This window comes from Bradyrhizobium xenonodulans (genome assembly GCF_027594865.1).
Taxonomy (GTDB): Bacteria; Pseudomonadota; Alphaproteobacteria; order Rhizobiales; family Xanthobacteraceae; genus Bradyrhizobium; species Bradyrhizobium xenonodulans.
Genome location: NZ_CP089391.1, coordinates 2,152,659 through 2,267,361 on the forward strand (window position 1 = coordinate 2,152,659; position 114,703 = coordinate 2,267,361).

Sequence of the window (114,703 nt, forward strand, 5' to 3'; positions counted from 1 at the left end):
GCTGCGCTTGCGATCGCGACCATCGGCTGCTGTGCGCTCGCCTATGCGGCGATGCCGATCTTCCCCGTGGTGGTGGCCGCCGCCACCCTGCATGCGGCGGCGAGCTGCGTGCTGGGCCCGGCCATCGCGGCGATCAGCCTCGGTCTTGTCGGCCCGCTCGCGATCGGCGAGCGGCTCGGCCGCAATGCGCGCTTCGCATCCCTCGGCAACGGCGTTGCCGCCGCGGTGATGGGCACGGCAGGTTACCTGCTGTCGAGCCGTTCGGTATTCCTCGTCACCTTCCTGCTCGCGATTCCGACCTTGATTGCGCTGTCGCGCATCCGTGAGGAGGAGGTCGACATCGCGCGTTGCCACGGCGAGATGCCGCGCGAGGCGAAGGATCGCGGCGATACCAATATCTGGCATTTGATCCGGCAAAAGCCGCTGATCGTCTTCGCGCTGAGCGTGCTGCTGCTGCAACTGGCGAATGCCGCGATGATGCCGCTGATGGCAAGCGCGGTGACGGCGCGGTCTAGCCAATGGGCGACGGTGCTCGTCGCCTTCTGCATCGTCGTGCCGCAGGCGATCGTGGCGCTGCTGTCGCCGACCGTGGGGCGCAAGGCGCAGGCGTGGGGCCGGCGGCCGCTGCTGCTGATCGGTTTCGCGGCACTGACGATTCGCGGCCTGCTGTTCGCGACCGTGCGGGATCCGTATCTGCTGGTCGCGGTGCAGGTGTTCGACGGTATCACGGCGGCGGTGTTCGCGGTGATGATCCCGCTGATCGTGGCCGACGTCGCCTTCGGCAGCGGGCACTTTAACCTCGCGCAGGGCATCGTCGGCACTGCGATCGGCATCGGCGCCTCGCTGAGCACGGCGCTTGGCGGCTATGTCAGCGACAAGTTCGGCAATGCCACCGCCTTCATCGGGCTGTCCGGCGTCGCCGCGACGGGACTGTTGCTGATTCTGTTCGTGATGCCGGAAACCCGGCGCACGGGAATGATCGCGGCAAAAGAAATGGCCGGCTGAACGAAGTCAGCCGGCCATAAGTCGGTAGGGAGGACGAAAGATCAGGCGTCGAGACTGTGCAGGCGCTGGCGGTTGCGCAGCACGATCTGGCGGGCGCCGGAGAAGCCCAAGATGCCCTGGGCGTGAAGCTGCGACAGCGCGCGCGACACGGTTTCCAGCGTGAGGCCGAGATAGTCGCCGATATCGCGGCGGCACATCGGCAGCGCCATCATGCCGGCGACGGCGAGGCGGCGATCCATTTCGAGCAGGAAGGTCGCGACACGCTCCATCGCGGTCTTGCGGCCCAACAGCAGCATGTGGTCTTCAGCGTGACGAAGCTCGCCGGCGGTCATGGTCCAGAGCTTGCGGGCGACCTGCACGTCGATGCCGGCGGCCTTTTCGAGGCTCGCGCGCTTCACGAGGCGTACATTGGTGTCGATGATGGCTTCGGCGGCGAGGCGGTGGCTCGGGCCGGATTCGAGGCCGAACACGTCGCCGGGAAGATGGAAGGCGCCGATCTGGCGGCGGCCGTCGGAGAGAAGCTTGTAGCTGCGCACGGCGCCTGACACGACCTGGTAGACATATTCGGCCGGCTCATCCTCGCCGTAGATCTCCTCGTCCTTGCGGTAGGAAAACTCGGTGGCGACGAGGCCGACATGGCCGGTGATCGCGCCGAACTGGTCGGAGACGGGCCGGGCCGGGGCAATCTTGCCGCGAACTTGCGTGTTGATCGCCTGGGTGTTGAGCGTCTCGGTGAGCATCTGCGCCATCTCCGTTGTGATGACGCAGTCGTACGCGGTATCGGGGGCCTCGAAAATTTCGAGCGATATCTTAAGGGGGTCTACCTACGTAGAATCCCGTAGGCAAAGCGTGATCCGGAAAAGCGTGCCGCGGTTTTCCGAAAAGCTATGTTGAACCAGCGAGTTATCGAGCGCGATCCTGGATGGCGCGGCGGATGCGCTTGACCAGGTTTTCGTCGAGAAGCGGCTTCAAGATCACGTCCTTGACGCCGGCAGCGGCGGCCCGGGTCGAGATGTTCTCGTCCGGGTAGCCCGTGATCAGGATCACGGGGGTCTCGCCGTCGGACTGGCGCAGCTGGCCTGCGAGCTCGATGCCGTTGATGCCGGGCATCTTGTAGTCGATCACGTAGCAGTCGGCTGCAGGCGCGCCGCCGGCATTGAGCAGCGCCGTGCCGTTCCTGAAGGTCCGCACGGCGAAGCCGTCGGTTTCCAGCAGGAACCGCAGGGAGCCCAAGACGGCGGCATCGTCGTCGACCACAAAGACGGTGGGTTTCGTGGGGGACGGCAGCCGCTCATGGTGCGAGCCGATCTCGATCATGCCACCTCGCTAGCACAGCGCCGGGGAGGGGCCTTGACTTGGCTCAAGGCACTTTGGCTCAAAGCATTTTGGCTCAGAAGCGATTGCCTCAATCCTTGAGCATGCCGGCGCGCATGGCCAGCCGCACCAGCTCCGACAGGCTGCCTGCCTGCATCTTGGTCATGACGTTGGCGCGGTAGACTTCGATCGTGCGCGGGCTGATGTCGTATTCCCTGGCGATCAGCTTGTTGGAGAGGCCCGCGATCAGCCCCTCCATGACCTGGCGCTCCCTGGGACTCAGGGAAGCGACGCGTGCGGCGACATCCTGCGAGACCGCCTCGTTCCTGGCGGCAGGCTCGGCCTGGCGGATCGCCGTCTCGATCATGGTGACGAGGCGATCGTCCTCAAATGGCTTCTCGAGAAAATCGACTGCCCCGAGCTTCATCGCCTCGACCGCGAGCGGCACGTCGCCATGACCGGTCATGATCAGGATCGGAAACGCGCTTTGCTGCGCCTTCATCCGTTTCAGCAGCTCGATCCCGTCGAGGCCGGGCATGCGCACGTCCGAGACGATGCAGCCAAAGGCGAGGCCGGGCAGGGCGTCGAGGAAGGCCCGGGCGTCGTCGAACAGCGTGACGCCGAAGCCGGAGGAATCCAGCAGGAAGTTCAGCGAATCACGCATCGCCGCGTCGTCGTCGATGACGTAGACATGTGCTTTGGTCGTCATTTTGATCAGTTCTCGTCGGCTGCCGGCAGGGTGAAGCGGAATGTCGCGCCGCCCGATGCGTTGCTCTCGGCCCACATGCGGCCGCCGTGAGCCTCGATGATCGAGCGGCTGATGGACAGTCCCACGCCCATGCCGGTGTCTTTGGTGGTGAAGAAGGTCTGGAACAGGTTTGGAATCACATCGTCCTGGAAACCGGAGCCGGTGTCGGAGACTTCGACCTCGATCATGTCCTCACTGACGCGGGCGTTGGCGACGACGAGCTCGCGCCGCTCGGACTGCGCCATCGCTTCAAGCGCGTTGCGGAACAAATTGACCAGCACCTGCTGGATCTGCACGCGGTCGGCGAGGACGAGATCGGCGGCGGGATCGAGGCTGAAGCGGAGCTGCACGTTCTGCTCGCGCGCACCGGCCAGCCCGAGCGCACCGGCCTCCTCGATCAGCTTGGAGAGGCTCTCGACACGCTTCTCGGATTCACCGCGGGAGACGAAGTCGCGCAGGCCCCGGATGATCTGGCCGGCGCGCAAGGCCTGCTCCGATGCGCGATCCAGCGCGTTTTCGATCTTCGGCGTGTTGGGATCAGTGCTGCCGGCGAGCAGCCGCCGGGAGCCCTTCATGTAATTGCTGATCGCCGCCAGCGGCTGGTTGATCTCGTGGGCGAGCGCGGAAGCCATCTCGCCCATCGCGGTCAGCCGCGAGACGTGGACGAGCTCGGACTGCAACTCCTGGAGTCGCGCCTGGGTCTGCTGGTGCTCGGTGAGGTCGCGGACGAAGCCGGTGAAATAAGGCTCACCGCCGGACTGCATCTCGCCGATCGACAGGTGCATCGGAAAGGTCGTGCCGTCACGGCGCTTGCCGGTCACGATGCGGCCGATGCCGATGATGTGCGGATCGCTCGTCGTACGGTAGCGGGCGATGTAACCGTCATGGCGGGAGCGGTCGGGCTCCGGCATCAGGATGCTGACGTTCTTGCCGATCGCTTCGTGCTCGGACCAGCCGAACAGGCGCTCTGCGGCCGTACTGAAGAGCTGCATCATGCCTTGGCCGTCGATGACGATCATGGCATCGGGAATGGTCTGGAGGATGGAGCGGAGGTGGGTCTCGCGGGTGCGCAGCGCTTCTTCGACCTGCTTCTCCTCGTCGATATCGAGAAAGATGCCGCTGAGATGACGGACGACGCCGGCGTCGTCGCGAATGACTCCCGCCCGGGCGCGAATCCACTGTCCTCTGCCGGAGGCGTTCGAGACCTGGAAAGACACGTCGAAGCCGCCGCCGCGTTCGGAGACGCGCTTGATCGCGGTCTCCACGCGTTCGCGGTCCTTGGTCTCGAGGCGCGACAGGAAGAGGTCGTAGCTCGCCGGTTGATCCGGCTCGATGCCGAGCAGGCTCCTGGCGGTATCGGACCAGTCCAATTCCCGCGTCGCGAGGTCGAGATCCCAGGTGCCGACGCCGAATCCCTCGATCCGGACCCGGAAATGCTCGCCCCTGCCGTCATCTGGCGGATGGGTTACGCGGGTCGGGGACAAGCAGCAGCTCCAATTGTCTCGCGGCGGGCTGATTTGCCGCCACCATCACGGCAATTTCGCTCAGGGCTCCGCCGGAGGCAAGGTCGGATGTCTGATTCGGTTGGTGGATTTCCCGCAGGCCCGGCGCCCGGCGATTTGATCTAGCTCATCTTGCCTTGCAGCGGCGAGGCTAGATTTCGTGCCAGTTCTTGGCTTCCGGAGACTCCCGATGACATACGCGACCGTGATGGTCAGCCTGGCGCTCGACCAGTCCAACGAGGCGCGCCTTCAGGTCGCGGGCGAGCTCGCCGAGCGATTCGAGGCGACCATCGTCGGGGTTGCCGCGGCGCAGTTCGCGCCGCCGCTCTATTTCACCGACGGTGCCGCGGCCCAGAGCCTGATCGATCGGGAGGAAGCGTCCATCAAGAAGCGCCTTGCCGATCTGGAGGTCCAGTTCCGCGCCGCGACGAGCGCGCGCGGCGGACGCATGGAGTGGCGCAGCGCGATGGATTTTCCGGCGCGATTCGTGCTGGCGCAGGCGCGCTGTGCCGACATCATCGTCAGCGGCGGGCAGAGCCCGGCCTTCTCCGACGCGTTCGCGCTGGCGAGCCCCAAGGATCTGGTGATGCAGGCCGGCCGGCCGCTTCTCGTCGTCCCCGACAAGGTCAACTGGCTCGATCTGCGCAGCGTGCTGGTGGCCTGGAAAGACACGCCGGAATCCCGGCGTGCACTGGCCGACGCGCTGCCGATGCTGCGCAAGGCGAGGGACGTCACCATCGTCGAAGTGCCGGAGCGCGACGACGATCGCTCGGTCGTGATGGCCGGCGTCACGGATGTTGCCGCCTGGCTCGCCCGTCACGGCATCGCCGCGACGGCGCGGGTCTCGGAGGCCGGGGGAGGCGAAACTGCCGCCGCGCAATTGGAGAAGGTCGCCGGCGACGTCGGCGCCGGCCTGATCGTCGCGGGTGCCTATGGTCATTCGCGCTTTCGCGAGCTGATCCTCGGCGGCGTCACCGAATATCTGGTCACTCAATCCATCCGCAGCGTGCTGCTGTCGCACTGACCGCCGGCCGGCCGAAAAGCCATTCGAGGAGGACGCGCCGTGTACAAATTTCTTGAAGAGACCGTCGACGGTTACATGACGCGCAACGTCAAGGCGGTGCAGCGTGACCACGACCTGCTCGCACTCAGCGAGATGTTCGAAACCGACGATTTCAACTCCTATCCGGTCGAGGACGACGGGCAGGTGGTCGGCATCGTCACCAAATTCGACATCCTGAAATGCTTCGCCTTCACGCCGAGCCAGATGCTGCCGCGCTATCACGACCTGATGAGCCGCAAGATCGGCGACGTCATGACGCCCGAGTTCATCTATGTCAGCCCCGACACGCGGCTGACGCGCGTGCTCCAGATCATGGTCGAACACCGCATCAGGAGCATCATCGTCCTCGACGGCGCGCAGAAGCTGGTCGGAATCATCGCCCGCGAAGACGTCATCGCCGCGCTCAAGGCGACGGCAAGGGACTAGGGCGGTGCGCCGGTTCCCGCAGTTCCGGGCTCCGTGATTCCACGGAGCCCACCGGCTGCCGTGCGCGTGATGTCCGGCTCAGGCGACCGAGATCGCTTTCAGATCAGCGCCCCCACATTAACAGAAATCCACCTATCTTGATTTCAATCAATTCCCTGCGAGGGTGAATGTGGTTTCTGGCTCCGTGTTCTTTCGAAAGAGAATCCGCATGAGCCAGCCCTCCATCTCCAAATCCATGACCATCGGTGAAAGCGGCCTGGCTGTCATGTTCGCAGCCACTGCCTTCCTCTGCGTGATCGCAACGGCCAAGGCGCTCGATGCGCCTTTCGCCTTCCATGCCGCGCTCGGCGCGGCGGCGAGCCTCGCCGCAGTGTTCTGCATCGTCAACCGCTACTTCGACCGCCCGGCGGCGCTGCCGCCCGAGGAGATCAACGGTCGCCCCAATTACAACATGGGGCCGATCAAGTTCACCGCCGTCATGGCGATGTTCTGGGGCATCGCAGGCTTCCTCGTCGGCCTGCTCATTGCCTCGCAGCTCGCCTGGCCGGCGCTGAACTTCGATCTGCCCTGGACCAGCTTCGGCCGTCTCCGGCCGCTGCACACCTCCGCGGTGATCTTCGCTTTCGGCGGCAACGTGCTGATCGGCACGTCCTTCTATGTGGTGCAGAAGTCCTGCCGCGCGCGCCTCGCCGGCGATCTCGCGCCCTGGTTCGTCGTGATCGGCTACAACTTCTTCATCCTGATCGCCGGCACCGGCTATCTGCTCGGCGTCACCCAGTCGAAGGAATATGCCGAGCCGGAATGGTATGCCGACCTCTGGCTCACCATCGTCTGGGTCGCTTACCTCCTCGTCTTCCTTGCCACCATCTTCAAGCGCAAGGAGCCGCATATCTTCGTCGCGAACTGGTTCTATCTCGCCTTCATCGTGACGATCGCCGTGCTGCATCTCGGCAACAATCCCGCGCTGCCCGTCTCGATGTTCGGCTCGAAGTCGTATGTTGCCTGGGGCGGCATCCAGGACGCCATGTTCCAGTGGTGGTACGGCCACAACGCGGTCGGCTTCTTCCTGACCGCCGGCTTCCTCGCCATCATGTACTACTTCATCCCGAAGCGCGCCGAGCGGCCGGTCTATTCCTACCGTCTCTCGATCATCCACTTCTGGGCGCTGATCTTCCTCTACATCTGGGCCGGGCCCCATCATCTGCACTACACGGCGCTGCCGGACTGGACGCAGACGCTCGGCATGACCTTCTCGATCATGCTGTGGATGCCCTCCTGGGGCGGCATGATCAACGGCCTGATGACGCTGTCGGGGGCCTGGGACAAGCTGCGCACCGATCCCGTGCTGCGCATGCTCGTGGTCTCCGTCGCCTTCTACGGCATGTCGACCTTCGAAGGCCCGATGATGTCGATCAAGGTGGTGAACTCGCTCAGCCACTACACCGACTGGACCATCGGCCACGTGCATTCCGGCGCGCTCGGCTGGGTCGGCTTCGTCTCCTTCGGCGCGCTCTACTGCCTGGTGCCGTGGATCTGGAACCGCAAGGGCCTCTACAGCCTCAAGCTCGTCAACTGGCACTTCTGGATCGCGACGCTCGGCATCGTTCTCTACATCTCCGCGATGTGGGTGTCCGGCATCCTCCAGGGCTTGATGTGGCGCGCCTACACCTCGCTCGGCTTCCTCGAATATTCCTTCATCGAGAGCGTCGAGGCCATGCACCCCTTCTACATCATCCGCGCCGCCGGCGGCGGGCTGTTCCTGATCGGCGCGCTGATCATGGCCTACAATCTCTGGATGACCGTTCGCGTCGGCGAACAGGAAGTCCAGATGCCCGTCGCGCTTCAGCCGGCGGAATGAGGAGCTTTCCATGTCGTTCTGGACACGCCACCAAATCTTCGAAAAGAACTCGATCATCCTGATCGTCGGCATCTTGCTGGTGATCGCGATCGGCGGTCTCGTCGAGATCACCCCGCTGTTCTACCTCAAGAGCACGATCGAGGCGGTCGACGGTGTCAGGCCCTACACGCCGCTGGAGCTCGCCGGCCGCAACGTCTATGTCCGCGAAGGCTGCTATCTCTGCCATTCGCAGATGATCCGCCCCCTGCGCGACGAGGTCGAGCGCTACGGCCACTTCTCGCTCGCCGCGGAGAGCATGTACGACCACCCGTTCCAGTGGGGCTCGAAGCGCACCGGTCCCGATCTCGCCCGCGTCGGCGCCAAATATTCCGACGACTGGCACGTCACCCATCTGACCAACCCGCGCGCGATCGTGCCGCAGTCGGTGATGCCGGGCTATCCGTTCCTCAGTTCGACCGAGGTCGATCCTAACACGATCGCCGATCACATGAAGACGCTCAAGACCGTGGGCGTGCCCTACACCGACGACCAGATCGCCAGCGCAGGCGCCGACCTGAAGGCCCAGGCCGATCCCGACAATGCCGGCTCCGATGCCTTCACCAAGCGCTACGCCAAGGCCGTCGTGCGCAATTTCGACGGCAAGGCCGGCACGCCGACCGAGATGGACGCGCTGATCGCCTATTTGCAGATGCTCGGCACGCTGGTCGATTTCAAGATCTACAACGAGAAAGCCAATCTTCGCTGAGAAGGCATCAACGATGAAAGCCATCCTGACACTCGACAATCTCGCGTCTGGTCTCGTGACCACGATCTGGACGCCGGTGTTCGTCGCGATCTTCTTCGCGATCATCGCCTATGCATTCTGGCCTCGCAACAAGGCTGCTTTCGACGAAGCGGCACAGCTGCCGTTGCGGGAGGAGTAAGAGATCATGACCGACCATCACAGCGACATCGATTCCGTCACCGGCAAGTCCACGACCGGGCATGAGTGGGACGGCATCAAGGAGCTCAACACGCCGCTGCCGCGCTGGTGGGTAATCAGCTTCTACCTCACCATCGTCTGGGCGGTCGCTTACTGGATCGTCTATCCGGCCTGGCCACTGATCCAGAGCAACACCACCGGCCTGTTCGGCTATTCCTCGCGCGCCGACGTCGCCGTCGAGCTCGCCAATCTCGAGAAGATCCGGGGTGACAAGATGACGGTGCTGGGCGCGGCCTCGCTCGCCGACATCGAAAAGGACCCGGCCCTGCTGGCGCTCGCCCGCGCCAAGGGCAAGACCGTATTCGGCGACAATTGCGCGCCGTGCCACGGCTCGGGCGGCGCCGGTGCCAAGGGATTCCCGAACCTGAACGACGACGACTGGCTGTGGGGCGGCACGCTCGACCAGATCATGCAGACCATCCAGTTCGGCGCGCGCTCCGGCCATGCCAAGACGCATGAGGGCCAGATGCTCGCCTTCGGCAAGGACGGCATGCTGAAGGTCGACGAGATCGTCACGGTCGCCAATTACGTGCGATCGCTGTCGGGCCTGTCGACCCGCAAAGGCTATGATGCCGCCAAGGGCGAGAAGATCTTTGCGGAGAATTGCGTGGCGTGCCACGGCGACGGCGGCAAGGGCAATCCGGAGATGGGCGCCCCGAACCTGACCGACAAGATCTGGCTCTACGGCTCGGACGAGGCGAGCCTGATCGAGACCATCAGCCTTGGCCGCGCCGGCGTCATGCCGGCCTGGGAAGGGCGGCTCGATCCCGCCACCATCAAGGCAATGGCGGTCTACGTCCATTCGCTGGGCGGCGGCAAATAGCGGATCCGCGGCCGGGCGGGAGCCAACAAAACTGCTCCCGCTTGAGCTGGATCAACTGACGCGGCGGCGTCGGGTCTAGGTTTAATCGCACCTTCTCGAGACAAACCTTCGCGATGAACAAGACCGTGAACCCGAACGACCTCACATTGGATGACGACAACGGGCCGCTCTACGTCGCCCGCAAGAAGGTCTATCCGCAGAGCGTCTCCGGCACCTTCCGCCGGATCAAATGGGGCCTGATGGCATTCTGCCTCGGCGTCTACTACTTCCTGCCCTTCGTGCGCTGGAACCGCGGCCTCGGCGCCCCCAGCCAGGCGGTGCTGATCGATCTTCCCAACAGCCGCTTCTACTTCTTCTTCATCGAGCTGTGGCCGCAGGAGGTCTACTACTTCACCGGCCTGTTGATCGTCGCCGCGGTGGCGCTGTTCCTGATGAACTCGGTCGGCGGCCGCGTCTGGTGCGGCTATCTCTGCCCGCAGACGGTGTGGACCGATTTGTTCTACGCGGTCGAGCGCCTGATCGAGGGCGACCGGCGCGAACGGATGAAGAAGGACAAGTCCTCCGACCCGATGAAGCTGGAGCGCATCTCCGAGATCGTGCTCAAGCATTCGATCTGGCTCCTGATCGCCTGGTGGACCGGCGGCGCCTGGGTGCTCTATTTCAACGACGCGCCGACGCTGGTGAAGGAGCTCGTCACCTTCCAGGCGCCGATGATCGCCTATATCTGGATCGCGATCCTCACGGCGACGACCTACGTGCTCGCCGGCTTCATGCGCGAGCAGGTCTGCACCTATATGTGCCCGTGGCCGCGGATCCAGGCCGCGCTCACCGACGAATGGGCGCTCAACGTCACCTACCGCTACGACCGCGGCGAGAAGCGCACCTCGGTGAAGAAGGCGGCCGAGCTGCGCGCGCTCGGCGAGCATGTCGGGGATTGCGTCGACTGCTATCAATGCGTCGCGGTCTGCCCGACCGGCATCGACATCCGCAACGGGCCGCAGCTCGAATGCATCCAGTGCGGGCTCTGCATCGACGCCTGCGACAACGTGATGACCAAGATCGGCCGCCCGAAGCGGCTGATCGGCTATGACAACGACATCAACATCCATCGCCGCGAGGAAGGCAAGGCGCCGATTTATAAGATCGTGCGCGCTCGAACCGTGGTGTACAGCGCGATCATCGCGGCGATCGGCGGTTTCATGATCTACACGCTGGCGACCCGCAGCCTGCTGGACGTCAACGTGCTGCACGACCGCAATCCGGTCGCGGTCAAGCTCAGCGACGGCTCGATCCGCAACGCCTATACGGTGCGGCTGCTCAACAAGAGCGGCTATGACCGCGTCATCGCGATCGACGCGAACGGTCCGGCAAATCTCGCCATCCATGTGATCGGGGTCGATTCGGTGACGCCGGACCGGCCGATGATCGTGATCCCGCGCGACTCCACCAGCGAGCTGCGGCTGCTGGTCACCGCGCCGGCGGACAATAATCCCGAGAAGTCGGTCCCGGTCCGCTTCCACGTCACCGACATCGGGCTCGGCGAGGTCGCGTCCGCCACCGACAATTTCGTCTCGCCCTAGGGATCAGGAGACCGCCATGGCAACCAAGCCGCTGACCGGCACAAAGGTCTTCCTGATGCTGGTCGCCTTCTTCGGGCTCGTCATCGGTGTCAACGTGACCATGATGAAGCTCGCGATCGCGACGCTGCCCGGCACCGACGTCGACAGCCCCTATGCCGCGGGTCTCGCCTATGACCGCGAGATCTCGGCAGCACAGGACCAGGCCGCGCGAAACTGGCAGGTCAGCGCGCATATCGAGCGCCGCGCCGATGGCGCGGCCACGCTTCAGGTCGACGCGCGCGACGCCAATGGCCGGCCGATGAGCGGCTTGAAGTTCGGCGGTCGTCTCGAACGGCCGACCGACAAGCGCGCCGATCTCCAGATCGAGCTCTCCGAGGCCGGCATCGGCGTGTATCGCGGTAATGCCGCGACTGTCGCGCCGGGCCAGTGGGATCTGGTGATCGAAGGTGACGCGCGGGGGATGCGCGTCTTCCTGTCGCGTAACCGCGTGATCCTGAACTGAAGGACATCGTCATGCAGGTCACGCGGGATTTTTCGCACTATGTCCGGGCCGCGGGCCAGGGCGTCCAGCATATCGACCTTGCGGTCGAAGGCGTTCACTGCGCCGGCTGCATGGCCAAGATCGAGCGCGGGCTCTCGGCCATCCCTGACGTCACGCTGGCGCGCGTGAACCTCACCGACCGGCGCGTCGCGCTGGAATGGAAGCAGGGCACGCTCGATCCCGCCCGCTTCATCGACCGGCTCGAGGAGCTCGGCTACAAGGCCTATCCTTACGAGACCGAGAGCGCGGAAGCGACGGAAGTTGCCGAATCCCGCTTCCTGCTGCGCTGCCTCGGCGTCGCCGCCTTCGCCACCATGAATGTGATGATGCTGTCGATCCCGGTGTGGTCCGGCAACGTCTCGGACATGCTGCCCGAGCAGCGCGACTTCTTCCACTGGCTCTCGGCGCTGATCGCGCTGCCGGCGGCCGCCTATGCCGGCCAGCCGTTCTTTCGCTCGGCCTGGCGCGCGCTGTCGAACAAGACCACCAACATGGACGTGCCGATCTCGATCGGCGTATGCCTTGCGCTCGGCATGTCCGTGGTCGAGACCCTCCACCACGCCGAGCACGCCTATTTCGACGCGGCGATCATGCTGCTCACCTTCCTGCTGGTCGGCCGCTTCCTCGACCAGAACATGCGGCGGCGGACGCGCGCGGTCGCCGGCAATCTCGCCGCACTCAAAGCGGAGACCGCGGCCAAGTTCGTCGGTCCCGACGAGATATCCCAGGTGCCGGTGGCGGCGATCCACCCCGGCGACATCGTTCTGCTGCGGCCCGGTGAGCGCTGTGCGGTCGACGGTGCCGTGATCGAGGGACGTTCCGAGATCGACCAGAGCCTGATCACCGGCGAGACGCTCTATGTCACGGCCGAGCAGGGCACGCCGGTCTATGCGGGCTCGATGAACATCTCCGGCACGTTGCGGGTGCGGGTCTCGGCGGCGTCAGAGGCGACGCTGCTCGCCGAGATCACGCGGCTGCTCGACAATGCGCTCCAGGCCCGCTCGCGCTACATGCGACTCGCCGACCGCGCCTCGCGGCTCTACGCGCCAGTGGTGCATGCAACGGCGCTGATCACCATTTTGGGCTGGGTCGTTGCGGGTGCCGGCTGGCACGATGCAATCGTCACCGGCGTTGCCGTGCTGATCATCACCTGTCCCTGCGCGCTGGGCCTTGCCATTCCGACGGTGCAGACGGTCGCCTCGGGCGCAATGTTCAAGGCGGGCGTGCTGCTCAATTCCGGCGACGCCATCGAGCGTCTTGCCGAGGCCGACCATGTCATTTTCGACAAGACCGGCACGCTGACACTGCCCGATCTCGAAGTGACGAATGCGGCCGACATCCCCGCCGACATCTTCGAGCTTGCCGGGCGGCTGGCGCTGTCGAGCCATCATCCGGTCGCCGCCGCGGTCGCGCAGGCCGCCGGCGCCAGGTCGCCGATCGTCGGTGCGGTCGAGGAGGCCGGGCAGGGCGTGCGTGCGATCGTGGACGGCGTCGAGATACGCCTGGGCCGCCCGTCCTTCTGCGGCGCCGAGGCGCTGGTCGGCAACGCCACGCTCGATCCCGAAGCCTCCATCGTGGCTTTCAGGATGGGGAGCGAAAAGTTCATCCTCTCGGTGCGTCAGGGCCTGCGTCCCGACGCGCAGGCGGTGATCGCGGCGCTGAAGGCGCGCAATGTCGGCATCGAGATCCTGTCCGGCGACCGCGAGCCGGCGGTGATTGCGGCCGCGCACGCGCTCGGCATCGCCGAATGGCGCGCCGGCGTGACGCCGGCCGACAAGATCGCGCGGATCGAGGAGTTGAAGCAGCGCGGCGCAAGGGTGCTGATGGTCGGCGACGGCATGAACGATGCGCCCTCACTGGCGGCGGCGCATGTCTCGATGTCGCCGATCTCGGCCGCGCATCTCAGCCAGGCCACCGCCGATCTGGTCTTCCTCGGCCGGCCGCTCGCGCCCGTCGTCGCCGCGATCGATGCGTCGCGCAAGGCACTGCATGTGATGCGGCAGAACCTCTGGCTTGCGATCCTCTATAACGTCCTGGCGGTGCCGGTGGCGATCAGTGGGGTGGTGACGCCTCTGATTGCCGCGGCGGCCATGAGCGGATCGTCGATCCTGGTCATGCTGAATTCGCTGCGCGCGCGTAGCGCCTCGCGGGAGATCGTGTGATGGAAATTCTGGTCATCCTGGTCCCGCTGGCGCTGATGCTCGGTCTTGCCGGCCTCGCCGGCTTCCTCTGGTCGCTCCGCAGCGGCCAGTACGACGATCTCGACGGCGCCGCCTGGCGCGCCATCGCCGACGACGAGCCGCCGCAGGAAGCGCCGGCGAAGCGCTAGCGCTTCAGGCTGGATGTGAGCAAGGCTGCCGCCGCGAGAGCCACGCCGACTCCGGCGACGCAGGCGTGCCAGCCGAACGTGTCAAACAATCGGCCGAGCACGGCCGTCCCGACCAGCCCGCCGCAGAAGTAACAGGCGAGATAGGTGCCGCTGGCTACGCCACGGTTGTCGGCCGCGGTCTGTCCGACGAAGCCCGTCGCGGCGGCCTGCGCGAAAAAGGTCCCGACCCCGACCAGAATCATGCCGGCGAGTACCTCGCCCAGATGCGGCGCGAGCATCAACGGCAGGCCCAGCCCGGCGACGGCCAGTGCTGCCCATATCGTCGCACGTGTTCCCAGGCGTGATGCGACCCGGCCGGCCAGCAACGTTGTGACGACCGACGGCAGGAAGACGAAATAGACGAGGCCAAGATCCATCATGCCAAGCGACAACGGCGGCCGGACCAGGACGAAATTGACGAAGGTGAAGGTGCCGATGAAGGCGAACAGGATGCAGAAGCCGATGCCGAAGGCCGCGCGCAGCCGCGGATCGCGCCAATGCGCGACCATCGCGGCGAACGGCGAGCCCGCCGGCATTGTCGCGGGCGTGGGCTGTACGCGTTTGATCGTGAACCAGACCAGCACGGCGCCAGCGAGATTGAGGGTCGCGAAGAAACAGAAATTCCATTGCAACCCGAGGCCATCGGCGACTGCGGCCGAGATCAGCCGGCCGACGAGATTGCTGGCGACGTTTCCGGTGATGTAGGCGGCAAAAGCGCCGCCGGCGTCCATGGCGCTGCATTGCTCGCCGAGATAAGCGAGCGTCAGTGCGAATGCTGATGCCATGCAGAGGCCCTGTACGACCCGCAGCGCGGTGAATACGGCAATGTTCGGCGCGACCGCAAGCAGGCTGGTCGGGATCGCGAGAAGCGTCAGGCTGAGCAGGATGCCGGTCCGCCGATTGATGCGCGGGCTGAGGAGGCCGACGACGAGGCCTGCGACCGCCATGCCGAAGGTGCTGGCATTGACGGCAAAGCCCATTGCCGCGGGCGTGACGCCGTAGTGGCGCGTCAGTGACGGCAAGATCGCTTGCGTGGCGAAGAGGTCAACGACGGTCAGGAACGCGGTCAGCCCAATGACGAGCGAGCGGAGGATGAGTCCGGGGGAATGCTCGCCCATCGCCATCGCGCTCGGCTTGATGGGTGCGGAGAGATCGGTCATGGCGGGGCGTCTTCCGAACGGTTGTCGTCATTCCGGGCGCGCTTCGCGGCCCGGAACGACGGGGCACCAGGGCTCGTTACATGTGGTGGTCGTTGGGATCTCTGCGGACGTCGCCGACATAGAGAACGACCGTCTCCTTGCCGAGATTCTTCCACCAATGCGAGGTGCCGAAGACTTCGGGGCGGATGTCGCCGGCCTTGTGCACGATCGGATCGACGCAGTTCGAGGCGTATTCGACGATCTCGCCCTGCTGGACGAAAATGAGGGCAGGGCGGTCGTCATGGCTGTGCCAGGGCACGATACCGCCGGGCTCGATGGTCAGCTTGCGGAAGCGCAGCTCGCGGCCTTCGATATGTGCCGGCTGCTTGCCGAGATCGATCGCGCCGAGCGTGACGTCGGTCACGCCGACGGGTTTGTGGTCGACCATCTGCTGCGCGTTCGGCCTGGTCTTGTCGGCCGGGCATTCGCCGGCGAGAAGCGGCGTTGCGAATGTCAGCGCGCCGAGAACGGCAACGCCCGACCAGATCACGCGCGACAGCTTGTGATGCCTGGACATGGGGAAGTCTCCTCTGTTGGCCGCAACCTCGCTGGTCGCCGGCTATGGCAGGAGCTTCGCCGAGACTGCGTCCATCTTGAAATGCCGGCTCGCTTTCGATCCGATAGCGCTGCGCTATGTTGATGCGCGCCGGCTATCGAACCGATTGGGCATCGGCATTTCCGCTTCAGAGCGTTTCGGCGTGCGATGGCATCACGGTCGCCCCTTGCGGGCGGCCGAACCGGGAAACTAATATCCGCCCCAGGAACGCCGGAGCATAAGATGATCTCTCTCTCGCCAGCCGACGCCGAACGGCTCAGGCTCGCTTTCCAGCGCTGCCGTGACATGGACGGCACGCTGAACGAGCAGCTCCGCGCCTATGCCGATGCCAGCCGCGAGGTCTTTCCGGCCTATGGCGAGGCGGTCGATCGTCTGGTGGCGAGATTGAACGGGAACGGCGGCGGCGAGACCGCGCCGCGGCCGGGCGATGCGATGCCCCCGTTCATGCTGCCCGACGAGAGCGGACGTCTCGTCGCGCTGGCTGCGCTGATGGAGCGTGGCCCGGTCGCGGTGATGTTCTTCCGCGGTCATTGGTGCCCCTATTGCCGGCTCAATGTCCGCGCCGTGGTCCAGGCGCTGGACCGCATCGAGGCCATGGGTGCGCGGATCGTCGCGATCATGCCGGAGACGCAGGAATATACGAGGCAGCTCAAGGCCGACTCCGGCGCCCCATTTCCGATCCTGACCGATCTCGACAATGGCTACGCATTGTCACTCAATCTCGCGATCTGGCTCGGCGCCGAGATCCAGAGCCTGTTGTCCTATCAGGACATGGCGAAATTCCACGGCAATGACGGCTGGATGCTGCCGATCCCCGCCGTGTTCGTGGTCGGACGCGACGGGATCGTGAAGGCCCGCTTTGTCGATCCGGACTTCCGCAAGCGCATGGAAGTCGACGATCTGCTTGCGGCGTTGGAGAGCGCGAGCAGGGAGTCCTAAGAGGGTAGGCAGCGCGCCTACCCCGCGATCTCCCGCCAATCCGCACCGCGGAGCATGCGCATCACGGCATTGGCCACGGCCGTGCGCTGCCGGCCGGCCACGCCGTAGAGGCTGACCGTGCGACGGGCGTCCAGCCCGGCGACCGCAGCGCGCGTCAGCCTCTCCGGCACGGGCGAGGTGTGCGGCACCATGGCGACGCCGATGTCGGCTTCGACCAGTTCGATCAGGTCGCGTTCGTTCGAAATCTCGTGCCCATGCTCGATGCCGTGCTCGCGCAGGCTCGCGGAGATGCGGCCGGAGTGCTCGCAGAAAGTCCGGCTCAGCAATTGCTCCGGGCGCAAATCGTCCAGTTCGATGCTGCTACGGCCGGCCAGCCGGTGTCCGTCGCCGACGACGAGCTCGAAGCTCTCGGTGAACAGCGGCCAGACGTCGAGCCGGTCCCAGGCCTCGTCGATCTCGGCAGCGATGCCGAGCTCGGCCTCGCCCTTCTTCAGGAATTCGCCGACCTCGCGGCTCGTCCCGCGCAGGAAGCGGAATTCGAGCCGGTTGAACTGCCGCCTGATCTCGTTGAGATGGGGAATGAGCAGCGACAGGTCGATCGAATGCGTCAGGGCGATGCGGAGCGCTCCGATCTCACCGCTCTTGAACGAGGAGGCGAGCGAGCGTGCGCCGGTGGCCGCGTCAAAGCACTGCTTCAGCAGCGGATGCATGCGCTGGCCGAGCTCGGTCAGTTGGGCCGCCGGACGCTCGCGGCGAAACAGGTCGCCGCCGAGCTCGGCCTCGAGCTGCTTGATCGCGCGCGTCAGCGAGGGCTGCGTCACGTTGCATTCCTCGGCGGCGCGCGTGAAATTGAGCAGCTGCGCGACCGCGAGGAAGTAGCGGACCTGGTGCATTTCCATGGATCGGCTCCCAGCAGGATCGGCCCGGAATCTAGCCGATCGGGGCGCGGAATGACATCCCGGGTGCAATAGCCCGCATGTATGGATTCGGAAGCCAGGCGGCATTTCCGCCCGGGCCGATGATGCACCAAAGTCCAGCGAAGGGCCGGCCTTGATCATGAGCCAGCCATCGCCAGAGGATATTGCCATGAACATTCCGATCAAGATGCAGACCGCGGACACCGAGCGCGCGCTCACCGGCAAGGTGGCGCTGGTCACCGGTTCGACCAGTGGCATCGGCCTCGGCATTGCACGGGCGCTGGCCGCGGCCGGTGCCGATGTCGTTCTGAACGGCCTCGGTGTCGCCAGCGAGATCGGCCGGACGCGCGAGCAGATCGCGGCCGAGTTCGGCATCAAGGCGAGCTACTCGCCTGCCGACATGACCAAGCCGAAATCCATCGCCGAGATGATCGCGGCAACCATCGCCGAATCCGGCCGGCTCGATATCCTCGTCAACAATGCCGGCATCCAGCATGTCGCGCCTCTCGACCAGTTTCCGGTCGAGAAGTGGGACCAGATTCTCGCTATCAACCTGACCTCGGCTTTCCACACCACGCGCCTCGCGCTACCGGCGATGCGCCAGAACGGCTTTGGCCGGATCATCAACATCGCCTCTGCGCATGGCCTCGTCGGATCGCCGTTCAAGGCGGCCTATGTCACGGCCAAGCACGGCATCCTCGGCCTTACCAAGGTCACTGCGCTTGAGACCGCCGAGCAAGGCATCACCTGCAACGCAATCTGTCCCGGTTACGTCTACACACCGCTGGTCGAGGCGCAGATCGACGGGCAGGCGAAGGCGCATGGCATCTCCCGCGACGAGGTGATCCGCGACGTGCTGCTGGCGCAGCAACCGAACAAGCGTTTTGCAACGGTCGAGGAAATCGGCGCCCTTACGGTCTTCCTGTCGACGGCCGCGGCCGCGTCGATCACCGGCATTGCGCTTCCGGTCGACGGCGGCTGGACTGCGCATTAATATGGGTGGCCGTAACAAGCTGCAATCGACAGCGAACATCCAGGCAGGGCAGGCTGATCAGGAGCGAACCATGAATGGAACGCAGAACAACATACAGCGCAAGGACCTGCCGGGGCAGGTCGTCCTCGTGCTGCAAGGCGGTGGCGCGCTCGGCTCTTACCAGGTCGGTGTCTACCAGGCGCTGCACGAGGCCGGCATCGAGCCGGACTGGATCATCGGCACCTCGATCGGCGCGATCAATGCAAGCCTCATTGCGGGTAATGCTCCCGAGCACAGGCTCGCGCGCTTGAGGGAGTTCTGGAAGCGGATGGAGCAGACGCCGGTCTGGGACTGGCGCTCCGCGTTTCCCGGCTTCAACGAGAAGCTGGCCTATTGGTCGACCGTCACCCACGGCATTCCGGGTTTCTTCAGGCCCAATCCGCTGGCGCATGCAGGCGATTCCTTTCCGCTCGGCGCCGACCACGCCGGCTACTACTCGACCACGCCGCTCGAGACGACGTTGCGCGAGCTCGTCGATTTCGATCTGGCCAATCGCTGCGCGCCGCGCCTGACGGTCGGTGCGGCTCATGTCGGCACCAGCCAGATGCGCTATTTCGACAGCCGCGACGGCGAACTGACGGTGAAGCATGTGATGGCCTCGGGCGCGTTGCCGCCGGCCTTCCCGGCGGTGCGCATCGACGGCGAGCTCTATTGGGACGGCGGCATCCTGTCGAACACGCCGACGGAAGCCGTGTTCGACGACAATCCGCGCAGGGACTCGCTGATTTTCTCGGTGCATCTGTGGAATCCCGTCGGCGCCGAGCCGACCACGATGGCGGAGGTGCTGAACCGGCACAAGGACGTACAATATTCCAGCCGCATCGCGAGCCAGATCGCCCGCCAGCAGCAGGCCCATCGCCTGCGCCATGTCATCAACCAGCTCGCGGCGCGGCTTCCGGAGAGCGAGCGCAATGATCCGGCCGTGCGTGAGCTGACGAGCTATGGCTGCGCGACCCGGATGCATGTCGTGCGGCTGCTGGCACCGCAGCTCGACCGCGAAACCCACACCAAGGATATCGACTTCAGCCCGTCCGGCATCATGCGGCGCTGGGACGCGGGCTATGCTCACACCAGGTCCGTGCTGGAGCGAAGGCCATGGGTTGGCGAGTTCGATCCGCTCGCGGGCGTGGTCTTGCACGAGCATATGGACGAGCTGCCGATTGCGGCGGAGTGAGGGCCTCGTCCGTCATTGTTTTTGCGCGGTGACGATTTCACCACGGCGTGGTCCGGGTTATCGTCGCCTCGTCTTCGTCGCGAGGCATGCAATTGGTTACCGAGAAGGATCTGGAGGCCGCGCTCGACCTCGTCCGCGCTGACGCCGCAGGACCGGTTGCCGGCGTGTTCGGCCCAGCTTCGGTAACCTGGCAGATCGACCGCGAGGCCGTGAACTTTCTCGGCGCCGGCCGCGCGCTGCTGCTTCAACTCGCCCATCCCTGGGTCGCTGCCGCGATCGCCGAGCACTCCAAAACCCTTGCCGATCCGATCGGCCGCTTTCATCGCACCTTCGACATCGTCTTCGCGATGGTGTTCGGCTCGCTCGACCGTGCGTTGCTGTCGTCGTGGCAGCTCCACCGGCGTCACTCCATGATCGTCGGGGAGATGCCCGAGACGGTCGGTCCGTTCGCGGTGGGCTCGCGCTACTGCGCCAACGACATCCCGTCGCTGCGCTGGGTCCACGCGACGCTGGTCGAGACCGCGCTGATGGCGCACGATCTGGTGCTGCCACAGCTCTCGGTGGACGAGCGCGAACGCTACTGGAGCGAGAGCCGGATGTATGGCGCGCTGTTCGGGTTGACGGGGGATGATCTGCCGTCGGACTGGAGCGGTTTTGCGGCCTACACGGCAGCGATGGCGCAGTCGGAGACGCTGACCGTCAGTCCGGCCGCGCGCGAGATTGCCGCGCAGATTTTTGGCGGTGCGCGTCCCTGGTTACGGCCGCCGCGCTGGTATCGGGCACTCACCGCGCGCCTGCTGCCGGAGCGCTTGCGCGCCGGCTTCGGCTTTGAGCTCGACGAGCGGGACAAGAGGGCCGCTGAGAATGCGCTGATATGGATCAGGCGCGTCTATCCGAAACTGCCCGACAGGCTGCGCTATGTCGGTCCGTACCAGGAGGCGCAGGCGCGGCTCCGCGGCGAGCTGGAGCCCGACTGGATGACCCGCTGCCTCAACAGGGTGTGGATCGGCCGGCCGCAGATGGACGTGCGCGGAAAGGGGTGAGGGCTGCGCTCGTGTCCCGGGCGCGCTCGCCATCACGGAGTTTGAGGAGGCACGTCGGTCTCACACCGACGCCAGCTTCCGGTACAGCGCGCTGTAACTTCCTGCCGAGATGCTCCAGGAGAACGACCGGCCCATGGCGCTGCGGCGCATGGCATCGAGCTGGTCTTGCGCCATGAAGGCGGAGAAGGCGCGGCGGACGCCGCCGAGGAAGGATTCATGCGACGGTCTCGAGAACAGGAAGCCGGTCTCGCCATCGGTGATGGTCTCCGCGAGGCCGCCGGTCTGGTGGCCGATCGGGAGCGAGCCGAAGCGCTGGGCGTACATCTGGCTGAGGCCGCAGGGCTCGAAGCGCGACGGCATCAAGGTGAAGTCGCTGCCGGCGAAGATACGCCGCGCCTGGGCGTCGTTGAAGCCGATCACCACCCCGATGGCATCGGGGCGGCGGCGATGGGCGTCGATCAGCGCCTGCTCGAGCGCCGGCTCGCCGGAGCCGGTGACCACGATCTGCCCGCCGGCATCGACGATCTCGTCGGCGGCTGCCAGCACGAGATCGATGCCCTTCTGGTGCACGAGGCGCGCGACGATGCCGAACATCGGCCCGCGCGACACCGCAAGCCCGAACTGCTTGCGCACGTAATCGGCATTGGCCTTCTTGCCGACCCAGTCGCCGGCGCCGAATTGCTGGGCGAGCTGGGCGCAGGAGCGCGGATCCCAACTCTCGTCGATGCCGTTGAGGATGCCGGTGAGCTCGGCGGCATCCGAGCGGACGCGCAGCAGGCCTTCGAGGCCGCAGCCGAATTCCTCCGTCGTGATCTCGCGCGCATAGGTGCCGCTGACCGTCGTGAGGTGCGAGGCATAGACGAGGCCAGCCTTGAGGAAGGAGAGCTGGTCGTAGAACTCGACGCCGTCGATGTGGAAGGAGCTTTCGGGGACGCCGATCCGCCGCAGCGAGTCCTTCGGGAAGAGGCCCTGATAGGCGAGGTTGTGGATGGTCAGGATCGACGGCAGCTTGGCCCCGCGCCAGGCGAGGTAGGCCGGCACGAGCGAGGCCTGCCAGTCGTTGGCATGGATCAGGTCTGCTGCCCAATTCTTGTCCAGCTTGCCCATGGCCAGCTCGGCGGCTGCCGAGGCAAAGCGCGCAAAGCGGATGTCGTTGTCCGGCCAGTCGCGTCCGGTTTCGTCGCCATAGGGATTGCCGGGCCGGTCGTAGAGTTGTGAGCACAACAGCACATAGACCGGCAGCCCGTCCTTGGTCGCGGCCCGGCCGAGCGAGCAGGCCGGCATCTCCGCGAACGGCGGGCAGCGGCCAACGATCTGAATATGCGTGAGTTGTTCGATGATGTCGCGATAGCCGGGCAGCATCACCCGGATATCGGCGAAGGGGCGGAGCGCCCTGGGGAGGGCAGCGGAAACGGCCCCAAGTCCGCCGACGCGGACGAAGTCGTCCATCTCTGTCGTGACGAATAAGACCCTCAAGAACGATTGCCCTCTTCCGATCCCGATTGCTGCTATGCAAGATCAGGTCCACTTGCTCCTGGAAATCTCAAGCCCCCCACGAGACGCATCGGTTCGGTAAAGACTTTCCTACTCAGCCGCCGCCCTCTAGGGTCGGCGCCCAACAAGAGAGAACTTCGATAGTTCCTAAGAGATCGAGGGGGCGTAAGCAGGCATGCAACTAGCAGATAAGCATGAGGGGACGACGACAAAGGCCTTCGCGGGCCTCAGGGTCCTGGATTTTTCGACCACCATCGCCGGCCCCCATTGCGCCCGCATGCTCGCCGACATGGGCGCCGAGGTCATCAAGATCGAGACCGACGGCGGCGAGACGATGCGGACCCGGCCGCCGCTGCGCAAGGGCTGCAGCACCGCGTTCGGCCAGCTCAATGTCGGCAAGAAGAGCGTGGTGCTCGACCTCAAATCCGAGGACGGCAAGGAGGCGGTGCGACGGCTGGTCGCGACATCGGACATCCTGGTCGAGAACTTCCGCCCGGGTGTGATGCGCCGCCTGCGGCTCGACTACGACAGCCTGCGCCCGGTCAACCCGAAGCTGATCTACTGCTCCATCTCGGGCTATGGCCAGAGCGGCCCCTCGGCCGAACTGCCGGCCTACGCGCCGGTGATCCATGCGGCCTCCGGCTACGACATGGCGCATCTCGCCTACCAGCCCGGGCGCAGCCGCCCCGATTATTGCGGCATCTACCATGCCGACGTCGTCACCGGTACCTACGGCTTCGGCGCGATCGCGTCCGCGCTCTATCAGCGCACCGTGACCGGGCTCGGCCAGCACATCGACGTCTCCATGCTGGAATCGATGCTGTCGCTGACGCTGACCGAATTGCAGAGCGCGCAATTCGCCGTAAAGCCGCCGCCGCGCCCGATGTTCGGCCCGACCGAGACGGCAAGCGGCTATGTCATGATCACGGTCGCCAGCGAGAAGACGTTTCAGGGATTGATGGGGGTGATCGGCCGCCCCGAATGGATCTCCGATCCGCGGTTCTCGACCTACGCCGCGCGCCGCGAGAACTGGGCGGAGGTGATGGACGGCGTCGAAGCCTGGTCGCGGCAGCTCACGACCGATGCCTGTCTTGCCGCGCTCGGCGCTGCCGGCGTGCCGGCCTCGGCCTATCGCACCGTGTCCGAGGCGCTGGCCGATCCGCAGCTCGCGCACCGGCAGGCGCTCTCGTCTGTGGAGGACGGCGGCGGCTCGTTCCAGGTGCTCAACCTGCCGTTCCGGATGTCTGGCGCCGACACCGCGCCCGCCAAGGCGATGGCCGTGCTCGGCGAGCACACGGATGCACTGCGCGATGAGATCGGCCTCGCCGATCACGCGCCAATTCCGACAGGCAAAACGGCCGCGACGCGCTAAGCACCGTTGTGCCGCACCTGCGGCGTGCAATCTCTCGTGTGTTCCTCTTGCCGCGGCGAGCATTTGTCGCCAAGCTCGCCCCCGAGTCATTCAACGATCCGAAACATCGGACGAGGGATCCCGGGAGGAACCATGACCAACATTGCTGCCGCGGCGCGCAAGCACGCACCGATTTTCCTTGTTGCGGCATTTGCGCTTGTTTCGCCCGCGCAGGCGCAGAAGCCAGGCGGCAGCATCACCGTCGGCCAGGAGCTGGAGATTTCGGGCTTCGATCCGCTCAAGGTCGGCGTCTTCGACTCCTCGGGCTTCACCGCTGCGGCTGCGATCTTCGACACCCTCACCACGCTCGACGACAAGGGCGGGGCGGCGCCGAAGCTCGCGGAATCCTGGACGCATTCCGATGACTACAAGACCTGGACCTTCAAGCTGCGCAAGGGCGTGAAATTCCATGACGGCACGCCGTTCAATGCGCAGGCCTTCAAGGAAAACTTCGACCGGCAGAAGGACCCGGCCAACAAGTGCCGCTGCGCCTTCTACATCACCAACGTCAAGGAGGTGCTGGCGCCCGACGAATACACCGTCGTCTATAATCTCACCGACCCTTCGGTAAATTGGCCCGCCGTGATCAGCATCCAGAGCACCAACAACGTGGTGCAGTCGCCGACGGCGTGGAAGACCAAGGGCGACGACTATAATCGTAATCCCGTCGGCACCGGCCCCTACATCCTGAAATCATGGACTGCGGGCGACCGGATGGTGCTGGAGAAGAACCCGGACTACTGGAACAAGGGCCATCCCTATCTCGACCGCATCGTCCTGAAGCCACTGCCCGACGCGCAGTCGCGCTTTGCATCGCTGCAGTCGGGCGAGGCCGATATCATCTGGGACGACGAGAACGACGCCGACAACATCATGAAGGCGCAGAAGGACTCCAAGCTCACCGTGCACACCTACAAGGGCTCGGGCGCGCAGGTCTATGCCTTCAACACCAAGGTGGCGCCGTTCGACGACGTCCGTGTGCGCCAGGCGCTGGTGATGGCGATCGACCGTCCCAAGATGTCGCAGGCGATCAGCAACGGCCTGAGCCGGCCTGCGTCCAACCCTTACGGCGACGGCTCCTGGGTCAAGTGCAAGGACGACGGCGCGCTGCCGTTCGACGTCGAGAAGGCCAAGGCGCTGATCAAGGATTACGGCAAGCCGGTCGAGTTCAAGATGCTGGTGACCGCGACGCCGCGCGGCCGCATGATCGGCCAGGTGCTCCAGCAATTCTGGAAGCGGGCCGGCGCCAACATGGAGATCGAGCAGGTCGATCAGGCCACGATCCCGTCGCGCGCCTTCACCCGCCAGTTCCAGATGACGCCGTGGCGCATCGTCGATCTCGCCGACCCCGATCCGCAGATGTACGCGAACTTCCGCACCGGCAGCCCGCTCGCGCTCGCCGGCCTCGCAGATCCGGAGCTCGACAGGCTGCTCGACCATGCGCGCGTCACCGCCGATATCGGCCAGCGCACCGACGATTATTGCGCGATCAGCCGCCTGATCAACAAGGAGGCGATCTGGTTCTGGACCTTTCAGAATACCTATTACGCGCTGTCGAGCGCCAAGCTGAAAGGCTTTCCAAAGATCTACAACAGCGTGATCGACGTCTCGAATACCTGGCTGGAATGACCGCGCGATGCTGAACTTCGTCGTTCGGCGGCTGCTTGCCATCCTGCCGGTGTTGCTTGCCGTCTCGCTGCTCACGTTCCTGATCGCTTCGCTGCTGCCGGGCGATCTCGCTCTCGTCATCCTCGGCGACCAGGCGACGCCGGAGAATGTCGCGGCGTTGCGGCGTGACATGGGGCTGGATCAGCCGCTGTGGTGGCGTTACCTGAGCTGGCTCGGGCACGTGCTGCAAGGCGATCTCGGCCGTTCGTTCCGCACCGGGCAGACGGTGCTCCAGGCGGTTTCCGAGCGTATACCGGTTTCGCTCGAGCTGATGCTGATGGCCGAGTTCATCGGGCTCCTGATCGGCGTTCCCGTTGCGATCGCCTGCGCCGCGCGCGCCGGCGGCGCGTTCGACCGCTTCATGACCGGCAGCGCCTTCGCCATGCTGTCGATGCCGTCCTTCCTGGTCGCGATCCTGCTGATCTATCTGTTCGCCGTCGAGCTGCACTGGCTGCCGGCGACGGGCTATGTGCCGTTCACCGAGGCGCCGCTTTCCAATTTGCGCTTCTTCGTGCTGCCGGCGCTGACGCTGGCGCTGGCGGAATGGCCGGGCATCATGCGGGTGCTGCGCTCCGACATGATCGCGACCTTGCAGGAGGACTACATCGCGCTCGCGAAAGCAAAAGGCCTCAAGCCTTCCCGCATCCTGTTCGTGCACGCGCTGAAGCCATCGTCGCTGACCCTGGTGACGGTGACAGGCATCAATATCGGCCGCCTGCTCGGCGGCACGCTGATCGTGGAATCGATCTTCGCGCTGCCCGGCATCGGCCGGCTCTTGGTCGGGGCGATCTACACCCGCGACCTCGTCATCCTTCAGGGCGTGGTGCTGCTGGTCGCCTGCGGCTTCGTCATCGTCAATTTCATCGTCGACATGCTCTACGCCGTGCTCGATCCGAGGATCCGTCATGGCCACGCTTGAGCTGTCAATCCAGGACGAGGCGACGGCCGCGCCGGTTCGCCGCACGCGCAAGCTCGGCCTGTTGTTCTGGTTCGCGAGCGCCTGGCTCGCGATCATCCTTGCGCTTGCGATCCTCGCGCCGGTGCTGCCGCTGCAGAACCCTGTCGACATGGACATGCTGGAGCGCCGTGCCGCGTTCTCCACCGAGCACTGGCTCGGCACCGACGGGCTCGGCCGCGACGAATTCGCCCGGCTGATCTTTGGCGCACGGGTCTCGCTGACGGTGGGTCTGCTCGCGCCGATGATCGGGCTGGTTTTCGGCGGTGCGATCGGCCTGCTTGCCGGCTATTTCCGGGGCCGGTTCGAGACGCTGGTGGTCGGCAGCATGGACGTGCTGCTGGCCTTTCCGCCGCTGATCTTCGCGCTCGCCGTGGTCGCCTATCTCGGCCAATCGATTCCCAATCTCACCATCATTCTCGGCGTGCTCGGCATTCCCGCCTTCATGCGCGTGGCGCGCGCGGCGACGCTGAGCCTGGCGCGACGCGAGTTCGTGATCGCGGCCGAAGCGCTAGGGGCCAGCCATGCGCGCATCCTGCTGCGCGAGCTGCTGCCGAACGTGATCCTGCCGCTGCTCGCCTTCTTCCTGCTCGGCGTCGCCGTCACCATCGTGGTCGAGGGCGCGCTGTCGTTCCTCGGTCTCGGCGTGCCGCCGCCGATGGCGAGCTGGGGCAGCATGATCGGGGAAGGGCGCGACAGCCTCGACGTCGCGCCGCGGCTGGCCTTCCTGCCGGCGGCAGGGCTGTTCCTGACCGTGCTGGCGTTCAACCTGGTCGGCGATACCATGCGGGCCCTCACCGACCCGCGTCAGGGGGCGCTGTGAGCGTGCCGCTGCTGACCATCGAGGACGTCGCGGTCGAGCTGCCGACCCCGCGCGGCAATTTGCGCGCTGTCGACCATGTCGACCTGTCGCTGGAGGCGGGCCGTACGCTCGGCATCGTCGGCGAATCCGGCTGCGGCAAGACCATGCTGTCGCGTGCGGTGCTTCAGCTGCTGCCGAAGAAGGCGAAGCTGACGGGACGCGTGATGTTCGGCGGTCAGGATCTGGTGCGGCTCGATGCGGAACGCCTGCGGCGCCTGCGGGGGCGCGACCTCGCGGTCGTGTTCCAGGATCCCATGACCTCCCTCAACCCGGTGCTCACCATCGGCACCCAGCTGATGGAGACGATCCAGGAGCACCTCGAGCTCGATGCGCCGGCGGCGCGCAAGCGGGGCATCGACCTGCTCGCCGCCGTCGGCATCCCCGCGCCGGAGCAGCGGCTTGCGCAATATCCGCATCAATGTTCCGGCGGCATGCGCCAGCGCATCGCGATTGCGATCGCGCTGTCCTGCGAGCCGAAACTGCTGATCGCGGACGAGCCCACCACGGCGCTCGACGTCACCATCCAGGCGCAGATCCTCGATCTGCTCGCGCGCGAGCAGCGCCGCCGCCACATGGCGATGATCATCATCACCCACGATCTCGGCGTGGTCGCCGGCCGCGCCGACGAGGTCGCCGTGATGTATGCGGGCAGGGTGGTCGAGCGCGCGCCGACGCAGGCATTGTTCAAGCGCATGCACATGCCCTACACCGAGGCGCTGCTGGCGGCGATCCCGAAGCTCGAGACCGCGCCGCACACGCCGCTGCCCGCCATCTCCGGCCGTTCGCCCGATCCGACCCGGCCGCTGAAGGGCTGCTCCTTCGCGCCGCGCTGCCGCTATGCCACCGGGCGCTGCCATGGGGCGAAGCCCGAATTGAAGGGCGCGGAGTTGCCGGGTCATCTCTACGCCTGTTTCCACCCGATCCAGATGACGGAAGGGATCGGCGCATGATGCAGTTGGCCGTGCGCGATGCGCCGCTCTTGAACGTCGACAATCTCGTCGTCGAATATGGCCTCGGCAACAAGACGGTGCACGCGGTCTCCGGCGTCAGCCTCCAGGTCGCGCGTGGCGAGACGCTGGGACTGGTGGGCGAATCCGGCTGCGGCAAGTCGACGCTGGGACGCGCAGTGCTGCAATTGCGCCGCGCCAGATCAGGCCGCGTGCTGTTCGACGGCGAGGATCTCACCGCAATGGAGGGCGAGGCGCTGCGAAAGATGCGCCGCCGCGTCCAGCTCATTTTCCAGGATCCGATTGCCTCGCTCAACCCGCGCCGGCGCATCGGCGACATCGTGGCCGAGCCGCTGATCATCGCCGGTGTCAGGGATGCCACTGAGCGCAAGCGGCGCGTTCATGAGGTGCTTTCTGCGGTCGGGCTCGACCCTGACCTCGTGGCAGGCCGTCTGCCGCACGAATTCTCCGGCGGCCAGTGCCAGCGCATCTGCATTGCGCGGTCGCTGGTGCTCAATCCTGAATTCATCGTCTGCGACGAGCCGGTCTCGGCGCTCGACGTCTCCATCCGCGCGCAGATCCTCAATCTGCTGGAGGAGATGAAAGCGCGCTTCGGCCTGACGCTGCTGTTCATCGCGCATGATCTCGCGGTGGTCAAAGCCGTCAGCGACCGCGTCGCGGTGATGTATCTCGGCCGGCTCTGCGAGGTCGGACTGTCCGAGCAATTGTTTGCGAGACCTGTCCATCCCTACACAAATCTCCTGCTGCAGGCGATCCCGGTGCCCGATCCGGACGTTCGTCCCGCCGAGAGTGTGGCAACCGGCGAGCCGCCATCGCCGATTGCACCGCCGTCCGGCTGCCGCTTCCGGACCCGTTGCCCGCGCGCCGATCAGCGTTGCAGCGCGGAGATACCCGAGTTGCGCGAGGTCGCGCCCGGCCAGTTCGCGGCTTGCCACCATCCGCTGGCGTAAACTAAGACGGGCGCGGATTTGTCTCGCCCCGCCGGCCATGGCATGGTGGCGCGACAACGAGAAGCATGCGGGAGGACGTCGATGAAGAGTTTCAAGGTTGCCGATTTCAAGGCGCCGCTGAAGGAATTCGACGAGGTGACGCCGCAGCCGTCGGGCACACAGGTGCTGATCAAGGTGAAGGCCGCCGGCGTCTGCCACAGCGATCTCCACATCTGGGAAGGCGGTTACGATCTCGGCCATGGCCGCAAGCCGCTCTCCCTGAAAGACCGCGGCATCAATCTGCCGCTGACGATGGGTCATGAGACCGTTGGCGAAATCGCAGCCTTCGGCCCCGACGTGAAGCCAACCGACCAGGGCGATCTCAAGCTCGGCGATGTCGGCCTGGTCTATCCCTGGATCGGCTGCGGCAAATGCGCGACGTGCCTCGCCGGTGACGAGAACATGTGCCTGACGCCGCGCTCGCTCGGCGTTTATTGCGACGGCGGCTATTCCGACCACATGCTGGTGCCGCATCCGCGCTATCTGCTCAATTTGAAAGGTCTCGACCCCGCGACGACCGCGCCCTATGCCTGCTCGGGCGTCACCACCTACAGCGCGCTGAAGAAGATCGAGCAGCACTTCGACACGCCGATCGTAATGTTCGGCGCCGGCGGCCTCGGCCTGATGGCGCTGTCGCTCCTCAAGGCGATGGGCGGCAAGGGCGCGATCATGGTCGACATCGACGCCAGGAAGCGCGAGGCCGCCGAGAAGGCTGGTGCGCTTGCGACCGTCGATCCCAAGGCCCCGGATGCGCTGGAGCAACTCGCCAAGAAAGCAGGCGGACCGATCCGCGCCGTGATTGACCTCGTCGGCAACGCCGCGACGACGCAGCTCGGCTTCGACTGCCTAACCAAGGGCGGCAAGCTCGTCATCGTCGGCCTGTTCGGCGGCGGCGCGACCTGGGCACTGCCGCTGATCCCGATCAAGGCGGTGACGATCCAGGGCAGCTATGTCGGCAATCTGCGCGAGACGCAGGAACTGCTCGATCTCGTCCGCACGAAGAAGGTGCCGCCGATCCCGGTGACGACGGCGCCGCTCAACAGGGCCAACGACGCGCTGGTGCAATTGCAGCAGGGCGCGGTGGTCGGGCGCACGGTGCTGACGCCGTAAATCGCCGCTCTCTCCTTCGTCATTGCGAGTGTAGCGAAGCAATCCAGAGTCTTTCCGCGGAGACAGTCTGGATTGCTTCGTCGCAAGGGCTCCTCGCAATGACGAGATCACTCTGACCTTCCTCTCAGGAACCCCCCATGTCTGCAAACAACGCCTTCCACATTGCCGTGCTCGCCGGTGACGGCATCGGCCCTGAGGTCATGGCGCCGGCCATCGAGGTCCTGCGCAAGATCGAGCAGAAATCCGGCTTGAGCTTCCGCTTCACCGAGGCGCCCGCGGGCGCGACCAATTATCTGGCCACCGGCAAGTCGATGCCCGACTCGACGATCAAGCTCTGCGAGGAGGCCGACGCGATCCTGCTCGGCGCCTGCGGGCTGCCATCGGTGCGCTATCCCGACAATACTGAGATCGCGCCGCAGATCGAGCTGCGCTTCATCTTCGATCTCTATGCCGGCGTGCGTCCGGCGCGGCTCATTCCGGGCGTGCCGAGCCCGATAGTCGGCGCCGACCAGCGCGGCATCGACCTCGTCGTCATCAGGGAGTCCACCGAAGGCCTGTTCGCATCGATGGGCAAGGGCGTCGTCACCCATGAGGACGCGCGCGAGACCATGGTGATCACGCGCAGGACCTCCGAGCGGCTGTTCGAATTCTCGTTTCGCCTGGCCGAACGGCGCAAGGCGCGCGGCAAGCCGGGGATGCTCACCTGCGTCGACAAGGCCAACGTGTTCAAGGCGTTTGCCTTCTTCCGCAGCATCTTCGACGAGATCGAGAAGAGGCATCCCGAGGTGAAGACCGACCGGCTCTATGTCGACGCCTGTTCGGCGATGCTGGTGAAGCGTCCCTGGGATTTCGACGTGATGGTGATGGAGAACATGTTCGGCGACATCGTCTCCGACATCACCGCCAGCCTGATCGGTGGCCTCGGCATGGCGCCGTCGGCCGACATCGGCGACAAATACGCGGTGTTCCAGCCGTGCCACGGCACCGCGCCTGATATCATGGGGCAGGGCAAGGCCAATCCCACCGGCATGATCCTGTCGGCGGCGATGATGCTGGACTGGCTCGCCGACAAGCACGGCGTCGAGAGCGCGGCGGAAGCCGGCGAGACGATCGAGCGTGCGGTGGATCAGGTCTATGCCGGCGGCATCAAGCCGATGGAGTTCGGCGGCAGCAACGGGACGGCCGACATCACGAAGGCGGTGCTGGCCGCACTGTAGTCAATCAAAGAGAAGGGGCCTTGCGGCCCCTTCGTCGTTCACCAGCGGCGCCAGTGGTGATGGCCGTAGCCCCACGGACGCGGGCCGTAAAAGCGTCGCGGGCCGCCGTAGTAGCCGTAGGCACCGTAATAGTTGGGGCGCCAGAAGCAGCGGCCCCAGGGGTTACAGACCCAGCGCACCTGATCGACGTCGGCGGCGGGGCCGCTCGCGATCTTGTCCGCCTGCGGAATGCCGTTCGGCATCGCCGCGAGCGCCGGACCCGAGGCGAGCGCCGCACCGCCCAAGGCAGCCAGACCGAGCACAGCAAATTTGAGTTTCATCGTGATCTCCCTCGTTGCTGGCGAGAGAACTTTCGACGGATCAACTGGTTGCTACAGCGGTGAGCTGCGCAAGGAATTTAATCTTCCTGAATAAAGGTTCAGCTTACTTCCCCTGGAACTGCGGTCTGCGCTTCTCCATGAAGGCCTGCCGGCCCTCGCGAAAATCCGCGCTGTCCATGCAGGCAATGCCGATCGCCCTGATCGCGTCCATGTCGCGCTGGCTCTCGTCCTTCAGCACCTGGGCGATGGTGATCCTGGCCGCCTTGATCGCGAGCGGTGCGTTCTGCGAGATCGTCTCGGCAATCGTCATGGTCTCGCCCCAGAGTTGATCGGCGGGGAACACGCGCTCGACCAATCCGATGCGCAGCGCCTCGGCGGAATCGATCCGCATGCCCGTGTACATCAACAGCCGTGCCCAGGACGGGCCGACCAGCGACACCAGGTGCTTGAGCCCGTCATAGCCATAGGCGATGCCGAGCCTGGCGGCGGGAATGCCGAACTGGCTGCCATGTGCGGCAAGGCGGATGTCTGCGAGCATCGCGACCTGCATGCCGCCGCCGAGGCAAAAGCCCTGGATGCAGGCGATGGTCGGCTTGGGATAGTCGGCGAGCAGCGCGCGCTGGGCCGCGCTGCGCCTGGCATATTCCTCGGACGCGGCCGCGTTGTGCCTGACCTTCTCAAACTGGCTGATGTCGGCGCCCGACACGAAGGCCTGGCCGCCGGCGCCGCGCAGGATCACGACGCGCACCGTGTCGTCGTCGCGCAAGGCCGTCAGCGCCTCGCCAAATCCCTCCCACATCTCCAGCGACATCGCGTTGCGCTTGCCGGGATTGTTGAAGGTGATCACGCCGACGCCGCCTGCGGCATGCTTGAGGATCTTGCCGTCGGCGTAAGGTGTTTCGGTCGTGCTGGAAATCTCGGGCATCGCGCGCTCGCTTGTCGTTGGCGAGGCGCAATGTGCGGCCGCGGCGAGACCCGGGTCAACCGTGGCAGGGGATCCGGCTTTGCATCCGCCTGTGCCGCGATTGCATTGCTCTAGCGCGTCATGTGCGCTGTCAGGGGATGGCTGCCGGCATTGCTGAAGAACGCTGCTTCTTCGGCGGTCGCCTCCAGGAGCTGCTCGTCCTGGTTATAGACGTCGTTGCGGAACTGGACGGTCTGGTCCCTGGTCATCCAGGCCGTGAGATAGATCCAGGCCACCGGCACTTTCTTCGCCATCGCGACGTCGAGGTGCTGGCCGCTCGCGATCTCCGCATCGATCGCGGCGCGGCTCCATTTCGGCTGGTCCTTGAGCAGCCAGGCGGCGAGATCGCGCACATTGTCGACGCGCGAGCAGCCGTGGGAATCGAAGCGATAGTCGTCGCTGAACAGATTGCGCTGGTTGGTGTCGTGCATGTAGACCGAGTAGGCGTTCGGCATGTCGATCTTCACCGCGCCGAGCGCGTTGAAGGTGCCGTTGTGCTGGCGCACCGTGAAGTTCGGCGTGCGCGTGCCCGACCAGTCGACCGAATGCGGATCGATCGGATTGTCGTGGGCGTCGAGCACCTCCATGTGCATGCGCGACAGATAGGTCGGATCCTTGCGCATATGTGCCGAGATCTCGGTCTTGGCGATTGAGGAGGGCACCGTCCAGGTCGGGTTGAGCACGACGCTGGTGATCTGGGCCGTCAGCGTCGGCGAGGGCTTTTCGGTCTTGCCGACGATGACGCGATAGCGCCGCACCACGACGTCGTTCTCGACGGCTTCGGCGAAGGCGGCGGGGATGTTGACCACGACATAGCGCTGGCCGAAGCCGAAATTCATGTTCTCGAGCCGCTGCAGCGAAGCCTCGAGCTGCCGGATGCGCTTCTGCACGGAGACGTTCATCGCCGCAATCGTGCGCGGCGTCATGATGCCGGTCGGCGCCAGCCCATGGCGGGCCTGGAAGCGCTTCACTGCATCCGCAAGGTCCTGGTCGAAGGCACCGCTGGTCTTGTCGGCGGCGAGATCGCCGGAGAGGATCAGCCGCTTGCGCAAGAGATCGTCATTGGCGCCCTGGACGCCGGGCGCGAATTTGGCGTCCGCCGGGAGCGTCGGCCAGCCGCCGCGCACGGCAATGTCGGAATAGCTCAGCGCGGCGTCCCTGATTCGTTGCGCGCTGCCCTCGTCGTAGGTCGGCTCGTGCGTCATCGCGAGGGCTGCGGCCGAGCGGCCCTCCGGCGTAGAGGCCGAAGCCGACGCGGCGGCTTTTGGCGCGGGCGCATGGGCCGGGTTCGCGGCCGCCGGCACCGTGCCGGCCGTCGCCGGCCTTTGCCCCGCCTGTCCGATGGTTTCGGTCTGCGCCAGCGCGGAGGCGCTCGCGAGCACGCCGGCGGCAATGATCATCGCATGGCGTTTCGACATGTGGTCCCCATCTTCCCCATGAGAACGAGGCCCGGACGGGCACTCGCATTGGCAATTCCCGGTCGCCGCGCCGCGTGCGCCGATTGGTGAAATCGGCGGGACGTTAGAGTCCCGGAGTTGAGGTCCCATTAAGCACGGCCGTCGAAAGCCCTGCGCGTCCGATGCGGGGCTTCTCGATTGGGTCGCAGAAGGGGCGGGATGGGTTCGCGAATCCGCGACGAATGGTGGGGCAGGCGGACAAGAAAAAAGGGCGGCCAAGCCGCCCTGATCAGGCAAAGGCTGCGCGCGAATGGCACGCAAGCCCGGATTCGTTCAATCCGGCCGCGCCCCCGTGACGCGGCGGATTGAACATCGGCCGAAAAGGCGCGAACGCCGGTCGGCTCAGGCCTCGTTCGCCGCGATCGATTCCATCAGCGAGACGAGCTGACGCTGCACCGTCTGGTCCTTGATCTTGCTGTAGGCGCGCAGCAGCCGGAGGCTGAAGGCGCTGTCGAGGAAGAGCAGGCTCTCCACTTCGCGCGCCTTGTTGTCGCCGTCATAGAAGAAGGTCACGGGCACATCGAGGGCGGAGGCGATCTGCTGAAGCCGAGCCGCGCCGACGCGATTGACGCCCTTCTCGTATTTCTGGACCTGCTGGAAGCTGACGCCGAGCTTTTCGCCGAGCTCAGCCTGCGAGATCTTCATCTCGACGCGGCGCAGACGGATCCGCTTGCCGAGCTCGATGTCCGGCTTGCCGGCACTGCGCTGCTTCATTCTCTTCGCCGCTGCTTTCATCTTCGTTTTCACCTTTGTTCTTCGGTTGAAAATCCCCCGAAGAGCTGGGTCAGGGGTTCGCCCATATACGAGTCCTTGAATTCATGCGGATGCACGAACTCTTCCTTAAACCACGGGAAGCGAGCCGGATTGAAAGCTTCGATCAGCCAGTCAATCATGTGCCGCACGCGTGGAATCCTGCCGCTACCGGGATGGTAGGACAACCAGATATCCAGCGATCGGTTCAACTCGACCTCCAGTGGAATCAACTTCCCGCCAAGCGCAATGGCGTAGCTCGGGAATACGCCGATGCCGGCGCCATTCGCGACCGCCCAGTAGTTGGCGCTCGAGACGTTGGTCTTCATGACCAGAAGGTCACGCTCCGGAACGCCAGGGAAGAAGCTCTCGAAAGTTTCCTTGGCAGCGAGCTGGTCGGCGAATTGCAGCACCAGGCGGTGCTTGATCAATTCGAGGGCCGAGCGCGGCGTGCCGTGTTTCTCGAGGTATTTTTCCGAAGCCCAGAACATCAGATGCATGCGGCCGAGCCGCACCAGCTTGACGTCGAGCGCCGAGGGACGCGACAGATGGATGGCGACGTCGGCCTCGTGACGGGAGACGTCGGCCGAGCGCATCGCGCAATGCAGATCCACCAGGATCTTCGGATAGGTCTGCTGGAATTCGACCAGCCGCGGGGCGAGCCAGAACGTACCCAGGCCCTCGGTCACGGCGACGCGGACCTCGCCGGACAGGGCGTTGGCCGTCGAATCGCTGGTGCGCAGCACGTCGAAGGCAGCCGCCTCCATGCGCTCGACAGCGGAGACCACCAGCGCGCCTTCGTCGGTCAGATGCGTACCATGGACGTCGCGGGTGAAAAGGGTGGTGCCGGTCTGGCGTTCGAAATCATCGATCCGGCGGCGGACGGCGTTGATCGACAGCGAGAGGCGTTCGGCCGCCGAACGGAAACTGCCGCGTCGAACGACTTCCAGGAATATGCGGGCCGCATCCCAATCGGAGAGGCCGCTGATATTGATCTTTGGGCGTTCTTCCAGTGGAACGCCCCTTTCCGCCAAGGAGTGCATACAAGTCCCTTCAGATTGCTAAACTGGCAGAATCTGGCGCAAACCACAACCACGGCGGGTTGCGGGGTGACGGGTTTTGAACGTCATCCTTACTGTGCCGTGGGCGGTATTGGAGTGCTGCCAAGGGCTGGGAATCGGGCGGATTTATCGCTCGTATGAGGGGTGTGGCGTGAGTTCCGTTGCGAGCCCTAAAATGGCTACGGGATTGTCGGCGCTGTCCGCAGTGGACGTTCTGGCGCGAACGCCAGTGCAGCCTTTCGCGATGGATCAATCACGACACGCAATGCGTTTGACCTCGGACCGCTCCGGCAATCGCCAATGGCGCGGCGGAACGATGCGTGCGGGAATCGCGATTTCAAGGCAGAAACATACCGAAATCATGTGCAGAGGCGCAGTGGCCTCGTGCTATCTTCGGCGCCCCAGGGGGGCCGAAGGGGTCGTTGCAATAATCACGTCTCGCAGGCCGAATTAACGGAAAGAACGCCGGTGTCGCATTCAGACGAACAGTTGCAGTCGGTGCTGGAAACGCTCGAGGAGTGCCGCAAGGTTCTCAATGAGATAAACAGCCGTGAATCGGCCGAGCTGCTGTCCATCGTCATCCTCGACGTGCGGATGAAGCTCAAAGGAATTGACAGTGCCGATCTCAAGGCGCTGTGCGACGAAATGCTGCGGAGCGCTGGTAACGAACCGCAGCCCCCCTTCAAGCAGACGCAGGACCAGCCCCGGCGTCCGCTGCTCCGCGTGGTGAAGTAGCCGCGCCGCCGAATCTCGCTTTTTGGCGAGATTCGTGCGCGTCCCGATGCCGCATCTGTGATTGCAGGCGGCATCGGGCGGAGCCCTGGTTTTGTGCGCCTCTGTTGCGCATTCTCAGGCATCGGCTACACCAGAGCCGGTTTGCTCCGGGCCGCGCGCGTTCCCCGCGTGCCGTACCGGTGCCTGAGATGGCTCCGACTGCATCATGCAAAATGTTTCGATCCCGGCGGCGCTGATTGCCGGCCTCGTCAGCTTCCTCTCTCCCTGCGTCCTGCCTCTGGTCCCGCCCTATCTGATCTATCTGACGGGCGCCACGATCGAGCATGTCGAGAGCGACGAGGAGGCCTCCGCCTCCAAGCGTGCGATCATGATGGCCGCGGTGCTGTTCGTGCTCGGCTTCTCCACGGTGTTCGTGGCGCTCGGTGCCAGTGCCTCGCTGGTCGGCGGACTGATCCGCGCCTGGTCGGCCGAGCTCTCGATCCTCGCCGGCATCGTCATCATCATCATGGGTCTGCACTTCCTGGGGCTGACGCGGATCGGCCTGTTGATGCGCGAGGGGCGGCTGCCGATCCCCAAGCCGGTCGGTCTCTGGGGCGCCTACATCATGGGCCTCGCCTTCGCTTTCGGCTGGACCCCCTGCATCGGCCCGATCCTCGCCGCGATCCTCTCGATCGCCGCGGCGGAGGCCACGGTGACGAAGGGCGCGGGCCTGCTCGCGGTCTATTCCGCGGGCCTCGGCATTCCCTTCCTGATCGCCGCGCTGATGATCGAGCAGTTCTCAAAGCTGTTCGCGCGCATGAAGGGGCATCTCGTCAATGTCGAGCGCGCCATGGGCGTGCTGATGGTCATCACCGGCATCGGCTTCCTCACCGGCGCGGTGTCGAATGTGAGCATCTGGCTGCTGGAGACGTTCCCGGCGTTGCAGTCGATCGGGTAGGGCGGATGCGATTGGACGGGCTTATCGGGCTCAAGCGTTTGTCACGGATTGAGTGGCGGCGCATTTTGCGCGCCTCTTAATTCACCGCGAACCGCGCCAGCGCCTCGCGATCGATCTCGATCCCGAGACCTGGCCCATCAGGCACCCGCACGACGCCGTTCTTGTGCTCGATCGGCTGTTTGAGGATCGTCTGCCGGATCGGATGCTCGGTGCGGTCGAATTCGAGCACGGGCTCGAGCGGCGCCAGCGAGGTCGGCGTGTGCGAGGGCAGTACGGCGAGGAGTTGGAGCGAGGCTGCGATCGCAATCCCGGTGCCCCAGACATGCGGATTGTAGCGGATGCCGAACGCCTCGCTCATGTCGGCGATCTTCTTGCATTCGGAGAGGCCGCCGGCCGCGCAGGTGTCGGGCTGGGCGATGTCGAGGGCATGCGAGGCGAACAGGTCGCGGAAGCCGAAGCGGGTGAATTCGCATTCGCCGCCGGCGATCGGAATCGTCAGCGCCGATTTCACCGCGCGATATCCGGCAACGTCCTCCGGCGGCACCGGCTCCTCGAACCATCCGATGTCGTAACGCTCGATCATGCGGCCGAGCCGAATCGCCGCGACGGCGTCGTAGGCGTGGTTCGCATCGACCATCAGCGCGACGTCGGGGCCGATCGCCTCGCGCACCGCGCGTGTGACCGCGGCATCCTCCGCGATGCCGAAGCCGACCTTCAGCTTCACGGCGCGGAATCCCTCCGCGACGTATCCGGCCGCTTCCTCCGGCAAATATTTGAGCGGATCTCCGGACCTGCGCCGGTAGAGGCCGGTTGCGTAGGCCGGCACTTCTCTACGCGCCGCGCCGCCGAGAAGCTGATGCGCGGGCACGCCGAAATGCTTGCCCTTGATGTCCCACAGCGCGATGTCGATGCCGCTCAGTCCCTGGATCACGACGCCCTTCTGGCCGTGATCGCGCAAGCGCGCGTAGACCATCTGCCACAGCACGTCGGTGCGCAGCGGATCCTCGCCGATCAGCCATGGCGCGATGCTCTGCACCACCGCCGCCGTCATCCGCGCCGGCCCGTAGCATTCGCCCCATCCGGTCAGGCCGTCATCGGTCTCGATCTCGACCAGCATCGCGGTGCGCGTGTCGTACCAGGCGCGCGAGTAGGCGAAGGGCTGCGAGAGCTTTGCCTCGAGGATATGTGTGCGAACCTTGGTAATCTTCATCGCCGATGTCCCTCGTTCAGCGCGCCTCGTCCAGCGCGCACACCACCGTGCAGACGACGCCGCGCGGCAGGAAGTCGACGGTTGCCTCACCGCCGAGCTGATCGCGCGCGCTGCGCTCGATCAGGCGCGAGCCGAAACCGCGTTGCACGGGCGCCGTCACCGGCGGGCCGCCGATTTCGGTCCAGATCAGGCGCAGCCGCGGCTTCGGCGTATCGGCGATGACCGCCCAGTCCAGCGTCACCCGGCCGGTCTCGTTGGACAGCGCGCCGTATTTGGCCGCGTTGGTGGCGATCTCGTGCACGATCATCGACAGCACCACGGCGAGTCGCGGCGACAGCGGCACCGCGGGGCCGGCCATCCGGATGCGATCGGGATTGCTCAGCAGGAACGGCTGGAGCGCGCGGGCGATCACGTCCCGGAGCTCGGAGCCCGCCCATTTCTCCTGGCTCAGCAGATTATGCGCCTCGGCGAGCGCGCCCAGGCGCCCTTCGAACTTGGCCCGCTCCTCCCGGCTCGAAGTCCGGAAAGTCTGCACCGCGATCGCCTGCATCAGGGCCAGCGTGTTCTTGACGCGATGGTTGAGCTCATCGATCAGCAGATTGTGCAGCATCTCGCCGCGCGCGATCGTGGTCGCCATCCTGACCGCGAAGGTGAGGCCGACCAGCAGCAGGATGCCGCCGATCAGGCTGGTGATCGCGATGTTGCGCCAGAGCGGCGCGATCAGCGAGCTCTCGGCGACACCGGCCACGACCGTCCAGCCGGTCAGATGCGACCTGGTATAGGCGGAGGCCAGCGCGACGCTGTCGAGCGAGACGGTGGAGAGGGTCGCCTCCGGGGTCCGAGCCATCGCATCGCTCAGCGCGCCGGAGGCCTGCTTGCCGAACGTCTCGGCCGGGTTGGGCGCGCGCGCGAACACGCGACCCTTGGTATCCAGCAGCGACACCGTCCATTGATCGTTCGGTCGCTGCTGCTCGACCAGTTTCTGGAATGTCGCGATCGGCGGGCTGAAGGAGAGCGCGTAGACGACCTCGTCGTTGCGCAGCACGGGAACTTCGACGGTCACGATCGGCCGTTTCTTGGTCGAGCCGGTGAACAGGTCGGAATATTGCGGCGCCTTGCTCGCGAATACCCGCTCGACGATCTCGCGATTGTTGCGAGGCGGCAGGTTCGTCGTTTCTGTCGTGACGGTCGAAAATAGCTGATGTCCCGACCTGTCGGCCAGCAGCAGGACGCTGTCCTCGCCATACTGGCTGATGAAGCCGGCCGCCAGCCGCCGGAAGCCGTCGAAGTCACCGCTTTGCAAGGCGCTGCTGAGCGCGAGTACCTGCAAGCCGCCCGTCATCCGCTGCACTTCGGAATCGAGCACGAGGCGCATGCTGCGCACCGTCTCCAGCACCCGGCGCGTGGCATCGCTGCGGTCCTGGCGATAATTGGAATACGCAAGCCCAACCGCAAAGACGATCAGCGGCAACATCGTTCCCGATACCAGGAGAGCGAGCCGGACCGGCAGGGTGAGCTTTGACAAACGCGGGCGTCCCGGTTCCAGCGCAACGGCGCCGGATTATGATTTTGACGAGACCATACGGGCAGGACTTGCGCCGCGCCACGATTTTCGCATCCGGTGCGCAGCGCGGAGACAGGATTTTGCGGTCGGTCGCGAGCGTCCGCGCTTCAAATCATGCTGAACGCGGTCAGCAGCAGACACGTGGCGTAAACGGCCGCCAAACCGAGCCCGGCGATCGGGCTTCCCGATGCGATGTCATGGAATCAACTCCAGGAGGACGGCCGCCATCGAGGAGGCCGTCCGTGACGTCTCGATCAATCGATTTCCTGGACGACGGTCCGCGTGCCGGGATCGACCAGCATCACGCGCTCGCCGGAATAGACATAGCGATATTTCGTGAGCGACGGACCCCAGTCCGACGGCACGGCTTCAAGCTCGACCTCGCTCGGAACCGTCGCGCCGACGATGATCTTCTCCTTCGTCGTCACCGGACGCAGGTGATGCTCGGTGACGTAGGATTTGATCCTGGTGCGATATTGCGGCTCGATCTGAACGGTCGCCGCATGACCGGTTCCGGTGGTGGTGACCACGGTGGACTGCGCGAACGCGCCGGTCGAAATCAGTACCATCGCTGCGGAAAGCAAAAACAGCTTTTTCATCCTGTGCTCCTCAATCGGAATAAGCGCCGCACCAACATCTCACCGCGGACAGCGTTCCTGACGGTTAGGAACATATTGCCGGTTTTTCCCGTTTGTGAGTCGACCGGGCGCGGAACGCCCGGCAATTGGAGGAGACCAAGATGAAGCTGAGGATTGTCACCGCAGCATTGATGGTTGCTGCCTTTTCCCTGCCAGCTTTCGCGGCCGACGAGTTCTACGTCGTGCAGGACGTCAAGACGAAGAAGTGCACGATCGTGGACAAGAAGCCGATGGACACGACCATGACCGTCGTCAGCCCCTCGGGCACGATCTACAAGTCGCGCACCGAAGCCGAGAGCGGCATGAAGACCGTCAAGGTCTGCACGTCGAACTGAGGAGGATGACGGATGCCAGTCCTGATTTTATGGGTCGTGCCCGCCGTGCTGGTGATCGGCGGCGGCATCTACTTGATTGGCCATTTCCATTGAGCTTGTAGTCGAAGGCGCGCGGATCTGTGCGTGCGTTGCACAGGTCCGCAAGTCTTCCGTCGTCCTTGTGAGCCGGGGGGCCGATCCTGCGGCCTGCAGTGCGCCGGCAAGGGCGCAAGTTGCAGTGCAGCAGGCCCTACATTCGCAGCCCTGCGACGAAGAGGATCTCCGGCGCACGCGAAATGACTTCCGTCCCGCCGACGTTTTTCATACGCTGGCCTCTCGCAAGCCGCATACCGGCTCGCGCTCACGGCCCGGCGACAGGGCCGGAGCATCAAAGGGAGGGGAGACGATGAAGCGAAGGTCATTTCTCGCTGGTATCGGTGCGACCACTGCGGCGGCTGCGATCGGCATGCCGTCGATTCTCAGGGCGCAAGCGCCGATCACGCTGAACGGCGCGGTTCAGTTCAACGACGACCACGCCTTCAACCGGGCGCTGATCCGGTTCGAGGAGCTGGTCAAGAAGTATTACGGCAAGCCCGTCAACTTCACGCTGCACAAGAACTCCTCGCTCGGCCTCGAGAAGCAGTATTTCGAGTACATGTCGCAGGGCAAGGCGGTCGACTACGGCATCGTCTCGCCGGCCCACATGTCGACCTTCGCCAAGGCGGCCCCGTTCATCGATGCGCCCTTCGTCTTCAAGGGCATCGAGCACATGAACAAGGTCGTCGAAGCCAATATCCTGGCGCCGATCGCCGACGAGGTCGCGGCCAAGGCCGAGGTCGTTCTGATCGGTTATTCCGGCGGCGGTATCCGCAACATTTTCGCCAACAAGCCGCTCAAGAATCTCGCCGATCTCAAGGGCCTCAAGGTGCGCGTGCAGGGCGCGCCGATCTGGTCGAAGACCTTTGCGGCGGTCGGCATGAGCCCGACGGTGATCGCCTATAACGAAATCTACAACGCGATCCAGAACGGCGTGATAGCGGCCGGCGAGAACGAGGCGGCCGGCGTCGAGGCGATGAAGTTCTACGAGGTCGCCCCGCATCTCAGCCTGACCCAGCACGCGGTGTCGATCCGGCCGATCTGCTTCTCGGTGAAGACGCTGAAGACCTTGCCCAAGGATTTGCAGGACGCGATCATGAAGGCCGGCAAGGAAGCGGGCGACTACGGCCGACAACTGGAGTCGAGCGAGGAGGTTGTCAAGCTCGACGCGCTCGAGAAGGCCGGCAAGCTCAAACGGGTCCCATTCGAAGAGCGGGACGCGATGAAGAAGCTCGCCGACCCCGTGATGGCCACCTACGCCAAGGAGATCGGCGCGGAAGGCATCTTCGAGAAGATCAACGTCGTCTGAGGTCGTTCTGTCCGCCGACAACATTCCGGGCAAGCCCCGCTTCTTGCCCGGACATGGCGGATGAGTGCCGCACGGAGCCTCCATGTCTGAAATGCCTGTCCCGTCCACACCGTCGCTGTGGCGTCGCGTCACGGCGGCCTATGCGAAACTGCTGGAATTCCTGCTGGCCGCCTGCGTCGGCATCCTCGTCATTCCGGTCACGCTGCAAATCATCTCACGCTACACACCCTTCATCCCGTCCTACATCTGGACGGAGGAAATGGCCCGCTTCCTGTTCATCTGGACGATCATGATCGGTGCCATGGTCGGCGTGCGCGAAGCGCAGCATTTCGAGGTTGATGTGTGGCCTGAGATGTCGCGACGGCCGGAGGCGGCGGTACGGATCCTCGCACGTCTCGGCGTGCTGGCGCTGGCGCTGGTGTTCGTCTCGGCCGGTCTCGAGTTCACCCGCTTTGCCTGGAACAGAACGTCTGAGTTGGCCGATCTGCCGCTTTGGCTGATCCACGTCGCCTGGCCGGTGACAGGCGTCACGTGGATCGTCTTCGCGGGTGAACAGATCATCGATGAAATGCGCGTTCTGGTTGGGGCGGGGCGATGAGCGGCAATGTACTCTCTGCCGGACAGGCCGCGATGGTGCTGTTCGGGGTTTTCGTCGGCCTGCTGGTCGTCCGCGTCCCGGTCGCCTTCGCGCTCGGCCTTGCCTGTGTGCCGATCCTGCTGATCGAGCCGCGCCTGTCGCTGATGATGCTCGCGCAGGAAACCTTCAATGCCTACAATTCATTCATCCTGCTGGCGGTGCCGTTCTTCCTGCTCACCGCCAATCTGATGAGCATCGGCGGCATCACCGACCGGCTGGTGGCGTTGTCGCGCTCGATGGTCGGGCACTGGCCTGGATCGCTGGCGCAGATCAACGTCGTGCTGTCGGTGTTCTTTGCGGGCATCTCGGGCTCCTCCACCGCCGATGCGGCGAGCCAGTCCAAGATCTTCATCGATGCGCAGACCAAGGAGGGCTACGACCTCTCGTTCTCCATCGCCATCACCGCGGTTTCTGCGGTGCTTGCCGTCGTCATCCCGCCGTCGATCCTGATGATCGTGTGGGGCGGGCTGATCTCGACCTCGATCGCCGCGATGTATCTGGCCGGCATCGTGCCGGGCCTGCTGATCGCGGGCGCGCAGATGGCGACGGTGCACATCTATGCGGTGCGCCGCGGCTACCCGACCTATCCGAAAGCGTCCTGGATCGAGATGCGATGCGCCATCTGGCGGTCGATACCGGCGCTGATGACGCCGTTCATCATCGTTGGCGGCATTCTGCTCGGGTGGTTCACCGCGACCGAATCCGCCTGCGTGGCAGTGCTCTATTCCGTCGCGCTCTCGGCGTTCTTCTACCGTGAGACGGGTCTACGCGAATTGTACAAGGCCCTGCTCGACACCGGGCGTCTCGCCGGCGTGGCGCTGTTCTGCGTCGGCACCGCAAGCGCGTTCGGCTGGCTGCTGGCCTACTACAAGATTCCGCAGGAGCTGCTGGCCAACGTCTCGACATGGGGCATGGGCGCCGTCGCGGCCGGCTTCTTCATTTCGTTCTGCTTTCTGGTGGTGGGCTGCTTTCTCGACGCCATCCCGGCGATCATCATCGTCGGCACCGTGCTGGAGCCGCTGGCCAAGTCCGTCGATCTCCATCCGGTGCAGTTTGCGATCATCTCGATCGTCTCGCTGGCGTTCGGGCTGGTGACGCCACCCTACGGCTTATGCCTGATGATCGCCTGCTCGATTGCCGGCGTGCGGCTGCGTTATGCCCTGAAGGACACGGTGATCATGCTGATTCCGATGCTGCTCGTGCTGGCGGCGGTCATCGTCTGGCCCAGCGTGTCGCTGTTCTTGCCGCGTCTGATCGTGCCGGAGATGCTCAAATAAGGCATCTGGTATCGATTCCGCGGCCGATGACCGCGGAATCGGTTCGATTGTTCAGAGATTGCTCTCGGCGATCGCGGCGTAGACCATGCTGCGCAGCTCGCGGCGGAGCGGATAGGCGCTCGACGGCAGCACCTGCGTCATGAAGATGGTGATCAGCTCCTCGGCCGGATCGATCCAGAACGAGGTCGTGGCGGCGCCGCCCCAATTATATTCGCCGGGGCTGCCGGCGATCAGCGTCTCCGCCGGGCGCATGGTCACCGCGAAGCCGAGGCCGAAGCCGATGCCGTTGTAGGTGGCTTCGGAGAACAGCGAGCGCGACACCTCCGGAAGCGAACGTCCGCCCGGAATGTGGTTGCTCGTCATCAGCGCCAGCGTCTTCGGCCCGATCAGCCTGACGCCGCCGAGCTCGCCGCCGTTGAGCAGCGCGCGGCAGAAGGTGAGATAGTCGGCCATCGTCGAGCACAGCCCGCCGCCGCCGGAGATGAAGGAGGGCGGGGTGAGGAACGAGCTCGTTGCCGGATCGTCCTGGAGCGTCAGGCCTTCGCGGCGCTGGCCGGCATGGAAGGTCATGCCGCCGCCGGGATCGGCGGAATAGCAGGCGGCGAAGCGGTGTGCCTTCGAGGCCGGCACGTGGAAGTCGGTGTCGGTCATGCCGAGCGGATCGAGAACGCGCTGCTTCAAGAATTGCTCGAACGGCATCCCCGAGATCTTGCCGACGAGGTAGCCGAGCACGTCGGTTGCCACCGAATAATTCCAGGCTTCGCCCGGCGAGAATTCCAGCGGGATCTTTGCCAGCGCCTCGATCATGGTCTGGAGCGTGCCCGATTTCTCGACTTCGCCGATCTTGTCCGCGCGATAGGCGGCATCGACATTGGAGCGCTGCTGGAAGCCGTAGGTGAGGCCGGCGGTGTGGCGTAAGAGGTCGACGATCAGCATCGGCCGGGACGGCGGCCGGGTCAGGAATGCGGGATAGGTGCCGGCGACGAACACGCCGAGATCCTTCCACTCCGGAATGTATTTGGCGACGGGCTCGTCGATCGCGACGAGACCTTCCTCGACCAGCATCATGAAGGCGACGCTGGTGAGCGGCTTGGTCATCGAATAGATGCGGTAGATGGTGTCGTCCTTGACCGGCACCTTGCGCTCGATATCGGCAAAGCCCTGCACCGAGCTGTGGGCGATCTTGCCGCGGCGGTAGACCAGGAGCTGCGTGCCCGGGAACCGGCCGGCATCGATGTACCGGTTCTTCAGATGGGCATCGACGCGGTCGAGCGCGGCCTTGGACATGCCGACGGATTCGGGCGAGGCGGGGGTGGGGGCGAGCATCAGTTCCTCCGGGCAGTTTTGTCAGGCGTTGATAGCCGAAATGACGGCCTCATTCCAAGCCGGTCGCGCTTAACGCCGATAGGCCGGCTGGTGTAGGCTCCCTGGAACGCCTCCAAGGAGCGCCCTGGGGCCAACGAGAAAAATTGAGGGCAAACGCCATGACCCAGTTCAACGAAACCGAACTCACCGAAGCCGTCGTCAAGAGCTTTGACCAGGCACCGAACCCGCGTGCAAAGTTCCTGCTCCAGGAATTGGTGAAGTCGCTGCACGATTACGTGAGCAGGACCGGTCTGACCTTCCCGGAGTGGGAATATGCCATCGATTTCCTGACCCGCACCGGCCACAAATGCACCGATACGCGCCAGGAGTTCATCCTCCTGTCCGACGTGCTCGGCGTCTCAATGCTGGTCGACGCGGTCAATCATCGCGACCGCGAGGGCGCCACCCAGACCACCGTGCTCGGCCCGTTCTATGTCGGCGAGCACAAGGTGACCGCGCACGGCACCGATATCTCGCCGAACAACCAGACCGGCGAGCGGATGTTCGTGCAGAGCCGCGTCACCGATCTCAACGGCAAGCCGCTCGCGAATGTCCCCGTCGACGTCTGGCATGCCGACGACGACGGCTTCTACGATTCCCAGAAGCCGAACTACGACGAGGTCGGCGCCTCGGCGCGGGCGCGTTTCATCACGGACAGCGATGGCCGCTTCTTCTTCCGCACCATCCTGCCATGCAGCTACCCGATCCCGACCGATGGTCCGGTCGGCGAGATGATCGTGCAGACCGGGCGCCATCCGATGCGTCCGGCTCATGTGCACTTCCTGGTCAATGCCAAGGGCTACGAGCCGCTGATCACCCACGTCTTCATGGACGGCGACAAATATCTCGATTCCGACGTGGTGTTCGGGGTCAAGGACGACCTCGTCGCCAAGGTCGTGCCGCGCAATGATCCCGAGATGCCCGACGGCAGCAAGGCGAGCGGGCAGTGGCACCTGATGACCTATGAATTCCACCTCAAGCCGGGCGGCGGCATGGCGCCGAAGCCGCTGGGGGTGAAAGCCGTGGAGCCGGCGTGAGGGCTCGTTATCTCGGGATGTACGGTCATCCCGCGATGTAGGCCGCGAGCTCGTCGGGCGTTCCCTTCGGGAAGGCTTCCTTCAGATAATCGAGAAAGGCGGACACGCGCGCACTCAGCAATCGCCGCGATGGGTAGAGCGTCCATAGTGCGATGTCGGATCCCTCGACATCGCCCCAGCGTACCAGCGCACCGGCGGCCAGATCGTGACTGACGAGCGACAGAGGCAGCCGTGCAGCGCCGACGCCGGCTCGAACCGCGTCGCGAACCATCATGAGCGATGACAGACGAAGCACCGGATCGACCGCGATACGCGATGTGCCGCTTGGTCGCCTGATGTCCCAGGCTGCAGCCTCGTCGCCCGTTCCGCGCACGACGGCCGGAACGGCGAGGTGGCCCTTCGGTCGTTTCAGTGCGGGGCTGGCCGCGACCACCAGCCGGTCACGCAAAAAGATGCGCCCGACAAGGCTTTCATCCGGATCGGGATTGACCCGGATCACGAGGTCAAAACCCTCCTCGATCATGTCGACGTAGCGATCGTCCGTCGTGACCTCGAGCCGGACTTGCGGATGCCTGAGCGCGAAGCCGGCCGCAAGCCGGCCCATCGCAGTTTGCGAAAAGAGCATTGGAGCGCTGATCCGCAACCTGCCTTTTGGCTTGTCGCCGCCCGAGGCGATCGCTGCCGCCGTCTCGTCGAGCTCGGTGAGGAGTGCTCCCGTCCGCTCGTAGAGTGTTCGTCCTTCCTGGGTGAGCTTGAGCGTGCGTCCGCCGCGCTCGAAGAGACGCAAATCGAGGCTGCTCTCGAGCTCGGACACGCGCCGGGACAAGGTCGCCTTGGGACGTCCCGTTGCGCGGGCGGCCTTTCCGAACCCTCCGTGGCGGGCGACGAGGTTGAAGTCGGCGAGGGCAAGCAAATCCATCTGTTCCACCAATGAGACGGTCTGTCCAAATATACCGTCTATCGGCTCGTATGTGGATCATTAATTTCCGGGGTGTCTTCTGACCCCAACCTGGAGTGATCCCCATGACCATCCTCGTTACCGGTGCCACCGGCACCATCGGCCGCAACGTCGTTGAACAGCTCGTCAAGCGCGGCGCCGATGTGCGCGCGCTCGTCCGCGATCCTGCCAAGGCCAACCTCCCGGCTGAGGTCACCGTCGTGCAGGGCGACCTGCTCGACGTCGACGCGCTCCGCGGCGCCTTTCGTGGAGTCTCGACCCTGTTCCTGCTCAACGCCGTCGTCCCGGATGAATTCACGCAGGCGCTGATCGCGCTCAATCTGGCCCGCGAGGCGGGCGTCGAGCGGGTCGTCTACCTCTCGGTGATCCACAGCGATCGCTATGTGAATGTGCCGCACTTCGCGGGCAAGTTTGGCGTCGAGCGGATGATCGAGCAGATGGGCTTCAACGCCACCATCCTGCGTCCCGCCTACTTCATGAACAATGATCTCACGATCAAGGACGTGGTGACCGGCTACGGCGTCTACCCGATGCCGATCGGCAGCAAGGGCCTAGCCATGATCGACGCACGCGATATCGGCGAGATCGCGGCCATCGAGCTCATCCGCCGCGAGCGGGCCGCAGCGCCGCTTCCGCTCGCACGCATCAATCTCGTCGGTCCCGAAACGCTGACCGGCGCGAAAGCCGCCGCAATCTGGTCCGACGTGCTCGGTCGCACGATCGCCTATCCCGGCGACGATACCGCCGGCTTCGAGAAGAACCTCAGGCAGTTCATGCCGAGCTGGATGGCCTTCGACATGCGGCTGATGAGCGAGCGCTTCCTCACCGAGGGAATGATCCCGGAGGCCGGCGACGTCGAGCGTCTGACCGCGCTCCTGGGCCGTCCGCTGCGCACCTATCGCGACTTCGTTTCCGGGATCGCGGCTTCGGCCTGATCACAATCCACAATCCGGCAATAAGGAATTCCGTCATGACCTATTCGACTGCCCCTGATCCGCCGAAGCTCCTGGTCCTTGGTGCGACAGGAGCCACCGGTCGCCTGATCGTCAGCCAGGCCGCCGCACGAGGCTACGACGTCACTGTGCTCGTGCGGTCCGCCGAGAAGGCGGGTGATCTGAAGGGGGCGAACCTCGTCGTCGGCGATGCCCGCGACGAGTCCGCCCTGCGCGAGGCGCTCAAAGGCCGCGACGCGGTCGTCAGCGCACTCGGCACGCCAGCGAGTCCGTTTCGCGAAGTGACGCTCTTGTCGACCGCGACGCGTTCGCTCGTGAACGCGATGAAGGCCGAGCAGGTCTCGCGTCTGATCTGCATCACGGGCATCGGCGCCGGCGACAGTGCGGGACACGGCGGCTTTCTGTTCGACAAGCTGATCTTCCCGCTGCTTTTGCGCAAGGTGTATGTCGACAAGAACCGGCAGGAGGCGATCGTCAGAGACAGCGGGCTCGATTGGGTTCTCGTTCGGCCTTCCATCCTGAATAACAAGTCCGGCAACAGCGCCGTCAGAGCGCTCACCGATCTGTCCGACTTCCATGGCGGATCCATATCGCGGGAGGACGTTGCGAGATTTGTCCTGGACCAGGTGCGCGCCGATGCGTGGCTGCATCGCTCTCCGCTGATCACGTGGTGACCGCCGGGCCCGCGCGACGCTCCCGATCAGCGGGCGTGCAGCAGCGCCAGCAGCACGACGACGGCGCAGGCGAGCGCCGCCGAGGTCAGCTTCCAGAACATCAACGGGCTGCGCTCCAGGAGGGGCGTGATCCGCGTGTCGAGATAGGCCGGATTGGGCGAGCGCAGCTCGAACACGAATTCGGACAGGTCTTCGTGCCGTTTGTAGGGATCCGGATGGAGCGCGCGCCTGAGTGCGCCATCGACCCAGGCGGGCACATTGCGATCGTCGTCAGCCGGGCGGTATTTGAGCCTGCGGACATCCGACTTTCGCCGGATCCGGGCGACCTGCGTGCCATAGGGCAGTTTTCCGGTGAGCATCTGGTAGCAGATCACGGCGAGCGAAAACATGTCGGAGCGCGGCGTGCCGCCCTGCCCAAGAAAATACTCCGGCGCCGTATACTGGACCGTTCCCAGGATTTCGTCGCCCTCGTCCTGCGGCGCGGCCTCCGCGACGCCCGCGACCCTGACCGACCCGAAATCGATGATCTTCGCAGTGCCCGTCTTGTCGATCAGGATGTTGTCGGGCCTGAGGTCCTGATGCAGCATCTCCATGCGGTGGAAGGCGCGCAGGCCCGCGGCGATCTGCTCGATGAGGCCACGGACGGTTTCGAGATCGGGGCGCGGATTGTCGATCATCCACTGCCGCAGGGTTTGCCCTTCGACGAATTCGGTCGCGACGTAGAGGTAGCTGCGCCGCCTGGACTTTGACAGCGGCTTCAGCACGTGCGGGCTGTCGATCCGCCGCGCGATCCATTCCTCCATCAGGAAGCGCTTGAGATAAGCGGCGTTGTCGCGCAGATCGATCGACGGCAGCTTGAGCGCGACCGGCTCCTCGGTCTCGGCATCGACGGCAAGGTAGATATGACTGCGGCTGCTGCCGTGGATCTCCCTGACGATCCGGTAGCCGTCGAACATCGTCCGCGGCTCCGGCAGCGGAGGCAGCGGCAGCTCGGAGGTCTGATTGAAGATGCCGGCCGGTTCGCGCTGCGGCACCGCATCGATGCGCAGGATCTGCACGGTGATGTTGTCGTCGCTGCCGCGCCGGTAGGCTTCCTCGACGATCGCCTTCGCGGCCCCGTCGAGCTCGCCTGCATGCTCGCTGAGCACGCCGGTGATGAAACGCGCGTCGACGAATTCGTAGGCGCCGTCGGTTGCGAGCAGGAAGGTGTCGCCGGCCTCGATCTCGAAATTCTGGTAGTCGATCTCGAGCTGCGGATTGATGCCGAGCGCGCGGCCGAGATAGGTCTGTTCCGACGACACGATGATGCGGTGATCGTCGGTGAGCTGCTCGAGCGCCTTGCCGGCGACGCGGTAGACGCGACAGTCGCCGACATGGAAGATGTGCGCGGTGGTCGCCTTGATGACCATGGCACTGAGGGTGCAGACATAGCCCTTGTCGCGGTCATAGGCGTATTGGCTCTTGCGCGTCTGCGCGTGCAGCCAGGAATTGGTGGCATTCAGCACGCGGCGGGCGGAGGTCTTCACCGTCCAGGATTCCGACGTGCAGTAATAGTCCATCAGGAAGCTCTTGACCGCCGACTCGCTGGCGATCTGGCTCACCGTGCTGGAGGAGATGCCGTCGGCGAGAACGGCCGCAATCCCCTTCAGGCTGAGCAGCGGCTCTTCCGGAACGAGGACGCCGTGAAAATCCTGGTTGACGGGCTTGCGGCCCTTGTCGGAGTGCTGGCCGACCGAGATCAGGAGTCCGCGGGTCATCGTCATCACCAGGAGAGGGGAGCCTCACCCTGCTCGGGCGAAGCTCCCCTGTCGAGACGTATTCGATCAGGCAACGACGCGGGGCTTGGCAGCCTTGTCGGCCTGGCGCTTCGGCAGGGTCATGACGTGCGTGGCGTAGAGGGTCATGCCAGTGAAGGCAAGGCCGCCGACGAGGTTGCCGAGCACGGTCGGGATCTCGTTCCAGATCAGATAGTCCATGATCGAGAACTTTGCGTGCAGCATCAGGCCCGACGGGAACAGGAACATGTTCACCACCGAGTGTTCGAACACCATGTAGAAGAACACCAGGATCGGCATCCACATCGCGATGACCTTGCCCGGGACCGAGGTCGAGATCATGGCGCCGACGACGCCGGTCGAGACCATCCAGTTGCAGAGCATGCCGCGCAGGAACAGCGTCGCCATGCCGGCTGCACCGTGCGCGGCATAGCCGAGCGTTCGGCCTTCGCCGATATTGCCGATGGCGGCGCCGACCTTATCGGGGTCCTGAGTGAAGCCGAACGTCGTGACGAAAGCCATCATGAAGGCGACGGTGAAAGCGCCGGCGAAATTGCCGACGAAGACGAGGCCCCAGTTGCGCAGCACGCCGCCAAAGGTGACGCCCGGCCGCTTGTCGATCAGGGCGAGCGGCGAGAGCACGAACACGCCGGTCAGAAGATCGAAGCCAAGCAGATAGAGCATGACGAAGCCGACCGGGAACAGCAGCGCGCCGATCAGCGGCTGGCCGGTGTTGACGTTGATCGTCACGGCGAACCAGGCTGCCAGCGCCAGGATGGCGCCGGCCATGTAGGCCCGGATGATGGTATCCCGGGTGGACATGAAGATCTTGGACTCGCCCGCATCCACCATCTTGGTGACGAATTCCGAAGGCGCGAGATACGACATCAATGGTTCCTTTTGCTTCGTAAGTGAGATCGACACACCCTCTGGGAGAGCGCGGCTGAACGTCGTTGGCCGTGCGGGCTGGCCGGCCGCACGAGGGCTATGGAAAGTTGGAAGCCTTGAGATTCGCGTCACGAGGATTGAGCCGGGGAGGGCCGCGAAGCAGTTGAGCTTCCGGATGCAGCCGCCAGAGGCCGCAACTATGCGGCAAGCCGCAGTCTTCGTTGACTGTTATGGAAATGCAAGTTGCGTGCCGGCCGGCTGGGTTAGAAAGATGAAGTAATATCAACGGGATGGGTCTCTGCCCGCTCTGCCTTCGTGGCAATTGTCGACCTCTTGCTTGATCTGTTGCCCAAGGTTTGTGCGCCGCACAAGGATTGGGCAGGTCGCAAATTTCAGGTGCGCAGCGCTCCTGCGGCAGCCTGCCGCAATCTCCATAACATGTTGATTATTAGTTCGTTTTCAGTCCGTCGGGCTTGGCACGAAGCTTGAATAGTTCCATGTCGACGCCATTGAAGCCGTCCCGCGAGACTTCTCATCCGAATTTGCTGACGCCACCAGACGGGGGTCTCCCCGTCGTGCGTTCGCATGCGCCAATGACGGCGCCGCCGGACGGACGGGCTGCTCGTGTGCACTGACGCCACTCAATTCTGCAACGACGCAAAGGACGACACATGACCAAGCGCACCCGCCGGCCCCCGGACAATGGGCTCAGCCGCCGCCACTTGTTGAAGGCGGCAGGCTCTACCGCCGCACTTCTTGCCGCCGCCAAGCTCAATTTCCCTGCCGGCGCCTTCGCGCAGGATTCAGGCCCCGAGGTCAAGGGCGCCAAGCTCGGCTTCATCGCACTCTCCGATGCCGGCCCGCTCTTCGTCGCCAAGGACAAGGGTCTGTTCGCCAAATACGGCGTGCCCGACACCGACGTGCAGAAGCAGGCCTCCTGGGGCACCACGCGCGACAACCTCGTGCTCGGCTCGGAAGGCAACGGCATCGACGGCGCGCACATCCTGACCCCGATGCCTTACCTCATCTCCGCCGGCAAGGTGACGCAGAACAACCAGCCGACGCCGATGTACATCCTGGCGCGGCTCAATCTCGACAGCCAGTGCATCTCCGTCGCCAATGAATACGCCGACCTCAAGCTCGGCGTCGATGCTTCGGCTTTCAAGGCGGCGCTGGAGAAGAAGAAGGCCTCCGGCAAGGCCGTGAAGGCCGCCATGACCTTCCCCGGCGGCACCCACGACCTCTGGCTCCGCTACTGGCTCGCCGCCGGCGGCATCGATCCCGACAAGGACATCGAGACCATTGTGGTGCCGCCGCCGCAGATGGTGGCCAACATGAAGGTCGGCACCATGGACTGCTTCTGCGTCGGCGAGCCCTGGAACCTGCAACTGATCCACCAGAACATCGGCTACACCGCGGTCACGACCGGCGAGCTCTGGAACAAGCATCCGGAGAAGTCGTTCGGCATGCGCGCGGCCTTCGTCGACAAATATCCAAAGGCGGCCAAGGCGCTGCTGATGGCGGTGATGGAGGCCCAGCAATGGTCCGACAAGGCCGAGAACAAGGCCGAGCTCGCCGCCATCATGGGCAAGCGGCAGTGGATGAACTGCCCGGTCGACGACGTGCTCGACCGCACCTCGGGCAAGTTCGACTACGGCATCCCCGGCAAGGTGGTCGAGAACTCGCCGCACATCATGAAGTACTGGCGCGACTTCGCTTCCTATCCGTTCCAGAGCCACGATCTCTGGTTCCTCACGGAGGATATTCGCTGGGGCAAGTACGAGGCGAATTTCGACACCAAGGCGCTGATCGCCAAGGTCAATCGCGAGGACATGTGGCGCGATGCGGCCAAGACGCTCGGCGTGGCGGCTTCCGAGATCCCGACCTCCACCTCGCGCGGCAAGGAGACCTTCTTCGACGGCAAGGTGTTCGATCCCGAAAATCCGGCGGCCTATCTGAAATCGCTCGCGATCAAGCGCGTCGAAGTCTGATGGAGCCAGCGGCCGCCCTCGGGCGGCCGCATCGTCCTCGCGAAGCCGGAGAGATCACGATGAACATGACTGCCACCAAGATCGAGGTTGAGACCGCGACGCCTGCGGCCGTTGCCGCACCGGTCGTCGCAATGACACCAAAACGCCCGCCGCGCAGCGAGACCTACGCGCGCATGGCGCGGGAGACTGCCGTGCGCGTCATCCCGCCGTTGGTCGTGATCGCGCTATTGACGCTGATATGGGAGCTGGTCTGCCGCCGCGCCGGCTCGGCGCTGCCGCCGCCGTCGAAAGTGTTCAAGGATACCAAGGAGCTGATCCTCGATCCGTTCTTCGATCATGGCGGCATCGACAAGGGCCTGTTCTGGCATCTGTCCGCCAGTCTCCAGCGCGTCGCCTTCGGCTATTCGCTGTCCGCGATCGCCGGCATCGGCCTCGGCGTCCTGGTGGGGCAGTCGGTCTGGGCCATGCGGGGGCTCGATCCGCTGTTCCAGGTGCTGCGCACCATTCCGCCGCTGGCCTGGCTGCCGCTGTCGCTCGCCGCGTTCCGCGACGGCCAGCCCTCGGCGATCTTCGTCATCTTCATCACCTCGATCTGGCCGATCATCATCAACACCGCGGTCGGCATCCGCAACATCCCGCAGGACTACCGCAACGTCGCCGCGGTGGTGCAGCTCAACCCGCTCGAATTCTTCGCCAAGATCATGATCCCGGCGGCGGCGCCGTACATTTTCACGGGTCTTCGCATCGGTATCGGCCTGTCCTGGCTCGCCATCATCGCGGCCGAAATGCTGATCGGCGGCGTCGGCATCGGCTTCTTCATCTGGGACGCCTGGAACTCGTCGCATATCAGCGAGATCATCCTGGCACTGTTCTATGTCGGCATCGTCGGCTTCGTGCTCGACCGCCTGATCGCGGGCCTCGGCAAGATCGTCACCCGCGGCACGGCGCAGAACTGAGGGAGAAGAGCACATGACCGCCTATCTGAAGCTCGACCACATCGACAAGATCTTTACGCGCGGCGCCGCCTCGACGGAGGTGCTCAAGGACATCAACCTGACGATCGAGAAGGGCGAATACGTCTCGATCATCGGCCATTCCGGCTGCGGCAAGTCGACCCTGCTCAACATCATCGCAGGATTGACCACGGCCACGACCGGCGGCGTGCTGCTGGAGAACCGCGAGGTCAACTCGCCCGGCCCCGATCGCGCCGTGGTGTTCCAGAACCACAGCCTGCTGCCGTGGCTGACCGTCTACGAGAACGTCAAGCTCGGCGTCGACAAGGTCTTTGCCAGGACCAAATCCCGTGCCGAGCGCGATGCCTGGGTGATGCACAATCTCAACCTCGTGCAGATGGCCCATGCCAGGGACAAGCGCCCGTCCGAAATCTCCGGCGGCATGAAGCAGCGCGTCGGCATTGCGCGGGCGCTGGCGATGGAGCCGAAGGTGCTGCTGCTCGACGAGCCGTTCGGCGCGCTCGACGCGCTGACCCGCGCCCATTTGCAGGACTCGGTGATGGCGCTGCATCAGAAGCTCGGCAACACCATTCTGATGATCACCCACGACGTCGACGAGGCCGTGCTGCTGTCCGACCGCATCGTGATGATGACGAACGGTCCGTCCGCGCGCATCGGCGAGGTGCTCGAGGTGCCGCTGGCGCGCCCGCGCAAGCGGCTCGATCTCGCCACCAACGCGACCTATCTGAAGTGCCGTCAGCGCGTGCTCGAATTCCTCTATGAGCGGCATCGCTTCGTCGAGGCCGCGTAAACGAACGGTTAACGCGAAAGAGGCGCGCGCCTAATTAATCGACATCCCGCTCAATCCTTGTGCGCCGCACAAGGATTGAGCGAATCGCAAATTTAGCGTGCGGAAAAGCCCTGCAAGAAATTCGGGCGATGCGAATAACATCCTGAAATCTCTGTATTTCCAGCGTGCGCGCAACTGGCACGGAAATTGAAGTGCCTTTGCGCGACGCCAACGACGACGTCCCTCAACATCATCCATCAGCATCGTGATCTCGCCACCGGGGTGAAGCCTCGGAGCGTGCCTCCGTGGCCGGAGGCAGAGCCTGCAACGACGCAGCGGTGAGCCTAGAAGGGATACTCAATGACGAAGAATCCAACCTGGATTTCAGACTGGCGCCCCGAAGATGAGGCGTTCTGGAATGCGACTGGCAAGACTATCGCGCGACGCAACCTGATCTGGTCGATCGTGGCCGAGCATATCGGCTTCTCGGTCTGGCTGATCTGGAGCATCGTCACCACCAAGCTGCCGCAGGCGGGCTTCCACTACACCACCGACCAGCTGTTCCAGCTCGTCGCGGTGCCCGGGCTGATCGGCGCGTTGATGCGCTTTCCCTACACCTTCGCGGTGACGACCTTCGGCGGCCGCAACTGGACCATCTTCAGTGCGGCGATCCTGTTCATTCCGACGCTCTCGCTCGCCTGCTTCGTGAGCCAGCCCGACACGCCGTTCTGGCTGATGCTGCTGATCGCCTCGACCGCCGGTCTCGGCGGCGGCAATTTTGCATCGAGCATGACCAACATCTCCTTCTTCTTTCCTGACCGGATGAAGGGATGGGCGCTGGGGCTGAATGCAGCCGGCGGCAATATCGGCGTCTCCAGCGTGCAACTGCTGACCCCGATCCTGATGACGCTCGCCGTCATCAACCTGTTCCAGGCGAGCCCCGTCGACGGCATCTTCCTCCAGAATGCCGGCCTGATGTGGGTGCTGCCGATCGCGATCGCGGTGTTCGGCGCGGTGTTCTTCATGAACAACCTCACCACGGCGAAATCGTCGGTGAAGAACCAGCTCGCGATCGTCAAGCGCAAGCACACCTGGATCATGGCCTATCTCTATATCGGCACGTTCGGGTCCTTCATCGGCTATTCGGCTGCGTTTCCGCTGCTGATCAAGACCCAATTCCCGCAAATCACGATCGCGATCGCGTTCCTGGGGCCGCTGGTCGGCTCGCTGTCGCGGCCGCTCGGCGGCTGGCTTGCCGACAGGATCGGCGGCTCCATCATCACGTTCTGGAATTTCATCCCGATGGCGGGTGCCACGGTCGGCGTGCTCTACTTTGTCGGGCAGAAGGATTTCATCGGCTTCCTGTCGATGTTCCTGATCCTGTTCGTGACGACGGGCATCGGCAACGGCTCGACCTACCGCATGATCCCGTCGATCTTCCGCGAGCAGAACCTGTTCAGGGTGCGCGGCAAGGGTGATGCGGAGCGCGCGGTCGCCTTGAAGACGGCGAGCATCGAGAGCGGCGCCGCGGTCGGCTTTATCGGTGCCATCGGCGCCGTCGGCGGCTATCTGATCCCGACCGGTTTCGGCAAGTCCATCGCGCTGACGGGAGGACCGCAGCTCGCGCTCGCGATCTATCTCGCCTTCTACGCCTCCTGCCTCGGACTGACCTGGTGGTTCTACCTGCGTCGCAGCCCGCAGGGCGAAGGCGCAGGAAGCCTTGCCGAAGCAAGGGTCTAATACTTGGTACGAATCTCGCTTCTCCCCGTACGCGGGGAGAAGTCTCTCTGATGACGTTTGACCCATGAACTTTTTCCGCAACGGCGCGGACGAAGGCAGACCGAAACAGACAGGAGAACATCATGACGCCAGAACAGATCACCCTCATCCAGCAGAGCTTCGCCAAGGTCGCGCCGATTTCCGCGCAGGCCGCCGTGCTGTTCTACGATCGCCTGTTCGAGGTGGCGCCGTCCGTGCGCGCGATGTTTCCCGAAGACATGACCGAGCAGCGCAAGAAGCTGATGGGCATGCTTGCCGCCGTCGTCGGCGGCCTGTCGAACCTGGACTCGATTCTTCCTGCGGCCTCCGCGCTCGCCAAGCGTCACGTCGCCTATGGCGCCAAGGCCGAGCACTATCCCGTGGTCGGCGCGACCTTGCTGTGGACCCTGGAGAAGGGCCTTGGCGAAGCCTGGACGCCCGAACTCGCCACGGCCTGGACCGACGCCTACGGCGTGCTGTCCGGCTACATGATGTCCGAGGCCTATGGCGCGCAGGCGCAGGCCGCCGAATAGGAGATGCCTCGTGAGTGAACCGCTGGTCATCGTCGGTAACGGTATGGCGGCCGCGCGTCTGGTCGACGAGCTCGCCAAGACCTCGCTCGGCCGCTACGCGGTCGCTGTGATCGGCGAAGAGCCGCGGCTCGCTTACAACCGCGTGCTGCTCTCCTCCGTGCTGGCCGGCGAGACCGGCTCGCACGAGATCGAGCTCCGGCCGGCGGACTGGTGGCGCCATCGCGGCGTCACCGTGCGCTACGGCTATCGCGTCACCGAGATCGACACCGGCCGCCGCGAGCTCAAGATCGAAGGCGAGGAGAGCATGGAATATTCCAAGCTCGTGCTCGCGACCGGCTCGACGCCGCTGCGGCTCAACGTGCCGGGCGCCGATCTTGCCGGCGTCCACACCTTTCGCGACACCCGCGACGTCGATCTGCTGCTCACCCTTGCGGCGGCGAAGAAGCGCGTCGTCGTGGTCGGCGGCGGCCTGCTTGGGCTCGAGGCGGCCTATGGCCTCGCCAAGGCCGGCGCGCCGGTGACGCTGCTACATCTGATGGACCGGCTGATGGAGCGGCAGCTCGATGGACCGGCCGCCGATCTGCTCAAGACCCTGGTCGAACGCAAGGGCATCCGCATCCTGCTCAACGCTTCGACGGCGCGCATCCATGGCGAGGGCCATGTCGAAGCGGTCGAGCTCGCCGACGGCAGCCGCATCGCGGCCGATGCCGTGATCTTCGCGGCGGGCATCAAGCCCAACATTGCGCTCGCCAGGGACGCCGGCATCGCGGTCAACCGCGGCATCGTGGTCAACGACGAGATGCAGACGGCGTCGCCCGACATCTATGCACTCGGCGAATGCGCCGAGCATCGCGGCACCTGCTATGGCCTGGTCGAGCCGGCCTATGAGCAGGCGCGGGTGCTGGCGCGGCATCTCGCCGGCCGTCCTGCCGCCTATCAGGGCAGCGTGGTCTCGACCAATCTGAAGGTGTCCGGCGTCAGCGTATTCTCGGCCGGCGACTTCATGGGCGGGGAGGGCAGCGAGAGCCTCGTGCTCACCGATGTCAGGCGCGGCTCCTACAAGAAGCTCGTCATCGCCGACGGCCGCCTCACCGGCGCGGTGCTGATCGGCGATACCGTCGATGCGCTCTGGTATCTCGAGCTGATCCGCAATCGCGACAAGGTCGCGGCGATCCGCACCGACATGATGTTCGGCCGCGCGCTCGCGCGTCCTTCCAAGGCGGCTTGACCAGCCAGCTTGATAAGGCAGTTCGATATGACGGCAATCGATCCCACGCTCCGCGCCACCAAGACGACATGTCCCTACTGCGGCGTCGGCTGCGGCGTGCTGGCAACGCCCGACGGCAAGGGCGGCGCGGCGATCGCGGGCGATCCCGACCATCCCGCCAATTTCGGCCGGCTATGCTCCAAGGGCTCCGCGCTCGGCGAGACTGTCGGGCTGGAAAGCCGGCTGCTCTATCCGATGATCCGCTGCAAGGGCGTGCTGGAACGCGTCGCCTGGAGCGATGCGCTGGATCACGTCGCCCATCGCATGCAGCACATCGTGGCGCGCGACGGTGCCGACGCGGTGGCGTTCTATCTCTCCGGCCAGCTGCTCACCGAGGACTATTACGTCGCCAACAAGCTGATGAAGGGCTTTGTCGGCACCGCCAATGTCGACACCAACTCGCGGCTCTGCATGTCGTCCTCGGTCGCCGGCCATCGCCGCGCCTTCGGTGCCGACACCGTGCCGGGCTGCTATGAGGATCTCGACCAGGCCGATCTGCTCGTGTTCGTCGGCTCGAATGCGGCCTGGTGCCATCCGGTGCTGTTCCAGCGGATGCTGAAGAACCGGCAGGACCGCGGCGCGCGGATGATCGTGATCGATCCGCGCCGCACCGACACCGCGAGCGACGTCGACCTGTTCCTCGGCTTGAAGCCCGGAACGGACACGGCGCTGTTCTCCGGCTTGTTCGTCCACCTCGCCGACAATGGTGCGCTCGACCAGGGTTACATCGCGAGCAACACGTCGGGATTCGACGATGCGCTGGCGCGCGCGCGCAGCATCGCCGGCAGCGTCGCTGCGACCGCGCTGGCGACGGGCCTGTCCGAGCAGGACGTCGCCATCTTCTTCAGGATGTTCCGCGAGACGCCGCGCGTCGTCACGCTCTATTCGCAGGGCGTCAACCAGTCGGCGCAGGGCACCGACAAGGTCAACGCCATCCTGAACTGCCATCTCGCCACCGGGCGCATCGGCAAGCCGGGCGCCTCGCCGTTCTCGCTCACCGGCCAGCCCAACGCGATGGGCGGCCGTGAGGTCGGCGGCCTCGCCAATATGCTCGCCGCCCACATGGGCTTCACGCCGCCCGACATCGACCGCGTGCGCCGGTTTTGGAATGCGCCGCGCATCGCCACCCATGAGGGGCTGAAGGCGGTGCAGTTGTTCGAAGCGATCAATCGCGGCGAGGTCAAGGCGCTCTGGGTGATGGGCACCAACCCCGCGGTGTCGCTGCCCGACGCGGACTTGGTGCGCGAAGCGCTGAAGAAGCTCGAGCTGTTCGTGGTGTCCGAGAACGTGCTCTCCAACGACACCGTCGAGGCCGGCCCGCACGTGCTGCTGCCGGCGCTGGCCTGGGGCGAGAAATCGGGCACCGTGACCAATTCCGAGCGCCGCATCTCGCGCCAGCGCTCGTTCCTGCCAGCGCCGGGCGAGGCGCGCCCCGACTGGTGGATCCTGAGCGAGACCGCAAAGCGTCTCGGTTTCGGCGACAGTTTTAACTACAAATCCGCCGCCGACATTTTTCGCGAGCACGCCGCGCTCTCGGCGTTCGAGAACAATGGCAGCCGCGATTTCGACATCGGCGCGCTGACGTCGCTGTCTGACGACGCCTTTGACGCCTTGAAGCCCGTGCAATGGCCGGCGCGCGAAGGACAGACTCCGGGCGAACGCTTCTTCGCGACCGGCGGCTTCTTCACCAACGACGGCAAGGGCCGCTTCGTCGCGCCGGAGGTGCCGGCGCTGCGCGGCGAAACCGGGCCGTCGCGTCCGCTGCGGCTCAACACCGGGCGCATCCGCGACCAGTGGCACACCATGACCCGCACGGGCCTCAGCCAGCGGCTCGGCGCGCATCTGCCCGAGCCGTTCGTCGAGATCCATCCTGATGACGCCAGCAAATTCGGCATCGTCCATGACGGCTATGCCCGCATCACCACCGACTACGGTCAGTGCATCCTCAAGGTCGTCGTCAGCGACCGCCAGCAGCGCGGCACGCTGTTCGCGCCGATCCACTGGAGCGCGATGAACGCCTCGCATGGCCGCGTCGGGGCGCTCGTGCAGTCTTACACCGACCCGTTCTCTGGCCAGCCAGAATCGAAAGCCACGCCGGCGGCGATCTCGCCTTATGAATACGTCTTCCGCGGCTTTGCGCTGTCGCGCAAACAGCTCGATCTGCCGCCGAACCTGCTGTGGACCCGCGTCACGGTCGCCGGCGGCTTCGGCTATCTCTTCGCCGACAACGCCGATCTGTCGCGCTGGCCGGCCTGGCTCGATGGCGTCGCCGGTGAGGACGTTGCCGACTATCGTGATTTCGGCGGCGGCGTTTATCGCGCGGCATCGTTCGCCGGCGACCGCATCGAGACCTGCCTGTTCGTCGGCCCCGCGCACGACGCCGGCGACTGGGAGGTGGTGAAGAGCCTGTTCGTCGCCGACCACGTCACCGACGACCAGCGCCGCATGCTGCTGTCGGGCAAGTCGACTGAGGGCGCCGCCTCGACCGGCCCCATCGTCTGCGCCTGCTTCGGCGTCGGCCGCGGCACCATCTGCGACACCATCGCCGGCGGTGCGCGCACCGCCGCCGAGATCGGCGCCAGGCTCAAGGCCGGCACCAATTGCGGCTCGTGCATCCCGGAGCTGAAGCGCCTGATCGCGACAACGGACGTGGCACCCGCGAAGCAAGCCAAGCTCGCGGGCGCGGCGGGGTAGAGACGACGTTCTCGGTCGCCGCTGTATACTCCGCTCATCGCCCGGCTTGACCGGGCGATCAAGTACGCCGAGACACCTGTGATTAAGCGGCGAGGCTGCAGCGTACTGGATTCCCCGCTTTCGCGGGGAATGACAGTGAGGGTGGAGCGCCATCCCTTGCGCCCAATCGACGTGCCGGCGATTGTGCCCTATGGTGCCGCGCTTCCCCAATCAACACCCATAAAAACAATGATGTACCTGGAAACGCCGCCGCGCCTGATCGAGACCGCGATCTTCTCCGCCATGCCTGACAAGTTCCGCCGCAAGGGCGAGCGGACGGATTGGGCCGATGCCAACCGGCCGGGTGTGCCGACCGACAGCTTCATCGAAGGACCGTCGTTCGACAAAGACGGCCATCTCTACATCGTCGACATTCCCTTCGGTCGCATCTTTCGTATCGCGCCAGACGGCGAGTGGTCATTGGTCGCCGAATACGAGGGCTGGCCGAACGGGCTGAAGATTGCCGCGGACGGCCGCATCCTAGTGGCCGACTACATGCACGGCATCATGGAGCTCGACGCCAATGCCGGGCGCATCAAGCCGATCCTGACTTCGCGCAACTCGGAATCCTTTCGCGGCTGCAACGATCTGCATCTCGCCTCCAATGGCGACATCTATTTCACCGATCAGGGCCAGACCGGCCTGCACGATCCCAGCGGCCGCGTCTATCGGCTCGCAGCGAACGGTCGGCTCGATTGCCTGATCGATACCGGCATCAGCCCGAACGGCCTGGTGCTCGACCCCAGCGAGACGGTGCTGTTCGTCGCGATGACGCGGGACAACGCGGTGTGGCGGCTGCCGTTCATGAAGGATGGCAGCGTGTCCAAGGTCGGCCGCTTCTGCTCGCTGTTCGGCACCAGCGGTCCTGACGGCATGACCATGGACGCCAAGGGCCGCCTGTTCGTCGGCCACGCCTCGCTTGGCCATGTCTTCGTGTTCGCGCCGAACGGCGAGTTGGTCGCGCGGATCAAGTCGTGCGCGGGGCCGAATTGCACCAACGTTGCCATCGGTGGTGCGAAGAAAGATCGTCTCTATATCACGGAGTCCTCGACCGGCAGCGTGCTGGTCGCGGACATCGGCGGATTGAACTCTTGAGCTTGATGGTGGTTGCCTGAGCGAAAGAGCGGCATCGGAGCGAACATGAACGCAAAACCCTTCGGCAAAACCGGCGCCAACGTCTCCGTCATCGGGCAGGGCACCTGGTATCTCGACCATGGCGACCGCAAGCGCGCGATCGCGGCGCTTCAGCGCGGGCTCGATCTCGGCATGACCCACATCGACACCGCGGAGATGTATGGCGACGCCGAGCTCGTCATTGCCGATGCGATCGCGGGACGACGCGACGAGGTGTTTCTCGTGTCAAAAGTGCTGCCGAGCAACGCCTCGCGGCGCGGCACCGTCACGGCGTGCGAGCGCTCGCTGAAGCGGCTCAAGACCGATCGTCTCGATTGTTATCTCCTGCACTGGCGCGGGTCCTATCCGCTGGAAGACACCGTCGCCGCGTTCGAGGAGCTGGTGACGGCGGGCAAGATCAAATCCTGGGGCGTCTCCAATTTCGACGCCGACGATCTCGACGAGATTCTCGACGTTGCCGGCGAGGGTAACATCGCCTGCAATCAGGTGCTTTATCATCTGAAGGAGCGCGCAATCGAGCATGCGGTGATTCCGTGGTGCGAGCAGCACGGCGTCGCGGTGGTCGCCTATTCGCCGTTCGGGCACGACGATTTTCCGGATGCGCGCAGCAAGGGCGGCGCCGTGCTCGCGCGCATTGCGGACGCGCGTCGTGCGACACCGCGTCAGGTCGCGCTGAGCTTCCTCACCCGTGCGACTACGGTGTTCGCGATCCCGAAGGCGTCGTCCGCGGAACATGCGGGCGAGAATGCGGCCGCTGGCGATCTCGCGCTGACGAAAGACGAGATTTCCGCGCTCGATGCGGCGTTTCCGCGCGGTCCGAAGCCGCGCAGCCTGCCCATGCTGTAATGCACAAGCGCCTATTATTAATGGAGTCTTGACGCGCGCGGACGTCTGCGCATATCGGCATCCTGTTTTCGGAAGTTGTGAAAGCGGCGCATTTGTCGTTTTTTACATCCGTTCCCGAATCGTATTTCCCAGGTTCCAGCCGTGACACCGCCGCCCGCCGCAGCCGCAAGGCTCGACAGTATTCCAATGCCCGTGCCGGAGAAGAAGCAGAAGGCTCGCCGCGCGCCTGCGCGCGTCGATCATCCCTTCAAGGGCATTGCGCTGGTGCTGCTGTCGACGATCTTCCTCGGTTGCTCGGACGTCACCGCGAAATATCTCTCGACCAGTCTGCCGTCGATCGAGATCACCTGGATCCGCTTCGTCACCTTCGCGCTGATGTTCACGCCGGTGATGCTGCCGGGCTCGCCGTTGCAGGCGATGCGCACCGAGCGCCTCGGCCTGCAACTGATGCGCGGCGCGGCGCTGCTCGGCTCCTCGCTGTTCTTCATCACCGGTCTCCGGTTTCTTCCCATCGCGGAAGCCTCCGCCACCGGCTTCGTCTCGCCGCTGTTCGTCACCGCGCTGTCGATCGTCTTCCTGAGCGAGAAGGTCGGGATGCGCCGCTGGATCGCGACAGCGATCGGCCTGACCGGCGTGTTGATCATCCTGCGGCCGGGCTCGAGCGCGTTTCATGCCGCGGCCTTCTTCCCGATCGTCTCGGCGTTCTGCTGGGCCGCGGCGCTGATCCTGACGCGCATGATGAGCGGGCGCGAAGCGGTGCTCACCACGATGGCGTATTCGGCGCTCACGGGCGTTGCGATCCTCAGCGTCATGGTGCCGTTCGTCTGGGAGACGCCGAGCTGGAGCGCGATCGGGTTCGGCATCGTGATCGGCGTCGCGTCCACCGTCGGCCAGTGGATCATCGTGCTGGCCTATCGCTACGGCGATGCCTCGGTGCTGGCGCCGTTCTCCTATACGCAGCTGCTGTGGGTCAGCATTTTGGGCTTCTTCCTGTTCGGCGAAGTGCCCGACGTCTGGACCGTGACCGGCGCCGCCTTCATCGTCGCCAGCGGCCTCTACATCGCCCATCGCGAGCGTATCCGCCGCGCCCAGCTCCTGGTGCTGGAAGAGCGTTCCCCGAACCCCTGACGCAAGTTCGCGCGCCCTGTTACGTGCTATCAACGGCTCCAACAAAAATGGGAGGAGCCGGATGCGTGCTGCGATTTTCAGGAACGGTGAGATTGTCGTTGGCCAGATGGCCGAGCCGAAGCCGGGCAACGGCCAGGTTCTGGTCAGGACGCTCGCCTGCGGCATCTGCGGCTCCGACCTGCACGCGCGCCAGCACGCACCCCGCATGGTGGAGATGGCCAGGAAGACCGGGCGACCGCCGATGGATCTGTCGCGCGACGTCGTGTTCGGTCACGAATTCTGTTGCGAGATCGTCGACTACGGCCCCGGCACTGAACGCAGGCTCAAGCCGGGGACGCATGTCTGCTCGCTGCCCGCGCTGCTGACGCCGGAGGGCATCAAGGGCATCGGCTATTCCAACGACTTCGTCGGCGGCTACGCGGAGCAGATGATCTTGAGCGAGCCGCTCCTGCTCGAAGTACCGAACGGTCTTGCGCCGGAACATGCCGCGCTGACCGAGCCGCTCGCGGTCGGCGTTCATGCTGTGGCAAAAGCCAATATCCAGGGCGGCGAGGTGCCGCTCGTGATCGGCTGCGGCCCGGTCGGGCTCGCGGTGATCGCGGCGTTGAAGCTCAAGGGCCTGCACCCGATCATTGCGGCCGATTATTCGCCGGCGCGGCGCGCGCTCGCGGCCAAGCTCGGTGCCGATATCGTGGTCGATCCCAGGGTGTCGCAGCCCTATGCGACCTGGGCCGAGCATGCGCAGATGTCGGACGCAGAGAAGGCGGCGCGGCCACCGTTCCAGGCCATGCTGCCGGCGCTGAAGCCTGCCATCATCTTCGAATGCGTCGGCGTGCCCGGCCTGCTCCAGCAGGTGTTCGAGGGCGCGCCGCGAGACGCCCGGATCGTCGTGGTCGGCGTCTGCATGGAGAGCGACAGGAACGAGCCGATGCTCGGCATCATGAAGGAGCTCAACGTCCAGTACGTGCTCGGCTATACGCCGGACGAATTCGCGGCCTCGCTGCGTCTGATCGCGGAGGGGCAGGTGGACGCCGCCGCGATGGTGACGGCGGAAGTCGGCATCGACGGGGTCGCAAAAGCCTTTGCTGACCTCGCCAACCCCGAGGCGCACACCAAGATCATCGTGCAGCCGTGGCGGTGACGGTGCGGCCGCGACGGCGGTGCGCTCCCTCTCCCGCTTGCGGGAGAGGGTTGGGGAGAGGGTGTCTCCCCAGTGGGATTCTCCAAGAGGAGAAAGCCCTCACCCGCGCCTGCGGCGCGACCTCTCCCGCAAGCGGGAGAGGTTAACGGCGGGCAGCTACCCTCAATATTTCGACGGCACGTACATCTCCGGCGGGATCGGGCCGCGGTGATAGTCGGGATTGCGCACGCGCGGTGGCAGCACGACCGGCACGCGCGCGACTTCCTGGTACGGCATCTGGCTGAGGAGATGCGCGATGCAGTTGAGGCGGGCGCGCTTCTTGTCGACGGCATCGACGATCCACCACGGAGAGTCGGGCAGATGCGTGTGCTCCAGCATCGTCTCCTTGGCCTTGGTGTAGGCTTCCCAGCGGCTGCGCGCCTCGACGTCCATCGGGCTCAGCTTCCACTGCTTCAGCGGATCCTTGATGCGCATGGTGAAGCGGAATTGCTGCTCGTCGTCGGTGATCGAGAACCAGTATTTGACCAGGATGATGCCGGAGCGGATCAGCATCCGCTCGAACTCCGGCACGGTCTGGAAGAATTCCTGGTATTGCGCGTCGGTGCAGAAGCCCATCACGCGCTCGACACCGGCGCGGTTGTACCAGCTGCGGTCGAACAGCACGATCTCGCCGCCGGCCGGCAAATGCGACACATAGCGCTGGAAATACCATTGCGTGCGCTCGCGCTCGCTCGGGGCGGGGAGCGCTGCGACGCGGCAGATGCGGGGATTGAGACGCTGGGTGATGCGCTTGATCACGCCGCCCTTGCCGGCGGAATCGCGGCCCTCGAACAGCACCACGACCTTCTTCTTCTCGCTCTGCACCCAATCCTGGAGCTTGACCAGCTCGCCCTGGAGCCGGAGCAGCTCCCGGAAATAGAGCTTGCGATCGACGGTCGCACCGGGCGTATCGGTCTCGTCCAACAGCTCGTCGAGACGGGCATCGTCAAGCTCCATCTCCAGCTCTTCGTCGAGGTCGTCGGTCATTTCCCGGATGATGCGCTCGCGTTTGGCCATTTCAGGGGTGCGGTCGGATGCGGTCATGGGTCCTTCTTTCGGCAGGGTGCCTGTCGCCCGTGACCATCGGCGGGGTTTATTGCGGCAATGTGACAGCCGCCCCCATCACACCGGCAGCGCGATCGAATACTTCACCTGGCTCAGCGCGAAGCTGGACTCGATCGAGGCGATGCCGTCGAGCCGGGTCAGCTTGGTCTTCAGGAAGGTCTCATAGGAGGCGAGGTCGGCAGCGACGACGCGCAGCAGATAGTCGCGGTTGCCGGTCATCAGATAGCATTCCAGGACCTCGTCCCATTTCGAGATCGCCCGCGCAAAGCGGTTGAGATCCTCCTCCTTCTGCCGCGCCAGCTTGATCGAGATGAAGACGCTGACATGCAGCCCCAGCGCCTTCTGATCGACGGTCGCGATATAGCGCGAGATGACCCCGCGCTCCTCCAGGAGCTTGACCCGGCGATGGCAGGGCGAAACCGACAGCCCGACCTTGTCGGCGATCTCCTGCATGGTCAGCCGGCTGTCGTTTTGAAGCAGGGCGAGGATCTTGCGGTCGATGGCGTCGAGCTCGGGCATTGGGATGGAACCTGTATGGAATGGCATTCAATTGGTAAAATATCCCAATATTTGAGGGTATGGCGCGAAAAATTGAGAAGTTTGGCCCTGTCCTCAGGCGTATCATCGAGGCCTCGTTTCCGGGAGCTTTGCCATGCCCGTCGATACCGCCCGTCTCGACACATTGACCGCGCTGGCCCGCAAGGCGCTGTGGCTGTCGTCATGGACCATCCATCACGCCAACCACATCCGCCCCAATTCGGACGGGCTGAAGGTCGGGGGACATCAGGCCTCGTCGGCCTCGCTCGCGACCATCATGTCGGCGCTGTACTTCCACGTGCTGAGACCTGAGGATCGTGTTGCGGTGAAGCCGCATGCGAGCCCGGTATTCCATGCCATCCAGTATCTGTTCGGGCGGCAGAGCCGCGAGAAGTTGGAGAATTTTCGCGGCTTCAAGGGCGCGCAGTCCTATCCCTCGCGCACCAAGGACGTCGACGACGTCGATTTCTCGACCGGCTCGGTCGGCCTCGGCGTCGCGCAGACGCTGTTCTCCTCGCTGGTGCAGGACTACGTCAAGGCGCATGGCTGGATGAAGGATCGCCGCGAAGGCCGGATGATTGCCCTCGTCGGCGACGCCGAGATGGACGAGGGCAACATCTGGGAGGCGCTCGCCGAGGGCTGGAAGCACGGCCTGCGCAACACCTGGTGGGTGGTCGACTACAACAGGCAGTCACTCGACGCCGTCGTCCGCGAAGGGCTCTGGGAAAAGTTCGAGACCATGTTCCGCAATTTCGGCTGGGACGTCGTCATCGTGAAATACGGCCGCCTGATGCGCGAGGCGTTTGCGGAAGCAGGCGGCGAGGCGTTGAAGCGCTGGATCGACAATTGCCCGAACGCGCTCTACGCCGCGCTGTGCTTCCAGGGCGGCGCCGCCTTCCGCAAGCATCTGCACGACGAGATCGGCGATCAGGGCCCGATCACGAGGCTGATCGACAAGCGCAGCGACGAGGAGCTGTTGGCGCTGATGTCGAACCTCGGCGGTCACGACATGGCGAGCATGCTGGAGGCGTTCGAACAGATCGACCACGATCGCCCGGTCTGCTTCATCGCCTACACCATCAAGGGCGTCGGCCTGCCGTTCCAGGGCCACAAGGACAACCATGCCGGCCTGATGACGGTCGCGCAGATGGAGACATATCGCGAGAGCCAGAACATCCGGCCCGGGCACGAATGGGACAGATACGAGGGCCTCGCGCTAGCTCCCGCCGAGCTCGATGCCTTCCTCGCGCGCGTGCCGTTCAACCAGGACGGCCGCCGGCTGACCGCGCCTGTGGTCGAGGTGCCCCAGCAGCTCGCGTTCAAGCCCGCGCCGCAGATGTCGACCCAGCAGGGCTTTGGTCTCGTGCTGAACGAGATCGCGCGCGGCGACAGCGAGCTGGCCAGGCGCATCGTCACCACCTCGCCGGACGTTACCGTCTCGACCAATCTCGGCCCCTGGGTGAACCGCCGCGGCCTGTTCGCCCGCGCGGAGAAGGCCGACTTATTCCGCAGCGAGAAAATTCCCTCCACCTTCAACTGGGATTTCTCGCCGAAGGGCCAGCATCTCGAGCTCGGCATTGCCGAGATGAACCTGTTCATCATGCTCTCGGCGCTCGGCCTGTCGCACCAGATCAACGGCGAGCGGCTGCTGCCGGTCGGCACGCTCTACGATCCCTTCATCGAGCGCGGGCTCGATGCGCTGAACTATGCCTGCTACCAGGATGCGCGCTTCATGGTGGCGGCAACGCCCTCAGGCATCACGCTCGCGCCCGAAGGCGGCGCGCATCAATCGATCGCAACGCCCTTGATCGGCATGGCGCAGGACGGGCTCGCCTCGTTCGAGCCGGCCTTCGTCGACGAGCTCGCCGTGATCATGGCCTTCGGCTTCGAGCACATGCAGCGCGATCCGGGCGAGGGCGGCTCCCTGTACTTGCGGCTCTCGACGCGCAGCATCGAGCAGGCGCAGCGGATCATGACGCCGGAACTTCAGCAGGGCATCACCGACGGCGCCTATTGGCTGCGGAAGCCGGGTCCGAATGCCGAAGTCGTGATCGCCTATACCGGCGCGGTGGCGCCAGAGGCGATCGAGGCCACCGGCTTCATCGGCGAGAGCCGGCGCGACATCGGTCTGCTCGCGATCACGTCGGCCGATCGCCTCCATGCGGGCTGGACCGCCGGACGAAAATTGCGGCGCGATCGGCGCGGTGTGCAGCATCTCAGCCACATCGAGAAGCTGCTCGCGCCGCTGCCGCGCGACTGCGGCATCGTGACCGTGATCGACGGGCATCCGTCGGCGCTCGGCTGGCTCGGCAGCGTCCGCGGCCATCGTGTCGAGGCGCTCGGCGTCGAGCAGTTCGGCCAGACCGGCACGATTGCTGACCTGTATCGGCACCACGGCATCGATGCCAACGCCATCATCGATGCGGCGGAAAGCCTCACCACCGGCGCGCCGGTGTTGCATCGGAAGATGGCGGTGTAGCGAAAGTAACCGGGGCGATAATGCGCGCCCCGGAATGACGGCTGCTCCGCCTTGCCGTGTTCCCGCCATCGGCTCATATAAGCTCTGTCCGCCGCAACGCTGGCCCCGCATATGGCGGGTTCAACTGCCGGCGCTTTCGTGCAAGGATGCCTGCCGAAACGCCCCCACCATGCCCCCAAGAAGAGGTTAACGATGGTCAATCGCATGCAATTCTACATCGACGGCGCCTGGGTCGATCCCGCCGTCAAGAAGTCGACCGCCGTGGTCAATCCGGCGACGGAAGAGGCGATGTACGAGGTTGCGCTGGGCTCCAAGGCCGACGTCGACAAGGCGGTCGCCGCTGCCAAGCGCGCCTTTGCGACCTTCTCGCAGACCAGCCGCGACGAGCGTGTCGCGCTGCTCACCAAGGTCATCGAGATCTACAAGGGCCGTCTGAAGGAGATCGGAGCCGCCGTCTCCGACGAGATGGGCGCGCCGCTGCCGATGGCGGAGAAGCTCCAGGCCGGCGCCGGCCTCGGCCATCTCATGACCACGCTCGACGTGCTCAAGAACTATCATTTCGAGGAGCCGGTCGGCACCGCCATGGTGCTGCGCGAGCCGATCGGCGTGGTCGGCATGATCACGCCCTGGAACTGGCCGCTCAACCAGATCGCCTGCAAGGTCGCGCCCGCGCTCGCCGCCGGCTGCACCATGATCCTGAAGCCCAGCGAGTTCACCCCGACCTCGGCTTTGATCTTTGCGGAAATCCTCCATGAAGCCGGCGTGCCGAAGGGCGTGTTCAACCTCGTCAACGGCCTCGGCCCCGAGGTCGGTGCTGCCATGAGCGAGCACCCCGACATCGACATGATCTCCTTCACCGGCTCGACCCGCGCCGGCATCGACGTGGCCAAGCGCGCGGCACCGACCGTGAAGCGCGTCAGCCAGGAGCTGGGCGGCAAGTCGCCGAACGTCATCCTCGAAGGCGCCGACCTCACCAAGGCGGTGACCGGCGGCGTGATGCACATGTTCAACAACTCCGGCCAGTCCTGCAACGCGCCCTCGCGCATGATCGTGCCGCTGTCGAAGATGAAGGACGTCGCCGCGATCGCGAAGGCCGTCGCCGACAAGACCAAGGCCGGTGATCCCCGCGCCGAAGGCACCACCATCGGCCCGGTCGTCAACCGCGGCCAGTGGGACAAGATCCAGGGCCTGATCAAGAAGGGCATCGACGAGGGCGCAACGCTCGTCGCCGGCGGCCCGGGCCTGCCCGAAGGCGTCAACAAGGGCTTCTATGTCCGTCCGACCATCTTCGCCGACGTCACCCCCGACATGACGATCGCGCGCGAAGAGATCTTCGGACCGGTGCTGACCATCATCGGTGCCAAGGACGAAGCCGATGCCGTGCAGATCGCCAACGACACGCCATACGGTCTTGCCGGTTACGTCACGGGCGCTTCGGTCGAGGACGCCAAGCGCGTCGGCCGCCAGATCCGCGCCGGCAACGTCAACCTCCAGGGCATGCCCAACGACCGCACCGCGCCGTTCGGCGGCTACAAGCAGTCCGGCAACGGCCGCGAATGGGGCAAGTACGGCCTCGAGGACTTCCTCGAAGTGAAGGCCGTCGCCGGCTTCAACGCGGCGTAAGGTTTCGCGGCTGAACAAATGAAACGCCGGAGCGGACAGCCGCTCCGGCGTTTTTTGTTTTGTCGACGTGCCTCGGCAATGCGAGGTGCCGTAGGGTGGGCAAAGCGAAGCGTGCCCACGTCTTCGTCCGCGACGGCACGATGGTGGGCACGTCGCTTGCGCTCCTTTGCCCACCTTACGGCACCGTCGCTGCGGCGAGCCTATCCCCCCACCGCGCCCTGCGTGTTCACATACAACGCGTAGATCGACTGGCTCGCCGCCATGAACAGGCGGTTGCGTTTGACGCCGCCGAAGCAGAGATTGGCGCAGCGTTCGGGCAGCGCGATGCGGCCGATCATGACGCCGTCGGGCGCGAACACGACGACGCCGTCGAGCTCGGGATCGCCCATGCCCCAGCCGCACCAGAGATTGCCGTCGATGTCGCAGCGCACGCCATCAGGCGTGCCGGGACCGGCATCGATGTGGACGCGCTTGTTGGAAATCTTGGTTCCGTCAGCCGAAACGTCATAAGCGAGGATCTTGCGGTTCGGCACGCCGCGCGATTCCACGACGTAGAGGATTGTCTCGTCCGGCGAGAAGCACAGCCCGTTCGGCCCGAGCACGCCTTCGGCGACGATGGTCGCCTCACGCGTCACGGGATCAAGCCGGTAGACGTTCGGCTCGATCTCGGGCTCGGCCTTGCAGCCCTCGTAATTGCCGAGCAGGCCGAAGGTCGGATCGGTGAACCAGATCGCGCCGTCCGATTTAACAACGACATCGTTCGGCGAGTTCAACCGCTTGCCGTTGAATTGATCCATCAGCACGCTGATGCTGCCGTCATATTCGGTGCGGGTCACGCGGCGGCCGCCATGCTCGCAGCTGACGAGTCGGCCCTGGCGGTCGCGCGTGTTGCCATTGGCGAAATTCGAGGGCTTGCGAAACACGGAGACCGCGCCGGTCTCTTCCTCCCATTTGATGATGCGCTGGTTCGGGATGTCGCTGCACAGCAGATAACGCCCGTCGCCGAACCAGACCGGCCCCTCCGCCCAGCGCAGGCCCGTCGTCAGCCGCTCCACCGCCGAGAGCTTCAGCCAGTATTTTTCGAAGCGGGGATCGAGGGCGTGAATGGCCGGATCGGGGTAATAGGTCGCCGGCCGCCAGCCTAGCCGCTCCTGGGTGTGGGACGATGCCTCATTCATGTCGGTTCTCTCGTTTCGTTCCCTCTGGACAATCCAGCTATCATTAGAGACACGTGATCGCAAATCGGTCACCAACGACGAGGAAAGACATGCCGCGCATCTTGATGACGGGAGCTTCGGGTGGAATCGGAACGCGGCTGCGGAAGTTGCTCCCGCCGATCTATCCGGACCTGCTGCTCTCGGACATTCGCCCGCCAAAGGACCTTGGGCCGAACGAGCAGTTCAAGGCGGCGGACCTGTCCGATCTCGCGCAATGCGAGGCGATCTGCGAAGGCGTCGACGGCATCATCCATTTCGGCGGCTATTCGGTCGAAGGCCCCTGGGACGACATCCTCCAGGCCAACATCATCGGCGGCTACAATCTGTTCGAGGCGGCCTACCGCAAGGGCGTCAAGCGCGTGGTGTTTGCGTCGTCGAACCACGTCGTCGGCTTCTACCCGCGCCACCACAAGATCGGCACCGACGTCACCGTGCGCCCCGACGGGCGCTACGGCGTCAGCAAGGTGTTCGGCGAAGCGGTCGGCGCCCTCTATGCCGACAAACACGGGCTGAAGGTGACCTGCATCCGCATCGGCAATTGCGACGAGCGGCCGCTCGACCATCGCCGCATCTCGATGTGGCTGAAGCCGGAAGACCTGGTGCAGCTCTGCCAGATCGGGCTCGAGCATCCCGACATCCATTTCGAAGTGTTCTACGGCGTCTCCCTGAACGAGCGCGCCTGGTGGGACAACCACCGCGCCTACGAATTCGGCTACCGCCCCACGGGGCGTTCCGAGGATCACGTCGCGCACGCGATGGCCGAGCAGGCCAAGCTGAAGCCCGACCCGATCGGCGACCATTTCCAGGGCGGCTCCTTCGCCAGCCTCGAGTTCGACGGCGATGCGAGCCGGATCATCGATTGGAATAAGCGGTAACGTTTGACGCTATAGCTCAAGCTGCTGCCATAGCGGCGGTGCGCTCTCTCCGCGCTTGCGGCAGAGCAATCGCCTATGGGAGCGATTCCCTGTGGCCATCCTTCGAGACGCCCGCCGTTGGCGGGCCCTCAGGATGAGGACCGATTGCGCGGCCGTCGTTTCGACCGGCACCAATGCCGCTTAGCCTCATCCTGAGGAGACCGCGAAGCGGTCGTCTCGAAGGACGAGGCGCGCGCTCAGCTCGCACGAAATGCCATATGCGATTGCCCTGCCGCTTGCGGGGAGAGGGTTGGGGTGAGGGGGATCTCCGCGCGGACGGTGACAGCCGGACCCGCAACTACACCACAAGTCATTGCGAGCAGAGCGAAGCAATCCAGAATCCCTCTGCAGAAAGACTCTGGATTGCTTCGCTGCGCTCGCAATGACGTGTTGGGGAAGCATTGCTCGCCAGCGAGCAGATGGCTCGCGGGGACCATTGACGTAGATCAACGTCACTCCTGACATCTCTGCCTCTCGATTTGTGCGATCGCAGTTCGAGAATCACCACAATGAAAATCAAGTTGTCAGTCGTCGCGATGCTCGCGCTGATCGCGCCAGCACCAGCGCGGGCCGCAGCGCTCAGCGACGCCGAGGCAGCGTTCCTCGACCAGCTCGTCACCGCATCCGTGGTGCTGGAGCAACGATGCGTCGGCTACGAGGTCGATGGTGCCGGCGGCGTTCAACTCGGCGCCCGGATTCTCGGTAGCCCTGAGGCCGCAATGGCAATGATCGATGCCTATTCTGCGGCCATCAAGGCCCGCAATGGCGAGACCTACGATACCGGTAAATTCCGCCCTGAAGTGTCTGAGGTGGCCGGCAAAACGTTCAGGCGCGTCCGGGCGGACTTGATCAGGAATCCAAAAAGGGCCTGCGCCGCCTTCGGCGATGCCGGCGTGGATCGCGGCCTATTGAGACGGTACTGAACGTGCCGTCACACGCATGCGCTAGCGCAAGATCCCGCTGCCAATCCTTGCCAGATAATCCGACTTGCTGAATTGCATGTGATCCACGCACAGCTGCGCCAGCGCCCAGCTGTCGCGGCCTTTCAACAGCTCGATCATCAGCTCGTGCTGGCGCCGCGACTGCGCGAGGCCGTCGCGGTCGGCAAGGTTTTTTGCGCGCATCGGCAGGGTGAGGTTCATGTAGTCCTGGAGCGAGCTGACCAGATACGGGTTGCCGCAGGCTGAGAACAGCGCGAGGTGGAAGGCGTCGTTGGCCTCGTGAATGCCGCGCAAATCCTGCGCATCGGCCTTGGCGCAATATTGCTGCTGCAATGCGGAGAGCTCGTCAATCAGGCCTTGCGGTGCGGGCAGGGGGATCATCAGCGCCGCCTGCCGGGTCAGCATCTCCCGGACCTCGTAGATCTGCCGGACTTCGTCGGCCGAATAGAACCGCACGGTGGCGCCGACATTCTTTTCGCGGCGGACGATGCCGCGACGCTCCGCATCCACCAGCGCCTGGCGGACGAAGTGGCGGGAGGTGCCGTAGCGCGACATCAGCGCGTCTTCGGTGAGGCGCGCGCCGGGCGGCAGGCGGCCGAAGATGATGTCCTCCTCCAGCCGCGCGACGACGCCATCAGGATCGTCGCGCCGGACCGGCATTTCCTCAGCGGTGCGGATCTCGGACATGCCCTCAGCCTCCGGCATCGGCCGGTCCGCCTTGTGGAGCAGGGGAGGCAAGGATTGTCAATAATTTGTGCCGAAAACCGACCTTAAAGCCGGAAGCCGCGACAATATGGACCAATCTTATTGACAATCGAGGGGTAGGCTGTACCACAATGGCAAGGTGAATGGAGTGGCATGATGACGAGTGGTTTGCGCAAAGGGCTGACGAGCTATGGCGATGCCGGCTTCTCGCTGTTCCTGCGCAAGGCGTTCATCAAGGCCATGGGCTATTCCGACGACGCGCTGGAGCGCCCGATCGTCGGCATCACCAACACCTACAGCGACTACAATCCCTGCCACGGCAACGTCCCGCAGATCATCGAGGCCGCCAAGCGCGGCGTGATGCTGTCGGGCGCGATGCCCTTCGTATTCCCGACCATCTCGATTGCCGAGAGTTTTGCGCATCCGACCTCGATGTATCTGCGCAACCTGATGGCGATGGACACCGAGGAGATGATCCGGGCACAGCCGATGGATTCGGTGATCGTGATCGGCGGCTGCGACAAGACGCTTCCGGCGCAGGTGATGGCCGCGATCAGCGCCGATCTGCCGACCGTTGTGATTCCCGTCGGCCCCATGGTGGTCGGCCATCACAAGGGCGAGGTGCTGGGGGCCTGCACCGACTGCCGTCGTCTCTGGGGCAAGTACCGCGCCGGCGAAATGGACGACGCGGAGATCGAGGCGGTGAACGGCCGCCTCGCGCCGTCGGTCGGCACCTGCATGGTGATGGGCACCGCCTCGACCATGGCCTGCATGATCGAAGCCATGGGCCTGTCGCTGCCGATGAGCGCGACGATCCCGGCGCCGCATGCCGAACGCTTCCGCCTCGCAGAGGCCAGCGGCAAGGTTGCCGCCGAGATGGCCAAGACCAAGGGGCCGAAGCCGAGCGAGCTGCTGACACCGGCCTCCTTCAAGAATGCGCAGGTCGTGCTCCAGGCGATCGGCGGCTCGACCAACGGCCTGATCCATCTGACCGCGATGGCGCATCGCTCACCGCACCGGCTCGATCTCGAAGCGTTCGACCAGATTGGTCGCGAGGTGCCGGTACTGGTCGATCTCAAGCCGTCCGGCGAGCACTATATGGAGCATTTCCATCACGCCGGCGGCGTGCCGAAACTGCTGGCGCAGCTCGGCGACCTCGTCGATCTCGACGCCAAGACCATCTCCGGCCAGACGCTGCGCGATGTCGTCGCCAATGCGGAAGACGTGCCCGGCCAGGACGCGATCCGTCCGCGCGATAATCCGATCAAGGCAGAAGGCGGCCTTGCCGTCCTGCACGGCAATCTCGCGCCGCGCGGCGCCGTGATCAAGCAGTCGGCTGCGAGTCCGAAGCTGTTGCAGCACACCGGGCGCGCGGTGGTGTTCGAATCCGTCGAGGACATGACCTTGCGGGTCGATCATCCCGATCTCGACGTGAACTCCGATGACGTGTTGGTGCTGCGCAATGCAGGCCCGAAGGGGGCGCCCGGCATGCCCGAAGCGGGCTATCTGCCGATCCCGAAGAAGCTCGCGCGCGGCGGCACCAAGGACATGGTGCGCATTTCCGATGCGCGCATGAGCGGCACGGCGTTCGGCACCATCGTGCTGCACATCACGCCGGAATCCGCCGTCGGCGGGCCGCTCGCGCTGGTGAAGAACGGCGACATGATCAGCCTCGATGTGGCCAGGCGCAGCATCGAGCTTTTGGTCGATGCCGCCGAGCTGGAGCGGCGGCGTGCCGCGTTGAAGCCCGCCGCTGCGCCCGACGAGGCGCGGCGCGGCTACGCCTGGCTGTTCAACGAGACCATCATGCAGGCCGATGAGGGCTGCGATTTCGATTTCATGCAGAGGACTGGCAAGACGACTGAGCAGAAGACCGAGAAGGGGTGATCAACCACCCGAACGAACGCCCAGACCGCCGAAGCGGCGGGCGATAAAACAGGGGGAAACGATGATTGCACGATCCATGCGTGGGTTGGTGGCTATTGCCGCCGTCCTTTTCGTCACGGAAGCCGGGGCGCAGGAGGTGAAGCATTATCGCTTCGCCTATGACCAGCCACGCAACACCGGCTATTCCATCGCGGGCGACCTCTTTGCCGAAAAGCTCAAGGAATTGAGCAAGGGCACCATGATCATCGACCAGTATCCCGGCGCCCAGCTCGGGCAGGAGCCGCAGGTGCTCCAGCTCGTGAAAGCCGGGGACGTCGAGTTCGCGATCATCTCGTCAGCCAACACCGCGACGATCTCGCCGCAGGCGGGCGTGATGTCGCTGCACTATCTGTTCCGCGACGAGAACCACGTGATCAAGGGATTGGCCGATCCCCGCGTGTTCGAAGCGCTCAGGACCATGATCGACGAGACCACGCAGGGCCTGCATGTGATCGCGACGGGCTCTCAGGGCGTACGCCACATGTACTCCAAGAAGGAGATCCACAATGTCGGCGACGTCAAGGGCCTGAAGGTCCGCGTCCAGGCGACCGCGACCGAGGACACCATGTTCCCGGCCTACGGCGCCCAGACCGTGCACATGCCGTTCGGCAGCGTCTACACCAGCTTGCAAACCGGCGTCGTCGACGTCGCCGAGAACAGCATCAACGTCTACCTCGTCAACAAGCACTATGAGGTGGCGCCCGTCCTCAACATCACCGAGCACGAAGCCAACAACGCGCTGGTGTTCATCTCCGACAAGCTCTGGCAGAGCCTGTCGGCTGAGCAGAAGCAGTGGGTGCAGGCTGCGGCGAATGAGGTCAGCACCAAGGAGCCGGCGAAGGCGTTCGAGCTGGAACGCACGGCGGCGGAGAAGCTGAAGAAGATGGGCGTCAAGGTCGTACAGGACGTCGACAAGAAGACCTTCGCGGCGATCGCCGACCCCAATCTCGACAAGCTCGCCAAGGAACTCGGCCCGCACGCCGAGAAGATCAAGGATCTGATCCGGTCGATCAATTAGGCGACGGAAGATGGTGCGCTCCCTCTCCCGCTTGCGGAAGAGGGTCGGGGAGAGGGTGTCTCCGCGGAGAGATTCCCAATGAGGAGAGAACCCTCACCCCGCGCTCCGCGCCGACCTCTCCCGCAAGCGGGAGAGGTCCAACCATCAGCAGCCGCCGTTCAGGTGACATCCTTTCTCCTAGGTCGCGACGACGAGGATATTGAATGCCCATCGCCGACAAACTGCTCGTGCACCGCCAACGCCACCTGAAATGGCGCTCCCTCGACTGGCTCGAGCTTGCGCTGATGATCCTGTGCGGCGTGCTCTGCTTCGGCTTCTCGCTGTCGGTCACGGCCGACATCGTCACCCGCACCATCGGCCATCCCTGGCTGTGGCTTCAGGAAGTGACGTCGACGCTGTTCATCTACGCGATCTTCATCGGCACGGCGGCCGCGACGCGTCGCAATGATCACCTCTATCTCACCGCGATCTCCGAGGCGATGCACGGCACGCCGCGGCTGGTCGTGGAGGTGATCATTCGGGTCGTGGTGCTGGGGGTTGCGTTCTGCCTGATCTGGTACGGCTACCAGAACTATCTGCGTGGGTTCGGCAGCTTCCGTTTGCCCTCGGGCACGCCGATCGCCTCGCTCTATGCGATCATCCCGTTGTCGGGCGTGTTGATCGGCCTGTTCACCATCGAGCAGCTCGTCAATGGCCTGCGCAACGGCTTCGACCATCCCGAGCCGCCCGAGGAGGATGGCGCGCCCGTTGTCACCGAGGCGCAGATGAGGGCGCAGCCGTGAGCGCACCCATCGTTCTCGCACTGATGACCGTCTGCTTCCTGTCGTTCGGCTATCTCGGCGTGCCCGTGCCGTTCTCGCTGATGGCGGGCGTGTTCATCGGTGCGCTCCTGTCCGACGTCTCGCTCGCCGCGATCATCCAGAAGATCTTCGACGGCGTCGATTCCGAGGCGCTGCTGGCGATCCCGTTCTTCCTCCTGGTCGGCGAGCTCATGAGCTCGGCCAATGTGGTGGTCCGAATAGCCAATCTTTCAGTGTCTCTGGTCGGGCATATCAGGGGCGGGCTGTCGCAGGTCGTGGTCGTCTTCAGCATGTTCTTCTCGGAAATGTCGGGCTCGACCACCGCCGACGTCGCCGTGATGAGCCGCGCGCTGGGCGGCCCGATGAAACGCGAAGGCTACGAGCCCGCCTTCATCGCCGCGATCATCGCCTCCGCCTCGACCATTGCCGCACTGGTGCCGCCCAGCATCACCGCCGTGGTCTATGGCGCGGTCGGCAACGTCTCGATTGCCGGCCTGTTCATGGCGGGCGTCGTGCCGGGTCTGATGATCGGTTTCGGGTTGATGATCTACTGCTATTTCTTCGGCCCCTCCGGCCTGCGCAAGCCGCGCGCGCCGCTGCGGCAGGTGGTGTTCGCGGCCGGCGATGCCGCCTTGCCGCTGATGATCCCCGTCATCCTGTTGGGCGGCATCCTGACCGGCTGGTTCACGCCGACCGAAGCCGGCGTCGTCGCCGTGGTCTGGATCATTCTCGTCGTGATTCCCGCGCTCAACCGCGGGCACATCAAAAAGATCCCTTACGATTTCTGCCTCGCCGGCCTGATTTTCTCGCTGCCGCTGATCACCATCGGCGCCGCCAACGCCTTCGGCTGGATGCTCGCCTATTTGCGCGGTGCGACCTACATCGCCGAAATGATCACCTCGATCGCCGGCAACGATCCGCATTTGATCATGCTGCTGATGGTGCTGCTCTTCACTATCGTCGGCGATTTCATCGAGCCGGTGCCGACCATCATCATCTTCATGCCGCTGGTCAACGCGCTGACGGAAGCTGGCGAGATCAACGCGGTGCATATGGGCGTGGTGCTGATCGCCACGCTCGCCTTCGGCCTGATCACGCCGCCTTACGGCCTGGTACTGCTGATGGCCTCGAAATTCGTCGGCATCAGTTTCGCAAAAGCGTTGCGCGCCGCACTGCCGATCTATCTGGTGTTCCTGGCCACGATCGCGTTCGCGATCTACTTCCCGAGCGTGGTGCTGTGGCTGCCGCGGCACGTGCTGCCGGAGTCGGTCGGCTGCTTCAAGTCGCCGGCGGGCGTCGGCTACATCTGTCCTCAATGACGATTTGCTCGACGCGCCATTGCGCGGCTTCCCGCACATAGCGGAAAGGCGTGCCGTGGCTGTTCTTGAAGTAGCTGCCGGACAGCGACTTCGCCATCGCCTGCATCACCGCGTCATGGCAGACGAACAGGAGGTCGTTATCGGGATGACGGTCGAGCCACGCGGAGACGCAAGCCAGCGACCGTTCGGTCATGGCGTCCCAGCTCTCGCCGTCGGCGGGCAGGATCGAGACGAGGCCCGTCGCCGAGTTGACGCCGTGCCTGACCATGAGGTCGCGGACGGGCAGGCCTTCAAAGCTGCCGAAATCGAACTCGATGATGCCGTCGTCGATGGTGAGCGGCACCGAGATCGCATCCGCGATGATCTCGGCCGTTCGCGCCGCGCGCACCAGCGGGCTTGCGACGATGCGGCTGATGCCGACGCCGCGCAGCGTTTCCGCAGCCTCGTGCGCTTGCTTGAGACCGTCCTCGTTCAGCGGGTTGTCGGTGCGGCCCTGGAACAAGCCCTGACGATTCCAGTCGGTCGCGCCGTGGCGGAGGCCGTAGAAATTGCGCGTGGGCCTCACTTCGACTTGCTCGTAAATTTCTTCACGGCCACACGAAACTCCTCCGTGTTCATCGCCATGATGATCTTGTGCTCCTCGGCATCGAGCTGCTGTTTTACGGGCGTGGTCGTGGCCTGGTACACGAGGGACTTGGTGCCGGCGATCGCGGCGGGCGCGTTCTGCGCGAGGCGCTCGGCGAGGTGTCGCGTCGCCGCCTTCAGCTCGGTCGCGGGAACGGTCTTGACGACGAGACCCCATTCGTAGGCCTGCTGCGCCGTAAAATTATCCTCGGCAAGAAAGATCTGCAGCGCACGGCGGGAGCCGATCGTGCCGACGATGCCGACCGTCGAGCCGCCGTCCGGCGACACGCCGATCTTGGCGTAAGCGGGCGTGAATTTGGCATCGTCGGCGGCGATGCAGAGATCGGTGACGAAGGCGAGGCCCATGCCGGCGCCGGCCGCCGAGCCGTGCACGCTCGACAGCGAGATCTTCGGCATGCGCCGGATGATCTCGATGAAGGCGTGATAGTGCTTGAGCAGCTCGCCGACGACCGGCGTCACGGTATTGGCTTCGGCCGCAGCGCCGATGGTCTGAAGATCGCCGCCAGCCGAGAAGGCGCGGCCTTCGCCTTCGAGCACCACGACGCGGATGGCGTCGTCGCCTTCGATGATGGCCGCGAGCTGCTCGAGCTTCTGCGCGATCGCAAGGTTGATCGAATTGAACGCGGTGGGGCGGTTGAGGGTGATGGTCGCGATCGGGCCGTCGATCCGCAGCAAAGCGGGATCATCGGGTTTTGAGACGGGAGCTGGCATCCTGGAAATCCCCGGCATGAGGTCGTTGCTGCAACTAAATCGCAGAAGGCGAGGGGTGACAATCCCCGGCCGCCGCCCTTGCGCCGGGCGGAACGATAGGCTCAAATAGAGCTGCCTTTGCCAAGGGACGGACACGAGCGCCGGCTCCTCCTGGGCGAGCCAAGCCAGATTTAGCGGGAGAGGAGACGACATGGGTAACGCTCGTGTCTTGCGGAAATGGGCTGTCCAATGACGGACGGTCCGGTGGTCATTGTCGGTGCCGGCCATGGCGGCTACCAGGTCGCGGCATCCCTGCGCCAGGCGGGCTTTTCCGATCGCATCTGCCTGATCAACGACGAGGCGCATCTGCCCTATCAACGCCCGCCGCTGTCCAAGGCCTACATCAAGGGTTCGGCCGGGCCGGAGAGCCTGATGTTCCGGCCCGAAAAATTCTACCAGGACCAGAAGATCGAGCTGATCGCGGGCCGCGCGGTGTCGATCGACCGCTCGGAGGGCAAGGTGCACCTCGCATCCGGCGAGGCGCTGGCTTACGGCCACCTCGTGCTGGCGACCGGCGCGCGCAACCGCCTGCTTGATCTGCCCAATGCAAATCTGCCCGACGTGAAATATTTGCGGATCCTCGACGACAGCGAGGCGCTACGAAAAATCATGCCGTCGAAGACGCGGGTCGTGGTGATCGGCGCCGGTTTCATCGGCCTCGAATTTGCGGCCACCGCGCGCATCAAGGGCCTCGAGGTCGACGTGCTCGAGCTCGCTCCGCGCGTGATGGCGCGCGCGGTGACGGCGGAGGTCTCGGAGTATTTTCAAGAACGCCATCGCGAGGCCGGCATCCGCATTCACCTCGGTGTGCAGGCAACTGCAATCGAGGCCGAGGGCGGCAAGGTCACCGGCATCTCCTTGAGCGACGGCCGGCATCTGCCCGCCGACCTCGTCGTGGTCGGCGTCGGCGTGCTGCCGAACATCGAGCTCGCGGCCGAGGCCGGGCTGCCGGTCGCCGCCGGCATCATCGTCGACGAATATCTGTCGACGGCTGACCCCCATATCTCCGCGATCGGCGATTGTGCGCTGTTCGCCAGTCCGCGCTTCGGTGGATCGCTGCGGCTGGAATCGGTGCAGAACGCCACTGATCACGCCCGCTGCCTCGCGGCGCGGTTGACCGGCGACAGGAAGGCCTATGACGGCCATCCCTGGTTCTGGAGCGACCAGGGCGACGACAAGCTCCAGATGGCGGGTCTCACCACCGGCTATGACCGCGTCGTGCTGCGCGGCAGCCCTGCGAACAAGGCGTTCTCGGCATTCTGCTACAAGGGCGAGAAGCTGCTCGGCATCGAGTCGGTCAACCGCGCCGGCGATCACATGTTCGGCCGCAGATTGCAGGGCATGGATCGCTCGATCACGCCGGAGCAGGCGGCGGATGAAAGTTTTGATCTGAAAAGCGCGCTGGCTTGATCAGCTCGCGCTGACGACAGCCGCAACTTCCGTCGCGGTCGGCATCGAGGGCCCTGCGCCCATGCGCTGCACGCTGATCGATGCGGCCGCGTTGGCGAAGGCGAGCGCGGCACGCAAGGGCATGCCCTCCGCCAGCTGCGATGCCAGTGCGCCGACGAAGCAATCGCCGGCGCCTGTGGTGTCGACCGCCTTCACGACGCGCCCCTGCACGGCAAATTCCTCGCTGGCAGCCAGGGCCAGCACGCCGCGCTTGCCGAGCGTGATGCAGATGGTCTGATCCCCGCGCGCCTGAAGTTTTCTCGCGACATCAATGATCTTTGCGGCTTCGTCGCTCTCGGACAGCTCCACGCCTGCGAGGAATCCAAGCTCGGTCTCGTTGAGCACGAGAATGTCGACGAGCGCCAGCAGCTCGCCGGACATCTTTTGCGCCGGTGCGGGGTTGAGCAGTGTCGTCGCGCCGGCCGAACGCGCGCGCTGGAAGAAGGCGGCAATCGTCGGCAGCGGGATCTCGAACTGGCTGACGGCGACATCGCCCTTCGCCAGCGGGACGTCTGCGACGTCGTCGGCGCTGACCAGCGCATTGCTGCCGGGAATGACGACGATGGTGTTGTCGGACGCCGCGACCGTGATGATGGCCGTGCCGCTATGCGTGTCGGCGTCGCGGACGGAGCCGAGATCGATGCCCTGGGCGCCGAGGAACGTTCGCAGCTCAGCCCCGAACGCATCCTTGCCGAGCCGCCCGATCAGCGTGGTCTTCATGCCGAGCCTGGACGACGCCACCGCCTGGTTCGCGCCCTTGCCGCCCGGAAAATACAGCACCTGACGGCCGGCGACGGTCTCGCCGACCCTGGGATGGCGATCGGCGGTCGCCACCACATCCATGTTGATGCTGCCGGCGATGAAGACGCGCCCCATAACGAACCTCTTCGAAGTCTACACTCTGACTTCGAACTCGTGCCTGACTTTGGCGATGTCCACAAGGGTCGGCAGGCCGGCCTCGTTGCCGAGGCGCTGGATCTTGAAGGTCGAGGCGGCGCGGGCGAAATCAAAGTGCTCGCGCCAGCTTTTGCCGGGATGGGCGAGGTAGGAATACACATAGGCGCCGTGGAAGACGTCGCCGGCGCCGTTGGTGTCGATCACGCGCTCGCGCGGGATCGGCATCGCCGGCATGACCTGGACCGTCCCGGTCTCGTCGTACCAAAGTAGACCCTTCTCGCCCATGGTGACGCCGCCGATCTTGCAGCCGCGGCCTTTGAGGTAATCGAGCATCTTCTCCGGCGTCAGATCCATCTGCTCACACAGGCGCTCGGCGACGATCGCGACGTCGATGAATTCCAGCAGCTCATGCGTGTTGGTACGCAGGCCGCCGCCGTCGAGCGAGGTCAGGATGCCGGCCTCGCGGCACACCTTGGCGTAGTGGATCGCGGCATCGGGCTGATGGCCATCGATGTGCAGCGCGCGGCAGCCGCCGAGATTGAGCATCGGGAACGGATGGATGTGCTCGTCGTCGCGGCAGCGGACGATGGCGCGCTTGCCGTCCTTGGGCATGATGAAGGAGAGCGAGGACTGGTTGACCTTCCGCCCGTGCAGCGAGATCGCGTATTTCGCGCACATGTCCTGGAACATGCGCCCCAGCCAGTCATTGGCCGCGGTGGCGATGAGATCGGGCACGATGCCGAGCTTGGCGCAGCAGAACGCCGCCGTGACCGCATTGCCGCCGAAGGAGACCGCGTAGTCGGTTGCCACGTGCTTCTCGTCGCCGGTCGGCATGTGGTCGGTGATGAAGACGACGTCGATATAGGTCTGTCCGATGAAGAGAGCCTGCATTGCTTGTCCGTGATGCGCTGGGTGGTCCCGGCCGGCGGGCTTACTCTAACACCGGTTCCGCCCTCGGGACGCTGAAATTATTCGCAAAACTGCCGCCCGAGCGCTTGAGGTCGGCATAGTGCCGGAATACGACCATCGCCGGTCCATGCCAAGCCCGGACAAACGCCATCTTTCGGACTATGGTTCCGGGTCGATCGCAAGGGGGGAATATGATCACCGGCCTCGATCACGTCGTCGCTCTGGTCAGGGATATCGGTGCAGCCAAGGCGGCCTATCAGACGCTGCTGGGGCGCACGCCGGCCTGGCAGAATTCCGGCGAGGGCGCCGACCGCGTGCTGTTCACGCTCCAGAACATGACGATCGAGCTGATGGCGCCGAGCGGTTTCAACGTTGCGGCAGACCGGATCCGCGCGCTGCTCGACGACCGCGAGGGCGTGCTCGCCAGCCTGTGCTTTCGTGTCGCAGACATGGGCAAGATGCATCGGCGGCTCGAGCGGGTGGCCCTGAGGCCGGATCCGGTCGCCGAGGTCGAAAGCAACGACGTCGAGAGCGGCGCGGTCCTGCACTGGAAACGCACGCGCGCCGCCACCGAATGGACGCGCGGCGTGCGCATGTTTTTCCTCGAGCTCGCCGAGGAGCGCCCGCTGTCTGCTGCGACCGACGCCGCGCCGATCGACGGGCTCGACCACGTCGTGATCACCACCGAGGATTCCGACCGCGCCGCTGCGCTCTATGGCGCGCGGCTCGGCCTCGATCTCGCGCTCGACCGCTCGCACCAGGATTGGGGGCAGCTGATGTTCTTCCGCTGCGGCGATCTCGTCGTCGAGGTGGTGCGCCGTCCCGTGGCGGGTGGCGATTCCCAGCACGACCGTCTCTGGGGCCTGAGCTGGCGGGTGGCCGATATCGACGCCACGCGCGCCCGCCTGATCGCTGCCGGCCTCGACGTCACCGAGGTGCGCAACGGCCGCAAGCCGGGTACGCGGATCATGACGGTGCGGACCGGCACCTGCGGCATCCAGACCGTGCTGCTGGAGCGTTCGCCGAAGCCGGTGGATTGAGCGGCGCCGGTCTAGGGTGGGCAAAGCGGAGCGTGCCCACGTCTTGCTGACTTGGTTGGAAGACATGGGCACGGCGCAAGTGCGCCTTTGCCCACCCTACGAAGCTTGCGTCCGGGGCACGAGATCGTTCTCAAACGCTTGTGCGCATGTTACATGCGTCTTGTGACCACCCAGCGAGCACCCGGTTTGGCGGCAGCAAAGGCAAAGCGAACCCTGAAATGGCAGCGCGACCCCGAGGGGATGCGGCTGCGCATTCTCGAAGCCGCCAAGCAGGAGTTTTCGGCCCACGGGCTCGCCGGCGCCCGCGTCGACCGCATTGCGGCCAAGGCCGGCGCCAACAAGCGCATGCTGTACTACCACGTCGGCAACAAGGACGAACTCTATCTCGCGGTGCTCGAAGGCGCCTATGACAAGATCCGCAGCGAGGAGCGGGGGCTCGATCTCGAGCATCTCGATCCGCCCGAAGCGATCCGTCGCCTGATCGAGTTCACCTGGAATTACTTCCTGCGCAATCCCGAATTCCTGTCGCTGCTCCAGACCGAGAACCTCGCGCGCGCAAAACACCTGAAGAAATCGACCAAGGTCAAGTCGATGCACTCGCCCTTCGTCGAGATGATCCGCACCGTGGTGCGGCGCGGCGTCGACAGCGGCGACTTCCAGGTCGCGGTGGATCCGGTGCAGCTCTACATCTCGATCGCAGGGCTCTGCTTCTTCTATCTCTCGAACTCGGCAACGCTCAGCGTGATCTTCGGCCGCGATCTCCTGGACAAGAAAGCCAAGGACGAGCGGCTGTCGCACATGGTCGGCCTGGTGCTGGCCGCGCTCACGGGACAGTCGGTGGCGCTGTTCGAGATTGCCAAGGCGCCGAAGTCGCGCACCGCGGTGGCGCAGACGGTTTAGCGTTCATTGGTCGTTGCCGACTGCTGTTTCCAAACTTTCCGCAGTCATTGCCCGCGAAGGCGGGCAATCCAGTATTCCAGAGCCGCTGGTGGGTACGGAGAAGCCGCGCCGTTCCGGATTCCCCGCCTTCGCGGGGAATGACACCGTGGGTGTGGCGATCGCTCATGCCCCAACTCCCCGGAACCGCCGCAAAACGTCACAGGGAAAGCTCTGGACAGTATTTATCCAACGGGTTAATTTCTCCCCCGACGAACAAGAATGCCGGGAGTGAGACGTGGCTGAATTGAAGCCGCAAGGCGCGGTGTCCAAGATGCTGAACGCGGCCTGGGTGCGGCCGTTTCTGTTCCTCGTCTTCATCGTCGTCGCCTGGGATCTTGCGATCCGGCTGTTCAAGATCCCCGCCTACCAGATCCCGTCGCCCCTCGACGTCGTCGCCGTGCTGCGCACCGAATGGCCGGAACTGCTGAGGCAGTCCTGGCCGACCACCTATGCGACCGTCTGCGGCTTCCTGCTGTCCGCACTGTTCGGCATCCCCGTCGCGATGCTGATCGCGGGCTCGAAGACGGTGGAGAGCTACGTCTATCCGCTGCTGGTGTTCTCGCAGTCGGTGCCGAAGATCGCGATCGCGCCGCTGTTCGTGGTGTGGTTCGGTTTCGGCATCATTCCGAAAGTGATCTCGGCGTTCCTGCTGGGCTTCTTTCCCGTCGTGGTCTCGGCGGTGCAGGGCTTCAAATCCGTCGACCCCGACATGGTCGATCTCGCCCGCGCCATGCAGGGCAGCCGCTTCCAGGTGTTTTGCGCGGTCAACCTGCCGCATGCGCTGCCCGCGATCTTCTCCGGCCTGAAAGTGTCGGTGACGCTGGCCGTGGTCGGCGCCGTCGTCGGCGAGTTCGTCGGCTCCAATTCCGGCATCGGCTACGTGATGCAGCGCTCGATCGGCACCTTCGACCTGCCGACGATGTTTGCGGCCCTCGTGATCCTCGCGCTGCTCGGCGTGGTCCTGTTCTGGATCGTCGACCGGATCGAGAAGCTGGTCATTCCCTGGCATGTCAGCCAGCGCGAAGACGTGATTTTCGCCTCTTAACTCGAACAACGAACGGCCACCAACGGCCGACGCAACAAAACGGCAAGGGAGAGTGACGATGAAGCGGTTGATTGGAGCTGCATCAGTAGCGCTGATGATGTTCGCGGCCATGCCGGCGCAGGCGGCCGACAAGGTCGTGTTGATGCTCAACTGGTACGTCTATGGCGAGCACGCGCCGTTCTATTACGGCAAGGCCAAGGGCATTTATGCGGCCGAAGGCATCGAGCTCGAGATTCAGGAAGGCCGCGGCTCCGCTGCAACCACGCAGGCCGTCGCCGCCAAGACCGCCGACTTCGGCTATGTCGACGTTCCCACCATGATGCGCGCGGCGATCAAGGGCGCGCCCGTGATCGCGACCGGCGTGCTGCTCCAGACCTCGCCGATGTCCGCCATGGGTTTTGCCGACAAGAACATCAGGAAGCCCGAGGACATCAAGGGCAAGACGGTGGCGATCACGCCGGCCGACTCCATGACCCAGATCTGGCCGCTGTTCCTGAAGAAGACCGGCCTGAAGGAGAGCGATTTCCAGACCGTTGCGGGCGACGGCCAGACCAAGCTCAACGCTGTCATCAACGGCCAGGCTGATCTCCTGCTCGGCTACGTCATGGACCAGTCGATGAAGATCAAGGACGCGACGGGTAAGGACGTGTTCCCGATCAAGTTCGCCGACTACGGCATCAACATGGTCTCCTCCGGCATCATCGCCAACGCCGATTATGTGAAGGCCAATGCCGACCTCGTCCGCCGTTTCATGTCGGCGACGACCAAGGCGGTCGAAGCCGCCGAGAAGGAGCCGAAGGCGGCGGCGCAGTCGATCCTCGATGCCAACCCCAAGGGCGGCAAGATCGACACGCTGACGCAGGGCTTCGAGCTGACCATTCCGCTGTACCGGACCGCCGAGACCAAGAGCAAGCGGCCGTTCCAGGTCACCGACCAGAACATGACGGACTCGGTCAATCTGATGGTCGAGTATGGCGGCCTCGACGCCAAGGCCAAGGAGAACCCGAAGGCCTTCTACACCAACGACTACCTGCCGAAGAGCGGCTCGTGAGCGCCTCCGTCATTGCGAGCGAAGCGAAGCAATCCAGGCTGCCTCTGCGGAAAGACTCTGGATTGCTTCGTCGCTTCGCTCCTCGCAATGACGGTACGCGCATCTGTGTTCGATTGGATGTGACTGAATGATTCCGAACAAGGCCAGTCCAGAGGACCAGCCGGCCGCTCACCTCCGACTGGTGAGCGACCGCGCCGGCAGCGGCACGTCGGGCATCAAGCTGTCCGGCGTGTCCAAGACCTACCGGACGCGCGACGGCGATGTGCCGTCGCTGCGGCCGCTCGACTTCCACATCAATGCCGGCGAGTTCTTCGTTGTGGTCGGACCAAGCGGCTGCGGCAAGTCCACGCTGCTCAAGCTGATCTCGGGACTGTTGCCGCCGACATCGGGCGAGGTTCTGGTCGAGGGCGAGAAGGTGACGAAGCCGCACGGCAATGTCGGCATCGTCTTCCAGAACGCGTTGCTGCTGCCATGGCGCAATATCCTGTCCAACGTGATGCTGCCGATCGACATGAAGCGGCTGCCGCGGCAAACCTATCTCGATCGCGCCAAGGCGCTGTTGAAGCTGGTCGGGCTCGAAGGTTTCGAGAAGAAGCTGCCCTGGCAGCTCTCCGGCGGCATGCAGCAGCGCGCCTCGATCTGCCGTGCGCTGGTGCATGATCCCAAAATCATGCTGATGGACGAGCCGTTCGGCGCGCTCGATGCGCTGACGCGCGAGCGCATGAATGTCGAGCTGATGCGGATCCAGCGCGAGACGAAGAAGACGGTGCTGCTGATCACGCATTCGATTCCGGAAGCGGTGTTCCTCGCCGATCGGGTGCTGGTCATGACCGAACGGCCCGGCGCGGTCGCCGCCATCTACGACGTGCCGCTGCCGCGCCCGCGCTCGCTCGATGTGATGGCCGACCCGGTGTTTACCGAGCTCGTTCAACGCATCCGCAAGCATTTCTTCTCGCAAGGGGCATTGGATTAGGTCTGATGAGATTTTCCTGTGTCCGCAACCGCACGAACGGTGAGCTCCCTCCCCCGCTTGCGGGGGAGGGTTGGGGAGAGGGTGCCGCCGCTGGCGAGACTCACCAAGAGGAAAAAGCCCTCACCCGGCGCTACGCGCCGACCTCTCCCGCAAGTGGGAGAGGCGAGTCGCCCGCGGCCATACCGGTCGCATCAAATTCACCTCGCGTCGTTGTAGCACCATGGCACAGCGCCTGAAGCTGCGAGACATCGCCTTCTTCGAACGTCCCGTGCAGTTCGCACGGCCGTTCCGCTTTGGCGCGATTACCATCAACGCGACGCCGCAGCTGTTCGTGCGCGTGGAGATCGAGGTCGAGGGCCGGGGCGTTGCAGTCGGCGCCAGCGCCGAGCTGCTGGTGCCGAAATGGTTCGACAAGCGGCCGGAGCTGTCGCCGGCGCAGACGGTCGATGGGCTGCGCCGTTCGCTGGAGATTGCGCGCGGTCTTTATCTGGCGCGGACAGGGTTTCTGACCGCGTTCGATCTGCATGCCTCGTGCATCGGTGCTCAGGTCGCGACGTGCGCGACAAAGAACATTCCGGCGCTTGCGGCGGCCTACGGACCAGCCGAAATCGACAAGGCGATCCTCGACGCGCTGCTGCGCGGCGTCGAGACCAACTTCTTCAATGGCATGGCCGGCAACGTCGCGGGCATCGACGCGCGGCTGTCGCCCGATTTGAGTGACGGCGATATCACGCGATTTCTCGATCTCGCCAATCAGCACCGATCGGAACGCATTGCGATCCGTCACACCGTCGGCCTCGACGACAAGGTCGAGGGAGAGGGCGGCGTGGCCGATCCGAAGGAGAATGCCGGCGCGCGCTATTTCAAGCTGAAGCTTGGTGGCGATCCCGATGCCGACGCCGCCCGGCTGATCCGCATCGGCAAGGAGCTGGGGGCGCTCCCTTACGACTACAAGGTCACGCTTGATGGCAATGAGCAGTACTCGGACTTGACGGCTCTTGGTGCATTGGTCGATCGGCTGGAGCACGACGACGCTCTCAAGTCGATCTTTCGCAAGCTGATCTATATCGAACAGCCGATGCCGCGCGACGTCACGCGCCAATCGCCGCTCGGTGAGACTCTGCGTCGTCGTCATTTTATCATCGACGAGGCGGACGATTCCTATGATGCCTGGCCGACCGCGCACAAGCTCGGTTACGGCGGGGTTTCGTCAAAGTCCTGCAAGGGCATCTACAAATCGATCGTAAACTTCACCCGCATCGCCAAGCTGGACGAACACGGAGCGGAGTGTTTCGTCACAGGCGAAGATCTAACCTGCCAGCCCGGTCTTGCTCTGCAACAGGATCTGGCGCTCGGTGCGCTGCTTTGCCTCGAACACGCCGAACGCAACGGCCATCACTATGTCGACGGCTTTGGCGATGCGCCTCTCGCGGAAGCGCAAGCCTTCGCCGCCGTGCATCCCGATCTCTATGCAGATGCCGGGCAGGGCATCCGGCTCTCCATTCACGACGGCGATCTCCTGACGGGATCGCTTCACACAACGGGCTTTGCGACGTCGGTCCATCCGGACTGGTCGGCGCTCGCTCGGCTCGAACAGCCAAAATCACTTCAGGAGTATCTGGCATGACCACCCAACGCCTTGGCCTCATCATGAACGGCGTCACCGGCCGCATGGGGCTCAACCAGCATCTGATCCGCTCGATCGTCGCGATCCGCGAGCAGGGCGGCGTGCGTTTGAAGAATGGCGACCGCGTCATGCCCGATCCGATCCTGGTCGGCCGTAGCGCCGAGAAGGTCGAGGCGCTCGCCAAGCGCTACAACATCACGCGCTGGACTACCGATCTCGACGCGGCGCTCGCCGACAAGAACGACACCATGTTTTTCGACGCCGCGACCACGCAGGCGCGCCCCGGCCTGCTGACCCAGGCCATCAATGCCGGCAAGCACGTCTATTGCGAGAAGCCGATCGCGACGAATTTTGAAGAGGCGCTCGAAGTCGTCAAGCTCGCCAACGCCAAGGGCGTCAAGCACGGCACGGTGCAGGACAAGCTGTTCCTGCCCGGCCTGAAGAAGTTCGCGTTCCTGCGCGACTCCGGCTTCTTCGGCCGCATCCTCTCGGTGCGCGGCGAGTTCGGCTATTGGGTGTTCGAAGGCGGCTGGCAGGAGGCGCAGCGGCCGTCCTGGAATTACCGCGACGAGGACGGCGGCGGCATCATCCTCGACATGGTCTGTCACTGGCGCTACGTGCTCGACAATCTCTTCGGCAACGTCCAGAGCGTGGTCTGCATCGGCAACACCGACATCCCCGAGCGTTTTGACGAGCAGGGCAAGAAGTACAAGGCGACCGCGGACGATTCCGCCTATGCGACGTTCCAGCTCGAAGGCGGCGTCATCGCGCATATCAACATGTCCTGGGTGACGCGCGTCTATCGCGACGACCTCGTCACCTTCCAGGTTGATGGCACGCACGGCTCGGCGGTCGCAGGCCTCACCGACTGCATGATCCAGGCGCGGCAGGCAACGCCGCGTCCGGTGTGGAATCCCGACGAGAAGCGGCTGCACGATTTCTACGGCGACTGGCAGAAGCTGCCCGACAATGTCAGCTACGACAACGGCTTCAAGGAGCAGTGGGAGATGTTCATCCGCCACGTCTACGAGGATGCGCCCTACAAGTTCACGCTGCTCGAAGGCGTCAAGGGCGTGCAACTCGCCGAATGCGCGCTGAAGAGCTGGAAGGAGCGGCGCTGGATCGACGTCGCCCCGATCAAGGCGTGAGGTCTGTCAGATAAGCCCCCGATGTCTACCAAGCCGTCATTGCGAGCGGAGCGAAGCAATCCAGAGTCTTTCCGCAGAGGCAGTCTGGATTGCTTCGTCGCTTCGCGCCTCGCAATGACGGGGAGAGGTCCGAAATCATGAACAAGCCCGTCCAACCGATGTCGTCATTGTCGCTGAAGCTGCCGAAGGCCGACCGGTCGATAGAGACCTACCGGCTCGCGGCCTCGCGCACGTTTCCCGCAAAGCTCGAGGGTCCGCTAAACCGGATCGCGTTTTCGGCCGTGCACACGGTCGCCGATCCCTTCGCGGACAACGATCCCTGGCTCTCGGTTGTGGTCGATTGGGACAAGACCATCGCCTTCCGCGAGCACGTCTGGGACCTCGGCCTCGGCGTCGCAGAAGCCATGGACACCGCGCAGCGCGGCATGGGGCTGGACTGGCCGACCTCGCTGGAGCTGATCACGCGTTCGGTCGGCGCCGCCAAGCGCCGCAACGCGCTGGTGTTCTCGGGTGCGGGCACGGACCATCTCGCGGTGGAGGATGCCAGGAACCTCGACGACGTGATCCGCGCCTATGAGGAGCAGGTCTCGGCGGTCGAGAAGGTCGGTGGGCGCATCATTTTGATGGCCTCGCGCGCGCTGGCAAAACTCGGCCGCAATGCTGACGACTACGCCAAGGTCTATGACCGCGTGCTGTCGCAGGTCCGCGAGCCCGTGATCATACACTGGCTCGGCGACATGTTCGATCCGGCCCTGACGGGCTATTGGGGCACCAAGGATCTCGACAAGGCGATGGACACGGCCGTCGCCATCATCAACGCCAACGCCGCCAAGGTCGATGGCGTCAAGGTTTCGCTGCTCGACAAGCAGCGCGAGATCGACATGCGCAGGCGGCTGGACAAGCGCATCAGGATGTATACCGGCGACGACTTCAATTATGCGGAGCTGATCGCCGGCGACGGCGAAGGCTTTTCGCACGCGCTGCTCGGCATTTTCGACGCGATCGCACCGGCGGCGTCCTATGCGCTGTCGCGGCTGGCGGCCGGCGATGAGGCCGGCTTCCACGACGTGCTGGGGCCGACGGTGCCGCTGTCGCGCCACATCTTCAAGGCACCGACCCGCTTCTACAAGACGGGCGTCGTGTTCATGGCCTATCTCAACGGCCATCAGGACCATTTCACCATGGTCGGCGGCCAGGAGAGCACGCGCTCCACGCTGCATCTGGCCGAGCTGTTCCGTCTGGCCGACAAGGCCGGCCTGCTCGCCAACCCCGAACTCGCGACGCAGCGGATGAAGACCGTGCTCGCCACCCACGGTATCGAATCCTGATGCGCGATTTTTCGTCCGACCACCGCTGGCTGTCGCTCAACACGGCAACCGTCCGCAAGCAGGGTGACCTCGTCGAGATCATCGACGCCTGTGCGAAGCACGGCATCCGCGCCATCGATCCCTGGCGTGACCAGGTTGCCGCCGTCGGTCTCGATCGCGCCGCGCGCGCGGCGCGCGATGCCGGCCTCGATCTCTCAGGCTATTGCCGCGGCGGCATGTTCACCTCGGACGCATCGCGCCGGGGCGAGGTGCGCGACGACAACCGGCGCTGTGTCGATGAAGCCAAGGCGCTGGGCGCGCCCTGCATCGTCCTCGTCGTCGGCGGCCTGCCGCAATATTCGCGGCCGGGCAGTGAGGCATCGAAAGATATCGTCGCGGCGCGAGGGCAGGTCGAGGAGGCGCTGGCCGACATGCTCGACTATGCCAGGCAGGCGAAGCTGCCGCTGGCGATCGAGCCGCTGCATCCGGTCTATGCGGCCGACCGCGCGTGCGTGAACACGACAAAGCAGGCGCTCGACATCTGCGACCGGCTCGACCCTGATCGTAGCGGCATGCTCGGTGTCGCGCTCGACGTCTATCACATCTGGTGGGACCCGGAGCTGATGAGCCAGATCGCGCGGGCCGGCCAGGATCGCCTGCTCGCGTTCCATGTCTGCGACTGGCTGGTGCCGACGAAGGACATCCTCAACGACCGCGGCATGATGGGCGACGGCGTCATCGACATCAAATCGGTGCGGAAAGCGGTCGAAGTGCAGGGCTTTGCCGGCTATTCGGAGATCGAGATATTCTCCAACGACTGGTGGGGCAAGCCGATGGACGAGGTGCTGCGCACCTGCATCGCGCGGCATAAGACGGCGGTTTAGGTCACGCGCGCGCAGCCCTCACGGGCTTGCGACCTGCTGCATCGTGTTGAAGCGTGCCTTTTTGCTCGCTGCCTGGACTAGCGTAGAACTCGTCCAGCGCAGGTTCGACCGGCTTGGTGGCCGTCAGCATGGTCCCTTCAGGAGGCCGACGGAGTACCTCCAATGACGAGGTGGACGGCCATCAGCTTTCGGGCATTATGTTATCATTCCGATGCCGCAGCCTCACCTGTGCCAGATCGGATGAGGTGATCAGCGGCATCAACGACCAGCAGGCACGGCGGATGTACCCAGGCCTGCTGATCTTGAATGGCCCCGACGGGCGTCGTCGGGGCCATTGTTGTGATCGGCGCAACAAAGACTGGCGACCGTTGCCGAAGGTTTGGGTGGTTGTTGCGGCGCGAGACCGCGGGGGACGATCTGACATTCAATACGCCGCCAGAATAGTTTCGAGATCAAGTTTTGTCGGGCCGACCATTCGGTGAAAAGTCAGACGATTGCGCTATCATCGATGACCGGAAAATTCCGGACTATCGCTCGTCAATTCGATCTGAAAAACTGTGAAAACAACAAACACGCTTGCAAACAAGCCAGCGTGAAGGGAGGTTCGCGGTGGAGAAAGTGCGACGTTTGCGTGCGATGAGCTCACTGTGCCGTCAACAGGCCGCCTACAACAGCATGAACAAATGGAAGCTGCTCGCAGAAGCAGAATACTGGGATCATCTGGCCGATCTTGAGCTGTCTGCTCACTTCCAACGATGCAATGCCACTGGCTCGAATGAGATAGAGCAGCCTCAACCGATCACAAACACGAATGATGCTGGGGAGAAGACGATTTCCGCGTGAGGTCGGAATGAAGTTGTCGTTTGCGTTTTCGGCCGCTGCGCTCTCACAGAGAGCCGCGGGATAGACATGGTGTCCGTCGAGCTTTGAAGCGGGACGATTGCGTCACACGGCGTCGTTCGGCTGCGGCGCAATCGCAACGAACGCGACGCTGCCGCTACGGGCCTGCGACCTGTTGCAGCGTGTTGAAGCGCGCCTTCTGCTCGCTGCTCAGCGTGGCATAGAACTCGTCCAGCGCGGGCTCGACCAGCTTGGCGGCCGTCAGCATGGCCTCGAGCCGGTGCTGCATCGCCTCCAGCCGTCCGACCGGTGTCAACGGCACATCGTTCGGGCACGCCGCCTGCAGGCCTTCAACGCCCTTGGCTGTCGCTTCACCGAGGCGGTCGAGAGCCTCCTTCTGCCTTCCGGCGGGGTGGAGCACAGCCTCGATCCTTTGAATCGGCAACTGTGTCAGGCCGGATTTCGGATCACCACAGCCCGCGGCGTCGGCTTGCTGCTGCGGCGGCGAGCGCTCGCCGACATTGGGACCGAGCGCGTTGAAGTTGGCCTGCTGCTCGTCGCTGAGCGAGTTGTAGAAATTCTCCAGTGCCGGTCGCACGATCTTGACCGCCTCGAGCGTCGCGTTGACGCGGTTCATCATCGCCCGCAACCGACCAGGCGGGGTCAATGCATAGGTCTCCGAACAGGAATCCTTGAATACATCGGCAGCCTTTGCTGCCGCAGCCTTCAACTCGTCGAGCAGCGCGCGTTGCTCCGGCGTCGGCCGTACCGCCCGCGCGATATCGGCAAGCGGCCAGGCGGTGACGCCCTTATCCGGTGTGCCGCACAATTGCTGTAGCGCCTGCGGGCTCACGCTGGCGCGCGCACGCGCGCGGCCGCCGCCGGCTTGCGGATAGTCATAAGGATTGGTGCTGGCATAGGCCGAATACGGGCTGTCACCTCCCCAGAACACGGTGTCGACGAAGTCATCATACGCGTACGCCCAATAGCCGGGCTCGTAGGCATAGGACCAGAACGTGTAGTCGAAGATGTCGGAATAGGCGTATGGCCAGAACACGGGGCCGAGCCATGCCACGAACACCGCGGGATGGCGGTGACGCCAGGCCTGCCGGGGCGCCCAGCCGCTCTGGCGGGCGACGAGGGCTGCTTGGGTCTGCGAGGTGGCCTGCTCGCGGAAGCGCGCCGCAAACCGCCCGCGCTGGGCAGCCTGCGCAGCTGCCGCAGTCGCCCGCTCGGCAGGAGCTTGTAGTCCAAGCCGCTGCTGACGCGCCAGGTCGCTTTGCTGCGCGCGCTGCTCGCGCTGAATCAAGCGGTTCTGCGCCTGGAGCGTCCGTTGCTGCTCACGCAACGCTCGGGCGCCTTCCGGTTTCTGCGACTGGAGTTGCTGCACGCGCTGCTGCAAGCGATCGATGCGGCTCTGGCGCTCCGTCGTCTGGCGCGACAGCATCTCGTGCTGCCGCTGCTGCACCATCTGCTGGCGCTGCTGGATCTGCTCCTGATGCTGCTGCGCACGCTGTTCGATCTGCTGCCGTCGCGACAGCCGCTCGCTTGCGGCCGGCGTTGCGCTTGGATGCGAGGGGGCGGCGATGTGCGGCGTCGGCCGCGGTGCCATTGCCGGACGTTGCGGCGCAGCCGGCGCCCGGTGGATTTCAGGCCGCGGCGCCGCCACGTGCGGGGCGGCTCGCGGCGGAGGTGTAGCGAAATGCGGAGTCGGACGCGGTGGCGGTGAGCCGATATGCGGCGCCGGATGTGGCGCCATGGCCGGTCGCTGCGGCATGGAAGGCGGATGGAATGCCGGTGCGGCGGGCCGCGCCATGGCTGGCGGGGCCGCCGGACGGGCCATGGCGGGTGGTGCTGCTGGCCGCGCTGCCGGCGCTGCGGCTGGACCTGGTGGTCCGCCCCTTCCGTGTCCCGGAGGTCCCTGAGCGAACGCGCCGACGCTCGCCGCCAGCATCGAGACACCAACTAAAACAGTCGTAAGGCAAACGCCACGCGGAAGCATGATCCTCGCTCCCAGCTCGTAATCGCCCTCGACTTTTCAACGCTCAGGTGACGGAATGGTTCGTTGTCGGCCCGGTCCCGGCATTGCGATCTTCCGACGCAGGCAAGCTCAAGAAAAATCCTGCGTCAGCGTCGCGGCGAGCCGCTCCAGCGCCCAGTCGACCTGGTCGCTGGTGATCACCAGCGGCGGGGCGATGCGGATCGTGTGCTCATGGGTATCCTTGGCGAGGATGCCTTTGCCCTGGAGCGCCTCGCAGTAGCGGCGTGCGCGCCCGGCCTCGGGATGCAGCTCGACCGCCAGCATCAGGCCGCGTCCGCGCACCTCGCGGATCGTGTTGGCGCGGATGTCCTTCAGGCCTTCCAGAAAGCGCGCGCCCTGCCTGGCCGCGTTCTCGATCATGCCTTCCTCGACCAGCACCCGCATCGCCGCGCGCGCCACCGCACAGGCTAGCGGGTTGCCGCCGAAGGTCGAACCATGCTGCCCGGGTCTCAATGTTCCGAGTACGTCGTTGTTCGAGAGCACGGCCGACACCGGATAGAAGCCGCCGGACAGGGCTTTTCCGAGCAGCGTCACGTCCGCCTCGATTCCCTCGTGCTGTTCGGCGAGCAGCTTGCCGGTGCGACCGAGTCCGGTCTGGATCTCGTCGAGCACCAGCATCACGTTGTTGGCGGTGCAGAGCTTGCGCACCTCAGTGAAATAGCCGGCTGGAGGAATGATGACACCGGCTTCGCCCTGGATCGGCTCGACCAGAAAGGCGACGGTGTCCGGCGTGATCGCGTCTTTCAGTGCCGCGGCGTCGCCGAACGGGATGATCTTGAAGCCCGGCGCGAACGGTCCGAAATGCGTGCGTGTCTCGGGATCGGTTGAAAAACCGACGATGCCAAGCGTGCGTCCGTGGAAATTGTCGGCGCAGACGATGATTTCGGCCTGGCCATTCGGCACGCCCTTCACCTCATAGCCCCATTTGCGCACCGACTTGATCGCGCTCTCGACCGCCTCGGCGCCGCTGTTCATCGGCAGCACCTTGTGGGAGCCGGTCAGCGCCGCGATCTCTTCGTAGAAGAGGGCGAGCTGGTCATTGTGGAAGGCGCGCGAGGTGAGTGTCAGCCGGTGCGCCTGTTCGACCATCGCGGCCAGGATCTTGGGGTGGCAGTGGCCCTGGCTGACCGCCGAATAGGCCGAGAGGCAGTCGAGATAGCGGTTGCCTTCGGTATCCCACACCCAGACACCTTCGCCGCGCGACAGGACGACCCCGATCGGCTCGTAGTTTTGGGCCCCAAAGCGTGCTTCTGTTGCGATGAAATCAATGACGGACGAGCTCATCTGTCGTCACTCCATTGCCGCGCATGGCGGCGACAACCGACTGCACCAGCGGTCTTCAGCTTGATTTGGGCATCAGCCGGCCGCCCTGGAAGCCTTGATGCGTCCGATGGCTTAGCCCGACCTGATTTTGCCAGAAGTGTCAGAGGGTTCCCTACTGTGCATGGGGTTGTTTTCGCGATTTTGTTCAGCCGATCGCGCAGGGCACGCTCAGAAAGCCACGGAACCGCACCCGTCCGCCGCGTACCGGCTGGCCGCTGACAGCGTAGTTCGGGAAGCGCGCCAGGAAGCGCGATATCGCAATGGCGCCCTCCAGCCGCGCCAACGCCATGCCGGCGCATTGATGCGCGCCGGTGGCGAAAGCGAGGTGCCGGTTCGGCGTGCGTGCGACGTCGAAACGTTCGGGGTCCGGAAACTGCGCGGGGTCGCGGTTGGCCGCCCCGATGCACAGCGTCACCGACGTGCCCGCGTCGAGCATGACGCCGCCGAGCTCGACCTTCTCCGTGGTCATGCGATTGCCGAGCTGGTTGGAGCTCTCGTAGCGCAGCATCTCCTCGACGGCCGTCTTGATCAGGTCGGGATTGCCGATCAGCCGCTGCTTCTGATCCGGATTCCGGTGCAGCGCGACGAGGCCATTGCCGATCAGATTGGTGGTGGTCTCATGGCCGGCGTTGAGCAGGAAGATGCAATTGTGCAGCAGCTCCTTCTCAGTCAGCCGCTCGCCGTTCTCTTCTCCCTGGATCAGACGCGTCAGCACGTCGCGCTCGGGATTGCCCGGCTTCTCGCGCCGGCGTGCAACCAGCGTTTCCAGGTAAGCGAGGAAGTCCTTCACCGCCTTGTTGCCGCGCGTGGCGACTTCGGGTGATACCACGGGCTCGAGCGCGCCGAGGATCGCCAGCGACCAGTCGCGCAGCGGCGCGCGCTCGTCGTGGGGAACGTCGAGGAGGTTGCCTATGACCTCGATGGGGATGGAAGCAGCAAAGTCCTCGATCAGCTCGCATTGGCCCTTGGCGGCGATGGCGTCGAGCAGGCCCTCGACCAGCTTGACGATATCGCCCTCCATTCCCGCGATCGCACGCGGCGACAGCGCGCCCATGATCAGGCGGCGGACGCGGGTGTGGGCGGGCGGATCGTTGAAGACGAGGCTGGTGGTGTGGTGCTCGTAGAGGGGGGTGTCGCCATATTTTGGCGCAAACTCGCGCTTCTTGTCCGAGCTGAACGATCTCGTGTTCTTGTAGGTGGCGACGAGATCGTCATAGCGGGTCAGGAACACGGTGCCGTTCGGCAGGCGCTTGACCGGCGCGTTTTCCCGCAGTGCACGATAGGTCGGGTACGGATCGTCGTAGAACTCTGGCGTCAGCTTCTCCAGATCGAAACTCGCCGCCAGCTCTTTCGCACTTGCGTTCATCCGCCATACTCGCCGGTTGAGACCGATATGCTGTTTTCGCTCTTTCGAGCGGCTCTGATCACCGTCTACAGTCGGGCCGTAATTTGCAAGCCGACCGGACAGGAAAATGCACGCCCGCGCTGACGACACGACGGCGCCGAACTGGCCCGACGATATTTTCGCGACCTTGCAACGCTTCGACGTCCGGCAGGTGCCTTACGTGCCCGATGCCGGCCATTCAAAACTCATCCAGCGCGTGCTCGCCTCCTCCACGATGCGCGGCATTGCGCTGACGACGGAGGAGGAGGGCGTGGCGTTGCTGGCCGGCGCCTGGGCGGGCGGACAGCGCGGCGTGCTGCTGATGCAGTCGAGCGGCGTCGGCAATTGCATCAACATGCTGTCGCTGATCCCGATCCTGCGCTTTCCGTTCCTCACGCTCGTGACCATGCGCGGCGAGTGGGGCGAGTTCAATCCGTGGCAGGTGCCGATGGGATCGACCACGCAGGGCGTGTTCGAGCTCTCTGGCGTCCAGGTGCTGCGTGCGTCCGACGCGGCCGAGGTGCCGGCCGTGCTGGAGGCGGCGGCTGCCCAGGCCTACAACGCACTGACGCCCACCGCCGTCCTGCTGTCGCAGCGCCTGATCGGCGCCAAGGTCTTCACCAAATGAGCAAGGCCAATCTCCTCGACCGCCGTCAGGTGGTGTCCACCCTGCTTGCGAACCGCAAGGACGTCGTCGCGATCGGTGGCCTCGGTGCCTCCACCAACGACATGTGCGCGGCCGGCGACCACGTCCGCAATTTCTATCTCTGGGGCGGCATGGGCGGCGCCGCGATGATCGGGCTGGGCCTTGCCCTGGCGCAACCAGGACTGCCGGTGCTGGTCATCACCGGCGACGGCGAGATGCTGATGGGGATGGGCAGCCTTGCCACCATCGGGCTGCAGAAGCCGTCCAACCTCTCGATCGTCGTCCTCGACAACGAGGCCTATGGCGAGACCGGCGGCCAGACCAGCCACACCTCCGCAGCCGCCGACCTCGTCGGCGTCGCCAGGGCCTGCGGCATCGGGGACAGCCGGGCTGTGACGACCATGGCCGAGGTCGAGGCCTTCGCCAAAGCCATTCACGACGTCTCGGCGGGGCCGCGCTTTGCCAATGTGAAGATCGACAGCGCCAGCCTGGAGCGGATTTTGCCAAGCCGGGACGGGACTTACATCGTCAACCGGATCCGCGGCGACCTCGGCTTCCAGCCGATCTAGCCGCGCGTCGGTCTTCGACGGGACGCTCATTCTGCTCGCGGGCCGTGTACCCGAGTCCATTTTCTAGTGAATCTACAAGTTGCGATGCAGCATAGTGCTTGACTTTTGCGTGGGTGAGTGCTTACTCACTAGCATGAGCTCATTGCGAATGACGAGCGACCTGAGGCGTCAATTGATCCTCGGTGCCGCGAAACGTTGCTTTGCCCGACACGGCTATACCGGCACCACGACGAAGAGCGTGGCGGCCGCCGCTGCCATTTCCGAAGCGCTGCTGTTCAAGCATTTCCCGTCCAAGGCGGCGCTGTACGCCGAAATCCTCAGCGACGAATGCGAGGCGGACCCGGCCTTCATGGAGCTGCTCGAGCGGGAGCCGTCGACGGCTGCCATGGTCGAGATGATCCGCGGCATGGTCCAGCACTTCCTCCACATCGCTGACGGCCCCGACCAGGAAGAGGCCCAGCGCCTGCGACTGATGGCCACGAGCCATTTGGATGATGGCGAATTCGCCCGTTTGCTGTATGCCAAGATCGAGACGCTGATCGGGGCGGTCTTCGTCGCCTCGCTCGAGCGTGCGGTGGCCGCCGGGGACGCGCGGCCGTTCAGCGGCGATCCGCTCAATCTGTTCTGGTTTGCGCACCACACGCTGATGACGGCTGCGCTGACCAGGCTGTCGGCTACACCTTGCCTCGCTTACGGCAGGGCGGGTGACCTCGAGCGGCAGCTCTGTGAGTTTCTCCTGAGAGGTATCGGACTTAACGACGCCGCAATTGCTTCGCATTTGGGCCGCGATCAGGCCGCGGGTGCGGACAAGACGGCGATTGCAGAGAGTGCATGACATGAACATCGTAACCGAACACAAGATTTCGGGCGAACCGATCGACAACAAGGCTCCCAAGCGCCCGGTCCGGCCGGTGCTCTGGTTCATCATCGTCGGCACGCTTCTGGGCGCGCTCGTCGGTGGGCTCGTCTGGTTCAATTCTTTCCGCGGCCAGATGATCAAGCAGTTCTTCGCCAACAACAAGCCGCCGCCGACCGCGGTCAGCGCGGCCGAAGCGAAGTCGGAGGTGGTGCCGAACCTGCTGACCGCGGTCGGCGGGCTGTTCGCCGTGCATCAGGTCGACGTCAGTGCCGACGTCAACGGCCGTATCACCGAGATCAAGTTCGAGCCGGGCGCGCATGTCGAGGCCGGGACGCCGCTGGCGCAGCTGTTCGACGCCCCGGAGCGGGGCGACCTCGCCAATTACAAGGCGCAGGCAACCGTCGCGCAGCTGTCGCTCGATCGCGCCAAGCAGCTGGCCTCGCGCCAGTTCGGCCCGCAGGCGACCGTCGATACCGCGCAGGCTGCCTACGACCAGGCGCAGGCGGGCATCGCCAAGACCGAAGCGCTGATCTCGCAGAAGCTGGTCCGCGCGCCGTTCTCCGGCGATCTCGGCATGCGCAAGGTCGAGGTCGGCCAGTATCTGACGGCCGGCACGGCGATCGTCTCGCTGACTGATCTGTCCGAGCTGTGGGCCAACTTCACGGTGACCGAAAAGGATTCCGGCAGCCTCAAGGTCGGCCAGACCGTTCGGCTGAAGGTCGACGCCTATCCGGGCCGCACCTTCGACGGCAAGATCACGACGATCGAGCCGCAGATCGCGACTGACACCCGCAACATCCGCGTGCAGGCGACGATCGCCAATCCGGAGAAGATCCTGAAGCCCGGCATGTTCGTGACCACCACGGTGGTGTTGCCGGACAAGCCGGCGGTGATCACCGTTCCTGAGACGGCGGTCGACTACACGCTGTACGGCGACTCGGTGTTCGTGATCACCGAGAAGAAGGGCGAGGACGGCAAGACCAGCCTCTCCGCGGTGCGCACCTTCGTGCAGACCGGCAGCCGGGTCGAAGGTCGCGTCGAAATCATCAAGGGCCTGAAGGCGGGTGACAAGGTCGTCGCGGTCGGCCAGCTCAAGCTGCAATCGGGTGCGGCAGTGTCGATTTCGACCGACCCGCCCCCGCAGATTCCGGCGCAGCCGCCGCGCTACTGACACATACATCTACGTGATCCGGCCTGGCCGGATCACGTTTCTTGAGACATAGAAAATCGAGATCGCCGCGATGGCCCTAACCGATATTTTCATCAAGCGCCCGGTTCTGTCGGTCGTCGTCAGCCTGCTGATCCTTCTGATCGGCCTGCGCGCCGCGATGGTGCTGCCGATCCGGCAGTATCCGAAGCTGTCGAACACGGTCATCAACATCACGACCGTCTATCCAGGCGCGTCCGCGGATTTGATCCAGGGCTTCATCACGACGCCAATCGAGCAGGCGGTCGCTTCGGCCGAAGGCGTCGACTACATCACCTCGTCCTCGGTGCTCGGCACCTCGACGATCCAGGTCTACATCAAGCTGAACTTCGATCCGAACCAGGCGCTGACCGAGGTTCTGGCGAAGACCAATTCGGTCAAGTACCTGATCCCGAAGGAATCCAACGACCCGATCGTCACCAAGACCACCGGCCAGACCACGGCCGTGATGTATCTCGGCTTCTCCTCCGAGGAGCTGTCGGGCTCGGCGATCTCCGACTATCTGACGCGCGTGGTGCAGCCGGTGCTGTCGACCGTCGACGGCGTCGCCTCCGCCGACATCCTGGGTGGCCAGACCTTCGCGATGCGGCTCTGGCTTGATCCCGTCAAGATGGCCGGCCGCAACGTCTCGCCGGCGGATGTCGCCGCCGCGATCACCGCCAACAACTTCCAGTCCGCGGCGGGCCAGGCCAAGGGCTATCTGATCGTCTCGACCATCTCGACGAATACGGGCCTGACCGACGTCAACCAGTTCAAGAAGATGATCGTCAAGGCCAAGGACGGCGGCTTCGTACGGATGGAGGACGTCGCCACCGTCGAGCTTGCGGCCCAGAGCACCGACGCGAGCGTCGCCTTCAACGGCGAGCACGCGATCTTCATCGGCGTGCAGGCAACGCCGCAGGGCAACCCTCTGACGCTGGTCAAGGGCGTGCGGGCGCTGTTCCCCGAGCTCGAACGCAATCTGCCGCCGTCGATGAAGATGAAGGTCGCCTACGATTCGACCAAGTTCATTCAGTCCTCGATCGACGAGGTGGAGAAGACGCTGGGCGAAGCCGTGATCATCGTGATCGTGGTGATCTTCCTGTTCCTGGCCTCGTTCCGCTCGGTCATCATTCCCGTCGTGACGATTCCCTTGTCGATGATCGGCGTCTGCACCTTGATGCTGGCACTGGGCTTCAGCTTCAACCTGCTGACGCTGCTCGCCATGGTGCTCGCGATCGGCCTCGTGGTCGACGACGCCATCGTCGTGGTGGAGAACATCCACCGCCATCTGGAGGAAGGGAAAACGCCGGTCCAGGCGTCGCTGCAAGGCGCGCGGGAGATCGTCGGTCCCGTCATTTCCATGACCATCACGCTCGCCGCGGTATACGCGCCGATCGGTTTCCTCGGCGGCCTCACCGGTTCGCTGTTCCGCGAATTCGCCTTCACGCTCGCGGGATCGGTGATCGTGTCGGGCGTCATCGCGCTGACGCTGTCGCCGATGATGTGCTCGGTGTTGCTGAAGAACACCGAAGAGGGCCGCTTCGCCAAGCTCATCAACAAGGTTTTCGGCGCGCTGACGCGGTGGTACGGCCGCAGGCTCGACCGCTCGCTCGACTACAAGGCCATCACCGGTCTGTTCGCGATCACGATCCTCGGGCTCGTCGGCTTCCTCTACATGCACACTTCGAAAGAGCTGGCGCCTGAGGAAGACCAGGGCATCGTGTTCGCGGTGACCAAGGCGCCGAAATACGCCAACATCGACTATGTCGATTTCTACGGTGAGAAGCTCGACAAGGAATTCCAGAAATTCCCCGAGACCGACCTGCGCTTCGTGCTCAACGGCATCAACGGCCCGCAGGGCGGTATCGCCGGCATGCTGCTCAAGCCCTGGGAGGAGCGCAAGCGCTCGTCGATCGCACTGAAGCCGCTGGTGCAGGCCGAGCTCTCGAAGATCGAGGGCGTGCAGGCCTTCGCGTTCAACCTGCCGCCCCTTCCGGGCGGACCGGGCGGTCTGCCGGTGCAGATGGTGATCAACTCGACCGCTGGATTCCAAACGGTCTATGAGCAGATGGAGAAACTGAAGGACTCCGCGCGCAAGAGCGGCATGTTCATCGTCTCCGACAGCGATCTCGCCTTCAACCAGCCCAACGTGAAGGTGACGATCGATCGCTCCAAGGCCCAGGATCTCGGCGTCAACATGCAGAACCTCGGCTCTACGCTCGCGGTGCTGCTCGGCGGCAACTACATCAACCGCTTCAATCTCGAGGGCCGCTCCTACCAGGTGATCCCGCAGGTGCCGCGCGCCAAGCGGCTCTCGCCGGAATCGCTTGGCGGCTACTATGTGACCACCAACACCGGCCAGCAGCTCCCATTGTCGACGGTGGTATCGATCGAAACCACGACCAATCCGAACTCGCTGACGCACTACAATCAGCTCAATTCGGCGACGTTCTCGGCCGTGCCGATGCCCGGCGTGACCGTCGGCGCGGCGGTCGACTTCCTCGAGGGCGAGGCCAAGAAGCTGCCGCAGGGCTTCAGCCACGACTACCTCGCCGACTCCAGGCAATACGTGCAGGAAGGCAACCAGCTCGCGATCACCTTCGGCTTCGCGCTGATCATCATCTTCCTGGTACTGGCGGCGCAGTTCGAGAGCTTGCGCGACCCGCTGGTGATCATGATCTCGGTGCCGATGGCGATCGTCGGCGCGCTGATTCCGCTGTTCTTCGGCGTGGCGACCATGAATATCTACACCCAGGTCGGCCTGCTGACGCTCGTCGGCCTGATCACCAAGCACGGCATCCTGATGGTGGAGTTCGCCAACGAGCTCCAGGTCAACGAGCGGCTCGACCGCCGCTCGGCCATCGAAATGTCGGCCCGCATCCGTCTGCGTCCGATCCTGATGACCACGGCCGCGATGGTGACCGGCCTGATCCCGCTCTTGACCGCGACCGGCGCGGGCGCGGCCAGCCGCTTCTCGATCGGTCTCGTGGTCGTCGCCGGCATGTCGATCGGCACGCTGTTCACACTGTTCGTGCTGCCGGCGGTCTATGTGGTGCTGGCGACCGACCATCGTGCGGCGGCGGATTCCGAGCGGAACAAGCAGGTCAACGATCTCGACCTCAACGCCAAGGCGCTGCGGCCGACCTGAGGCCCCAAGCAAGCGCATCAGAGGGCGGCAATGGTTAACCCCATTGCCGCTCTTTTTCGTTGTGGGCTTCGGTTAAACCCCGGTCCCGCGCTGGCGAGAGACAACGTCCGGCCTTCTTGCTAGGTTCGACGGAATGAGTATCTCCCTCCACCCCGACACCCCGCAAGCGAGGACGCTGCCGAGCGCGGCTGCGGATGTCGTCGTGCCCGGCCACGCGGCGGGGCGCGGGATCAGGACCCGGCTGTTCACCAAATATGTCGCGCTGTTCGTGGCCGTCGTCGCCATCGCGCTGCTGGCCAACGGGCTGTTCGAGGTCTTCTTCTATTATCGCGAGCACAAGGCCGCGCTGATCCGGGTCCAGCACGAGCAGGCCGAGGCGGCAGCAGCCAAGATCGGCCAGTTCGTCAAGGAGATCGAGAACCAGCTCGGCTGGACCACGCAGCTGCCCTGGTCGGCGGGCGCGATCGAGCAGCGCCGGTTCGACGCGCAGCGGCTGCTGCGCCAGGTGCCGGCGATCACCGAGCTCGCCCAGGTCGATGCGACCGGCAAGGAGCGCCTGCGGGTGTCGCGGCTCGCCATGGACGCGATCGACAGCGGGATCGACCTGTCGGGCGATCCAAAGTTCACCGAGGCGGTCGCACACAAGGTCTATTACGGGCCGGTCTATTTCCGCAGGGAGTCCGAGCCCTACATGACGCTGGCGCAAGCCGGCGCGCGCAAGGACGCCGGTGTCAGCATCGCGGAGGTCAATCTGAAGCTGATCTGGGACGTCGTGTCCCAGATCAAGGTGGGTGAGCGCGGGCACGCCTATGTGGTCGGTCCGGAGGGGCGCCTGATCGCGCACCCCGATATCAGCCTGGTCCTGCGCAACACCGACATGTCTGCTCTCGCGCAGGTGCGCTCGGCACAGGCCGCGGGTGGCACCCTCTCAGGCGCGCTCCCCGAAGCGCGCAACATCCAGGGGCAGAAGGTGCTGACCGCGTCGGCCCCGATCGAGCCGCTGCACTGGACCATGTTCGTCGAGCTGCCGGTCGAGGAGGCCTATGCCGCGCTCTATGCCTCGTTGCAGCGGCTTGCGATCGTGCTGCTGGCGGCATCGATCTTCGCGGTGCTCGCGGGGGTTTTCCTGGCCCGCCGCATGGTCGGGCCGATCCAGGCACTGCGCAGCGGCGCCGAGCGCATCGGCGGCGGCGATTTCTCGCAGCGCATCTCGATCAAGACGGGAGACGAGCTCGAAGGCCTCGCCGACCAGTTCAACGACATGGGCGCGCGCCTGCAGGAATCCTATGCCGACCTCGAGAACAAGGTCGAGCTGCGGACCGCAGAGCTCCGGCAATCCCTGAACGATCTGCACGCCGCGCAGGATCGCCTGATCCAGACCGAGAAGCTTGCTTCCCTCGGCCAGCTCACCGCCGGCATCGCCCACGAGATCAAGAACCCGCTCAATTTCGTCAATAATTTCTCGGCGGTGTCGACGGAGCTGATCGACGAGCTCAACGAGGCGCTGCAATCGGCCGCGCTCGACGGCAAGACCAGGGAAGAGGTCGACGAGCTGACGTGCATGCTCAAGAGCAATCTCGAGAAGGTGGTGCAGCACGGCAAACGCGCCGATTCGATCGTCAGGAACATGCTGCTGCATTCGCGCGAGGGCTCCGGCGAGCACCGCCCCAGCGACATCAACGCGGTCGTCGAGGAGAGCCTCAATCTCGCCTATCACGGCGCACGCGCCGAAAGGCCTGCCTTCAACGTCACGCTCGAACGCGACTTCGACCCGGCCGCCGGCATGGCCGATATCTATCCGCAGGAGATCGCGCGCGTTCTGCTCAACCTGATCTCGAACGGCTTCTATGCCGCCGCCAAGCGCAAGGAGAGCGCCATCGGCGGGTTCGAACCCATCCTGAGCGCGACAACCAAAGATCTCGGTGGCAGGGTCGAGATCCGGATCCGCGACAACGGCACGGGAATTCCAGATGAGGTGAAGGAGAAGATGTTCAATCCCTTCTTCACCACCAAGCCGGCCGGGGAGGGCACCGGGCTCGGCCTGTCCATGAGCCATGACATCGTCGTGAAGCAGCACGGCGGCACGATCGACGTGAACACCACACAGGGTGTATTCACCGATTTCATCATCACCTTGCCGCGCTCGATGGCGGCGGGCGGCACTCCCGGAGGCAAGAGTTGAACGTTTACATCCTGGTCGTCGATGACGAGCCCGACGTCGAGGCGCTGTTCCGACAGCAGTTCCGGCGTGACCTTCGCGCTGGCCGCTTCCAGATGGAATTCGCGCCGTCCGCGGCCGACGCACTGAAGCTCGCCGCTGAAGTGCGCGATCCCTCGTTGATCCTGATCCTCTCCGACATCAACATGCCCGGCATGAGCGGGCTCGACATGCTGCCCAAGGTGCGCGCCGAGCATCCGGACGTTCCCGTGATCATGATCACGGCCTATGGCGATGCCGAGACGCGCCGCAAGGCGATCGAGCGCGGCGCCATCGGGCTCCTCACCAAGCCAATCGATTTTGCGCTGCTGCGGAAGCAGATCGACACGAGGCTCGAGCAAGCCGCATGACTTCGACCATCCTCTTCGTCGACGACGAGCCTGATCTCGAGGCGCTGATCCTGCAAAAGTTCCGCAGGCAGATTCGCAACGGGGATGTCGCCATCATATTCGCGCGCGATGGGCTCGAGGCGCTGCAGTCGCTCGAGCTGAACCCTCATGTCGATATGGTGGTGTCCGACATCAACATGCCGCGGATGGACGGGTTGTCGCTGCTGGCAAAGCTTCAGGAGGCCGAAGACAAGAAGTCGACCATCATCGTCTCGGCCTATGGCGACATGAGCAACATCCGCACCGCCATGAACCGCGGCGCCTTCGACTTCCTGACCAAGCCGATCGACTTCGCCGATCTGGAAGCCACGATCGAGAAGACCATTCGCCATATCGAGATGCTGCGCGAGGTCAGGCGCCGGCAGCTCGAGGCCGAGCGCGCCCATGCCGCGCTGTCGCGTCATTTCTCGCCTCAGCTTGCCAAGCGTCTGGCGGCGGGCGGCGAGGGTGAGGGGATCGAGGTGCAATGGCGCGATGTCGCGACCATCTTCACCGACATCACCGGCTTCACGTCGCTGGTCGAGAGTGCGCCGCCAGAGACGCTGGGCGAGCTGCTCAACGAATATGTCGGCGGGATGACCGAGGTCGTCTTCGCGCATGAGGGGACGGTCGCAAAAATCATCGGCGATGCGATCCAGGTGCTGTTCAACGCGCCCGGCGATCAGCCGGATTATGCGACGCGTGCGGTCGCCTGCGCGCATGATCTCGATGCCTGGGCGCAGGATTTTTGCGCGCGCCAGAGCGCCAGGGGTGTGAATTTCGGTGTCACTCGCATCGGCATTCACGCCGGGCCGGCGCTGGTCGGCAATTTCGGCGGCAACCGCTTCTTCGACTACACCGCGTATGGCGACTCCATCAACATCGCGGCGCGGCTGGAAGCCGCCAACAAGCATCTGGGAACGCGCATTTGCGTCAGTGCCAGTGTTGCAAAGGCGGCCGAGAATTTTCAAGGCCGCCCAGTGGGCGAGCTGATGCTGCGCGGACGCAGCGAACCACTGCCTGCCTTCGAGCCGTTGCGGCAAGAAAGATTTGAAGCGCCGGAAACGGCGCTCTATTCCGAGGCGTATGCCAAGATGGAGGCCGGTGATGCCACCGCCATGCCGGCTTTTGCCGCGCTGATCGGCATGCACGCCGATGACTCGTTGGCTGGCTTTCACCTGAAGCGTCTGCTCAACGGCGCCAAGGGTATCCGTATGCAACTGGAATAGGGGTTTGATATGGTCAGTGACTTCTCTGCCGGCAATTATCGTTTCATTCCGTCCGTGTTTCAGTATTCGGCCGGCGCGGCCGCGAATGACGGCTATGAGGTCGAGCGCGTCCGGTTCGACCGCCTGGTGCCGCTCGCGGAAGGGTTTGCGCTGGCGGCGAAGTATATCCAGGAAGCAGGCCGGCCATTGACGGCGTTCTGCGCCTGCGAGCTGCGCTCGCCGGCGGCCTTCAGCGAAGAAGGCTTTCGCGCGTTCAACCTGCATTATGTGAAGACGCTGTCCGAATGGGGCATCTTCGACGGCACCACCAATCCGGTCGCGCGCAGCAATGTCTGTCCCGAGATCGATCCGCCGTCGGAGCCATCGTTCTATGCGTTCTCGTTCACGCGGCCGACGACGTCGAAGGCGCCGAGCTTCGTGATCGCCGGTGGCGCCGAGGCGCGTGAAGGTGGCGGGACCTATGTCGAGCGCACCGTGCGCTACCGCGATCTCAGCCCGGAAGGTCTGCGCGAGAAGGTGCGTTTCACCACGACGTCCCAGATGGAAAGCCGGATGACGGCGTTCGGCTTCGGCTGGAAGGACACGACCGGCGTGCAGGCCTATTCCGTGCACGATTTCCACCACGCGCTGGTCGATGAATTGGTCCGTCGCGGCGCGCTGCGCTCCGGCCTGACCTGGCACTTTGCCAGGCCGCCGGTGGTCGATCTCGAATATGAGATGGACTGCCGCCGCGTGATGCGCGAGACGGTGATTTGACGCCCATCGACGGTCGTTCTTCACCTCTCCCGTAGGAGAGGTGAAGGGAGCGGCCCTGAACTGATCTCAACGCTGGCGCGGGTCGAGCGCGTCGCGCAGGCCGTCGCCGAGCAGGTTCAGCGACAGCACCACGAGGAAGATCGCAAGGCCCGGCCAGATCGCCATCCACGGCGCCTGGGTCAGGAAGCGTTGTGCCGCGTTGAGCATGCTGCCCCAGGACGGCGCCGGAGGCTGTTGGCCGAGGCCGAGGAAGGACAGCGCAGCTTCCGCGATGATGGCCGCCGCGATCGACAGCGTCGCCTGCACCAGCAGCGCCGGCAAAATGTTCGGCAGGATATGCGAGAACGCGATCCGCCATGGCGGATTGCCGAGCGCGCGCGCCGCCCCGACATAGTCTTCGGCCTTGACGTTCAGCACCTGCCCGCGCGTTAGCCGAATGAAGATCGGCGTTGCGGAGATGCCGATCGCGATCATGGCGTTGCCGAGACTCGGGCCCAGGAACGCCGCGAGCGCGATCGCCAGGATCAGGAACGGGCAGGCCAGCATCGCATCGGTGATCCGGCTGATCAGCGCATCGGTGAAGCCGCCGCGATAGCCGGCGAGCAGGCCAAGGGGCACCCCGATGCCGAGCGCGATCGCAACCGAGATCAGTCCGGCCAGCAGCGAGGCGCGCGCGCCATAAACGACGCGGCTCAGAATATCGCGGCCAAGCTCGTCGGTGCCGAACCAGTGTGCGGCGGTGGGCGGCTTGCGCACCAGGCTCCAGCTCGTGGCGATGGGATCATAGGGCACGATCAGAGGCGCCAGCAACGCGAGCAGGATGAAGATCGTGAGGATTACAAGGCCCGCGACCGCCGCCTTGCGCTTGAACAGGCGGCGCCGCGCCCGGCGCGCCGGGCTGTCCAGCTCGCCGGCGTCGGAGACAGGATTGGCCGCGAGCACGGCGTCGGTCATCGCCTAGCCCCTCAGCCTGGGATTGACGAGGATGTAGGCGATGTCGGCGATCAGGTTGAGCGTGATGTAGATCGTCGCCGTCACCAGCACCACGCCCTGCACGACGGCGTAGTCGCGATTGAACACGGCATCGACGATCAGCTTGCCGAAGCCGGGGATGGAGAAGATCTGCTCGGTCAGCACGGCACCCGACAGCAACGTCCCGAGCTCGAGCGCGCCCAGCGTGATGATCGGCGTCAGCGCGTTGCGCATGGCGTGCTTGAGGATCACCGAGCGCTCGGAGAGACCCTTGGCGCGCGCGGTGCGGACATAATCGCTCTCCAGCACCTGCAGCATGGCGCTGCGGGTATGCCGCATCAGGACCGCGGCAATGGCGTTGCCGAGCACAAAGGCCGGCATGATGGTGACAGCGAGGCTCGCGCGCCAGTTCTCGGTGAGCGGCACATAGCCCGAGGCCGGCAGCCAGCCGAGCTCGATCGAGAACAGGAAGATCAGCATGATGCCGAGCCAGAAGTTCGGCGTCGAAATGCCCCACAGCGCGAACAGATTGGCACCATAGTCCCAGGCCGTGCCCTTCTTGACGGCTGCGACGATGCCGGCGGGAATGCCGATCAGGAACGCGATGACGATCGCCATCGAGCCGAGCTGCAGCGTCACCGGCAGCTTCTGCGCGATCAGCTCGCGGACCGGCATCTTGTTGCGCAGGGACTCGCCGAAATCGCCCGAAAGCACGCCCTTGATCCAGTAGGCGTACTGCACGGGGACGGGCTGATCGAGCCGGTACTGGTGCCGGATCTGTTCGATCACGGCCGGATCGCGCTCTTCGCCCGCCATCACCAGCGCAGGATCGCCCGGCAGCAATTGCTGCAGCGAGAAAATCAATACCGAGACGAAGAAGAGTGTCGGCACGATCTGCGCAAGGCGGCGGGCGAGGAAGTTCAGCATCCTGTCAGCGTCACTTCAGCTTGAGGCCGATGACGCGCACGAGGCCGTC

Annotated in this window: 106 protein-coding genes (2 of these 106 only partly in view); 72 read left to right on the top strand and 34 right to left on the bottom strand. The window is 64.7% G+C overall.

The window, feature by feature from the left end:
- On the top strand, positions 1-1,005 hold the 3' portion of the coding sequence (locus I3J27_RS10145) for an MFS transporter (protein ID WP_270168271.1). Its footprint begins 309 nt before the window's first position; only the last 1,005 of its 1,314 coding nucleotides appear in the window; the start codon falls outside the window, past its left edge; it ends in the stop codon at positions 1,003-1,005.
- Between the two features lie 41 nt (positions 1,006-1,046).
- On the opposite strand, the gene I3J27_RS10150 is transcribed toward I3J27_RS10145, so the two are convergent.
- The 4 genes from I3J27_RS10150 to fixL form a co-directional block, all read right to left on the bottom strand.
- Complete coding sequence (locus I3J27_RS10150) at positions 1,047-1,745, bottom strand: helix-turn-helix domain-containing protein (protein ID WP_270168273.1); 699 nt, start codon at positions 1,743-1,745, stop codon at positions 1,047-1,049.
- Between the two features lie 163 nt (positions 1,746-1,908).
- Entirely contained in the window at positions 1,909-2,322 is a 414-nt protein-coding gene (locus tag I3J27_RS10155) for a response regulator transcription factor (RefSeq protein WP_270168275.1), read from the bottom strand.
- Between the two features lie 88 nt (positions 2,323-2,410).
- A complete protein-coding gene (gene fixJ, locus I3J27_RS10160; RefSeq protein ID WP_270168277.1) occupies positions 2,411-3,028 on the bottom strand; it encodes a response regulator FixJ in 618 nt (205 codons plus the stop codon).
- 5 nt (positions 3,029-3,033) lie between these two features.
- Complete coding sequence (gene fixL, locus I3J27_RS10165) at positions 3,034-4,551, bottom strand: sensor protein FixL (protein ID WP_270168279.1); 1,518 nt, start codon at positions 4,549-4,551, stop codon at positions 3,034-3,036.
- 208 nt (positions 4,552-4,759) lie between these two features.
- Here fixL and I3J27_RS10170 point away from each other — a divergent pair, with 208 nt between their 5' ends.
- The 10 genes from I3J27_RS10170 to ccoS all read left to right on the top strand — a co-directional run bounded on the left by I3J27_RS10170 (position 4,760) and on the right by ccoS (position 14,171).
- Positions 4,760-5,593 (top strand): universal stress protein, encoded by an 834-nt coding sequence (locus I3J27_RS10170; protein WP_270168281.1) that lies wholly within the window; start codon positions 4,760-4,762, stop codon positions 5,591-5,593.
- 39 nt (positions 5,594-5,632) lie between these two features.
- Entirely contained in the window at positions 5,633-6,058 is a 426-nt protein-coding gene (locus I3J27_RS10175; protein ID WP_270168283.1) for a CBS domain-containing protein, read from the top strand.
- Between the two features lie 208 nt (positions 6,059-6,266).
- Positions 6,267-7,916 (top strand): cytochrome-c oxidase, cbb3-type subunit I, encoded by a 1,650-nt coding sequence (gene ccoN, locus I3J27_RS10180; RefSeq protein WP_270168285.1) that lies wholly within the window; start codon positions 6,267-6,269, stop codon positions 7,914-7,916.
- Positions 7,917-7,926: 10 nt separating this feature from the next.
- Positions 7,927-8,661, top strand: a complete 735-nt coding sequence (ccoO, locus tag I3J27_RS10185; RefSeq protein WP_270168287.1) for a cytochrome-c oxidase, cbb3-type subunit II — start codon at positions 7,927-7,929, stop codon at positions 8,659-8,661.
- 13 nt (positions 8,662-8,674) lie between these two features.
- Entirely contained in the window at positions 8,675-8,839 is a 165-nt protein-coding gene (locus tag I3J27_RS10190) for a cbb3-type cytochrome oxidase subunit 3 (RefSeq protein WP_270168289.1), read from the top strand.
- 6 nt (positions 8,840-8,845) lie between these two features.
- Positions 8,846-9,721 carry a cytochrome-c oxidase, cbb3-type subunit III gene (ccoP, locus tag I3J27_RS10195; protein WP_270168291.1) on the top strand — a complete coding sequence of 292 codons (876 nt, stop codon included), beginning with the start codon at positions 8,846-8,848 and terminating at the stop codon, positions 9,719-9,721.
- Positions 9,722-9,834: 113 nt separating this feature from the next.
- Positions 9,835-11,301 carry a cytochrome c oxidase accessory protein CcoG gene (ccoG, locus tag I3J27_RS10200; protein ID WP_270168293.1) on the top strand — a complete coding sequence of 489 codons (1,467 nt, stop codon included), beginning with the start codon at positions 9,835-9,837 and terminating at the stop codon, positions 11,299-11,301.
- 16 nt (positions 11,302-11,317) lie between these two features.
- Complete coding sequence (locus I3J27_RS10205) at positions 11,318-11,803, top strand: FixH family protein (RefSeq protein WP_270168296.1); 486 nt, start codon at positions 11,318-11,320, stop codon at positions 11,801-11,803.
- Between the two features lie 11 nt (positions 11,804-11,814).
- Positions 11,815-14,004 carry a cation-translocating P-type ATPase gene (locus tag I3J27_RS10210; RefSeq protein ID WP_270168298.1) on the top strand — a complete coding sequence of 730 codons (2,190 nt, stop codon included), beginning with the start codon at positions 11,815-11,817 and terminating at the stop codon, positions 14,002-14,004.
- Positions 14,004-14,171, top strand: a complete 168-nt coding sequence (gene ccoS, locus I3J27_RS10215) for a cbb3-type cytochrome oxidase assembly protein CcoS (protein ID WP_129271966.1) — start codon at positions 14,004-14,006, stop codon at positions 14,169-14,171. The genes I3J27_RS10210 and ccoS overlap by 1 nt, the downstream gene beginning before the upstream one ends.
- Here ccoS and I3J27_RS10220 read toward each other — a convergent pair.
- Positions 14,168-15,370 carry an MFS transporter gene (locus I3J27_RS10220; RefSeq protein WP_270168302.1) on the bottom strand — a complete coding sequence of 401 codons (1,203 nt, stop codon included), beginning with the start codon at positions 15,368-15,370 and terminating at the stop codon, positions 14,168-14,170. The two genes, ccoS and I3J27_RS10220, sit on opposite strands and share 4 nt — an antisense overlap.
- 76 nt (positions 15,371-15,446) lie before the next feature.
- The gene (locus I3J27_RS10225) at positions 15,447-15,926 is read right to left on the bottom strand and encodes a cupin domain-containing protein (protein ID WP_270168304.1); all 480 of its coding nucleotides are present in this window, start codon (positions 15,924-15,926) and stop codon (positions 15,447-15,449) included.
- 16 nt (positions 15,927-15,942) lie between these two features.
- Here I3J27_RS10225 and I3J27_RS10230 point away from each other — a divergent pair, with 16 nt between their 5' ends.
- Both I3J27_RS10230 and I3J27_RS10235 read left to right on the top strand, forming a co-directional pair.
- The gene (locus I3J27_RS10230; RefSeq protein WP_270168306.1) at positions 15,943-16,158 is read left to right on the top strand and encodes a hypothetical protein; all 216 of its coding nucleotides are present in this window, start codon (positions 15,943-15,945) and stop codon (positions 16,156-16,158) included.
- Positions 16,159-16,187: 29 nt separating this feature from the next.
- Entirely contained in the window at positions 16,188-16,904 is a 717-nt protein-coding gene (locus I3J27_RS10235; RefSeq protein WP_270168308.1) for a peroxiredoxin-like family protein, read from the top strand.
- Between the two features lie 17 nt (positions 16,905-16,921).
- Here the strand turns inward: I3J27_RS10235 and I3J27_RS10240 are convergent, their stop codons facing one another.
- Positions 16,922-17,803 (bottom strand): LysR family transcriptional regulator, encoded by an 882-nt coding sequence (locus tag I3J27_RS10240; RefSeq protein ID WP_270168310.1) that lies wholly within the window; start codon positions 17,801-17,803, stop codon positions 16,922-16,924.
- A 187-nt stretch (positions 17,804-17,990) separates the two neighbouring features.
- On the opposite strand from I3J27_RS10240, the gene I3J27_RS10245 reads away from it, so the two are divergent.
- The 3 genes from I3J27_RS10245 to I3J27_RS10255 all read left to right on the top strand — a co-directional run bounded on the left by I3J27_RS10245 (position 17,991) and on the right by I3J27_RS10255 (position 21,071).
- Positions 17,991-18,815: a 3-hydroxybutyrate dehydrogenase gene (locus I3J27_RS10245; protein ID WP_270168312.1), complete on the top strand. Its 825-nt coding sequence runs from the start codon at positions 17,991-17,993 to the stop codon at positions 18,813-18,815.
- Positions 18,816-18,885: 70 nt separating this feature from the next.
- On the top strand, positions 18,886-20,028 hold the full coding sequence (locus I3J27_RS10250; protein ID WP_270168314.1) for a patatin-like phospholipase family protein: 1,143 nt from the start codon (positions 18,886-18,888) through the stop codon (positions 20,026-20,028).
- Positions 20,029-20,120: 92 nt separating this feature from the next.
- Positions 20,121-21,071 (top strand): oxygenase MpaB family protein, encoded by a 951-nt coding sequence (locus I3J27_RS10255; protein WP_270172669.1) that lies wholly within the window; start codon positions 20,121-20,123, stop codon positions 21,069-21,071.
- Between the two features lie 60 nt (positions 21,072-21,131).
- On the opposite strand, the gene glgA is transcribed toward I3J27_RS10255, so the two are convergent.
- On the bottom strand, positions 21,132-22,520 hold the full coding sequence (gene glgA / locus I3J27_RS10260; protein ID WP_270168316.1) for a glycogen synthase GlgA: 1,389 nt from the start codon (positions 22,518-22,520) through the stop codon (positions 21,132-21,134).
- A 220-nt stretch (positions 22,521-22,740) separates the two neighbouring features.
- Here glgA and I3J27_RS10265 point away from each other — a divergent pair, with 220 nt between their 5' ends.
- The 8 genes from I3J27_RS10265 (at position 22,741) to I3J27_RS10300 (ending at position 31,745) form a co-directional block, all read left to right on the top strand.
- A complete protein-coding gene (locus tag I3J27_RS10265) occupies positions 22,741-23,937 on the top strand; it encodes a CaiB/BaiF CoA transferase family protein (RefSeq protein WP_270168319.1) in 1,197 nt (398 codons plus the stop codon).
- Positions 23,938-24,069: 132 nt separating this feature from the next.
- Complete coding sequence (locus tag I3J27_RS10270) at positions 24,070-25,605, top strand: ABC transporter substrate-binding protein (protein ID WP_270168321.1); 1,536 nt, start codon at positions 24,070-24,072, stop codon at positions 25,603-25,605.
- Between the two features lie 7 nt (positions 25,606-25,612).
- Positions 25,613-26,563: an ABC transporter permease gene (locus I3J27_RS10275; protein ID WP_270168324.1), complete on the top strand. Its 951-nt coding sequence runs from the start codon at positions 25,613-25,615 to the stop codon at positions 26,561-26,563.
- Positions 26,550-27,422: an ABC transporter permease gene (locus I3J27_RS10280; protein WP_270168326.1), complete on the top strand. Its 873-nt coding sequence runs from the start codon at positions 26,550-26,552 to the stop codon at positions 27,420-27,422. Before I3J27_RS10275 ends, I3J27_RS10280 begins: the two co-directional genes overlap by 14 nt.
- Positions 27,419-28,411 carry an ABC transporter ATP-binding protein gene (locus I3J27_RS10285; protein WP_270168328.1) on the top strand — a complete coding sequence of 331 codons (993 nt, stop codon included), beginning with the start codon at positions 27,419-27,421 and terminating at the stop codon, positions 28,409-28,411. The genes I3J27_RS10280 and I3J27_RS10285 overlap by 4 nt, the downstream gene beginning before the upstream one ends.
- Positions 28,408-29,379, top strand: a complete 972-nt coding sequence (locus tag I3J27_RS10290) for an ABC transporter ATP-binding protein (RefSeq protein WP_270168330.1) — start codon at positions 28,408-28,410, stop codon at positions 29,377-29,379. The genes I3J27_RS10285 and I3J27_RS10290 overlap by 4 nt, the downstream gene beginning before the upstream one ends.
- 81 nt (positions 29,380-29,460) lie before the next feature.
- The gene (locus I3J27_RS10295; protein ID WP_270168333.1) at positions 29,461-30,528 is read left to right on the top strand and encodes an alcohol dehydrogenase; all 1,068 of its coding nucleotides are present in this window, start codon (positions 29,461-29,463) and stop codon (positions 30,526-30,528) included.
- Positions 30,529-30,665: 137 nt separating this feature from the next.
- Entirely contained in the window at positions 30,666-31,745 is a 1,080-nt protein-coding gene (locus I3J27_RS10300) for an isocitrate/isopropylmalate dehydrogenase family protein (RefSeq protein ID WP_270168335.1), read from the top strand.
- A 38-nt stretch (positions 31,746-31,783) separates the two neighbouring features.
- On the opposite strand, the gene I3J27_RS10305 is transcribed toward I3J27_RS10300, so the two are convergent.
- The 5 genes from I3J27_RS10305 to I3J27_RS10325 all read right to left on the bottom strand — a co-directional run bounded on the left by I3J27_RS10305 (position 31,784) and on the right by I3J27_RS10325 (position 36,279).
- Positions 31,784-32,065, bottom strand: a complete 282-nt coding sequence (locus I3J27_RS10305) for a hypothetical protein (RefSeq protein WP_270168337.1) — start codon at positions 32,063-32,065, stop codon at positions 31,784-31,786.
- A 103-nt stretch (positions 32,066-32,168) separates the two neighbouring features.
- Complete coding sequence (locus I3J27_RS10310; RefSeq protein ID WP_270168339.1) at positions 32,169-32,990, bottom strand: enoyl-CoA hydratase; 822 nt, start codon at positions 32,988-32,990, stop codon at positions 32,169-32,171.
- A 110-nt stretch (positions 32,991-33,100) separates the two neighbouring features.
- Positions 33,101-34,447, bottom strand: a complete 1,347-nt coding sequence (locus I3J27_RS10315; RefSeq protein ID WP_270168341.1) for a L,D-transpeptidase family protein — start codon at positions 34,445-34,447, stop codon at positions 33,101-33,103.
- A 381-nt stretch (positions 34,448-34,828) separates the two neighbouring features.
- The gene (locus tag I3J27_RS10320; RefSeq protein ID WP_027546544.1) at positions 34,829-35,200 is read right to left on the bottom strand and encodes a helix-turn-helix domain-containing protein; all 372 of its coding nucleotides are present in this window, start codon (positions 35,198-35,200) and stop codon (positions 34,829-34,831) included.
- A 29-nt stretch (positions 35,201-35,229) separates the two neighbouring features.
- On the bottom strand, positions 35,230-36,279 hold the full coding sequence (locus I3J27_RS10325) for a LysR family transcriptional regulator (protein ID WP_270168345.1): 1,050 nt from the start codon (positions 36,277-36,279) through the stop codon (positions 35,230-35,232).
- A gap of 486 nt (positions 36,280-36,765) precedes the next feature.
- On the opposite strand from I3J27_RS10325, the gene I3J27_RS10330 reads away from it, so the two are divergent.
- A complete protein-coding gene (locus I3J27_RS10330; RefSeq protein ID WP_270168347.1) occupies positions 36,766-37,032 on the top strand; it encodes a hypothetical protein in 267 nt (88 codons plus the stop codon).
- A gap of 205 nt (positions 37,033-37,237) precedes the next feature.
- Entirely contained in the window at positions 37,238-37,969 is a 732-nt protein-coding gene (locus I3J27_RS10335) for a cytochrome c biogenesis CcdA family protein (RefSeq protein ID WP_270168349.1), read from the top strand.
- Positions 37,970-38,045: 76 nt separating this feature from the next.
- On the opposite strand, the gene I3J27_RS10340 is transcribed toward I3J27_RS10335, so the two are convergent.
- From I3J27_RS10340 to I3J27_RS10350, 3 genes are all read right to left on the bottom strand, one after another.
- Entirely contained in the window at positions 38,046-39,179 is a 1,134-nt protein-coding gene (locus tag I3J27_RS10340) for a mandelate racemase/muconate lactonizing enzyme family protein (protein WP_270168351.1), read from the bottom strand.
- 16 nt (positions 39,180-39,195) lie between these two features.
- Positions 39,196-40,653, bottom strand: coding sequence for a sensor histidine kinase (locus I3J27_RS10345; protein WP_270172671.1), 1,458 nt, complete (start codon positions 40,651-40,653; stop codon positions 39,196-39,198).
- Between the two features lie 344 nt (positions 40,654-40,997).
- Positions 40,998-41,342: a DUF1236 domain-containing protein gene (locus I3J27_RS10350; protein ID WP_270168353.1), complete on the bottom strand. Its 345-nt coding sequence runs from the start codon at positions 41,340-41,342 to the stop codon at positions 40,998-41,000.
- A gap of 140 nt (positions 41,343-41,482) precedes the next feature.
- Between I3J27_RS10350 and I3J27_RS10355 the strand changes: the two genes are divergently transcribed.
- From I3J27_RS10355 to I3J27_RS10370, 4 genes are all read left to right on the top strand, one after another.
- Positions 41,483-41,716 carry a hypothetical protein gene (locus I3J27_RS10355; protein ID WP_270168355.1) on the top strand — a complete coding sequence of 78 codons (234 nt, stop codon included), beginning with the start codon at positions 41,483-41,485 and terminating at the stop codon, positions 41,714-41,716.
- Between the two features lie 385 nt (positions 41,717-42,101).
- Positions 42,102-43,100: a TRAP transporter substrate-binding protein gene (locus tag I3J27_RS10360; RefSeq protein ID WP_270168357.1), complete on the top strand. Its 999-nt coding sequence runs from the start codon at positions 42,102-42,104 to the stop codon at positions 43,098-43,100.
- 82 nt (positions 43,101-43,182) lie between these two features.
- Positions 43,183-43,698 carry a TRAP transporter small permease gene (locus I3J27_RS10365; protein WP_270172673.1) on the top strand — a complete coding sequence of 172 codons (516 nt, stop codon included), beginning with the start codon at positions 43,183-43,185 and terminating at the stop codon, positions 43,696-43,698.
- Positions 43,695-45,014, top strand: a complete 1,320-nt coding sequence (locus I3J27_RS10370; protein ID WP_270168358.1) for a TRAP transporter large permease — start codon at positions 43,695-43,697, stop codon at positions 45,012-45,014. The genes I3J27_RS10365 and I3J27_RS10370 overlap by 4 nt, the downstream gene beginning before the upstream one ends.
- A 51-nt stretch (positions 45,015-45,065) precedes the next feature.
- Here the strand turns inward: I3J27_RS10370 and I3J27_RS10375 are convergent, their stop codons facing one another.
- Positions 45,066-46,340, bottom strand: a complete 1,275-nt coding sequence (locus I3J27_RS10375) for a serine hydrolase domain-containing protein (protein WP_270168360.1) — start codon at positions 46,338-46,340, stop codon at positions 45,066-45,068.
- Positions 46,341-46,498: 158 nt separating this feature from the next.
- Here I3J27_RS10375 and I3J27_RS10380 point away from each other — a divergent pair, with 158 nt between their 5' ends.
- Positions 46,499-47,416 (top strand): intradiol ring-cleavage dioxygenase, encoded by a 918-nt coding sequence (locus I3J27_RS10380; protein WP_270168362.1) that lies wholly within the window; start codon positions 46,499-46,501, stop codon positions 47,414-47,416.
- A gap of 25 nt (positions 47,417-47,441) precedes the next feature.
- Here I3J27_RS10380 and I3J27_RS10385 read toward each other — a convergent pair whose 3' ends face one another.
- Complete coding sequence (locus tag I3J27_RS10385; protein ID WP_270168365.1) at positions 47,442-48,335, bottom strand: LysR family transcriptional regulator; 894 nt, start codon at positions 48,333-48,335, stop codon at positions 47,442-47,444.
- A 104-nt stretch (positions 48,336-48,439) separates the two neighbouring features.
- Here I3J27_RS10385 and I3J27_RS10390 point away from each other — a divergent pair, with 104 nt between their 5' ends.
- Both I3J27_RS10390 and I3J27_RS10395 read left to right on the top strand, forming a co-directional pair.
- Positions 48,440-49,309 (top strand): SDR family oxidoreductase, encoded by an 870-nt coding sequence (locus I3J27_RS10390; RefSeq protein ID WP_270168367.1) that lies wholly within the window; start codon positions 48,440-48,442, stop codon positions 49,307-49,309.
- Between the two features lie 35 nt (positions 49,310-49,344).
- Positions 49,345-50,001, top strand: coding sequence for an NAD(P)-dependent oxidoreductase (locus tag I3J27_RS10395; RefSeq protein WP_270168369.1), 657 nt, complete (start codon positions 49,345-49,347; stop codon positions 49,999-50,001).
- 26 nt (positions 50,002-50,027) lie between these two features.
- Here I3J27_RS10395 and I3J27_RS10400 read toward each other — a convergent pair whose 3' ends face one another.
- Together I3J27_RS10400 and I3J27_RS10405 are read right to left on the bottom strand one after the other, a co-directional pair.
- Positions 50,028-51,764, bottom strand: a complete 1,737-nt coding sequence (locus I3J27_RS10400; RefSeq protein ID WP_270172675.1) for a bifunctional protein-serine/threonine kinase/phosphatase — start codon at positions 51,762-51,764, stop codon at positions 50,028-50,030.
- 60 nt (positions 51,765-51,824) lie between these two features.
- Positions 51,825-52,664 (bottom strand): formate/nitrite transporter family protein, encoded by an 840-nt coding sequence (locus I3J27_RS10405; protein WP_270168371.1) that lies wholly within the window; start codon positions 52,662-52,664, stop codon positions 51,825-51,827.
- Positions 52,665-53,335: 671 nt separating this feature from the next.
- Between I3J27_RS10405 and I3J27_RS10410 the strand changes: the two genes are divergently transcribed.
- The 11 genes from I3J27_RS10410 to I3J27_RS10460 all read left to right on the top strand — a co-directional run bounded on the left by I3J27_RS10410 (position 53,336) and on the right by I3J27_RS10460 (position 66,938).
- The gene (locus tag I3J27_RS10410; protein WP_270168373.1) at positions 53,336-54,655 is read left to right on the top strand and encodes a CmpA/NrtA family ABC transporter substrate-binding protein; all 1,320 of its coding nucleotides are present in this window, start codon (positions 53,336-53,338) and stop codon (positions 54,653-54,655) included.
- Between the two features lie 59 nt (positions 54,656-54,714).
- Positions 54,715-55,611, top strand: a complete 897-nt coding sequence (ntrB, locus tag I3J27_RS10415) for a nitrate ABC transporter permease (RefSeq protein ID WP_270168375.1) — start codon at positions 54,715-54,717, stop codon at positions 55,609-55,611.
- A gap of 13 nt (positions 55,612-55,624) precedes the next feature.
- Positions 55,625-56,419: an ABC transporter ATP-binding protein gene (locus tag I3J27_RS10420; protein WP_270168377.1), complete on the top strand. Its 795-nt coding sequence runs from the start codon at positions 55,625-55,627 to the stop codon at positions 56,417-56,419.
- 339 nt (positions 56,420-56,758) lie between these two features.
- Positions 56,759-58,138, top strand: a complete 1,380-nt coding sequence (locus tag I3J27_RS10425) for an MFS transporter (protein ID WP_270168379.1) — start codon at positions 56,759-56,761, stop codon at positions 58,136-58,138.
- 122 nt (positions 58,139-58,260) lie between these two features.
- Complete coding sequence (locus I3J27_RS10430; RefSeq protein WP_270168381.1) at positions 58,261-58,689, top strand: globin family protein; 429 nt, start codon at positions 58,261-58,263, stop codon at positions 58,687-58,689.
- A 10-nt stretch (positions 58,690-58,699) separates the two neighbouring features.
- Positions 58,700-59,917, top strand: a complete 1,218-nt coding sequence (locus I3J27_RS10435) for an NAD(P)/FAD-dependent oxidoreductase (RefSeq protein ID WP_270168382.1) — start codon at positions 58,700-58,702, stop codon at positions 59,915-59,917.
- A gap of 27 nt (positions 59,918-59,944) precedes the next feature.
- On the top strand, positions 59,945-62,650 hold the full coding sequence (locus tag I3J27_RS10440) for a nitrate reductase (RefSeq protein WP_270168384.1): 2,706 nt from the start codon (positions 59,945-59,947) through the stop codon (positions 62,648-62,650).
- 231 nt (positions 62,651-62,881) lie between these two features.
- The gene (locus tag I3J27_RS10445) at positions 62,882-63,784 is read left to right on the top strand and encodes an SMP-30/gluconolactonase/LRE family protein (RefSeq protein ID WP_270172677.1); all 903 of its coding nucleotides are present in this window, start codon (positions 62,882-62,884) and stop codon (positions 63,782-63,784) included.
- A gap of 45 nt (positions 63,785-63,829) precedes the next feature.
- On the top strand, positions 63,830-64,669 hold the full coding sequence (locus I3J27_RS10450; RefSeq protein ID WP_270168386.1) for an aldo/keto reductase: 840 nt from the start codon (positions 63,830-63,832) through the stop codon (positions 64,667-64,669).
- A gap of 186 nt (positions 64,670-64,855) precedes the next feature.
- A complete protein-coding gene (locus tag I3J27_RS10455) occupies positions 64,856-65,797 on the top strand; it encodes a DMT family transporter (RefSeq protein ID WP_270172680.1) in 942 nt (313 codons plus the stop codon).
- A gap of 61 nt (positions 65,798-65,858) precedes the next feature.
- Positions 65,859-66,938 carry a zinc-binding dehydrogenase gene (locus I3J27_RS10460; protein ID WP_270168389.1) on the top strand — a complete coding sequence of 360 codons (1,080 nt, stop codon included), beginning with the start codon at positions 65,859-65,861 and terminating at the stop codon, positions 66,936-66,938.
- Between the two features lie 162 nt (positions 66,939-67,100).
- Here I3J27_RS10460 and ppk2 read toward each other — a convergent pair whose 3' ends face one another.
- Together ppk2 and I3J27_RS10470 are read right to left on the bottom strand one after the other, a co-directional pair.
- Positions 67,101-68,021 carry a polyphosphate kinase 2 gene (ppk2, locus tag I3J27_RS10465; protein ID WP_270168391.1) on the bottom strand — a complete coding sequence of 307 codons (921 nt, stop codon included), beginning with the start codon at positions 68,019-68,021 and terminating at the stop codon, positions 67,101-67,103.
- Positions 68,022-68,099: 78 nt separating this feature from the next.
- A complete protein-coding gene (locus I3J27_RS10470) occupies positions 68,100-68,561 on the bottom strand; it encodes an Lrp/AsnC family transcriptional regulator (RefSeq protein ID WP_270168393.1) in 462 nt (153 codons plus the stop codon).
- 133 nt (positions 68,562-68,694) lie between these two features.
- Between I3J27_RS10470 and I3J27_RS10475 the strand changes: the two genes are divergently transcribed.
- Positions 68,695-71,058, top strand: a complete 2,364-nt coding sequence (locus I3J27_RS10475; protein ID WP_270168395.1) for a thiamine pyrophosphate-binding protein — start codon at positions 68,695-68,697, stop codon at positions 71,056-71,058.
- Between the two features lie 192 nt (positions 71,059-71,250).
- Complete coding sequence (locus I3J27_RS10480) at positions 71,251-72,681, top strand: aldehyde dehydrogenase family protein (protein WP_270168397.1); 1,431 nt, start codon at positions 71,251-71,253, stop codon at positions 72,679-72,681.
- 200 nt (positions 72,682-72,881) lie between these two features.
- Here the strand turns inward: I3J27_RS10480 and I3J27_RS10485 are convergent, their stop codons facing one another.
- A complete protein-coding gene (locus tag I3J27_RS10485; RefSeq protein WP_270168401.1) occupies positions 72,882-73,859 on the bottom strand; it encodes an SMP-30/gluconolactonase/LRE family protein in 978 nt (325 codons plus the stop codon).
- Positions 73,860-73,948: 89 nt separating this feature from the next.
- Here I3J27_RS10485 and I3J27_RS10490 point away from each other — a divergent pair, with 89 nt between their 5' ends.
- Together I3J27_RS10490 and I3J27_RS10495 are read left to right on the top strand one after the other, a co-directional pair.
- On the top strand, positions 73,949-74,773 hold the full coding sequence (locus tag I3J27_RS10490) for an NAD-dependent epimerase/dehydratase family protein (protein WP_270168408.1): 825 nt from the start codon (positions 73,949-73,951) through the stop codon (positions 74,771-74,773).
- Positions 74,774-75,321: 548 nt separating this feature from the next.
- Entirely contained in the window at positions 75,322-75,735 is a 414-nt protein-coding gene (locus I3J27_RS10495) for a hypothetical protein (RefSeq protein ID WP_270168411.1), read from the top strand.
- Between the two features lie 21 nt (positions 75,736-75,756).
- On the opposite strand, the gene I3J27_RS10500 is transcribed toward I3J27_RS10495, so the two are convergent.
- Entirely contained in the window at positions 75,757-76,440 is a 684-nt protein-coding gene (locus tag I3J27_RS10500; RefSeq protein WP_270168413.1) for a GntR family transcriptional regulator, read from the bottom strand.
- A gap of 174 nt (positions 76,441-76,614) precedes the next feature.
- On the opposite strand from I3J27_RS10500, the gene I3J27_RS10505 reads away from it, so the two are divergent.
- From I3J27_RS10505 to I3J27_RS10520, 4 genes are all read left to right on the top strand, one after another.
- A complete protein-coding gene (locus I3J27_RS10505; RefSeq protein ID WP_270172682.1) occupies positions 76,615-78,345 on the top strand; it encodes an IlvD/Edd family dehydratase in 1,731 nt (576 codons plus the stop codon).
- 61 nt (positions 78,346-78,406) lie between these two features.
- On the top strand, positions 78,407-79,402 hold the full coding sequence (locus I3J27_RS10510; RefSeq protein ID WP_270168415.1) for a TRAP transporter substrate-binding protein: 996 nt from the start codon (positions 78,407-78,409) through the stop codon (positions 79,400-79,402).
- Between the two features lie 203 nt (positions 79,403-79,605).
- Complete coding sequence (locus tag I3J27_RS10515) at positions 79,606-80,184, top strand: TRAP transporter small permease (protein WP_270168417.1); 579 nt, start codon at positions 79,606-79,608, stop codon at positions 80,182-80,184.
- Complete coding sequence (locus I3J27_RS10520; RefSeq protein ID WP_270168419.1) at positions 80,181-81,521, top strand: TRAP transporter large permease; 1,341 nt, start codon at positions 80,181-80,183, stop codon at positions 81,519-81,521. Before I3J27_RS10515 ends, I3J27_RS10520 begins: the two co-directional genes overlap by 4 nt.
- Here the strand turns inward: I3J27_RS10520 and I3J27_RS10525 are convergent.
- Both I3J27_RS10525 and I3J27_RS10530 read right to left on the bottom strand, forming a co-directional pair.
- Positions 81,481-82,086: a histidine phosphatase family protein gene (locus I3J27_RS10525; protein ID WP_270168422.1), complete on the bottom strand. Its 606-nt coding sequence runs from the start codon at positions 82,084-82,086 to the stop codon at positions 81,481-81,483. The genes I3J27_RS10520 and I3J27_RS10525 overlap by 41 nt on opposite strands.
- A complete protein-coding gene (locus tag I3J27_RS10530) occupies positions 82,083-82,877 on the bottom strand; it encodes an enoyl-CoA hydratase/isomerase family protein (RefSeq protein ID WP_270168424.1) in 795 nt (264 codons plus the stop codon). Before I3J27_RS10530 ends, I3J27_RS10525 begins: the two co-directional genes overlap by 4 nt.
- A gap of 228 nt (positions 82,878-83,105) precedes the next feature.
- Here I3J27_RS10530 and I3J27_RS10535 point away from each other — a divergent pair, with 228 nt between their 5' ends.
- Positions 83,106-84,326 carry an NAD(P)/FAD-dependent oxidoreductase gene (locus I3J27_RS10535; protein ID WP_270168426.1) on the top strand — a complete coding sequence of 407 codons (1,221 nt, stop codon included), beginning with the start codon at positions 83,106-83,108 and terminating at the stop codon, positions 84,324-84,326.
- Here the strand turns inward: I3J27_RS10535 and rbsK are convergent, their stop codons facing one another.
- Together rbsK and I3J27_RS10545 are read right to left on the bottom strand one after the other, a co-directional pair.
- Positions 84,327-85,241, bottom strand: coding sequence for a ribokinase (rbsK, locus tag I3J27_RS10540; protein WP_270168428.1), 915 nt, complete (start codon positions 85,239-85,241; stop codon positions 84,327-84,329).
- A gap of 18 nt (positions 85,242-85,259) precedes the next feature.
- Positions 85,260-86,153, bottom strand: coding sequence for a sugar kinase (locus tag I3J27_RS10545; protein ID WP_270168430.1), 894 nt, complete (start codon positions 86,151-86,153; stop codon positions 85,260-85,262).
- Between the two features lie 209 nt (positions 86,154-86,362).
- Here I3J27_RS10545 and I3J27_RS10550 point away from each other — a divergent pair, with 209 nt between their 5' ends.
- The 10 genes from I3J27_RS10550 to I3J27_RS10595 all read left to right on the top strand — a co-directional run bounded on the left by I3J27_RS10550 (position 86,363) and on the right by I3J27_RS10595 (position 97,028).
- On the top strand, positions 86,363-87,211 hold the full coding sequence (locus I3J27_RS10550; RefSeq protein WP_270168432.1) for a VOC family protein: 849 nt from the start codon (positions 86,363-86,365) through the stop codon (positions 87,209-87,211).
- 153 nt (positions 87,212-87,364) lie between these two features.
- A complete protein-coding gene (locus I3J27_RS10555) occupies positions 87,365-88,111 on the top strand; it encodes a TetR/AcrR family transcriptional regulator (protein ID WP_270168435.1) in 747 nt (248 codons plus the stop codon).
- 274 nt (positions 88,112-88,385) lie between these two features.
- Positions 88,386-89,195 carry an ABC transporter permease gene (locus tag I3J27_RS10560; RefSeq protein ID WP_270168437.1) on the top strand — a complete coding sequence of 270 codons (810 nt, stop codon included), beginning with the start codon at positions 88,386-88,388 and terminating at the stop codon, positions 89,193-89,195.
- Positions 89,196-89,253: 58 nt separating this feature from the next.
- Complete coding sequence (locus tag I3J27_RS10565; RefSeq protein ID WP_270168439.1) at positions 89,254-90,246, top strand: ABC transporter substrate-binding protein; 993 nt, start codon at positions 89,254-89,256, stop codon at positions 90,244-90,246.
- Positions 90,247-90,373: 127 nt separating this feature from the next.
- A complete protein-coding gene (locus I3J27_RS10570; RefSeq protein ID WP_270168441.1) occupies positions 90,374-91,219 on the top strand; it encodes an ABC transporter ATP-binding protein in 846 nt (281 codons plus the stop codon).
- A gap of 220 nt (positions 91,220-91,439) precedes the next feature.
- The gene (locus I3J27_RS10575; RefSeq protein ID WP_270168443.1) at positions 91,440-92,846 is read left to right on the top strand and encodes an enolase-like domain-containing protein; all 1,407 of its coding nucleotides are present in this window, start codon (positions 91,440-91,442) and stop codon (positions 92,844-92,846) included.
- Positions 92,843-93,994, top strand: coding sequence for a Gfo/Idh/MocA family protein (locus tag I3J27_RS10580; RefSeq protein ID WP_270168445.1), 1,152 nt, complete (start codon positions 92,843-92,845; stop codon positions 93,992-93,994). Before I3J27_RS10575 ends, I3J27_RS10580 begins: the two co-directional genes overlap by 4 nt.
- A gap of 137 nt (positions 93,995-94,131) precedes the next feature.
- Entirely contained in the window at positions 94,132-95,322 is a 1,191-nt protein-coding gene (locus I3J27_RS10585; protein ID WP_270168447.1) for a dihydrodipicolinate synthase family protein, read from the top strand.
- The gene (locus I3J27_RS10590) at positions 95,322-96,185 is read left to right on the top strand and encodes a sugar phosphate isomerase/epimerase family protein (RefSeq protein WP_270168449.1); all 864 of its coding nucleotides are present in this window, start codon (positions 95,322-95,324) and stop codon (positions 96,183-96,185) included. Before I3J27_RS10585 ends, I3J27_RS10590 begins: the two co-directional genes overlap by 1 nt.
- A gap of 609 nt (positions 96,186-96,794) precedes the next feature.
- Positions 96,795-97,028, top strand: coding sequence for a hypothetical protein (locus I3J27_RS10595; RefSeq protein ID WP_270168451.1), 234 nt, complete (start codon positions 96,795-96,797; stop codon positions 97,026-97,028).
- 154 nt (positions 97,029-97,182) lie between these two features.
- Here the strand turns inward: I3J27_RS10595 and I3J27_RS10600 are convergent, their stop codons facing one another.
- From I3J27_RS10600 to I3J27_RS10610, 3 genes are all read right to left on the bottom strand, one after another.
- Positions 97,183-98,637 carry a Spy/CpxP family protein refolding chaperone gene (locus tag I3J27_RS10600; protein WP_270168453.1) on the bottom strand — a complete coding sequence of 485 codons (1,455 nt, stop codon included), beginning with the start codon at positions 98,635-98,637 and terminating at the stop codon, positions 97,183-97,185.
- Between the two features lie 498 nt (positions 98,638-99,135).
- Positions 99,136-100,350: an ornithine--oxo-acid transaminase gene (gene rocD, locus I3J27_RS10605; RefSeq protein ID WP_270168454.1), complete on the bottom strand. Its 1,215-nt coding sequence runs from the start codon at positions 100,348-100,350 to the stop codon at positions 99,136-99,138.
- Between the two features lie 184 nt (positions 100,351-100,534).
- The gene (locus tag I3J27_RS10610; RefSeq protein WP_270168456.1) at positions 100,535-101,755 is read right to left on the bottom strand and encodes a cytochrome P450; all 1,221 of its coding nucleotides are present in this window, start codon (positions 101,753-101,755) and stop codon (positions 100,535-100,537) included.
- Between the two features lie 106 nt (positions 101,756-101,861).
- Here I3J27_RS10610 and I3J27_RS10615 point away from each other — a divergent pair, with 106 nt between their 5' ends.
- From I3J27_RS10615 to cnbZ, 9 genes are all read left to right on the top strand, one after another.
- Entirely contained in the window at positions 101,862-102,401 is a 540-nt protein-coding gene (locus I3J27_RS10615; RefSeq protein ID WP_270168458.1) for a phosphonopyruvate decarboxylase, read from the top strand.
- A complete protein-coding gene (locus I3J27_RS10620) occupies positions 102,398-102,988 on the top strand; it encodes a thiamine pyrophosphate-dependent enzyme (protein ID WP_270168460.1) in 591 nt (196 codons plus the stop codon). The genes I3J27_RS10615 and I3J27_RS10620 overlap by 4 nt, the downstream gene beginning before the upstream one ends.
- A gap of 133 nt (positions 102,989-103,121) precedes the next feature.
- Positions 103,122-103,823, top strand: coding sequence for a TetR/AcrR family transcriptional regulator (locus I3J27_RS10625; protein ID WP_270172684.1), 702 nt, complete (start codon positions 103,122-103,124; stop codon positions 103,821-103,823).
- Position 103,824: 1 nt separating this feature from the next.
- Complete coding sequence (locus I3J27_RS10630) at positions 103,825-105,018, top strand: efflux RND transporter periplasmic adaptor subunit (RefSeq protein WP_270168462.1); 1,194 nt, start codon at positions 103,825-103,827, stop codon at positions 105,016-105,018.
- A 70-nt stretch (positions 105,019-105,088) separates the two neighbouring features.
- Complete coding sequence (locus tag I3J27_RS10635; protein WP_270168464.1) at positions 105,089-108,184, top strand: MexW/MexI family multidrug efflux RND transporter permease subunit; 3,096 nt, start codon at positions 105,089-105,091, stop codon at positions 108,182-108,184.
- Between the two features lie 133 nt (positions 108,185-108,317).
- Positions 108,318-110,366, top strand: coding sequence for a sensor histidine kinase (locus I3J27_RS10640; RefSeq protein WP_270168466.1), 2,049 nt, complete (start codon positions 108,318-108,320; stop codon positions 110,364-110,366).
- The gene (locus I3J27_RS10645) at positions 110,363-110,752 is read left to right on the top strand and encodes a response regulator (protein WP_270168468.1); all 390 of its coding nucleotides are present in this window, start codon (positions 110,363-110,365) and stop codon (positions 110,750-110,752) included. Before I3J27_RS10640 ends, I3J27_RS10645 begins: the two co-directional genes overlap by 4 nt.
- Positions 110,749-111,999 carry an adenylate/guanylate cyclase domain-containing protein gene (locus I3J27_RS10650; protein ID WP_270168470.1) on the top strand — a complete coding sequence of 417 codons (1,251 nt, stop codon included), beginning with the start codon at positions 110,749-110,751 and terminating at the stop codon, positions 111,997-111,999. Before I3J27_RS10645 ends, I3J27_RS10650 begins: the two co-directional genes overlap by 4 nt.
- Positions 112,000-112,008: 9 nt before the next feature.
- Positions 112,009-112,755, top strand: a complete 747-nt coding sequence (gene cnbZ / locus I3J27_RS10655) for a 2-amino-5-chloromuconate deaminase CnbZ (protein WP_270168472.1) — start codon at positions 112,009-112,011, stop codon at positions 112,753-112,755.
- Positions 112,756-112,821: 66 nt separating this feature from the next.
- On the opposite strand, the gene I3J27_RS10660 is transcribed toward cnbZ, so the two are convergent.
- The 3 genes in view from I3J27_RS10660 to I3J27_RS10670 are tightly spaced (at most 10 nt apart) and all read right to left on the bottom strand, a layout consistent with a single transcriptional unit that may run on beyond the window.
- The gene (locus I3J27_RS10660; protein WP_270168474.1) at positions 112,822-113,709 is read right to left on the bottom strand and encodes an ABC transporter permease; all 888 of its coding nucleotides are present in this window, start codon (positions 113,707-113,709) and stop codon (positions 112,822-112,824) included.
- Between the two features lie 3 nt (positions 113,710-113,712).
- Positions 113,713-114,654, bottom strand: a complete 942-nt coding sequence (locus I3J27_RS10665; protein ID WP_270168476.1) for an ABC transporter permease — start codon at positions 114,652-114,654, stop codon at positions 113,713-113,715.
- A gap of 10 nt (positions 114,655-114,664) precedes the next feature.
- Positions 114,665-114,703 carry the 3' portion of an ABC transporter substrate-binding protein gene (locus I3J27_RS10670; RefSeq protein WP_270168478.1) on the bottom strand. 1,470 nt of this gene lie beyond the right edge of the window, so the window shows 39 of its 1,509 coding nt (coding positions 1,471-1,509); its start codon lies off the right edge, out of view; its stop codon occupies positions 114,665-114,667.

Coding starts and splice junctions, on each gene's coding strand:
- I3J27_RS10150 (WP_270168273.1), bottom strand. CDS start 1,745: ATGCTCACCGAGACGCTCAACACCCAGGCGATCAACACGCAAGTTCGC.
- I3J27_RS10155 (WP_270168275.1), bottom strand. CDS start 2,322: ATGATCGAGATCGGCTCGCACCATGAGCGGCTGCCGTCCCCCACGAAA.
- fixJ (WP_270168277.1), bottom strand. CDS start 3,028: ATGACGACCAAAGCACATGTCTACGTCATCGACGACGACGCGGCGATG.
- I3J27_RS10170 (WP_270168281.1), top strand. CDS start 4,760: ATGACATACGCGACCGTGATGGTCAGCCTGGCGCTCGACCAGTCCAAC.
- ccoN (WP_270168285.1), top strand. CDS start 6,267: ATGAGCCAGCCCTCCATCTCCAAATCCATGACCATCGGTGAAAGCGGC.
- ccoO (WP_270168287.1), top strand. CDS start 7,927: ATGTCGTTCTGGACACGCCACCAAATCTTCGAAAAGAACTCGATCATC.
- I3J27_RS10190 (WP_270168289.1), top strand. CDS start 8,675: ATGAAAGCCATCCTGACACTCGACAATCTCGCGTCTGGTCTCGTGACC.
- ccoP (WP_270168291.1), top strand. CDS start 8,846: ATGACCGACCATCACAGCGACATCGATTCCGTCACCGGCAAGTCCACG.
- ccoG (WP_270168293.1), top strand. CDS start 9,835: ATGAACAAGACCGTGAACCCGAACGACCTCACATTGGATGACGACAAC.
- I3J27_RS10205 (WP_270168296.1), top strand. CDS start 11,318: ATGGCAACCAAGCCGCTGACCGGCACAAAGGTCTTCCTGATGCTGGTC.
- I3J27_RS10210 (WP_270168298.1), top strand. CDS start 11,815: ATGCAGGTCACGCGGGATTTTTCGCACTATGTCCGGGCCGCGGGCCAG.
- ccoS (WP_129271966.1), top strand. CDS start 14,004: ATGGAAATTCTGGTCATCCTGGTCCCGCTGGCGCTGATGCTCGGTCTT.
- I3J27_RS10220 (WP_270168302.1), bottom strand. CDS start 15,370: ATGACCGATCTCTCCGCACCCATCAAGCCGAGCGCGATGGCGATGGGC.
- I3J27_RS10225 (WP_270168304.1), bottom strand. CDS start 15,926: ATGTCCAGGCATCACAAGCTGTCGCGCGTGATCTGGTCGGGCGTTGCC.
- I3J27_RS10235 (WP_270168308.1), top strand. CDS start 16,188: ATGATCTCTCTCTCGCCAGCCGACGCCGAACGGCTCAGGCTCGCTTTC.
- I3J27_RS10240 (WP_270168310.1), bottom strand. CDS start 17,803: ATGGAAATGCACCAGGTCCGCTACTTCCTCGCGGTCGCGCAGCTGCTC.
- I3J27_RS10245 (WP_270168312.1), top strand. CDS start 17,991: ATGAACATTCCGATCAAGATGCAGACCGCGGACACCGAGCGCGCGCTC.
- I3J27_RS10250 (WP_270168314.1), top strand. CDS start 18,886: ATGAATGGAACGCAGAACAACATACAGCGCAAGGACCTGCCGGGGCAG.
- glgA (WP_270168316.1), bottom strand. CDS start 22,520: ATGGACGACTTCGTCCGCGTCGGCGGACTTGGGGCCGTTTCCGCTGCC.
- I3J27_RS10265 (WP_270168319.1), top strand. CDS start 22,741: ATGCAACTAGCAGATAAGCATGAGGGGACGACGACAAAGGCCTTCGCG.
- I3J27_RS10270 (WP_270168321.1), top strand. CDS start 24,070: ATGACCAACATTGCTGCCGCGGCGCGCAAGCACGCACCGATTTTCCTT.
- I3J27_RS10275 (WP_270168324.1), top strand. CDS start 25,613: ATGCTGAACTTCGTCGTTCGGCGGCTGCTTGCCATCCTGCCGGTGTTG.
- I3J27_RS10280 (WP_270168326.1), top strand. CDS start 26,550: ATGGCCACGCTTGAGCTGTCAATCCAGGACGAGGCGACGGCCGCGCCG.
- I3J27_RS10290 (WP_270168330.1), top strand. CDS start 28,408: ATGATGCAGTTGGCCGTGCGCGATGCGCCGCTCTTGAACGTCGACAAT.
- I3J27_RS10295 (WP_270168333.1), top strand. CDS start 29,461: ATGAAGAGTTTCAAGGTTGCCGATTTCAAGGCGCCGCTGAAGGAATTC.
- I3J27_RS10300 (WP_270168335.1), top strand. CDS start 30,666: ATGTCTGCAAACAACGCCTTCCACATTGCCGTGCTCGCCGGTGACGGC.
- I3J27_RS10305 (WP_270168337.1), bottom strand. CDS start 32,065: ATGAAACTCAAATTTGCTGTGCTCGGTCTGGCTGCCTTGGGCGGTGCG.
- I3J27_RS10310 (WP_270168339.1), bottom strand. CDS start 32,990: ATGCCCGAGATTTCCAGCACGACCGAAACACCTTACGCCGACGGCAAG.
- I3J27_RS10315 (WP_270168341.1), bottom strand. CDS start 34,447: ATGTCGAAACGCCATGCGATGATCATTGCCGCCGGCGTGCTCGCGAGC.
- I3J27_RS10320 (WP_027546544.1), bottom strand. CDS start 35,200: ATGAAGCAGCGCAGTGCCGGCAAGCCGGACATCGAGCTCGGCAAGCGG.
- I3J27_RS10325 (WP_270168345.1), bottom strand. CDS start 36,279: ATGCACTCCTTGGCGGAAAGGGGCGTTCCACTGGAAGAACGCCCAAAG.
- I3J27_RS10335 (WP_270168349.1), top strand. CDS start 37,238: ATGCAAAATGTTTCGATCCCGGCGGCGCTGATTGCCGGCCTCGTCAGC.
- I3J27_RS10340 (WP_270168351.1), bottom strand. CDS start 39,179: ATGAAGATTACCAAGGTTCGCACACATATCCTCGAGGCAAAGCTCTCG.
- I3J27_RS10345 (WP_270172671.1), bottom strand. CDS start 40,653: ATGTTGCCGCTGATCGTCTTTGCGGTTGGGCTTGCGTATTCCAATTAT.
- I3J27_RS10350 (WP_270168353.1), bottom strand. CDS start 41,342: ATGAAAAAGCTGTTTTTGCTTTCCGCAGCGATGGTACTGATTTCGACC.
- I3J27_RS10355 (WP_270168355.1), top strand. CDS start 41,483: ATGAAGCTGAGGATTGTCACCGCAGCATTGATGGTTGCTGCCTTTTCC.
- I3J27_RS10360 (WP_270168357.1), top strand. CDS start 42,102: ATGAAGCGAAGGTCATTTCTCGCTGGTATCGGTGCGACCACTGCGGCG.
- I3J27_RS10365 (WP_270172673.1), top strand. CDS start 43,183: ATGTCTGAAATGCCTGTCCCGTCCACACCGTCGCTGTGGCGTCGCGTC.
- I3J27_RS10370 (WP_270168358.1), top strand. CDS start 43,695: ATGAGCGGCAATGTACTCTCTGCCGGACAGGCCGCGATGGTGCTGTTC.
- I3J27_RS10375 (WP_270168360.1), bottom strand. CDS start 46,340: ATGCTCGCCCCCACCCCCGCCTCGCCCGAATCCGTCGGCATGTCCAAG.
- I3J27_RS10380 (WP_270168362.1), top strand. CDS start 46,499: ATGACCCAGTTCAACGAAACCGAACTCACCGAAGCCGTCGTCAAGAGC.
- I3J27_RS10385 (WP_270168365.1), bottom strand. CDS start 48,335: ATGGATTTGCTTGCCCTCGCCGACTTCAACCTCGTCGCCCGCCACGGA.
- I3J27_RS10390 (WP_270168367.1), top strand. CDS start 48,440: ATGACCATCCTCGTTACCGGTGCCACCGGCACCATCGGCCGCAACGTC.
- I3J27_RS10395 (WP_270168369.1), top strand. CDS start 49,345: ATGACCTATTCGACTGCCCCTGATCCGCCGAAGCTCCTGGTCCTTGGT.
- I3J27_RS10400 (WP_270172675.1), bottom strand. CDS start 51,764: ATGACGATGACCCGCGGACTCCTGATCTCGGTCGGCCAGCACTCCGAC.
- I3J27_RS10405 (WP_270168371.1), bottom strand. CDS start 52,664: ATGTCGTATCTCGCGCCTTCGGAATTCGTCACCAAGATGGTGGATGCG.
- I3J27_RS10410 (WP_270168373.1), top strand. CDS start 53,336: ATGACCAAGCGCACCCGCCGGCCCCCGGACAATGGGCTCAGCCGCCGC.
- ntrB (WP_270168375.1), top strand. CDS start 54,715: ATGAACATGACTGCCACCAAGATCGAGGTTGAGACCGCGACGCCTGCG.
- I3J27_RS10420 (WP_270168377.1), top strand. CDS start 55,625: ATGACCGCCTATCTGAAGCTCGACCACATCGACAAGATCTTTACGCGC.
- I3J27_RS10425 (WP_270168379.1), top strand. CDS start 56,759: ATGACGAAGAATCCAACCTGGATTTCAGACTGGCGCCCCGAAGATGAG.
- I3J27_RS10430 (WP_270168381.1), top strand. CDS start 58,261: ATGACGCCAGAACAGATCACCCTCATCCAGCAGAGCTTCGCCAAGGTC.
- I3J27_RS10440 (WP_270168384.1), top strand. CDS start 59,945: ATGACGGCAATCGATCCCACGCTCCGCGCCACCAAGACGACATGTCCC.
- I3J27_RS10445 (WP_270172677.1), top strand. CDS start 62,882: ATGTACCTGGAAACGCCGCCGCGCCTGATCGAGACCGCGATCTTCTCC.
- I3J27_RS10450 (WP_270168386.1), top strand. CDS start 63,830: ATGAACGCAAAACCCTTCGGCAAAACCGGCGCCAACGTCTCCGTCATC.
- I3J27_RS10455 (WP_270172680.1), top strand. CDS start 64,856: ATGCCCGTGCCGGAGAAGAAGCAGAAGGCTCGCCGCGCGCCTGCGCGC.
- I3J27_RS10460 (WP_270168389.1), top strand. CDS start 65,859: ATGCGTGCTGCGATTTTCAGGAACGGTGAGATTGTCGTTGGCCAGATG.
- ppk2 (WP_270168391.1), bottom strand. CDS start 68,021: ATGACCGCATCCGACCGCACCCCTGAAATGGCCAAACGCGAGCGCATC.
- I3J27_RS10470 (WP_270168393.1), bottom strand. CDS start 68,561: ATGCCCGAGCTCGACGCCATCGACCGCAAGATCCTCGCCCTGCTTCAA.
- I3J27_RS10475 (WP_270168395.1), top strand. CDS start 68,695: ATGCCCGTCGATACCGCCCGTCTCGACACATTGACCGCGCTGGCCCGC.
- I3J27_RS10480 (WP_270168397.1), top strand. CDS start 71,251: ATGGTCAATCGCATGCAATTCTACATCGACGGCGCCTGGGTCGATCCC.
- I3J27_RS10485 (WP_270168401.1), bottom strand. CDS start 73,859: ATGAATGAGGCATCGTCCCACACCCAGGAGCGGCTAGGCTGGCGGCCG.
- I3J27_RS10490 (WP_270168408.1), top strand. CDS start 73,949: ATGCCGCGCATCTTGATGACGGGAGCTTCGGGTGGAATCGGAACGCGG.
- I3J27_RS10495 (WP_270168411.1), top strand. CDS start 75,322: ATGAAAATCAAGTTGTCAGTCGTCGCGATGCTCGCGCTGATCGCGCCA.
- I3J27_RS10500 (WP_270168413.1), bottom strand. CDS start 76,440: ATGTCCGAGATCCGCACCGCTGAGGAAATGCCGGTCCGGCGCGACGAT.
- I3J27_RS10505 (WP_270172682.1), top strand. CDS start 76,615: ATGACGAGTGGTTTGCGCAAAGGGCTGACGAGCTATGGCGATGCCGGC.
- I3J27_RS10510 (WP_270168415.1), top strand. CDS start 78,407: ATGATTGCACGATCCATGCGTGGGTTGGTGGCTATTGCCGCCGTCCTT.
- I3J27_RS10515 (WP_270168417.1), top strand. CDS start 79,606: ATGCCCATCGCCGACAAACTGCTCGTGCACCGCCAACGCCACCTGAAA.
- I3J27_RS10530 (WP_270168424.1), bottom strand. CDS start 82,877: ATGCCAGCTCCCGTCTCAAAACCCGATGATCCCGCTTTGCTGCGGATC.
- I3J27_RS10535 (WP_270168426.1), top strand. CDS start 83,106: ATGACGGACGGTCCGGTGGTCATTGTCGGTGCCGGCCATGGCGGCTAC.
- rbsK (WP_270168428.1), bottom strand. CDS start 85,241: ATGGGGCGCGTCTTCATCGCCGGCAGCATCAACATGGATGTGGTGGCG.
- I3J27_RS10545 (WP_270168430.1), bottom strand. CDS start 86,153: ATGCAGGCTCTCTTCATCGGACAGACCTATATCGACGTCGTCTTCATC.
- I3J27_RS10550 (WP_270168432.1), top strand. CDS start 86,363: ATGATCACCGGCCTCGATCACGTCGTCGCTCTGGTCAGGGATATCGGT.
- I3J27_RS10555 (WP_270168435.1), top strand. CDS start 87,365: ATGCGTCTTGTGACCACCCAGCGAGCACCCGGTTTGGCGGCAGCAAAG.
- I3J27_RS10565 (WP_270168439.1), top strand. CDS start 89,254: ATGAAGCGGTTGATTGGAGCTGCATCAGTAGCGCTGATGATGTTCGCG.
- I3J27_RS10570 (WP_270168441.1), top strand. CDS start 90,374: ATGATTCCGAACAAGGCCAGTCCAGAGGACCAGCCGGCCGCTCACCTC.
- I3J27_RS10575 (WP_270168443.1), top strand. CDS start 91,440: ATGGCACAGCGCCTGAAGCTGCGAGACATCGCCTTCTTCGAACGTCCC.
- I3J27_RS10580 (WP_270168445.1), top strand. CDS start 92,843: ATGACCACCCAACGCCTTGGCCTCATCATGAACGGCGTCACCGGCCGC.
- I3J27_RS10585 (WP_270168447.1), top strand. CDS start 94,132: ATGAACAAGCCCGTCCAACCGATGTCGTCATTGTCGCTGAAGCTGCCG.
- I3J27_RS10590 (WP_270168449.1), top strand. CDS start 95,322: ATGCGCGATTTTTCGTCCGACCACCGCTGGCTGTCGCTCAACACGGCA.
- I3J27_RS10600 (WP_270168453.1), bottom strand. CDS start 98,637: ATGGCACCGCGGCCGACGCCGCACATCGCCGCCCCCTCGCATCCAAGC.
- rocD (WP_270168454.1), bottom strand. CDS start 100,350: ATGAGCTCGTCCGTCATTGATTTCATCGCAACAGAAGCACGCTTTGGG.
- I3J27_RS10610 (WP_270168456.1), bottom strand. CDS start 101,755: ATGAACGCAAGTGCGAAAGAGCTGGCGGCGAGTTTCGATCTGGAGAAG.
- I3J27_RS10615 (WP_270168458.1), top strand. CDS start 101,862: ATGCACGCCCGCGCTGACGACACGACGGCGCCGAACTGGCCCGACGAT.
- I3J27_RS10620 (WP_270168460.1), top strand. CDS start 102,398: ATGAGCAAGGCCAATCTCCTCGACCGCCGTCAGGTGGTGTCCACCCTG.
- I3J27_RS10625 (WP_270172684.1), top strand. CDS start 103,122: ATGAGCTCATTGCGAATGACGAGCGACCTGAGGCGTCAATTGATCCTC.
- I3J27_RS10630 (WP_270168462.1), top strand. CDS start 103,825: ATGAACATCGTAACCGAACACAAGATTTCGGGCGAACCGATCGACAAC.
- I3J27_RS10635 (WP_270168464.1), top strand. CDS start 105,089: ATGGCCCTAACCGATATTTTCATCAAGCGCCCGGTTCTGTCGGTCGTC.
- I3J27_RS10640 (WP_270168466.1), top strand. CDS start 108,318: ATGAGTATCTCCCTCCACCCCGACACCCCGCAAGCGAGGACGCTGCCG.
- I3J27_RS10650 (WP_270168470.1), top strand. CDS start 110,749: ATGACTTCGACCATCCTCTTCGTCGACGACGAGCCTGATCTCGAGGCG.
- cnbZ (WP_270168472.1), top strand. CDS start 112,009: ATGGTCAGTGACTTCTCTGCCGGCAATTATCGTTTCATTCCGTCCGTG.
- I3J27_RS10660 (WP_270168474.1), bottom strand. CDS start 113,709: ATGACCGACGCCGTGCTCGCGGCCAATCCTGTCTCCGACGCCGGCGAG.
- I3J27_RS10665 (WP_270168476.1), bottom strand. CDS start 114,654: ATGCTGAACTTCCTCGCCCGCCGCCTTGCGCAGATCGTGCCGACACTC.